The sequence below is a fragment of the Pseudomonas guariconensis genome, from assembly GCF_900102675.1.
In the GTDB taxonomy this organism is placed as follows: domain Bacteria; phylum Pseudomonadota; class Gammaproteobacteria; order Pseudomonadales; family Pseudomonadaceae; genus Aquipseudomonas; species Aquipseudomonas guariconensis.
The window spans coordinates 56,197-168,936 of record NZ_FMYX01000004.1 but is presented as its reverse complement, the minus strand read 5'-3'; the positions used below and the strand labels follow the sequence as shown (position 1 = coordinate 168,936).

At 61.6% G+C, this 112,740-nt stretch carries 110 protein-coding genes (2 of these 110 cut by a window edge); 51 read left to right on the top strand and 59 right to left on the bottom strand.

The annotated features are described in order from the left end of the window. Positions 1–136, top strand: the final stretch of a protein-coding gene (locus tag BLS27_RS08655) for a LysR family transcriptional regulator (protein WP_043209969.1). Its footprint begins 827 nt before the window's first position; only the last 136 of its 963 coding nucleotides appear in the window; its start codon lies beyond the left edge, outside the window; its stop codon occupies positions 134–136. Here the strand turns inward: BLS27_RS08655 and BLS27_RS08650 are convergent. Together BLS27_RS08650 and hexR are read right to left on the bottom strand one after the other, a co-directional pair. Next, a complete protein-coding gene (locus tag BLS27_RS08650) occupies positions 78–296 on the bottom strand; it encodes a PA3496 family putative envelope integrity protein (protein ID WP_080642090.1) in 219 nt (72 codons plus the stop codon). The genes BLS27_RS08655 and BLS27_RS08650 overlap by 59 nt on opposite strands. 127 nt (positions 297–423) lie before the next feature. After that, positions 424–1,290 carry a transcriptional regulator HexR gene (gene hexR, locus BLS27_RS08645; RefSeq protein WP_043209971.1) on the bottom strand — a complete coding sequence of 289 codons (867 nt, stop codon included), beginning with the start codon at positions 1,288–1,290 and terminating at the stop codon, positions 424–426. 104 nt (positions 1,291–1,394) lie between these two features. Between hexR and zwf the strand changes: the two genes are divergently transcribed. Then, complete coding sequence (gene zwf, locus BLS27_RS08640; RefSeq protein WP_043209973.1) at positions 1,395–2,837, top strand: glucose-6-phosphate dehydrogenase; 1,443 nt, start codon at positions 1,395–1,397, stop codon at positions 2,835–2,837. 6 nt (positions 2,838–2,843) lie between these two features. On the opposite strand, the gene BLS27_RS08635 is transcribed toward zwf, so the two are convergent. Further along, positions 2,844–5,720, bottom strand: a complete 2,877-nt coding sequence (locus BLS27_RS08635; protein WP_167358078.1) for a putative bifunctional diguanylate cyclase/phosphodiesterase — start codon at positions 5,718–5,720, stop codon at positions 2,844–2,846. A 240-nt stretch (positions 5,721–5,960) separates the two neighbouring features. On the opposite strand from BLS27_RS08635, the gene uvrD reads away from it, so the two are divergent. The 3 genes from uvrD to BLS27_RS08620 all read left to right on the top strand — a co-directional run bounded on the left by uvrD (position 5,961) and on the right by BLS27_RS08620 (position 9,741). Further along, entirely contained in the window at positions 5,961–8,144 is a 2,184-nt protein-coding gene (gene uvrD, locus BLS27_RS08630; RefSeq protein ID WP_090344156.1) for a DNA helicase II, read from the top strand. A 228-nt stretch (positions 8,145–8,372) separates the two neighbouring features. After that, positions 8,373–9,221, top strand: coding sequence for a Tim44 domain-containing protein (locus BLS27_RS08625; protein WP_090344154.1), 849 nt, complete (start codon positions 8,373–8,375; stop codon positions 9,219–9,221). Positions 9,222–9,333: 112 nt separating this feature from the next. Beyond that, positions 9,334–9,741, top strand: a complete 408-nt coding sequence (locus tag BLS27_RS08620) for an SMI1/KNR4 family protein (protein ID WP_043209983.1) — start codon at positions 9,334–9,336, stop codon at positions 9,739–9,741. Between the two features lie 172 nt (positions 9,742–9,913). Here BLS27_RS08620 and BLS27_RS08615 read toward each other — a convergent pair whose 3' ends face one another. Then, entirely contained in the window at positions 9,914–11,674 is a 1,761-nt protein-coding gene (locus BLS27_RS08615) for a cation:proton antiporter (protein ID WP_043209985.1), read from the bottom strand. Positions 11,675–11,998: 324 nt separating this feature from the next. On the opposite strand from BLS27_RS08615, the gene BLS27_RS08610 reads away from it, so the two are divergent. Then, complete coding sequence (locus tag BLS27_RS08610) at positions 11,999–12,484, top strand: acyl-CoA thioesterase (protein ID WP_043209987.1); 486 nt, start codon at positions 11,999–12,001, stop codon at positions 12,482–12,484. A gap of 44 nt (positions 12,485–12,528) precedes the next feature. Here the strand turns inward: BLS27_RS08610 and pdxY are convergent, their stop codons facing one another. After that, positions 12,529–13,401 carry a pyridoxal kinase PdxY gene (gene pdxY, locus BLS27_RS08605; RefSeq protein ID WP_070572228.1) on the bottom strand — a complete coding sequence of 291 codons (873 nt, stop codon included), beginning with the start codon at positions 13,399–13,401 and terminating at the stop codon, positions 12,529–12,531. A gap of 119 nt (positions 13,402–13,520) precedes the next feature. On the opposite strand from pdxY, the gene BLS27_RS08600 reads away from it, so the two are divergent. Further along, complete coding sequence (locus BLS27_RS08600) at positions 13,521–13,913, top strand: DUF3301 domain-containing protein (RefSeq protein ID WP_043209992.1); 393 nt, start codon at positions 13,521–13,523, stop codon at positions 13,911–13,913. Here BLS27_RS08600 and BLS27_RS08595 read toward each other — a convergent pair whose 3' ends face one another. Beyond that, positions 13,914–14,888 carry a CobW family GTP-binding protein gene (locus BLS27_RS08595; protein ID WP_090344152.1) on the bottom strand — a complete coding sequence of 325 codons (975 nt, stop codon included), beginning with the start codon at positions 14,886–14,888 and terminating at the stop codon, positions 13,914–13,916. Positions 14,889–14,965: 77 nt separating this feature from the next. After that, positions 14,966–16,171, bottom strand: coding sequence for a zinc metallochaperone GTPase ZigA (gene zigA, locus BLS27_RS08590; protein ID WP_043209996.1), 1,206 nt, complete (start codon positions 16,169–16,171; stop codon positions 14,966–14,968). 112 nt (positions 16,172–16,283) lie between these two features. On the opposite strand from zigA, the gene folE2 reads away from it, so the two are divergent. Next, entirely contained in the window at positions 16,284–17,171 is an 888-nt protein-coding gene (gene folE2, locus BLS27_RS08585; RefSeq protein ID WP_090344398.1) for a GTP cyclohydrolase FolE2, read from the top strand. Positions 17,172–17,175: 4 nt separating this feature from the next. On the opposite strand, the gene BLS27_RS08580 is transcribed toward folE2, so the two are convergent. Then, a complete protein-coding gene (locus tag BLS27_RS08580) occupies positions 17,176–17,703 on the bottom strand; it encodes a DUF3617 domain-containing protein (protein ID WP_043209997.1) in 528 nt (175 codons plus the stop codon). Between the two features lie 126 nt (positions 17,704–17,829). Here BLS27_RS08580 and cls point away from each other — a divergent pair, with 126 nt between their 5' ends. Further along, positions 17,830–19,269 (top strand): cardiolipin synthase, encoded by a 1,440-nt coding sequence (gene cls, locus BLS27_RS08575; RefSeq protein ID WP_090344150.1) that lies wholly within the window; start codon positions 17,830–17,832, stop codon positions 19,267–19,269. Position 19,270: 1 nt separating this feature from the next. On the opposite strand, the gene cfaB is transcribed toward cls, so the two are convergent. Continuing rightward, positions 19,271–20,455: a C17 cyclopropane fatty acid synthase CfaB gene (cfaB, locus tag BLS27_RS08570; protein WP_043210002.1), complete on the bottom strand. Its 1,185-nt coding sequence runs from the start codon at positions 20,453–20,455 to the stop codon at positions 19,271–19,273. A gap of 210 nt (positions 20,456–20,665) precedes the next feature. Here cfaB and lpdA point away from each other — a divergent pair, with 210 nt between their 5' ends. Then, positions 20,666–22,066: a dihydrolipoyl dehydrogenase gene (lpdA, locus tag BLS27_RS08565; protein WP_043210005.1), complete on the top strand. Its 1,401-nt coding sequence runs from the start codon at positions 20,666–20,668 to the stop codon at positions 22,064–22,066. 73 nt (positions 22,067–22,139) lie between these two features. Here the strand turns inward: lpdA and BLS27_RS08560 are convergent, their stop codons facing one another. The 3 genes from BLS27_RS08560 to BLS27_RS08550 all read right to left on the bottom strand — a co-directional run bounded on the left by BLS27_RS08560 (position 22,140) and on the right by BLS27_RS08550 (position 24,592). Next, entirely contained in the window at positions 22,140–23,363 is a 1,224-nt protein-coding gene (locus BLS27_RS08560) for an amidohydrolase family protein (RefSeq protein ID WP_043210006.1), read from the bottom strand. Positions 23,364–23,429: 66 nt separating this feature from the next. Continuing rightward, the gene (gene cynS, locus BLS27_RS08555) at positions 23,430–23,900 is read right to left on the bottom strand and encodes a cyanase (RefSeq protein WP_043210009.1); all 471 of its coding nucleotides are present in this window, start codon (positions 23,898–23,900) and stop codon (positions 23,430–23,432) included. A gap of 32 nt (positions 23,901–23,932) precedes the next feature. After that, the gene (locus BLS27_RS08550; RefSeq protein WP_043210011.1) at positions 23,933–24,592 is read right to left on the bottom strand and encodes a carbonic anhydrase; all 660 of its coding nucleotides are present in this window, start codon (positions 24,590–24,592) and stop codon (positions 23,933–23,935) included. 111 nt (positions 24,593–24,703) lie between these two features. On the opposite strand from BLS27_RS08550, the gene cynR reads away from it, so the two are divergent. The 3 genes from cynR to BLS27_RS08535 all read left to right on the top strand — a co-directional run bounded on the left by cynR (position 24,704) and on the right by BLS27_RS08535 (position 27,536). Beyond that, the gene (gene cynR, locus BLS27_RS08545) at positions 24,704–25,600 is read left to right on the top strand and encodes a transcriptional regulator CynR (RefSeq protein ID WP_090344147.1); all 897 of its coding nucleotides are present in this window, start codon (positions 24,704–24,706) and stop codon (positions 25,598–25,600) included. A 239-nt stretch (positions 25,601–25,839) separates the two neighbouring features. Then, a complete protein-coding gene (locus BLS27_RS08540; RefSeq protein WP_090344145.1) occupies positions 25,840–26,727 on the top strand; it encodes a LysR substrate-binding domain-containing protein in 888 nt (295 codons plus the stop codon). A gap of 104 nt (positions 26,728–26,831) precedes the next feature. After that, positions 26,832–27,536 carry an SDR family oxidoreductase gene (locus BLS27_RS08535; RefSeq protein ID WP_090344143.1) on the top strand — a complete coding sequence of 235 codons (705 nt, stop codon included), beginning with the start codon at positions 26,832–26,834 and terminating at the stop codon, positions 27,534–27,536. Positions 27,537–27,753: 217 nt separating this feature from the next. On the opposite strand, the gene glmS is transcribed toward BLS27_RS08535, so the two are convergent. The 21 genes from glmS to rpmH all read right to left on the bottom strand — a co-directional run bounded on the left by glmS (position 27,754) and on the right by rpmH (position 47,994). Further along, complete coding sequence (gene glmS / locus BLS27_RS08530; protein ID WP_090344141.1) at positions 27,754–29,589, bottom strand: glutamine--fructose-6-phosphate transaminase (isomerizing); 1,836 nt, start codon at positions 29,587–29,589, stop codon at positions 27,754–27,756. Between the two features lie 2 nt (positions 29,590–29,591). After that, on the bottom strand, positions 29,592–30,368 hold the full coding sequence (locus BLS27_RS08525; RefSeq protein WP_043214182.1) for a DeoR/GlpR family DNA-binding transcription regulator: 777 nt from the start codon (positions 30,366–30,368) through the stop codon (positions 29,592–29,594). Between the two features lie 207 nt (positions 30,369–30,575). Next, a complete protein-coding gene (gene glmU / locus BLS27_RS08520; RefSeq protein WP_043214183.1) occupies positions 30,576–31,943 on the bottom strand; it encodes a bifunctional UDP-N-acetylglucosamine diphosphorylase/glucosamine-1-phosphate N-acetyltransferase GlmU in 1,368 nt (455 codons plus the stop codon). A gap of 112 nt (positions 31,944–32,055) precedes the next feature. After that, positions 32,056–32,481 carry a F0F1 ATP synthase subunit epsilon gene (locus BLS27_RS08515; RefSeq protein ID WP_043214185.1) on the bottom strand — a complete coding sequence of 142 codons (426 nt, stop codon included), beginning with the start codon at positions 32,479–32,481 and terminating at the stop codon, positions 32,056–32,058. A gap of 44 nt (positions 32,482–32,525) precedes the next feature. Continuing rightward, positions 32,526–33,902, bottom strand: a complete 1,377-nt coding sequence (gene atpD, locus BLS27_RS08510; protein ID WP_023383132.1) for a F0F1 ATP synthase subunit beta — start codon at positions 33,900–33,902, stop codon at positions 32,526–32,528. Positions 33,903–33,929: 27 nt separating this feature from the next. Further along, complete coding sequence (gene atpG, locus BLS27_RS08505; protein ID WP_023383133.1) at positions 33,930–34,790, bottom strand: F0F1 ATP synthase subunit gamma; 861 nt, start codon at positions 34,788–34,790, stop codon at positions 33,930–33,932. Positions 34,791–34,838: 48 nt separating this feature from the next. Next, positions 34,839–36,383, bottom strand: a complete 1,545-nt coding sequence (atpA, locus tag BLS27_RS08500) for a F0F1 ATP synthase subunit alpha (protein WP_043214188.1) — start codon at positions 36,381–36,383, stop codon at positions 34,839–34,841. Positions 36,384–36,404: 21 nt separating this feature from the next. Next, complete coding sequence (locus BLS27_RS08495; RefSeq protein ID WP_043214190.1) at positions 36,405–36,941, bottom strand: F0F1 ATP synthase subunit delta; 537 nt, start codon at positions 36,939–36,941, stop codon at positions 36,405–36,407. A 12-nt stretch (positions 36,942–36,953) separates the two neighbouring features. After that, positions 36,954–37,424, bottom strand: coding sequence for a F0F1 ATP synthase subunit B (locus BLS27_RS08490; protein ID WP_023383136.1), 471 nt, complete (start codon positions 37,422–37,424; stop codon positions 36,954–36,956). 57 nt (positions 37,425–37,481) lie between these two features. Then, a complete protein-coding gene (gene atpE / locus BLS27_RS08485; RefSeq protein ID WP_003097235.1) occupies positions 37,482–37,739 on the bottom strand; it encodes a F0F1 ATP synthase subunit C in 258 nt (85 codons plus the stop codon). Between the two features lie 145 nt (positions 37,740–37,884). Continuing rightward, positions 37,885–38,754, bottom strand: a complete 870-nt coding sequence (gene atpB / locus BLS27_RS08480; protein ID WP_023383137.1) for a F0F1 ATP synthase subunit A — start codon at positions 38,752–38,754, stop codon at positions 37,885–37,887. Between the two features lie 16 nt (positions 38,755–38,770). Further along, positions 38,771–39,178, bottom strand: coding sequence for a F0F1 ATP synthase subunit I (locus BLS27_RS08475; RefSeq protein WP_043214193.1), 408 nt, complete (start codon positions 39,176–39,178; stop codon positions 38,771–38,773). A gap of 149 nt (positions 39,179–39,327) precedes the next feature. Further along, positions 39,328–40,200, bottom strand: a complete 873-nt coding sequence (locus BLS27_RS08470; protein ID WP_043214196.1) for a ParB/RepB/Spo0J family partition protein — start codon at positions 40,198–40,200, stop codon at positions 39,328–39,330. Positions 40,201–40,209: 9 nt separating this feature from the next. Further along, positions 40,210–41,001, bottom strand: coding sequence for a ParA family protein (locus BLS27_RS08465; RefSeq protein WP_043214197.1), 792 nt, complete (start codon positions 40,999–41,001; stop codon positions 40,210–40,212). An 18-nt stretch (positions 41,002–41,019) separates the two neighbouring features. Beyond that, entirely contained in the window at positions 41,020–41,670 is a 651-nt protein-coding gene (gene rsmG / locus BLS27_RS08460; RefSeq protein WP_043214199.1) for a 16S rRNA (guanine(527)-N(7))-methyltransferase RsmG, read from the bottom strand. Then, positions 41,667–43,559, bottom strand: coding sequence for a tRNA uridine-5-carboxymethylaminomethyl(34) synthesis enzyme MnmG (gene mnmG, locus BLS27_RS08455; RefSeq protein ID WP_090344138.1), 1,893 nt, complete (start codon positions 43,557–43,559; stop codon positions 41,667–41,669). Before mnmG ends, rsmG begins: the two co-directional genes overlap by 4 nt. A 504-nt stretch (positions 43,560–44,063) precedes the next feature. Next, on the bottom strand, positions 44,064–45,434 hold the full coding sequence (mnmE, locus tag BLS27_RS08450; protein WP_090344136.1) for a tRNA uridine-5-carboxymethylaminomethyl(34) synthesis GTPase MnmE: 1,371 nt from the start codon (positions 45,432–45,434) through the stop codon (positions 44,064–44,066). Between the two features lie 84 nt (positions 45,435–45,518). Continuing rightward, positions 45,519–47,201, bottom strand: coding sequence for a membrane protein insertase YidC (yidC, locus tag BLS27_RS08445; protein WP_043214205.1), 1,683 nt, complete (start codon positions 47,199–47,201; stop codon positions 45,519–45,521). Between the two features lie 2 nt (positions 47,202–47,203). Continuing rightward, positions 47,204–47,449 (bottom strand): membrane protein insertion efficiency factor YidD, encoded by a 246-nt coding sequence (gene yidD / locus BLS27_RS08440; RefSeq protein WP_011536514.1) that lies wholly within the window; start codon positions 47,447–47,449, stop codon positions 47,204–47,206. Beyond that, positions 47,442–47,846 carry a ribonuclease P protein component gene (rnpA, locus tag BLS27_RS08435; protein ID WP_070574400.1) on the bottom strand — a complete coding sequence of 135 codons (405 nt, stop codon included), beginning with the start codon at positions 47,844–47,846 and terminating at the stop codon, positions 47,442–47,444. The genes yidD and rnpA overlap by 8 nt, the downstream gene beginning before the upstream one ends. Positions 47,847–47,859: 13 nt before the next feature. Further along, positions 47,860–47,994 carry a 50S ribosomal protein L34 gene (rpmH, locus tag BLS27_RS08430; RefSeq protein WP_003253163.1) on the bottom strand — a complete coding sequence of 45 codons (135 nt, stop codon included), beginning with the start codon at positions 47,992–47,994 and terminating at the stop codon, positions 47,860–47,862. Positions 47,995–48,577: 583 nt separating this feature from the next. On the opposite strand from rpmH, the gene dnaA reads away from it, so the two are divergent. Genes dnaA through gyrB form a run of 4 tightly spaced genes read left to right on the top strand, consistent with a single transcriptional unit; the run spans position 48,578 to position 54,801 of the window. Then, complete coding sequence (gene dnaA / locus BLS27_RS08425; protein ID WP_043214207.1) at positions 48,578–50,113, top strand: chromosomal replication initiator protein DnaA; 1,536 nt, start codon at positions 48,578–48,580, stop codon at positions 50,111–50,113. A 40-nt stretch (positions 50,114–50,153) separates the two neighbouring features. Beyond that, positions 50,154–51,257, top strand: a complete 1,104-nt coding sequence (gene dnaN / locus BLS27_RS08420; protein WP_043214209.1) for a DNA polymerase III subunit beta — start codon at positions 50,154–50,156, stop codon at positions 51,255–51,257. Between the two features lie 15 nt (positions 51,258–51,272). Beyond that, entirely contained in the window at positions 51,273–52,376 is a 1,104-nt protein-coding gene (recF, locus tag BLS27_RS08415; protein WP_043214211.1) for a DNA replication/repair protein RecF, read from the top strand. Between the two features lie 4 nt (positions 52,377–52,380). Beyond that, positions 52,381–54,801, top strand: coding sequence for a DNA topoisomerase (ATP-hydrolyzing) subunit B (gene gyrB / locus BLS27_RS08410; protein WP_043214213.1), 2,421 nt, complete (start codon positions 52,381–52,383; stop codon positions 54,799–54,801). A 67-nt stretch (positions 54,802–54,868) separates the two neighbouring features. Here gyrB and BLS27_RS08405 read toward each other — a convergent pair whose 3' ends face one another. Beyond that, the gene (locus BLS27_RS08405; RefSeq protein WP_232095206.1) at positions 54,869–56,173 is read right to left on the bottom strand and encodes a sigma-54 interaction domain-containing protein; all 1,305 of its coding nucleotides are present in this window, start codon (positions 56,171–56,173) and stop codon (positions 54,869–54,871) included. 317 nt (positions 56,174–56,490) lie between these two features. Here BLS27_RS08405 and BLS27_RS08400 point away from each other — a divergent pair, with 317 nt between their 5' ends. The 3 genes from BLS27_RS08400 to BLS27_RS08390 are packed head-to-tail and all read left to right on the top strand — an operon-like array spanning position 56,491 to position 59,503. Further along, positions 56,491–57,375 (top strand): MBL fold metallo-hydrolase, encoded by an 885-nt coding sequence (locus BLS27_RS08400; protein ID WP_090344134.1) that lies wholly within the window; start codon positions 56,491–56,493, stop codon positions 57,373–57,375. Between the two features lie 32 nt (positions 57,376–57,407). Further along, on the top strand, positions 57,408–58,688 hold the full coding sequence (locus BLS27_RS08395) for an NAD(P)/FAD-dependent oxidoreductase (protein ID WP_090344131.1): 1,281 nt from the start codon (positions 57,408–57,410) through the stop codon (positions 58,686–58,688). Next, positions 58,685–59,503: a sulfite exporter TauE/SafE family protein gene (locus BLS27_RS08390; protein WP_090344128.1), complete on the top strand. Its 819-nt coding sequence runs from the start codon at positions 58,685–58,687 to the stop codon at positions 59,501–59,503. Before BLS27_RS08395 ends, BLS27_RS08390 begins: the two co-directional genes overlap by 4 nt. On the opposite strand, the gene BLS27_RS08385 is transcribed toward BLS27_RS08390, so the two are convergent. After that, positions 59,492–60,379, bottom strand: a complete 888-nt coding sequence (locus tag BLS27_RS08385) for a LysR family transcriptional regulator (protein WP_070575617.1) — start codon at positions 60,377–60,379, stop codon at positions 59,492–59,494. The genes BLS27_RS08390 and BLS27_RS08385 overlap by 12 nt on opposite strands. Before the next feature lie 237 nt (positions 60,380–60,616). On the opposite strand from BLS27_RS08385, the gene BLS27_RS08380 reads away from it, so the two are divergent. Together BLS27_RS08380 and BLS27_RS08375 are read left to right on the top strand one after the other, a co-directional pair. Continuing rightward, entirely contained in the window at positions 60,617–62,263 is a 1,647-nt protein-coding gene (locus BLS27_RS08380) for a GMC family oxidoreductase (protein WP_090344125.1), read from the top strand. 96 nt (positions 62,264–62,359) lie between these two features. Then, positions 62,360–63,982, top strand: a complete 1,623-nt coding sequence (locus BLS27_RS08375; protein WP_090344119.1) for an MFS transporter — start codon at positions 62,360–62,362, stop codon at positions 63,980–63,982. 249 nt (positions 63,983–64,231) lie between these two features. On the opposite strand, the gene BLS27_RS08370 is transcribed toward BLS27_RS08375, so the two are convergent. From BLS27_RS08370 to glyQ, 4 genes are all read right to left on the bottom strand, one after another. Then, positions 64,232–65,002, bottom strand: coding sequence for a lysophospholipid acyltransferase family protein (locus tag BLS27_RS08370; RefSeq protein ID WP_070575627.1), 771 nt, complete (start codon positions 65,000–65,002; stop codon positions 64,232–64,234). A gap of 64 nt (positions 65,003–65,066) precedes the next feature. After that, on the bottom strand, positions 65,067–65,594 hold the full coding sequence (gene gmhB, locus BLS27_RS08365) for a D-glycero-beta-D-manno-heptose 1,7-bisphosphate 7-phosphatase (protein WP_043207580.1): 528 nt from the start codon (positions 65,592–65,594) through the stop codon (positions 65,067–65,069). Between the two features lie 3 nt (positions 65,595–65,597). Then, entirely contained in the window at positions 65,598–67,652 is a 2,055-nt protein-coding gene (gene glyS / locus BLS27_RS08360; RefSeq protein ID WP_043207582.1) for a glycine--tRNA ligase subunit beta, read from the bottom strand. Beyond that, the gene (glyQ, locus tag BLS27_RS08355; RefSeq protein ID WP_043207584.1) at positions 67,649–68,596 is read right to left on the bottom strand and encodes a glycine--tRNA ligase subunit alpha; all 948 of its coding nucleotides are present in this window, start codon (positions 68,594–68,596) and stop codon (positions 67,649–67,651) included. Before glyQ ends, glyS begins: the two co-directional genes overlap by 4 nt. 87 nt (positions 68,597–68,683) lie before the next feature. On the opposite strand from glyQ, the gene BLS27_RS08350 reads away from it, so the two are divergent. Both BLS27_RS08350 and BLS27_RS08345 read left to right on the top strand, forming a co-directional pair. Beyond that, entirely contained in the window at positions 68,684–69,235 is a 552-nt protein-coding gene (locus tag BLS27_RS08350; RefSeq protein WP_043207586.1) for a DNA-3-methyladenine glycosylase I, read from the top strand. A 41-nt stretch (positions 69,236–69,276) separates the two neighbouring features. Continuing rightward, the gene (locus BLS27_RS08345) at positions 69,277–70,164 is read left to right on the top strand and encodes a lysophospholipid acyltransferase (RefSeq protein WP_043207587.1); all 888 of its coding nucleotides are present in this window, start codon (positions 69,277–69,279) and stop codon (positions 70,162–70,164) included. Between the two features lie 95 nt (positions 70,165–70,259). Here the strand turns inward: BLS27_RS08345 and BLS27_RS08340 are convergent, their stop codons facing one another. The 5 genes from BLS27_RS08340 to def are packed head-to-tail and all read right to left on the bottom strand — an operon-like array spanning position 70,260 to position 74,789. Beyond that, the gene (locus BLS27_RS08340) at positions 70,260–70,574 is read right to left on the bottom strand and encodes a tetratricopeptide repeat protein (RefSeq protein WP_043207591.1); all 315 of its coding nucleotides are present in this window, start codon (positions 70,572–70,574) and stop codon (positions 70,260–70,262) included. A gap of 12 nt (positions 70,575–70,586) precedes the next feature. Beyond that, positions 70,587–71,960 carry a Trk system potassium transporter TrkA gene (gene trkA, locus BLS27_RS08335; protein WP_043207594.1) on the bottom strand — a complete coding sequence of 458 codons (1,374 nt, stop codon included), beginning with the start codon at positions 71,958–71,960 and terminating at the stop codon, positions 70,587–70,589. Positions 71,961–71,982: 22 nt separating this feature from the next. Beyond that, positions 71,983–73,293, bottom strand: coding sequence for a 16S rRNA (cytosine(967)-C(5))-methyltransferase RsmB (rsmB, locus tag BLS27_RS08330; RefSeq protein ID WP_090344116.1), 1,311 nt, complete (start codon positions 73,291–73,293; stop codon positions 71,983–71,985). Then, positions 73,290–74,222: a methionyl-tRNA formyltransferase gene (gene fmt / locus BLS27_RS08325; RefSeq protein ID WP_043207598.1), complete on the bottom strand. Its 933-nt coding sequence runs from the start codon at positions 74,220–74,222 to the stop codon at positions 73,290–73,292. The genes rsmB and fmt overlap by 4 nt, the downstream gene beginning before the upstream one ends. A 60-nt stretch (positions 74,223–74,282) precedes the next feature. Continuing rightward, entirely contained in the window at positions 74,283–74,789 is a 507-nt protein-coding gene (gene def, locus BLS27_RS08320; RefSeq protein WP_016394290.1) for a peptide deformylase, read from the bottom strand. 208 nt (positions 74,790–74,997) lie between these two features. Here def and dprA point away from each other — a divergent pair, with 208 nt between their 5' ends. From dprA to BLS27_RS08305, 3 genes are all read left to right on the top strand, one after another. Further along, positions 74,998–76,095 carry a DNA-processing protein DprA gene (gene dprA, locus BLS27_RS08315; RefSeq protein ID WP_425262099.1) on the top strand — a complete coding sequence of 366 codons (1,098 nt, stop codon included), beginning with the start codon at positions 74,998–75,000 and terminating at the stop codon, positions 76,093–76,095. A gap of 37 nt (positions 76,096–76,132) precedes the next feature. Further along, positions 76,133–76,690 (top strand): L-threonylcarbamoyladenylate synthase type 1 TsaC, encoded by a 558-nt coding sequence (gene tsaC / locus BLS27_RS08310; protein WP_043207599.1) that lies wholly within the window; start codon positions 76,133–76,135, stop codon positions 76,688–76,690. A gap of 354 nt (positions 76,691–77,044) precedes the next feature. Next, on the top strand, positions 77,045–77,353 hold the full coding sequence (locus BLS27_RS08305) for a hypothetical protein (RefSeq protein WP_043207602.1): 309 nt from the start codon (positions 77,045–77,047) through the stop codon (positions 77,351–77,353). Between the two features lie 80 nt (positions 77,354–77,433). On the opposite strand, the gene BLS27_RS08300 is transcribed toward BLS27_RS08305, so the two are convergent. Continuing rightward, positions 77,434–78,411, bottom strand: coding sequence for an NADPH:quinone reductase (locus tag BLS27_RS08300; protein WP_090344114.1), 978 nt, complete (start codon positions 78,409–78,411; stop codon positions 77,434–77,436). Between the two features lie 132 nt (positions 78,412–78,543). On the opposite strand from BLS27_RS08300, the gene hemF reads away from it, so the two are divergent. Both hemF and aroE read left to right on the top strand, forming a co-directional pair. Continuing rightward, positions 78,544–79,455, top strand: a complete 912-nt coding sequence (hemF, locus tag BLS27_RS08295) for an oxygen-dependent coproporphyrinogen oxidase (RefSeq protein ID WP_090344111.1) — start codon at positions 78,544–78,546, stop codon at positions 79,453–79,455. Positions 79,456–79,479: 24 nt separating this feature from the next. Beyond that, positions 79,480–80,304 carry a shikimate dehydrogenase gene (aroE, locus tag BLS27_RS08290; RefSeq protein ID WP_090344107.1) on the top strand — a complete coding sequence of 275 codons (825 nt, stop codon included), beginning with the start codon at positions 79,480–79,482 and terminating at the stop codon, positions 80,302–80,304. 27 nt (positions 80,305–80,331) lie between these two features. On the opposite strand, the gene BLS27_RS08285 is transcribed toward aroE, so the two are convergent. From BLS27_RS08285 to betC, 3 genes are all read right to left on the bottom strand, one after another. After that, positions 80,332–81,897, bottom strand: coding sequence for a SulP family inorganic anion transporter (locus BLS27_RS08285; RefSeq protein ID WP_090344104.1), 1,566 nt, complete (start codon positions 81,895–81,897; stop codon positions 80,332–80,334). An 87-nt stretch (positions 81,898–81,984) separates the two neighbouring features. Beyond that, entirely contained in the window at positions 81,985–82,911 is a 927-nt protein-coding gene (gene choX, locus BLS27_RS08280) for a choline ABC transporter substrate-binding protein (protein WP_090344101.1), read from the bottom strand. Between the two features lie 14 nt (positions 82,912–82,925). Then, complete coding sequence (gene betC / locus BLS27_RS08275) at positions 82,926–84,443, bottom strand: choline-sulfatase (RefSeq protein WP_090344099.1); 1,518 nt, start codon at positions 84,441–84,443, stop codon at positions 82,926–82,928. Between the two features lie 109 nt (positions 84,444–84,552). Here betC and BLS27_RS08270 point away from each other — a divergent pair, with 109 nt between their 5' ends. Continuing rightward, entirely contained in the window at positions 84,553–85,452 is a 900-nt protein-coding gene (locus BLS27_RS08270) for a choline sulfate utilization transcriptional regulator (RefSeq protein ID WP_090344097.1), read from the top strand. Positions 85,453–85,497: 45 nt separating this feature from the next. Here the strand turns inward: BLS27_RS08270 and BLS27_RS08265 are convergent, their stop codons facing one another. Then, positions 85,498–86,115, bottom strand: coding sequence for an NAD(P)-dependent oxidoreductase (locus tag BLS27_RS08265; protein ID WP_090344094.1), 618 nt, complete (start codon positions 86,113–86,115; stop codon positions 85,498–85,500). Positions 86,116–86,169: 54 nt separating this feature from the next. Between BLS27_RS08265 and BLS27_RS08260 the strand changes: the two genes are divergently transcribed. Next, positions 86,170–86,499, top strand: coding sequence for a DOPA 4,5-dioxygenase family protein (locus BLS27_RS08260; RefSeq protein WP_043207625.1), 330 nt, complete (start codon positions 86,170–86,172; stop codon positions 86,497–86,499). Between the two features lie 84 nt (positions 86,500–86,583). Here BLS27_RS08260 and trpA read toward each other — a convergent pair whose 3' ends face one another. Beyond that, positions 86,584–87,393: a tryptophan synthase subunit alpha gene (trpA, locus tag BLS27_RS08255; RefSeq protein ID WP_043207627.1), complete on the bottom strand. Its 810-nt coding sequence runs from the start codon at positions 87,391–87,393 to the stop codon at positions 86,584–86,586. Next, the gene (trpB, locus tag BLS27_RS08250) at positions 87,390–88,607 is read right to left on the bottom strand and encodes a tryptophan synthase subunit beta (RefSeq protein ID WP_043207629.1); all 1,218 of its coding nucleotides are present in this window, start codon (positions 88,605–88,607) and stop codon (positions 87,390–87,392) included. The genes trpA and trpB overlap by 4 nt, the downstream gene beginning before the upstream one ends. A gap of 161 nt (positions 88,608–88,768) precedes the next feature. Between trpB and BLS27_RS08245 the strand changes: the two genes are divergently transcribed. Further along, positions 88,769–89,665, top strand: coding sequence for a LysR family transcriptional regulator (locus BLS27_RS08245; RefSeq protein WP_043207631.1), 897 nt, complete (start codon positions 88,769–88,771; stop codon positions 89,663–89,665). On the opposite strand, the gene BLS27_RS08240 is transcribed toward BLS27_RS08245, so the two are convergent. Continuing rightward, entirely contained in the window at positions 89,662–89,985 is a 324-nt protein-coding gene (locus tag BLS27_RS08240; protein WP_043207633.1) for an ElaB/YgaM/YqjD family protein, read from the bottom strand. The two genes, BLS27_RS08245 and BLS27_RS08240, sit on opposite strands and share 4 nt — an antisense overlap. Positions 89,986–90,139: 154 nt before the next feature. On the opposite strand from BLS27_RS08240, the gene BLS27_RS08235 reads away from it, so the two are divergent. Next, positions 90,140–90,355 (top strand): dodecin, encoded by a 216-nt coding sequence (locus BLS27_RS08235; protein WP_043207635.1) that lies wholly within the window; start codon positions 90,140–90,142, stop codon positions 90,353–90,355. Positions 90,356–90,461: 106 nt separating this feature from the next. Then, the gene (locus BLS27_RS08230; protein ID WP_043207638.1) at positions 90,462–90,683 is read left to right on the top strand and encodes a DUF1161 domain-containing protein; all 222 of its coding nucleotides are present in this window, start codon (positions 90,462–90,464) and stop codon (positions 90,681–90,683) included. Positions 90,684–90,765: 82 nt separating this feature from the next. Here the strand turns inward: BLS27_RS08230 and BLS27_RS08225 are convergent, their stop codons facing one another. After that, positions 90,766–91,770, bottom strand: coding sequence for an LLM class flavin-dependent oxidoreductase (locus tag BLS27_RS08225; RefSeq protein WP_070575681.1), 1,005 nt, complete (start codon positions 91,768–91,770; stop codon positions 90,766–90,768). Between the two features lie 151 nt (positions 91,771–91,921). Between BLS27_RS08225 and BLS27_RS08220 the strand changes: the two genes are divergently transcribed. Both BLS27_RS08220 and BLS27_RS08215 read left to right on the top strand, forming a co-directional pair. Next, positions 91,922–92,347, top strand: a complete 426-nt coding sequence (locus tag BLS27_RS08220) for an OsmC family protein (protein WP_043207643.1) — start codon at positions 91,922–91,924, stop codon at positions 92,345–92,347. Between the two features lie 70 nt (positions 92,348–92,417). Then, positions 92,418–92,651 carry a DUF1161 domain-containing protein gene (locus tag BLS27_RS08215; RefSeq protein WP_043207645.1) on the top strand — a complete coding sequence of 78 codons (234 nt, stop codon included), beginning with the start codon at positions 92,418–92,420 and terminating at the stop codon, positions 92,649–92,651. A gap of 20 nt (positions 92,652–92,671) precedes the next feature. On the opposite strand, the gene BLS27_RS08210 is transcribed toward BLS27_RS08215, so the two are convergent. Both BLS27_RS08210 and BLS27_RS08205 read right to left on the bottom strand, forming a co-directional pair. Continuing rightward, a complete protein-coding gene (locus BLS27_RS08210; protein WP_043207647.1) occupies positions 92,672–93,085 on the bottom strand; it encodes a PA0061/PA0062 family lipoprotein in 414 nt (137 codons plus the stop codon). Positions 93,086–93,163: 78 nt separating this feature from the next. Beyond that, entirely contained in the window at positions 93,164–93,580 is a 417-nt protein-coding gene (locus BLS27_RS08205) for a PA0061/PA0062 family lipoprotein (RefSeq protein WP_043207649.1), read from the bottom strand. A gap of 66 nt (positions 93,581–93,646) precedes the next feature. Between BLS27_RS08205 and BLS27_RS08200 the strand changes: the two genes are divergently transcribed. Then, a complete protein-coding gene (locus BLS27_RS08200) occupies positions 93,647–94,738 on the top strand; it encodes an aminopeptidase (protein ID WP_043207653.1) in 1,092 nt (363 codons plus the stop codon). 96 nt (positions 94,739–94,834) lie between these two features. On the opposite strand, the gene BLS27_RS08195 is transcribed toward BLS27_RS08200, so the two are convergent. Together BLS27_RS08195 and BLS27_RS08190 are read right to left on the bottom strand one after the other, a co-directional pair. After that, complete coding sequence (locus BLS27_RS08195) at positions 94,835–95,485, bottom strand: HAD family hydrolase (RefSeq protein ID WP_043207657.1); 651 nt, start codon at positions 95,483–95,485, stop codon at positions 94,835–94,837. A 103-nt stretch (positions 95,486–95,588) separates the two neighbouring features. Next, on the bottom strand, positions 95,589–96,137 hold the full coding sequence (locus tag BLS27_RS08190) for a gamma carbonic anhydrase family protein (protein ID WP_043207659.1): 549 nt from the start codon (positions 96,135–96,137) through the stop codon (positions 95,589–95,591). Positions 96,138–96,240: 103 nt separating this feature from the next. Between BLS27_RS08190 and prlC the strand changes: the two genes are divergently transcribed. From prlC to BLS27_RS08160, 6 genes are all read left to right on the top strand, one after another. Beyond that, positions 96,241–98,292 (top strand): oligopeptidase A, encoded by a 2,052-nt coding sequence (gene prlC / locus BLS27_RS08185; RefSeq protein ID WP_043207661.1) that lies wholly within the window; start codon positions 96,241–96,243, stop codon positions 98,290–98,292. Continuing rightward, entirely contained in the window at positions 98,289–98,570 is a 282-nt protein-coding gene (locus tag BLS27_RS08180) for a YheV family putative zinc ribbon protein (protein ID WP_043207663.1), read from the top strand. Before prlC ends, BLS27_RS08180 begins: the two co-directional genes overlap by 4 nt. Positions 98,571–98,698: 128 nt before the next feature. Next, on the top strand, positions 98,699–100,699 hold the full coding sequence (locus BLS27_RS08175; RefSeq protein WP_090344091.1) for a M3 family metallopeptidase: 2,001 nt from the start codon (positions 98,699–98,701) through the stop codon (positions 100,697–100,699). An 81-nt stretch (positions 100,700–100,780) separates the two neighbouring features. Then, complete coding sequence (locus BLS27_RS08170) at positions 100,781–101,839, top strand: PA0069 family radical SAM protein (protein WP_043207668.1); 1,059 nt, start codon at positions 100,781–100,783, stop codon at positions 101,837–101,839. A gap of 283 nt (positions 101,840–102,122) precedes the next feature. After that, positions 102,123–102,842 (top strand): carbonic anhydrase, encoded by a 720-nt coding sequence (locus BLS27_RS08165; protein ID WP_043207671.1) that lies wholly within the window; start codon positions 102,123–102,125, stop codon positions 102,840–102,842. 186 nt (positions 102,843–103,028) lie between these two features. Next, positions 103,029–104,564 (top strand): SulP family inorganic anion transporter, encoded by a 1,536-nt coding sequence (locus BLS27_RS08160; RefSeq protein WP_167358077.1) that lies wholly within the window; start codon positions 103,029–103,031, stop codon positions 104,562–104,564. Positions 104,565–104,623: 59 nt separating this feature from the next. Here the strand turns inward: BLS27_RS08160 and BLS27_RS08155 are convergent, their stop codons facing one another. Continuing rightward, positions 104,624–105,265, bottom strand: coding sequence for a hypothetical protein (locus tag BLS27_RS08155; protein ID WP_043207674.1), 642 nt, complete (start codon positions 105,263–105,265; stop codon positions 104,624–104,626). 376 nt (positions 105,266–105,641) lie between these two features. Here BLS27_RS08155 and coxB point away from each other — a divergent pair, with 376 nt between their 5' ends. Genes coxB through BLS27_RS08135 form a run of 4 tightly spaced genes read left to right on the top strand, consistent with a single transcriptional unit; the run spans position 105,642 to position 109,883 of the window. After that, positions 105,642–106,769, top strand: a complete 1,128-nt coding sequence (coxB, locus tag BLS27_RS08150) for a cytochrome c oxidase subunit II (protein ID WP_043207676.1) — start codon at positions 105,642–105,644, stop codon at positions 106,767–106,769. A gap of 43 nt (positions 106,770–106,812) precedes the next feature. Further along, positions 106,813–108,402 carry a cytochrome c oxidase subunit I gene (gene ctaD / locus BLS27_RS08145; RefSeq protein ID WP_043207679.1) on the top strand — a complete coding sequence of 530 codons (1,590 nt, stop codon included), beginning with the start codon at positions 106,813–106,815 and terminating at the stop codon, positions 108,400–108,402. A gap of 10 nt (positions 108,403–108,412) precedes the next feature. Beyond that, entirely contained in the window at positions 108,413–108,979 is a 567-nt protein-coding gene (locus tag BLS27_RS08140; RefSeq protein ID WP_070575720.1) for a cytochrome c oxidase assembly protein, read from the top strand. A 16-nt stretch (positions 108,980–108,995) separates the two neighbouring features. After that, on the top strand, positions 108,996–109,883 hold the full coding sequence (locus BLS27_RS08135) for a cytochrome c oxidase subunit 3 (protein ID WP_043207681.1): 888 nt from the start codon (positions 108,996–108,998) through the stop codon (positions 109,881–109,883). Positions 109,884–109,940: 57 nt separating this feature from the next. Here the strand turns inward: BLS27_RS08135 and BLS27_RS08130 are convergent, their stop codons facing one another. Next, positions 109,941–110,144: a twin transmembrane helix small protein gene (locus BLS27_RS08130; protein WP_043207682.1), complete on the bottom strand. Its 204-nt coding sequence runs from the start codon at positions 110,142–110,144 to the stop codon at positions 109,941–109,943. 63 nt (positions 110,145–110,207) lie between these two features. Here BLS27_RS08130 and BLS27_RS08125 point away from each other — a divergent pair, with 63 nt between their 5' ends. The 4 genes in view from BLS27_RS08125 to cyoE are tightly spaced (at most 9 nt apart) and all read left to right on the top strand, a layout consistent with a single transcriptional unit that may run on beyond the window. Then, entirely contained in the window at positions 110,208–110,948 is a 741-nt protein-coding gene (locus tag BLS27_RS08125) for an SURF1 family protein (RefSeq protein ID WP_090344088.1), read from the top strand. Beyond that, positions 110,914–111,498, top strand: coding sequence for a hypothetical protein (locus tag BLS27_RS08120; protein ID WP_090344086.1), 585 nt, complete (start codon positions 110,914–110,916; stop codon positions 111,496–111,498). Before BLS27_RS08125 ends, BLS27_RS08120 begins: the two co-directional genes overlap by 35 nt. Before the next feature lie 9 nt (positions 111,499–111,507). Next, positions 111,508–112,581 carry a COX15/CtaA family protein gene (locus BLS27_RS08115; RefSeq protein WP_090344084.1) on the top strand — a complete coding sequence of 358 codons (1,074 nt, stop codon included), beginning with the start codon at positions 111,508–111,510 and terminating at the stop codon, positions 112,579–112,581. Continuing rightward, on the top strand, positions 112,566–112,740 hold the 5' portion of the coding sequence (gene cyoE / locus BLS27_RS08110; protein ID WP_090344082.1) for a heme o synthase. It continues 725 nt past the right edge of the window; the window shows 175 of its 900 coding nt (coding positions 1–175); the start codon lies at positions 112,566–112,568; its stop codon lies off the right edge, out of view. The genes BLS27_RS08115 and cyoE overlap by 16 nt, the downstream gene beginning before the upstream one ends.

Genomic DNA, 112,740 nt, shown 5'->3' with positions numbered 1-112,740 from the left:
GGTGCAGTCCAAGGCCAAGCGGCAATCACCGGTGGCCTTGGCCTTTCTTGCATTCATACGTAATGAACGGGCGAAAATCAGCGGGCTTGTGGAGCGATTTTCGGGGAAGATGCCGCCGATACCTGCCAAACCGTGATGTCTCGCAGGTCGGGGTAGTCGGTAATGTCGCGCAGCAACTGACGCTGGTCGCAGTAGCTTTCGATCGCACGGCGGAACTCCATGCGGCGCTGGTCCTTTTCCTGCTGCTTGCGAGCTTTGGCGGTGGGTTGGAACGAACCGTCATGATCACGTGCCATTGCCTGTCTCCCAGTTAGGATGCGGGGAGCTACAGGTTGGCCTTGCAGGTTTACGGTTTGGCTGTGGATTGGTGACAAAACCGTGAAATTTGCTTTGCCTGTTCTGGCCCCTGCATCGGCAGCAGGCTCAGTCGTCGGTCGCCTTGATCGACTTGGGCGACAGTCGCAGGCTACGCAAACTGCGTTTCACGCTCTTGAGGTGATTCACCAGGCTCGGTCCGCGGGCCATGGCCACGCCCATGGCCAGTACGTCGATCACTACAAGGTGAGCGATGCGCGAAGTCAGCGGGGTGTAGATCTCGGTGTCTTCGTGCACGTCGATGGCCAGGTTGACAGTGGACAATTCGGCCAACGGCGTCTGGCTCGGGCAAAGGGTGATCAGGTTGGCGCCGCTTTCACGCACCAGATTGGCGGTGATCAACAGATCCTTGGAGCGACCCGACTGGGAAATGCACACCGCTACATCGCCAGGTTTGAGGGTCACCGCCGACATGGCTTGCATGTGCGGGTCGGAGTACGCCGCAGCGCTGAGCAATAGGCGGAAGAACTTGTGCTGGGCATCGGCGGCCACCGCGCCGGAGGCACCGAAACCATAGAACTCCACGCGCTGGGCCTGGGCCATGGCGGTCACCGCCTGCTGCAGAGCCTGGGGATTGAGGTGCTCACGCACTTCCATCAGGGTGTGCAGGGTGGTATCGAAGATCTTCAGGCTATAGTCGGCGACCGAGTCATCTTCATGGATTGCGAACTGACCGAAACTGGCGCCTGCAGCCAGGCTCTGGGCCAGCTTGAGCTTGAGATCCTGGAAGCCCGAACAGCCGATCGCGCGGCAGAAACGCACGATGGTCGGCTCGCTGATGCCCACGCTGTGGGCAAGGTCGGCCATCGAACTGTGCATGACGGCAGCCGGATCTAGCAGCACATGGTCGGCCACTTTCAGTTCCGATTTGCGCAGCAAATGGCGCGATTGGGCGATATGTTGCAACAGATTCACAGGCTGGACTCGGTTATGATCGGCTGGCCGGGATGTAGCTTTCTTGTAGTTATACTACATGACCAGCGACCCGCCCAGCTAAACCAATGTGGAGAGTGGTGGTTTTGACTATTCCTTGCGACATCCTGGTCTTCGGCGGTACGGGCGATCTGGCCCTGCACAAACTACTGCCGGCGCTCTACCACCTGTACCGCGAGGCCCGCCTGCACAATGCCGTGAGGATCATCGCCCTGGCGCGGCGCAACCTGCCCCGGGATGAATACCTCAAGCTCGCTGAACGCAATTGCAGGGCGCAGATCGCCCGGCAGGATTTCGACGAAGAGGTCTGGCGACGTTTTTGCGCACGTCTGGACTACTTCGCCATGGATGCCTCGCAAAGCGCTGATTTCGTTCGCCTGGCACGCTACCTGGGCGAGCCTGGCGGCTTGGCGCGCATCTACTACCTGGCGACCGCACCCAACCTGTTCGTGCCCATCGCCAACCATCTGCGCATCGCAGGCCTTGCCGACAGCGAGGCGCGTATCGTGCTGGAAAAACCCATCGGCCACTCCCTTGAGTCAGCCACGGCCATCAACGAAGCGATCGGCGCGGTGTTCGACGAGTCCCAGGTGTTTCGCATCGATCACTACTTGGGCAAGGAGACCGTGCAGAACCTCATGGCGCTACGTTTTGCCAACGCCCTCTTAGAGCCGGTCTGGCGCAATGGCCAGGTCGACCACGTGCAGATCAGCGTCTGCGAGACATTGGGCGTGGAGAACCGCGGCGCCTACTACGACCGCGCAGGCGCAACCCGTGACATGCTGCAGAACCACCTGCTTCAGCTTCTGTGCCTGGTGGCCATGGAGCCGCCGGCACAGTTCGAAGCCGAAGCGGTGCGTGACGAGAAAGTGAAGATCCTGCGTGCCCTCAAACCGATCACCGGTCAGGATGTGCAGGACAAGACCGTGCGCGGGCAATACGGCGCCGGCCGGATCGGCGGCCAGGAAGTGCCGGCCTACTACTTCGAAAAGGACGTGGACAATGACAGCGACACCGAGACCTTCGTCGCGGTCCAGGCGCACATCGATAACTGGCGCTGGGCTGGCGTGCCCTTCTACTTGCGTACCGGCAAACGCATGGCACGACGCTCCTCGCAGATCGTCATCCAGTTCAAACCGGTGCCCCATGAGCTATTCAGTGGCGGGCAGGTCAACCAGTTGCTGATCCAGCTGCAACCCGATGAACGCATCAGCCTGCGCATGATGACCAAGAGCCCGGGCAAAGGCATGCGTCTGGAGCCGGTGGAGCTGGACCTGAACCTGGCTCAAGTGTTCGGCCAGACCCGTCGCTGGGAAGCCTACGAGCGGCTGCTGCTGGATGTGCTCGCGGGCGATTCGACCTTGTTCATGCGTCGCGATGAGGTCGAAGCCGCCTGGGCCTGGATCGATCCGATCCTGCAAGGCTGGGAAGAGCACTTCCAGGCGCCTCGCCCCTACCCTGCCGGCAGCAACGGCCCGGAGCAGGCCAACAGCCTGCTGGCCCATCAGGGCCGGCATTGGCACAGCTGAAATCGATCAGCTCATCAGGATGCTCGGGGATTTATCCAGCAAAGCCTTGAACGCCTGGGCATCCAGCGGCCTGCTGATCAGATACCCCTGCGCCTCGTCACACCCGTGATCATGCAGGAAGGCAAGCTGCTCCTGGGTTTCCACCCCTTCAGCCACGACCTTCAAGCCCAGACTCTTGGCCATGGCGATGATCGCGCGGATGATCGCCGCATCCTGGCTGCCCTCCTGCAGACCGCGAATGAACGCCTGGTCGATCTTCACGTAGTCCACCGGGAAGCGCTTGAGATAGCTCAGCGAGGAGTAGCCGGTACCGAAGTCGTCGATCGCCAACTTGACCCCCAGCTGGTGCAGTTGCTGGAACGTCGAGATGATGTGCTCGACGCTGTCCAGCAATTGGCTCTCGGTCAGTTCCAGCTCCAGCAACTGCGGCGCAAGGCCCGTTTCCGCCAGCACCTGACGCACCAGGCTGACGATCTTGCCTTGGCGTAGTTGATAGCCGGAGAGGTTCACCGAAACCCGCACGCTCATGCCCTGACGCCGCCATTCAAAAGCCTGCCAGCACGCTTCGCGCAGCACGAACTCGCCCATCGGCCCGATCAGTCCGGTTTCTTCGGCAAGGCCGATGAAGTCGCCCGGCGGCACCATGCCCCACTGCGGATGCTGCCAGCGCACCAACGCTTCGGCGGCGAGCAGGCGGCCGCTGCGCAGGCAAAGCTTGGGTTGGTAGTAGACCAGCAATTGGCCTTCGTCGATGGCTTTGCGCAAGTGGTTTTCCAGCTGCAGGCGCTCCAGGGTGCTGGCGCGCAGGCTTTCGGTATAGAACTGGAAGTTGTCGCCGCCCAGATGCTTGGCATGCTGCTTGGCCATGTCCGCCTGGCTGAGCAATGCGTTGAGGTCGAAACTGGGGTCCGACAACACGCTGATGCCGACCGAGGCACTGATCACCAGCTCATGCCCACCCAGACGTTGCGGGACGCGCAACTTGTCGAGCAGGCGGGTCGTCACTCGCACCAGGCTGGAAAGGTTGCTGTAGCCATCGAACAGCACGACGAACTCATCGCCAGACAAGCGCGCGACGGTGTCTGCTTCAGGTACCGCATTGGCGATGCGCAGGGCCATTTTCTTCAACAGCTGGTCGGCCAGTTCGTGGCCCAAGCTTTCGTTGAGCAGCTTGAAGCGGTCCAAGTCGATGTGCAGCAACGCCAGGCTGCGCCCGTTCACCCGAACCCGTTGCCCGGCCTCATGCAAACGCAGGCGGAACAGGGCGCGGTTGGCCAGCCCGGTGAGGTCGTCGTAGTGGGCCAGGTAGCGCAGGCGCTCCTCCGACTCCCGTCGGGCCGACAGGTCGGTGAAGAAGCCTACGATATTGCTGATGTTGCCCCGCGCGTCACGCACGCCATTGAGCTGCAACCACTGGGGGTACAGTTCGCCGTTGCGTCGCGCCTCGACCAGCTCGCCCTGCCAGCGCCCCTGCTGCTCCAGCGCCTGGCCGATCGCCTGGCTGTGACGCCTGGCGTCCCGGCTGCAGGGCAACTCCAGGGCATTGCGCTGCAATAGCTCTTCCCGGTCGAAGCCAGTGATTTGGCAAAAGGCCTGGTTGACGGCCAGCAGTTGGAAGCCCGCATCCAGGATCGCGATCCCTTCACTGGCCGCTTCGAACACCGTGGCCGCCAGACGCTGCTGTTCTTCCTGCTCCTTTTGCGCGGTGATGTCACGCCGTGTGCCGAGCATGCGCAGGACTCGGCCGTCGGCGGCGTGTTCCACGGCACGGCCTCGGTCTTCGATCCAGCGCCAATTCCCCTGGGTATGCCGGATGCGGTATTCGACCCGGTAGTCCTCGGTACGGCCTTTGAGGTGTTCGACCAATGTCCTGCGCAGCAACGGCAGATCGTCCGGGTGCAGGCGCGGCTTTAGGTCGGCGCGGACCGAGCGGACCTGCTCCGGGTCCAGGCCGAACAAGGCGTACAGCTGCGTGTGATGCACTTCGTCGGTGAGCAGGTTCCAATCCCACAACCCCAACTCGCTGGCCTCAAGCGCCAGGGCCAGGCGCTGCTCGCTCTTGCCCAGGGCCTGGTTGGCCAGGTCCAGCTCATGGCTGCGTTGAAGCACTCGCTGCTCGAGCCCAGCCTGGGCCTGGCGCAGTTGGTCTTCGGCATGACGACGCTGCCGCACCTCGACCAGCAACGCCTGGTTCAGTTGCTCACCACGGTGCTGGGCGCTCTGCAGGTGTTCGATCAACGCCTGGTTCTGGAAACGGCGCAACAGGCTGCGCTCGAGCAAGCGGTTAACCTGCCAGGCCACCACCATCAGCGCCCCCAGCAGGATCAGGCCGAGCCAGCCCCAGCCGCGCTGCGCACCGGCATCGAAGTAGAACAGGAACACAATGGGCGGCAACAGGCAGGGCAAGGCGAAACTGAGAAACGCCGGCAGGCTCACGGCATAGGCGACACTGGCCGACAACGCCGCCGCCCCCAACAGTCCGAACACCCAGGCCTGCTGCACGAAATCGTCCACCGGCACCAAGGCGATCGCCGCACAGGCCAAGGTCAGGCCGCTGAAGGCCGAGCCGGACAGGAACATGTGCTGCCAGGACGCCTTGGCTTGACGCGCTGGCGTGGCCGCATCGAAGGCCGCGACCTGGATCACCCGCAGGGCCACCAGCGCCAACAGCCAGGCCAGCCATACACTGACCAGCAGATAGCGCTCAGGGCTCCACAACAGCCAGGCGCACAGCAGGCCGTTGATCAGCATCAGCAGGGTGGGCAGCAATGAGCCCTGATAGAGAAGACGGGTACGCTCGATGCAGAGCTGGGTCGCAAATTGCCTGCGCACACTCCTTGCCGTCTCCGGCGATGCTCCGATCGCCGCGAAATCCTGGGTCATAGGGTCGTGTTCTTGTTGTGTTCTTGTATTGGCAGACCGCAAAAGTGCAGCGAGCATACACAAGCCATGGCCTGGGCCAAACTGCTCTACGTCATGTTTTCAAAAATACCGGCGGCCGTTTACTCAGACCGCTCAAGAACAGGCCTCTGCCCAGGCCGCCGATGAACGGCCTGGCACCGCCTGCAAGATTTCTCCGGGGGCCGTTTGCCCCTGCCCCCTGCGCGGCCCTAGAATGGCCAGATGCGCAATGATGACCTCTCCCTCCTGCTGAACTCCCTCAACGATGCCCAACGCCAGGCCGTAGCGGCCCCGCTGGGGCGTCAATTGGTGCTGGCCGGTGCTGGCTCGGGCAAGACCCGCGTGCTGGTGCACCGTATCGCCTGGCTGATCCAGGTCGAACAGGCCTCCCCTCACTCTATCCTGTCGGTGACCTTCACCAACAAGGCGGCGGCCGAAATGCGCCAGCGGATCGAGCAACTGCTGGGCATCAATCCGGCCGGCATGTGGGTGGGGACCTTCCACGGCCTGGCGCACCGCCTGCTGCGCGCTCACTGGCAGGAAGCTCGGCTGGTGCAGAATTTCCAGATTCTGGACAGCGATGATCAGCAGCGCCTGATCAAGCGGGTGATCCGCGAGCTCGGCCTCGACGAGCAGCGCTGGCCCGCCCGCCAGGCCCAATGGTTCATCAACGGCCAGAAGGACGAAGGTCTGCGTCCACAGCATATCCAGGCCGGTGGCGATCTGTTCCTGGGCACCATGCGCAGCATCTACGAGGCCTACGAACTGGCCTGCGAACGCGCTGGGGTCATCGACTTTTCCGAATTGCTGCTTCGCGCCCTGGACCTGTGGCGCGACCACCCTGGACTGCTCGAACACTACCAGCGGCGCTTCCGCCACCTGCTGGTGGACGAGTTCCAGGATACCAACGCCGTGCAGTACGCCTGGCTGCGCCTGCTTGCCGCAGGCGGCAGCAGCCTCATGGCGGTGGGGGACGACGACCAGTCGATCTACGGCTGGCGCGGCGCCAAGATCGAGAACATCCATCAGTACACCGCTGACTTCCCCGACGCCGAGCTGATTCGCCTTGAGCAGAACTACCGCTCCACCGGCGGTATCCTCAAGGCGGCCAACGCCCTGATCGCCAACAACAGCGGGCGCCTGGGCAAAGAGCTGTGGACCGACATGGGCGAAGGCGAGCCGCTGACCCTCTATGCCGCCTACAACGAGCATGACGAAGCGCGCTATGTGGTGGAGACCATCGAGAGCTTCATCAAGCAGGGCAATGCCCGCAGCGACGTGGCCATCCTGTACCGCTCCAACGCCCAGTCGCGGGTGCTCGAAGAAGCCTTGCTGCGCGAACGCATTCCCTATCGGATCTACGGTGGCCAACGCTTCTTCGAGCGCGCCGAGATCAAGAACGCCATGGCCTACCTGCGCCTGCTCGAAGGCCGCGGCAACGACGCCGCGCTGGAGCGGGTAATCAACGTGCCACCGCGCGGCATCGGCGAAAAGACCGTCGAGGCGATCCGCGAACATGCCCGGCACAGCCAGTTGTCGATGTGGGAGGCCATGTGCCAGCTGTTGGCGGCCAAGGCCCTCAAAGGCCGCGCCGCCAGTGCCTTGGGCGCGTTCATCGAATTGATCGAAAACCTCGCAGCCAAGGTCCTGGAAATGCCCTTGCACCTGATGACCCAGACTGTCATCGAGCAGTCCGGCCTGATCCTCTATCACCAGGAAGAAAAAGGCGAAAAGGGCCAGGCTCGGGTAGAAAACCTTGAGGAACTGGTCAGCGCGGCGCGCAACTTCGAGACCAGCGAGGACGACGCCGACCTATCGCCGCTCTCCGCCTTCCTCGGCCACGCCTCCCTGGAGGCCGGCGATGCCCAAGCCGACGAGCACGAGGACAGCATCCAGCTGATGACGCTGCACAGCGCTAAGGGATTAGAGTTCCCCTATGTGTTCCTGGTCGGCATGGAAGAAGGCCTGTTCCCCCACAAGATGAGCCTGGAAGAACCCGGCCGTCTGGAAGAAGAACGCCGACTGGCCTATGTGGGCATCACCCGGGCCATGCGCCAGCTGATCATGACCTACGCCGAAACCCGCCGTCTGTATGGAAGCGAGACCTATAACAAAGTGTCACGTTTCGTACGGGAAATTCCGGCAGGCCTGGTTCAAGAGGTGCGCTTGTCCAACTCGGTCAGCCGTCCCTTCGGTGGCAGCCAGAGCCAAGCGAGCAGCCTGTTCGCCAATGCCAGCATCCCACAGACCGCGTTCAACCTTGGCCAGCGCGTGCAACACGCAGTGTTTGGCGAAGGCGTGATCCTCAACTTCGAAGGCTCTGGTGCCCAGGCACGGGTGCAGGTCAACTTCGCCGAGGGCAGCAAGTGGTTGATGCTGGGGTATGCCAAGCTGGAAGCGATCTGAGGCCCGCTGGCACTGATCCCGTGCGAGTAGGGCCTACCGCAGGCTTCGCCAGCTCCCCTGGTTCAGTGCTGCCGCCTCCTACAGATCTTGACGAATGGTCCTATCCAGCAATCAGTCTTGCCTCAGACCATTCAGGCAAAAGCTGGAAACATTATGGCGCTGGTCATGTCTCCTACAACATGTGCAACATGACGCGCGTGCAATCCACCCACAGGGGATATCCCATCTATGCAACGTTTTCTTAGCATCGTACTGGCGCTGTGCGTCGGCCTGACGCTGAGCCTGGATGCCAACGCCAAGCGTTTCGGCGGCGGCAAGAGCTCGGGCTCCGCGCCTATCCACCAGACCCGCCAGGCTGCGCCAACCACACCTGCCGCCGCGCCAACCGCTCCTGGCCGTGCACCGGCCGCCGCCAGCGGTGCTTCGCGCTGGCTGGGCCCACTGGCCGGTATCGCCGCCGGTGGTCTGCTGGCCTCCATGTTCATGGGCGACGGCTTCCAGGGCATGCAGATCTTCGACTTCCTGATCATGGGCCTGATCGCCTTCCTGGTGTTCCGCTTTATCGCCGCCCGCCGCCGCCAGCAGCAGCCGCAGATGGCCGGTGCCGGCCATGCGCCCTACCAGCGTGAAACCCATGCCCAGCCAGCCCAACCGTCGGTCTTCGGTGGCGCTTCGGCCGCTGCTGGCGCACCGGTCATCAACGCTCCGGCCTGGTTCAACGAGCAAAGCTTCCTGTCCGCTGCCCGCACGCACTTCATGTCGCTGCAGCAGCACTGGGATGCCAACGAAATGGACAAGATCGCCGAATTCGTCACCCCGCAGATGCTCGAGTTCCTCAAGCGCGAGCGTGCCGACCTGGGTGATGGCTTCCAGTCCACCTACATCGACAACCTCGATGTGCAGCTCGAAGGTGTCGACGATCGTGCCGACAAGACCGTCGCCACCCTGACCTTCCATGGTGTATCGAAGACCTCGCGCTTCGACCAGGGTGAAGCATTCAGCGAAAGCTGGCACATGGAGCGCGCCCAGGGCGAAAACCAGCCTTGGCTGCTCGCCGGTATCCGCCAGAACGGCTGATCTACCGCGTTGCACTCAAAACCCCGGGCTTGCCCGGGGTTTTTGCTTTTGGCACAGCGGGCTACTAGGGTATAAACCGCAGCGTTGTCATCAAGGCCAGAGGATGTAAGCCGTGGAAGAAGTGATCGATCAGCTCCGTGAAGCCAATGAACCCGTGCCGGTGCCACTGGAATTGCCGGACGAGGACCTGTTGGTAGAAATCGAGGAAGAGTTGCTGATCAACATGCCGTTCGGCCTGCGTGAGTTCCTGCTGACGGTCAGCGACGTGGTGTACGGCAGCCTGGAGCCGGTGACCGTCACCGATCCCCAGTCCCACACCTACCTGCCAGACGTTGCCGCCAACGCCTGGGATGCTGGCGTGCCACGCGACCTGGTCCCGCTGTGCCAGGATGGGGACAACTACTACTGTGTCGAGGAAGACGGCACCGTGGTGCTGTGGGACGCCGAGGAAGAAGCGATCAGCGAAGATAACTGGGAAACCGTCTGGCACTGGGTCCGGGACGTCTGGCTGGAAAGCTGAACCGTACTTCCCGCAAAGCTCGTGCACCTCGGTGCGATGTAATTTCTTGCGCCAGGAGATGGCTCATAGCCACCACCCAACGTAGAATCGCCAGGCGTTCTGCGCCTGGCGGCGGCGTTACCGTTCCATCCCCTCGGACTGCGACGTCGCCTTGCGCAGAGAGCACAAACGCTCAATGGGTTTGATCCCGGTTGTTTTCCAGCGTTTCCAGCAAGGCGATTTGCATGCGGGTATGCACCCGGATGAACCATCGCCACAGCAAGGCCACCACCACCGCTGCCACGATTGCGATGACCAGCAGCAACTCGTTGGTCGGCAGGATGCTCGCCGAAAGCGCCGACAGCAGCAGGAAGATCACCAGCAGCGACAGCAACGGAATCACCTCGGCAATTACCCGACGGACACGTTGAGTGTGCCGTCCGGCCATCTCCGGCTTCACGCTCATCTCCGCCAACAGCATCGATAGCGCCTTGAGCTTGCGATAGGCGGCAATCAGGAAAGGCAGCGACAACAACAAGGCGGCCCCCCAGATCAGCGCCTTCTGCTGGCTGACATCGCTGACCCATTCGCTCAACCAGTTGCCAATGCGCGCGGCAAAGTAACCACCGCTAAAGAAAATCGCGATGACCAGCGCCAGGTTGACGCCCACCTGCATCAGGATACGCCGGATCATCGCCGCGACCATCGCACCCTCGCCGTGGGGCTGAATGCTGCGCAGCCACTCCCCGTATAACGACAGCACCCGCGCCAGGCGTCCGGGCACCACCTTGCCAAGCTTGAGCGAGAGCGGATCGGCAGCGCGAATCAGATAAGGCGTGAGCAAAGTGGTGATGGCCGACACGGCCACAGCCACCGGATAAAGAAAATCGCTGGTGACCTGCAAGGTCATGCCCAAGGCAGCGATGATGAAGGAAAACTCGCCAATCTGTGAAAGCCCCATGCCAACACGCAGCGAAGTGCGTCCATCATTGCCGGCGATGAATGCCCCCATGCCGCACGACAGCATTTTGCCCAGCACCACCGCCAGGGTGATCACTGCGATCGGCCAGGCGTAGTCGAGCAACACGCGCGGGTCGATCATCAGGCCGATGGCAACGAAGAAGATGGCGCTGAACAGGTCGCGTACGGGCTCGATCAGACGCTCGATCTTCAGCAACTGCCGGGATTCGGCCATGATCGCGCCGATCAGGAACGCACCCAGGACCATGCTGTATTCGAGCTTGACCACCAACAGACAAAAACCGAAGCACAGCCCCAGTACAGTGATCAGGAGCATCTCGTTGCTTTCGAACCTCGCCACATAGGCCAACAGCCTTGGCACCAGCAGGATGCCGATCACCAGTGCAACGATCATGAACAGCGACAATTTGCCGACCGTGGAAAACACTTCGCCGGAACTGACCGTGCCGCTGACGGCGATACCCGACAACAGGGCGATGATCCCGATGCCAAGGATATCCTCGACGATCAGCACGCCGAAGATCAGCTGGGCAAAGCGCTCGTTCTTCATCTTCAGGTCATTGAGCGCCTTGACGATGATGGTGGTCGAGGAGATCGCCAGGATCGCCCCAAGGAACAGCGAGTCCATGGTGCTCCAGCCGAACCAGCGGCCGATCTCGAAACCGATCCAGATCATCAGGACGATTTCCAGGAAGGCGGCGATGAACGCAGTGGCGCCGACCTTGAACAGCTTGCGCAGGCTGAATTCCAGGCCCAGGCAGAACATCAGGAAGATCACCCCCAGCTCAGCCAGGGTCTTGATGGTGTCCTCATCGTGGATCAGGCCAAAGGGTGGTGTGTGAGGCCCAATGATGAAGCCTGCGACGATGTAGCCCAGCACCACCGGCTGCTTGAAACGGTGGAAGAGAATGGTAACCACCCCGGCGACCAGCATGATCACGGCCAAATCCTGGATGAAACTGATGGCATGCATGGCGAGGTACTCCTTTTCTCGTTGCTCGGGCAGACCGCTCCTCTGCCAAGGCAAACCCAAGCGAGCAGCACGTACATACTGTGTTCAAAGCAGGAAAGCCCATGTTGCATGGGCTCGCTCAGGTTAACATCGCGCCTTCGCATGAATAGCCGATGCAATATGTAGAAACAGATCGGCGATTTTGCTGCCAGAGATGGCACGATCCGCGTGACGGAAGCACGTCAGGCGACGTCCCGTACCAGGATGGGGAAACCCTATGAGGGGGAAACAGAAGTGTCCGCAGATACCAGCCCCGTTTCAGCGCAACCAACCCGTGAGCACACTATGGAACCTGGAAACGCCCAGCTGACGATGACCGTCCTGATGACCCCGGACATGGCCAACTTTTCCGGCAACGTCCATGGCGGCACCCTGCTCAAGTACCTCGACGAGGTGGCCTATGCCTGCGCCAGCCGCTATGCCGGCACCTATGTGGTCACCCTGTCGGTGGACCAGGTGATTTTCCGAGAGCCTGTACATGTCGGCGAACTGGTGACCTTCCTCGCCTCGGTCAACTACACCGGCAATACGTCCATGGAAGTGGGCATCAAGGTCGTGACCGAAAACATCCGCGAGCGCTCCGTGCGGCACTCCAACAGCTGTTTCTTCACCATGGTTGCGGTCGACGACAATCGCCGTCCGGTGCAGGTCCCGCCACGCCAGCCCCAAAGCAGCGAAGAGAAGCGGCGTTTCCTGCAGGGCCAGCAGCGCCGACAGATCCGCCAGGAACTGGAACAGCGCTACCAGAACCTCAAGACCGATTCGATCTAGACGTCGAGCAACCGGCAGGGCTGCACAGCGGCCCTGTCATGGGCCTAGATCGCCAACCGCTGCGCCTCGAAGCGCACACGCGGATGGGCGATGCGGTCTTGGGCCCTGATTGGTTGCAGCTCGTAGCTCGCGCAGGCCTGGGTCTCCAGCAGCACTTCATGCACGGCCGCAGCGGTGAACTCGAACGCCTGGACCCAGCTGTCCCCGAGCAACACGCGGGCCAAGAACAGGCCGGAGGTCAAGTCACCCACCCCTACCGGCTGACGTGGGAAGGCCAGCAATGGTCGGCGCAGATGCCAGCTGTGTTCTCGGGTCACCAGCAGCATTTCAAAGGCGTCCTCGGCGCGCCCCGGATAGGACAGATGCTTGACCAGTACCACCTGGGGACCGCGCTCAAGCAGGCCGCGCGCCATGGCCACGCAATCATCCAGGGACTCGGCCCGACGACCACAGAAGCTGTCCAGTTCAAGCTGGTTGGGGCACAGGATATCCGCCACTGAGGCGGCTTCCTCCAAGAGAAACTCACTGACTTCGACCGGCACGATGCAGCCTTTTTCCGCATGCCCCATGACCGGATCGCACAAGTACAACGCCTTGGGGTTCACCGCCTTGATCCGCTGGACACCCGCCAGGATCGCCCGGCCCTGCTCGGCGCTGCCCAGGTAACCGGAAAGCACCGCGTCGCAATGGCCCAGCTCGCCGATGTTGGAAATGCCTTCCACCAGCGCAGGAATTTGCGCCGGAGCGAGCACTTCACCGGCCCACTGTCCATACTGGGTATGGTTGGAGAACTGCACGGTGTTCAGCGGCCAGACATTGACCCCGACCCGCTGCATGGGAAACACCGCAGCGCTGTTTCCGGCGTGGCCGAAGACCACGTGGGACTGGATAGCAAGCAGATGCGGTGTACGTTTCATGTGGGAAATTCCAAAGCTGTTTCAGTAGATGTGCGCCGCGCAGTATGAACCCGTTTGCCACCTGTACGACAGGCCAGGGACACAGTTAAGCTGGATCTACCGTTTTGGAGCATATGCAAATGTTGACCCTGGAGAACCTCTTCGTCCTGATGGTACTGGCGACCGCCGGTGCCTGGTTGTGGCACAACCATGGGCTGCGCGAAAAGGCCCTTGAACGGGTCAAGCAGCATTGCACCAAGCTTGACCTTCAACTGCTCGACGATAACGTCGCCCTCAAGCGCATCGCCTTCGTGCGCGATGCCAATGGCCGCAAGCGCCTGGCGCGTGTCTATGGGTTCGAGTTCACCGTGACCGGCGAGCAACGCCACCCTGGGACAGTGACGCAGTTCGGTGCCCACACCCTGCAGATCGAACTGGCGCCCTATCCATTTGAAATCAAGGTTCCGCCGAAGGCAGATAACGTCATCGAGATGCAGCAGTGGCGCCAGGAACATAACCGCTGGCGCAACTGATCAGGCCTCCAGGCGGCAAGCCACCAAGGCTTCCTGGAGGGTGTCCAGCAGCTGCGGCTGATCGAAGATCAACTCCAGACGTGAATCCTTGCGCCATTCGCTCGGCTGCCAAGCCAGTGCCTCGCCTTCCAGGCCATTGAAGGACTGCCAGCCGGCGTCGCTGTGGATAACACCTTTTGCGCGGCGCCACGGCCAGCTTTCAAGCATTGCGAGCAAACGCGTCGCGTCGAAACGCTGCGAGGGGTGCCAGCGCCAGCCAACACTCCAGCCACCCTCGCCTTGCTGGGCGAGACAGATTGGCTGGCGAGGATCTGTCCACAGGGCGCCAGCAGGGTTCGAAGGGGTCTCCCTGGGTAGTTTGTCCACAGCCTCGAGAGGGCTCGTTGTGCCAGACGTGACGGGCAAAAGGTCCACCGACAATCGCCCATGATCGGTCCAAAGCCTTGGCAACTCGGGGAACTGTGCAGTTATCAACAGGCGCTGGGTTTCATCCAAAGCCCCAGCCTTGTTGAAAACCAGCAATGCAGCCTCGGGCAAGGCTTGCCGTTGCGCGTCAGGCAGCGGTTCACCACGGGCCAGAGCCTGGGCGTCCAGCACCATCACCAACGGCTGTACGGCCAGTACACCCACCCAGGGCGCCTGACCCAACTGGGCCAGCAAAGACTGAGGATGGCCCAGACCGGACGGCTCGATGAACACCCGATCAGGCCGAGCCTTGCGCAACAAGCGGCCCAAGCCGACCTGGAACGGCATGCCATTGACGCAGCACAGGCAGCCGCCGGCCACCTCGCCAATAGCGATGCCATTCTCGTCCCGACTCAGCAGCGCCGCATCCAGGCCAATCTGCCCAAACTCGTTGACCAATACGGCCCAGCGCTCCCCTGACGGGCGCTGAGCCAACAGCTGATGTATCAGGCTGGTCTTGCCGGCGCCCAATGGGCCTGCGATCACGTGGGTCGGGATGTTCTGGAGCATGGGCCATACCTTGGAAATAGCCTCCAACTATGCGCCCTCGTTGCTACCAGTCAAGCCGCCAAAAGTTATCCACACCCTCACGCTGCTTCGTCATACCAAGGCCCGAACGGATCGGGAAGACGCAGCCATGCCATCTCCCCTTGCGCCCATTCCTCGTCGGTCAGCAGACATGCATCCAGTTCTGTGGATAGCTGTGCGAAGTCGATATTCTGACCAATGAACACCAATTCCTGCCGGCAATCGCCACATTCTTGCGTCCACTGCTTGAGGATCGCCTGGGTGCTCTCGGAGTCCTGCGGCCATTGCTCCTGCGGTACAAAGCGCCACCAGCGACCGGCGAACCCATGGCGCATCATGCCGCCTGCCTGGGACCAGCTGCCCGCCTCCTGGAACTTGCTGGCCAGCCAGAAGAACCCCTTCGAACGTAGCAACCTGCCGTTGCTCCAGGGCTTGTGGATAAAATCGTGGAAGCGTTGCGGATGCAACGGGCGACGGGCCTGCCACGTCCCTGCGGCGATCCCGTACTCTTGCGTTTCCGGCACGTGCTCGCCACGCATCTCCTGCAACCAGCCAGGTGCTTGGGCCGCTTGCTCGAAGTCAAAAAGGCCAGTATCGAGAATACGTGCCAGCGGCACCTGGCCCATGACCATCGGCACGATCTGCGCCCGTGCGTTGAGGCTGCGCAGGATGGCCGTGAGTTCGTCTCGCTCATGCTGGCTGACCAAGTCGATCTTGCTCAGCAGCAGTATGTCGGCGAACTCCACCTGTTCGATCAACAGATCGCTGATAGATCGCTCGTCGTTTTCACCCAAGGATTCACCGCGGCTGGCCAGGCTGTCGGCTGCCTGGTAGTCACGCAGAAAATTGAGCGCATCGACCACCGTGACCATGGTGTCCAGGCGTGCCATGTCCGACAGGCTTCGACCCTGTTCGTCACGGAAGGTGAACGTCTCGGCGACCGGCAAGGGTTCGGAAATGCCGGTGGACTCGATCAGCAGGTAATCGAAACGACCCTCGCTCGCCAGCCGCGCGACCTCCTCGAGCAAATCTTCCCTCAGCGTGCAGCAGATGCAGCCATTGCTCATCTCCACCAGCTTTTCTTCCGCCCGGTTCAGGCTGACATTGCGCTGCACCTCGCTCGCATCGATGTTGATATCGCTCATGTCGTTGACGATCACGGCGACGCGCAGGTCTTCGCGATTGCGCAGCACATGGTTGAGCAAAGTGCTTTTGCCAGCTCCCAAAAAGCCGGAAAGCACAGTTACAGGTAAACGGTTAGGCATTGGTCGTACCTCGACAGGCAAGCGCATTCGAAACGATGCATTGCGCATTGTTATAATATAACAACAGAATTTCGCCAAGCCGCGTTTGTCGATCCTTGCCAGAGAACCCATGATGACCAGCCTGACGCTTCCCGACGTCGCCACACAGTCCCTCCCCGAGGCCGTCCCCCTGGAGTGGGTTGGTATGTGTGGAATCGCCGTGCCGTTGCAATTTGAAGGACGCACCCTCAATGCCCAAGCCGACGCGGGCGTCAATCTCGAAGACGGCGCCGCCCGAGGCATCCACATGTCGCGGCTTTACTTGGCGTTGGAAGCCTTGGAAAACACCGAGCTCAGTCCGCTGCTACTCCGTCGGCTGCTGGCGAGTTTCCTCGATACCCACGTCGGGCTCTCTTCAAAGGCGCAGGTGAGTTTGCGCTTCGAGCATTTGCTGAAAAGACCTGCCTTGGTCAGCCCCTTGGCTGGCTGGAAAAGCTATCCCGTCTCCTTGGATGCTACGACGGACAATGAAATGTTCCACGTGGAACTCTCGGTGGTAATTCCTTACTCCTCCACCTGCCCCTGCTCCGCAGCGCTCGCCCGACAGCTGATTCAGCAGCAGTTCCTCAAGGACTTTCCAAAGCAGGTACCCGATCAATCGACCTTACTGGAATGGCTCGGCAGCAATCAGGGCATCGTCGCCACGCCCCATAGTCAGCGCAGCGAGGCCCAGGTCCGAGTACGACTGCGAGAGAACCTGCAGCACTTGCCGCTCTCCGAGTTGATCGACACGCTGGAGCGTGCCTTGGGTACGGCGGTACAAACAGCGGTAAAGCGCGCAGACGAACAGGCGTTCGCCTTGGCCAATGGACAGAACCTGATGTTCTGTGAGGATGCCGCCAGGCGTTTGCACCAGGCGCTGAGGCAAGTGCGGTGGGTAGAGGGGTTCAGCCTGCGGGTGGAGCATGCAGAGAGTCTGCATGCCCACGACGCAGTGGCGATCAGTCGCTATCGGTTTTGAAGCCTCAACTGCGAGGTTTCACCGAACCGCAGTCGTTACCCAGCCAGACCGCCTTGGTGTTCATGCTGCCCTGTTGCTGAACGCCTGAAGCGTTGAACGTGCCACTGACCTGGGTATGAAACTCTCGGTCACTGAGGAAGGTCGCCTGCCCGGTGCCTTGGGCACGAGGGCAACTGAACTGGAATTTCCATACATTGCCTGTACGGTCGGTGATCTTCTGCGTACAGCCGGACTGAGGGTCCTGCAGCGGAATGTCATTGGTCCGGACCTGCTCTGGCGTCAGGCAGGAGCGCACGCCCTTACCACCCACGGTGATGCCCTGCTTGGCCAGCATGCCTTCCATCATGGCGCGTTGCTCAGGTGGCAGGTTCTTCAATTGCCCGAGCATGAATTCCATGTCCGGTAATGGCTTGCCATCGACCTGCATATTGCTGGTGGTCAGCTCCCACAAGCCCGGTTGCAACATCTGCGCATGTACCAGTGGTGCGCTCAGGCCCAAGGCCAGCGCCAGCAGTGGCAGACGAATCTTCATGGATCAATGCTCCTCGATAGTACGGCCTCTGCCGATTGAGCCTTAGACGTCATTTCCGCTTCCGGGTTGCAAGGCGGGACAGGAACATGCTCTGTTATCGTCAGGCTCTCAGCAAGCAGGATGCATATGGATTTCCACAGCCCCTATTTCTTCGGCTATGTGCTTGGCCTGATTCATCTGCTAGGCATCATCGCCGCGCTGCATGCGGTGTTCACCGTGCGCACCGCCCAGGGTGCCATCGCTTGGGCGATGTCCTTGTTCTTCATCCCTTACTTCACGCTGATTCCCTACCTGGTGTTTGGGGCCCGCTCCTTCTATGCCTACATCCAAGCCAGACGCCAGGCCAATCAGGAAATGCACGTCGCCATGGCCAATCTCAACTGGCGGCCTTGGGTTGAGGAAGCGCTGACAGCCCGGGAGTCGGAAAGCTATGCCGCCCTGCGGGCAATGCCGAAACTCGGGCGCATGCCGTGCCTGGCCAACAACGAAGTGAAACTGCTGATCAATGGCCAGGCCACCTTCGATGCCATCTTCGCAGCCATTGCCGAAGCCCGGCAGGCCGTGCTGGTGCAGTTCTTCATCATCCATGACGACGACATCGGCAAGAAACTGCAGCAACTGTTGCTGCGCAAGGCGGCAGAAGGTGTGCAGGTATTCGTGCTGTATGACCGGGTGGGGAGCCATGCTTTGCCGGCCAGCTATAGCCAGACCCTGCGGGAGGGAGGCGTGAAGATCCACGCCTTTGCCACACGCCGTGGGTGGTTCAACCGCTTCCAGGTGAACTTCCGCAACCACCGCAAGATCGTCGTCGTCGATGGCCTGCTGGGGTTCCTCGGCGGGCATAACGTAGGGGACGAGTACCTCGGCGGCCACCCTCGCCTGTCGCCTTGGCGTGATACCCACGTTCAGGTCAGCGGCCCAGTGCTTGCCTGCTTGCAGGAGTCCTTCGCCGAAGACTGGTATTGGGCCGCTCGCCAGTTGCCGCCGTTGATCCTGCCCGACACCTATCCGGATAACGGTGTGCTCTGCCAGGCATTGGCCAGCGGTCCGGCAGACCCGCAGGAAACCTGCGCGCTGTTCTTCCTTGAAGCCATCCACTCGGCTACTCAGCGCGTGTGGATCACTAGCCCGTACTTCATTCCAGATGAGGCGATCTTCGCCGCCCTGCGCTTAGCGGTGTTGCGCGGCGTGGATGTGCGTATCCTCATTCCTTCACGGCCGGATCACCGCATTGTCTACGCAGCGTCCAGTCTGTTCGCCTTCGAAGCGGTGCGGGCCGGAGTGAGGATGTTCCGTTATCAGCCAGGGTTCCTGCACCAGAAGGTGGTGCTGGTGGATGACGAGGTGAGTGCGATCGGCAGTGCCAACCTGGACAACCGTTCGTTCCGTCTGAACTTCGAGATTACCTTGCTGACCGTCGACCGTGCCTTTGCCGACCAGGTCGAGTCGATGCTGCTCGATGACTTTGCCCAAGCCCGGGAGATCACTGCTGAAGACAGCCGCGATACGCATCGCCTGCAACAACTTGGGATGCGTATCGCCCGGCTGATTTCTCCGATCCTTTGAGTCAGCGGTAGAGGTCCTCGCGGGTCCAGGGCAGGTCATGGTGCCCATCGGCGTAGGGCTTCACTGCCAGGATCTGGTGCAGGTTGATCCAGCCCTTGGAGAAGGCATAGGCGCATCCGGCCAGGTACAGGCGCCAGATGCGCAGAGTCTTCTCTGGCACCAGGGTGGCGGCTTTATGCAGTTGGTTCTCGAGGTTTTCGCTCCAGTGATTGAGCGTCTTGGCGTAGTGCAGGCGCAGGCTTTCCACGTCCACCACTTCCAGTCCGGCCTCACAGATGTTGGCCGTGATCATCGAGAGGTGCGGCAGTTCGCCGTGGGGGAAGACATAGCGGTCGATGAACTCGCCCGCGCCTCGCCCGACTGGCCGGCCATCCACGTGTTTGGCCGTGATGCCATGATTCATCACCAGACCGCCTTCACGCACGGCGCCGAACAGCTTCTGGCAATACAGCGCCAGGTTGGCGTGGCCGACGTGTTCGAACATACCGACACTCACCACCTTGTCGAAGCGTCCGTCCTGAGGCAGGTCGCGATAGTCCAGGATTTGCAGGTCGACCTGATCGCTCAGCCCCTCCTTCTTGACCCGATCACGACCTAGCTTGAGCTGCTCCTTGCTCAGGGTGATGCCGAACACCTTGGCGCCATACTCACGCGCGGCGAAACGCGCCAGCCCACCCCAGCCGCAACCCACATCCAGCAAGTAGTCCCCAGCCTGCAGGCGCAACTTGCGGCACAGGTGATCGAACTTGTTCTGCTGGGCTTCGTCGAGGGTGTTGTCCGGTTCGCGGAAGTACGCGCAGGAGTAGGCCATGTCCTGGTCGAGCCACAGCTGGTAGAACTCATTGGACAGGTCATAGTGGTAGGAAATGGCTTCGGCGTCGGTAGCTTTGTCATGCGCGATACGCTCTGGCGATACTTCTTCCTCGTCTTGGAGCAGAGCTTCGCTGAGCTCGTCGCAGACGCGGATGACTTCCCCGATATCGCCTTCCAGTTCCAGCTTGCCTTCGACGAAGGCGACACCCAGTTCGTCCAGGCTCGGGTGGGTCAGCTGACTGATCAGCTGAGGCTCCTTGACCAGGATGGTGACCTGTGGGCTTGGCCCTAGGTCGAACTGGTTGCCATCCCACAGCTTCAGACGCAAAGGCAAGTGCAGGCTCTGCAACGCAGGTGGAAGTTGCGCAAGCATGAATTTCCCTCCCTTCATGTGTACCGGACGCCTCATCTCATATTTGGGACGTCACCGGGGCAAGGGTAGTTCATTCACCGGAAGTTTCCGTTTATCAAGACCATGGTCTAGAGCCATTCAGTACGAATTGCTCTCAAGATTGTATACAACCTTGATTTCGCAGACTAATCTTGTGGCCCTCTGCGCTTCTTCACTCCTGGAGTAAATCCCATGAAATCCTATGATGTGGTGATCATCGGCGGTGGCCCCGGCGGCTACAACGCAGCGATCCGCGCCGGCCAGCTGGGCATGAGCGTCGCCTGCGTCGAGGGCCGCTCGACCCTCGGCGGTACCTGCCTTAACGTTGGCTGCATGCCATCGAAAGCCTTGCTTCACGCCTCGGAGCTCTACGAGGCCGCCAGCGGCGAGGAATTCGCCCATCTGGGTATCGAGGTCAAGCCAACGCTGAACCTGGCCCAGATGATGAAGCAGAAGGACGAAAGCGTGACCGGCCTGACCAAGGGCATCGAGTACCTGTTCCGCAAGAACAAGGTCGACTGGGTCAAAGGCTGGGGCCGTCTTGACGGCGTGGGCAAGGTGATCGTGAAGGCCGAGGACGGCAGCGAAACCACCCTGCAAGCCAAGGACATCGTCATCGCCACGGGCTCCGAGCCGACTCCGCTGCCAGGCGTGACCATCGACAATAAACGCATCATCGACTCCACCGGCGCCTTGTCCTTGCCCCAGGTACCCAAGCATCTGGTGGTGATCGGCGCAGGCGTGATCGGCCTGGAGCTGGGCTCGGTCTGGCGTCGACTGGGCGCCGAGGTGACGGTCATCGAGTACCTCGACCGCATCTGCCCTGGCACCGACGAAGAGACCGCCAAGACCCTGCAGAAGGCCTTGGCCAAACAAGGCATGACCTTCAAGCTCGGCAGCAAGGTGACCCAGGCCACGCCATCCGCCGACAGCGTCAGCCTGACCCTCGAACCCGCCGCTGGCGGCGCAGCCGAAACCCTGCAAGCCGACTACGTGCTGGTGGCCATCGGCCGTCGTCCATACACCCAGGGCTTGAACCTGGAAAGTGCAGGCCTTGTCACAGACAAGCGCGGCATGCTGGCCAACGATCACCATCGCTCCTCGGTACCCGGCATCTGGGTGATCGGCGATGTCACCTCCGGCCCGATGCTCGCGCACAAGGCCGAAGACGAAGCGGTGTCGTGCATCGAGCGTATCGCCGGCAAGGCCCATGAGGTCAACTACAACCTGATCCCAGGTGTCATCTACACCCGTCCGGAGCTGGCCAGCGTCGGCAAGACCGAAGAGCAGCTCAAGGCCGAAGGCCGCGCCTACAAGGTGGGCAAGTTCCCCTTCACCGCCAACAGCCGCGCCAAGATCAACCACGAGACCGAAGGCTTCGCCAAGGTCATCGCCGACGCCAATACCGATGAAGTGCTCGGCGTGCATCTGGTCGGTCCAAGCGTGAGCGAAATGATCGGCGAGTTCTGCGTAGCCATGGAGTTCTCGGCCTCGGCTGAAGACATCGCCCTCACCTGCCACCCGCACCCGACCCGCTCCGAGGCCTTGCGCCAGGCAGCGATGAATGTCGATGGCATGGCGATGCAGATCTGACGACACGCACAGCGCATCGAGAAAAAACCGAGCACGGGGCGAACATTACGGTTCGCCCCTTCTTCTAGGATGCTCAAAAAGCGACAGAACGGCGGTACTCAGAGGTCGCGACGACCTGGCCGCGCTTGAGCACCATCAGGCGCGCCGGCAGATCGAGAATCACATCACGGACCGACTGCGTGTCGATCAGTACCAGGTCGGCATCATTCCCCACCGCCAGGCCGTGGTTCTTCAATCCCAGCGCTTTGGCTGGGCTTGTGGTGAGCATCGCAAGCACGGTCGCCTGATCATCCGCGCCCCCCAGATGGCAGGCCGAAAGGGCAAGCTGTGCGATGTTCAACAGATCACCCGTACCATAAGGCGTGAATGCATTGCGGATGTTGTTGGTCGCCAGGCAGACATTCACGCCTGCGTCGCGCAATGCCCTTACCGGCGTCAGAGCGCGACGCACATTATGACTGTCACCGCGGGCGCCCAGGTGCAGGTCGGTCGCTGGCAGGCACATGACACTGATACCCGCCTGACGCAGCAGATCGATAATCGCAGCCTGTCTATCCGGGGGAACCGCTCCCAGGCTGGTCAGGTGTCCTACGCAGACACGACCTTGATACCCCTGCTCGATGGTCTTTCGCGCGAGGTACTCGATGGTCATGTTCTCGGCGTCATCGGCGAAGTCCTGGTGCAAGTCGATATCTTTGTCGTACTGCTTGGCCAGCTCGAACACGAAGTCGATGTGCTCCAGCGGCGAAACATCGTTATACGGAATTCCCCCGACGACATCGGCCCCCTTCTCCATGGCCTGGACCATCATTTCCTTCATCCCAGGCAGCTTCAAGATCCCTTCCTGGGGGAAGGCGACCACCTGGATATCAATGACGTCACGGAATCGCTCGCGCAGTTCCAGCACCACATCCAACCCCGTGAAACCTTGTGAAGGGTCGAATTCGGCATGCGCACGCACATGGGTGCTGCCCGCCTGCACCAATGCACGCAGCACCTGGGTCGAACGCTCCAGAATATCTTCGCGAGTCAGGGTAGGCTTGAGCTCGGCGGTGACAGCGATCGCTTCCTGCAAGGTGCCAGAGCGATTGGCCTTGCGATGCATCACGTTGGCTTTTTCAAGGTGCAGGTGCCCTTCGACGAACCCAGGAATCAGCACATTGCCGTTGCCCTGCACTTCCTGCGTCGCCTGGACGGCAATGGTCGGTGCAATCTGCGCGATCTTGCCATCCAGCACCGCCACATCCGTCAGTGGCAGACTGTCGTCGATGCGTACATTTCGAAAGATCAAATCCATGCGTGTCATTCCTCGTTCAAAGGCCCGGCCACCCTGCGGCAGCCGGGTCATTGACCTGTGACCGAATCAGAAAGGCTTGGTCGGCAGGTACTTGCCGTCCAGGGTGATCACCGCGCGGGAGCCACCTTCTGGATCGTCGACCTTCTTCACGTCCAGCTTGAAGTTGATGGCGCTGATGATGCCGTCGCCGAACTTCTCATGGACCAGTGCCTTCAGGGTGGTGCCGTACACCTGCAGCATCTCGTAGAAGCGATAGATGGTCGGGTCAGTGGGGACACGGTTTTCGATGCTGCCACGCAGCGGGATGGTCTGCAGCAGCGCCACGGCATCAGCGTCGAGGCCCAGCTTGTCACCGACAACCTGTGCAGCTTCCGCAGGCAGTGGGTGCTGACCCAGCAGCGCGGCGGTGACGAACGCTTCGGACAGGCCGGTACCGTCAGTGATCTGAGCGAAGGACAGATCCTTGCGAGCCTTGGACAACAGGATGACTTCGGTCAGGGCTACGCGGGCATTCTGGCTGACTTGGGACTGGATCATGGTGATATCTCCGTTTGGGGGATGAAAGGGGTTCACACAGCGCGCTGAAGCTGATGGGCGACAGCACGGACATTAGGGTTGCTGGCCAGGGGCACGAACTGGCCGGTACGGCCATCGAAGGCGTCGATGCAGCCGCTCTCGATGTCGTAGATCCAGCCATGCAGCGCGACACGGCCCTCCTCGAGGGCCAGGCGTACGGATGGGTGCGTCTGGATGTTGGCCAACTGGGCAATCACGTTCTCGCGCACCATGGCCTCGACCTTCGCCTGCGGGTCCTTGTGGTTACGCGCCTCGTTCACCACCCGGGCGGAGTCGGCATAGCGCAGCCAACCGGCCACGGCAGGCATGTGGTCCAGGCATTTGCAGGTGGCGATGGCCGTCATGGCGCCACAATCGGAGTGGCCGCAGATCACGATGTCCGATACCTGCAACGCGGCGACGGCATATTCCACCGAAGCCGACACGCCACCCGGCTCAGGGCCATAAGAAGGCACGATGTTGCCGGCGTTGCGGATGACGAACAGATCACCTGGCTCGCGCTGGGTAACCAGCTCCGGTACCAGCCGGCTGTCCGAGCAAGAGATGAACAACGCCCGCGGGCTTTGCTGGGTCGCCAGGTTCTTGAACAGGCCCACACGCTCGGGGAAGGCGTCTCGCTGGAATTTCAGGAAACCGTCGATGATGTCTTTCATGGCTGACTCCTCAGGTCGCGATGCGATGAGGCAAAGGTTACGCAGCCCATTTCATAAGGTAAAAGTCTCATTTATGATGCACTGCATCAGTTAATCTTATGAGAACAACCCATGCTGGCACGGCATATCCAGTACTTCCTGGCCGTCGCGCAACACCAGAGCTTCACGCGGGCCGCGACAGCCCTGCACGTCTCCCAGCCGGCCCTGTCCCAGCAGGTCCGGCAATTGGAGGAAAGCCTTGGTGCGCAGTTGTTCGATCGCTCAGGCCGCACGACGCGGCTGACCGATGCCGGGGAGGTCTATCTGCGTTATGCACGACGGGCGTCTCAGGAATTGCAGGAGGGCAAGCGCGCCATTCATGACGTGGGCGACCTGAGCCGAGGCTCGCTGCGAGTGGCCGTCACCCCGACCTTCACCACCTATCTGGTAGGCCCGCTCGTCGAGGCATTCCACGGCCGCTATCCGAACATCACCTTGAACGTGCGTGAAATCGCCCAGGAGTACATGGAAGAACTCCTGCTATCCGATGAACTGGACGTCGGAATCGCGTTCGAAGAAGTGCACGCCCAAGACATCGACGCCTATCCGCTGCTGGTCGAAACCCTCGCCTTGGTGGTCGGCGCAAAGCATCCGCTGGCCGGGCAACACGCCATTGGACCAGAAGCCTTGAACGCCGAATCGCTGATCCTGCTCAGCAGCGAGTTCGCCACCCGCGAGCAGATCGACCGATACTGCCGCCAGCATGACATCCGCCCGCGTGTGCAAATGGAGGCCAATGCCATCAGCGCGGTCATCGAAGTGGTGCGCCGAACCACGCTGTCCACCCTGCTGCCCGCGACCATCGCCCTCGCCCACGACGAGCTGGTCGCCATCGAGCTGGACCCACTGCGACTCCAGCGCACCGCCGTGCTCATGCAGCGCAAGGGCGCGTATCAGAGCGCGGCGGCACGTGCGTTCATTGAAGTGGCCACCGAGGTCGCTGGCCACTTGGAGAAGCGCCCGGGCTAGAGAAGCGACCCTTCGCGAGCTGGCTGCTCGGTACATCGTCGCCCCACACATGCGGGAACATGATTCAGTCGCCAAAGGGTCGGTAGCATCGGTCCCATGGGCGAAGACGGCTGATACATCAAGGCCCTGTTGCTTGGTGACAGGTTCCTTTCCGTACGGCTTAGACGTAGCCTCTGACACTGGAATGACGCGTTCCCCGCAAGACAGGAGATCACTTGAGTGTCAGTAGAAAAATTATCATGAACAGACATTCCTCCTTGCCGCCTCTTAACGCGCTCAGGGTCTTCGAGGTGGTTACCCGCCATTTGAACTTCCGGCTGGCCGCCGAGGAGTTGGGAGTGACGCAGGCTGCTGTGGCGCAGCAAATTCGAGGGCTTGAGGCGATGCTCGAGTTGAAGCTGTTCGAGCGACTGCCCCGGGGCTTGCGTATGACGGATCCGGGTAGGACCTACAGCATTGCCATTCGTGAGGCCTTCGCCTTGATCAGCACAGCCACTGAGGCGCTCAAACCAGATGATCTGGATCTGACGGTGAGTGTCACGCCTACGTTTGCAGCGAAGTGGCTGATACCGAGACTGTCTTCGTTCTCAGCTGTGCACCCTCAGATCAATTTGCAGGTATTGGCCACTGACCGAATTTCGCAATTCCGACCTGATGGAGCGGACCTCGCTGTCCGTTACGGGCGAACGCCTTTCGAGAACATGCTCAATGCCAAACTTCTCTTGCCTGAACGTATCGTTGCGGTAGGTAGTCCGGCATTAATTGAAAAACTCGGTAGTCCAGAGCGCGTAGAGAAACTCCAGGAATACACACTGCTGCATGACGCACACAATTTTTGGCCAGCGTTCATTGAACAGGCCTTCCAAAGTGCCTTGCCCCTGCCCTTCAGAAATATACGGTTCAATCAGACGGTATTAGCTATCGAGGCAGCAGCAGCAGGACAAGGGTTGGCCTTGGCTAGCTACTACTTTGTCAAAGCCGATATAGAAGCAGGCAGATTAGCGCTGGCGATGACTCACCAGATGAGTTTGGAGAAAGCCTACTACCTGGTCTGGCCGCGAAACGCTCATCAGCCGGCGGCCCTTGAAACGGTGCGGGAATGGCTCATGGAGCAAGCCAGACTATAAAAAATCTACTGCATCGAAGAAGCGTTGATGTCTCTCTGCTGAGTGCTGGGCGGTGCTAGTCTCAATTCACCAACACCCCATCCACGCCTCACTCAGGAGGATGTATGTCAGTAGAAAAAGTAGCAATCGTCACTGCCGGCGGCAGCGGCATGGGAGCAGCAGCAGCACGTCGACTGGCTGCTGATGGCTTCAAGGTCGGTATCCTGTCGTCTTCGGGCAAAGGGGAAGCGCTGGCACAGGAACTGGGTGGTATTGGGATAACCGGTAGTAACCAGTCGAACGAAGACCTGCAACGCCTGGTCGACGCCGTCATTCAAAAATGGGGTCGTGTTGACGTATTGGTAAATAGCGCCGGCCACGGCCCCCGTGCGCCGATCCTCGAGATCAGCGATGAGGATTGGCATAAGGGTATGGAAACATACCTGCTCAACGTGATCCGCCCTACGCGACTGGTGACGCCCTACATGCAGCGTCAGAACGGCGGTGCGATCATCAACATTTCTACTGCCTGGGTGTTCGAGCCAAGCGAACTCTTCCCGACTTCGGCGGTATTCCGTGCCGGCCTGGCGTCGTTTAGTAAAATCTTTGCTGACAAGTATGCTGCCGACAACATTCGTATCAACAACGTGCTGCCTGGTTGGATCGACAGCCTCCCTGCAACGGAAGAGCGCCGTGAAGGTGTGCCGCTCAAGCGCTATGGCACCAGCGAGGAAATCGCCGCCACTATCGCCTTCCTTGCGAGCGAAGGGGCCGCCTACATCACCGGCCAGAACATCAAGGTCGACGGCGGGGTTACCCGCAGCGTCTGATGGCCTCAGGGTCGCGTGCATTACCCGACCCTTTTCCTTCGCACCTTGAATGTGGATCTTCGTGAGCGCAGCGCGGCTGTGTAACGGCTGCTCGTTTATCTTGAATTCCGAGCCAACGGTTTGGCCCAGAAACGGAAAGCCCCCGTAGATACGGGGGCTTATGCATTGTGTAGAACTTATTCCATACAGTCAGACGCTGAGAAATACATGGAAAGTCTTACTCCACCGTCACCGACTTGGCCAGGTTACGCGGCTGGTCGACGTCAGTGCCTTTGAGCACCGCCACGTAGTACGACAGCAACTGCAGTGGGATGGTGTAGACGATCGGCGCCAGCGCATCGATGACGTGCGGCACTTTGATCACATGGGTGCCCTCGCCGTTGCTCATGCCGGCGTTCTCGTCGGCGAACACGACCAACTGTCCGCCGCGGGCGCGGACTTCCTGCAGGTTGGACTTGAGCTTTTCCAGCAGCTCGTTGTTCGGTGCGACGGTCACCACCGGCATGTCGTTGTCTACCAGAGCCAATGGGCCGTGCTTGAGTTCACCGGCTGGGTAGGACTCAGCGTGGATGTAAGAGATCTCCTTGAGCTTGAGCGCTCCTTCCATGGCTACCGGGTACTGGGCGCCACGGCCCAGGAACAGGGTGTGGTGCTTGTCGGCGAACAGCTCGGCGGTCTTTTCGACGATGCTGTCCATCGCCAGGGCTTCACCCAGGCGGGTCGGCAGGCGGCGCAGTTCTTCCACCAGCTCGGCCTCGACGCCAGCCGGCAATGTGCCACGCACCTGTCCCAGTGCCAGGGTCAGCAGCATCAACGACACCAGCTGGGTGGTGAAGGCCTTGGTGGAGGCCACGCCGATTTCCGGGCCAGCCAGGGTCAGCAGGGTCAGGTCCGACTCGCGCACCAGCGAACTGATGCCCACGTTGCAGATCGCCAGGCTCCCCAGGAAGCCCAGCTCCTTGGCATTGCGCAGGGCGGCCAAGGTATCGGCGGTTTCACCGGACTGGGAGATGGAGACGAACAAGGTGTCCGGCTGCACCACTACCTTGCGGTAGCGGAACTCGCTGGCGACTTCGACCTGGCACGGGATGCCGGCCAGCTCTTCGAGCCAGTAACGGGCGACCATGCCGGCGTGGTAGCTGGTACCGCAGGCGACGATCTGGACATTGCGCACCTTGGCGAACAGCTCGGCGGCTTGCGGGCCGAAGGCCTGGACCATGACGTGGTCCTTGCCCAGGCGACCTTCCAGCGTGCGCTGGACGACGCTCGGCTGCTCGTGGATCTCCTTGAGCATGAAGTGGCGGTAGGCGCCTTTGTCCGCGGCTTCGGCCCCTTCGTGGTACTGCACGGTCTCACGCTGGACCTTGTGGCCGGCCTGGTCCCAGATGCTCACCTGGTCGCGGCGGATCTCGGCGATGTCGCCTTCTTCCAGGTACATGAAGCGGTCAGTGACCTGGCGCAGCGCCAATTGGTCGGAGGCCAGGAAGTTTTCACCCAGGCCCAGGCCAATCACCAGCGGGCTGCCACTGCGGGCGGCGACCAAGCGATCTGGCTGATGCTTGCTGATCAGCGCCAGGCCGTAGGCACCGTGCAGGCGTTGGACGGCGGCCTTGAGGGCGTCGGTAATGTCGGGGACGGATTCCAGGATGTGGTGAATCAGGTGCACGATGACTTCTGTATCGGTTTGCGAGGCGAAGACATAGCCCAGGCCCTTAAGTTCTTCACGCAGGGCTTCATGGTTCTCGATGATGCCATTGTGAACGACCGCCACATCATCGCCGGAGAAGTGCGGGTGAGCGTTGTGTTCGGTCGGCGCACCGTGGGTAGCCCAACGGGTGTGGGCGATGCCCAGCTGGCCTGCCAAGGGGTCGGCGGCAACAGCGGCTTCCAGCTCACTGACCTTGCCGATGCGACGGCGGCGCTCGAGAACGCCTTGGGCAGTCAGAACCGCCAGGCCGGCGCTGTCGTACCCGCGGTACTCCAGGCGCTTGAGGCCTTCGATGAGGATGGCAGTGATATTACGCTCGGCTACGGCACCGACGATTCCACACATGGTTATTGCTCCTGGCTGATCGCGGCGCAGATCAGATTGATGCCGCGGGCTTGAATCTGTTCGCGTGCCTCCAGCGGCAGGCGATCATCTGTAATAAGGGTGTTGACGCTGCCCCAGGGCAGCTCGAGGTTGGGGATCTTGCGCCCGACCTTGTCCGACTCGACCATTACGATCACTTCCCGGGCGACCTCCGCCATGACCCGGCTCAGGCCCAGCAGTTCATTGAAGGTCGTCGTGCCACGGGCTAGGTCGATGCCATCGGCACCGATGAACAGCTGGTCAAAATCGTAGGAACGCAGGACCTGTTCGGCGACCTGGCCTTGGAAGGATTCGGAATGGGGATCCCAGGTACCGCCGGTCATCAGCAACACCGGTTCGTGCTCCAGTTCGCTGATGGCGCGGGCCACATTCAGGGAGTTGGTCATCACCACCAGGCCGGGCTGGCGCCCCAACTGCGGGATCATGGCAGCGGTCGTGCTGCCGCTGTCAATGATGATGCGCGCGTGTTCACGAATCCGTCCTACAGCCGCCTTGGCAATCGCCTGCTTGTAGCTCGATACAGGCTGTACGGTCTCGACGAGCATTTCCTGTGGCACAGGGATGGCACCGCCATAGCGGCGCAGCAGAAGGCCATTGGATTCCAGCGCTGCTAAGTCCTTGCGAATGGTGACTTCGGAGGTTTCGAAACGCTTGGCCAACGCGTCCACGCTCACTTCGCCCTGTTCGTTGAGCAAAGCCAGAATGTTGTGGCGACGCTGAGGGGTATTTCGTTTCGACATTGGCGGCTTAAGTTTCGATTCGAAAGATAATGGTTGCAATCAAAACCTAAGGACAATCATTCGTCAAGCACTGCCTGCCGCATTTTGTCGGCTCAGTTACGCCGCTCAGTCGGGAGCGCCTTGTAGGTTGCGATTGGTTTTCCACAGATAGAAAAAAAGCCGGCTTATTCACATAAGCCGGCCTGTGCATAACTGACTGTGGATAAATCAACTCTTCTTGATTTTCTCAGGACGCTTCCAGCCATCGATATTGCGCTGGCGGGCACGGGCCACAGCCAACTGCTTGGTTTCGACCGTCTGGGTAATGGTCGAGCCGGCTGCGGTGGTTGCGCCGGACTGAATTTCCACCGGGGCTACCAGAGAGTTGTTGGAACCGATGAACACATCCTCGCCCATTACCGTCTTGAACTTGTTGGCGCCATCGTAGTTGCAGGTGATGGTGCCTGCGCCGATATTGGTACGCGCTCCGATCTGCGCATCGCCCAAATAAGTCAGGTGACCGGCCTTGGCGCCTTCACCCAGGTGGGCGTTCTTGAGCTCGACAAAGTTACCCACATGGGCCTTGGCGTCCAGCACACTGCCCGGACGCAGGCGAGCGAAGGGACCGGCATCGCTGCCCTCACCCATCACGGCCCCCTCGATATGACTGTTGGCCTTGATGATCGCGCCCTTGCGCAGGGTGCTGTCCTTGATCACGCAGTTGGGGCCGATCTGCACGTCGTCTTCGATGACCACCTTGCCTTCGAGGATCACGTTGATGTCGATCAGCACATCGCGACCAACGGTCACCTCGCCTCGCACATCGAAGCGCGACGGGTCACGCAGGGTCACGCCCTGGGCCATCAAACGACGGCCTTCGCGCAACTGATAATGACGCTCGAGCTCCGACAGCTGACGCCGGTCGTTGGCGCCTTGCACTTCCATCGGGTCATGAGGCTGCTCGGTGGCCACCACCAAGCCATCAGCCACGGCCATGGCGATCACATCGGTGAGGTAGTACTCGCCTTGAGCGTTGTTGTTGGATAAACGGCTCATCCAGTCGGCCAGGCGTGCCGCCGGCATGGCCAGGATGCCGGTGTTACCTTCCTTGATCGTTTTCTGCGCATCGCTGGCATCCTTGTGCTCCACGATGGCCATCACCTGGCCCTGGGCATCACGAACGATGCGGCCATAACCAGTCGGGTCCTCCAGATCGACGGTCAGCAGGCCCAGCTGGTTGGCGCTGACCTTGGCCAGCAGGCGCTGCAGGGTTTCGACCTCGATCAACGGCACATCGCCATAAAGCACCAGTACGGTGTCAGCAGTGATCGCTGGCAGAGCCTGGGCAACAGCGTGGCCGGTACCCAGCTGTTTGTCCTGCATCACGAAGTTCAGGTCGTCGGCGGCCAGACGCTCACGCACCAACTCCGCGCCATGGCCAATAACCACGTGAATGCCCGTGGGCTTGAGCTGTCGGGCGCTGTGGATAACATGGCCAAGCATGGAGTTGCCAGCAACCGGATGCAGAACCTTGGGCAGCGCCGAACGCATGCGGGTGCCTTGGCCTGCGGCGAGAATAACGATATCGAGAGACATTGACTGGCTACCAATCCTGGGCGGTCAGTGACATGACCGGTATATGAAGGACAAAAAGAAAAAGGGTAGCCGATGGCTACCCTTTTTCTCAATCTGCATGAAGCCTGCGGTATCAGCCGCCGAACTTCTTGCGGATCTGCTGGACGGTACGCAGCTGAGCTGCGGCCTCGGCCAGACGTGCGGATGCGGCACTGTAGTCGAAATCCGCGCCTTTCTCATGCAGGGCCTTCTCAGCAGCCTTGACGGCATCCTGAGCGGAGGCTTCGTCCAGGTCGGCGGCACGTTGCACGGTATCGGCGAGTACCTTGACCATGTTCGGCTGCACTTCCAGGAAACCACCGGAGATGTAGAACACCTCGCGATCGCCACCCTGCTTGGTCAGCGTGATCGGACCTGGTTTCAGATTGGTGATCAGCGGCGCGTGGCCTGGAGCGATACCCAGATCGCCCAGGTTGCCGTGCGCAACCACCATCTCGACCAGACCGGAGAAGATTTCTCCTTCCGCGCTGACGATATCGCAATGGACTGTCATAGCCATCTGCTTGCCTCAACCTGATTAGCGCCCCTTTCGGGGCGCCGGGATTACAGTTTCTTGGCTTTCTCGATCGCTTCGTCGATGCTGCCGACCATGTAGAACGCTTGTTCTGGCAGGTGGTCGTAGTCACCTTTGAGGATGCCGCTGAAGCCAGCGATGGTGTCTTTCAGGGAAACGTACTTGCCTGGCGAACCGGTGAAGACTTCGGCCACGAAGAACGGCTGCGACAGGAAGCGCTGGATCTTACGAGCGCGGGCAACCAGTTGCTTGTCGGCTTCGGACAGTTCGTCCATACCCAGGATCGCGATGATGTCCTTCAGCTCTTTGTAGCGCTGCAGAACATACTGAACCTGACGGGCAGTTTCGTAGTGCTCGTTGCCGATCACGTTCGGGTCCAGCTGGCGCGAAGTCGAGTCCAGTGGGTCGACCGCTGGGTAGATACCCAGGGAGGCGATGTCACGGGACAGAACGACGGTGGCGTCCAAGTGGGCGAAGGTGGTGGCTGGCGACGGGTCGGTCAGGTCGTCCGCAGGTACGTATACGGCCTGGATCGAGGTGATCGAACCTTCTTTGGTCGAAGTGATACGTTCTTGCAGAACGCCCATCTCTTCGGCCAGGGTCGGCTGGTAACCTACTGCCGAAGGCATACGGCCCAGCAGTGCGGATACTTCGGTACCGGCCAGGGTGTAACGATAGATGTTGTCGACGAACAGCAGAACGTCGTTACCTTCGTCACGGAACTTCTCAGCCATGGTCAGACCGGTCAGCGCTACGCGCAGACGGTTTCCTGGTGGCTCGTTCATCTGACCGTAGACCAGTGCTACTTTGTCGAGAACGTTGGAGTCCTTCATCTCGTGGTAGAAGTCGTTACCCTCACGAGTACGCTCACCCACACCGGCGAACACGGAGTAACCGCTGTGCTCGATGGCGATGTTACGGATCAGTTCCATCATGTTGACGGTCTTGCCGACACCGGCACCACCGAACAGACCCACCTTACCACCCTTGGCGAACGGGCAGACCAGGTCAATTACCTTGATGCCGGTTTCCAGCAGGTCGTTGCCGCCTGCCTGGTCAGCGAACGAAGGCGCCTTCTGGTGGATACCACGGCGCTCTTCCTCGCCGATCGGGCCAGCTTCGTCGATCGGGTTGCCCAGAACGTCCATGATACGGCCCAGGGTGGCCTTACCGACTGGAACAGAGATGGCAGCACCGGTGTCGACGACATCCAGACCGCGCTTCAGGCCTTCGGTGGAGCCCATCGCAATGGTACGAACCACGCCGTCGCCCAGCTGCTGCTGAACTTCGAGGGTGGTTTCCGCGCCTTGTACTTTCAGCGCGTTGTAAACACTCGGCACGACGTCACGTGGGAATTCCACGTCGATGACGGCGCCGATGATTTGAACGATACGTCCGCTACTCATAGCTGGATCCTCTGAATATTTGAACCGTTAAACCGCGGCAGCGCCGCCGACGATTTCCGAGATCTCCTGGGTGATCGCAGCCTGACGCGCCTTGTTGTAGATCAGCTGGAGTTCGCTGATCAAATCACCGGCGTTGTCTGTGGCGTTCTTCATGGCGATCATCCGGGCCGCTTGTTCAGCAGCGTTGTTCTCGACCACCGCCTGGTACACCTGCGACTCCACGTAACGCACCATCAAGCCGTCCAGCAGCTCTTTTGCGTCGGGTTCGTACAGGTAGTCCCAGTGATGCTTGAGATCCTGATCCGGGGTTGCCACCAACGGTACCAATTGCTCGACCGTCGGTTTTTGGGTCATGGTGTTGATGAACTTGTTCGAAACCACCGAGAGGCGATCGATACGGCCGTCCAGGTAGGCGTCCAGCATCACTTTGACGGAGCCGATCAGATCGTTGATCGATGGCTCTTCGCCCAGGTGGCTGATCGCGGCTACTACGTTGCCGCCAAAGATGCGGAAGAAAGTCGCACCCTTGCTGCCGATCACGCACAGGTCGATTTCAACGCCCTGTTCGCGGTTCTCGTTCATGTCCTTGACCAGGGCCTTGAACAGGTTGGTGTTCAAGCCACCGCACAGACCACGGTCACTGCTCACCACGATATAACCGGCGCGCTTTACAGGGCGCTCGATCATGAACGGGTGGCGGTATTCCGGGTTGGCGTTGGCCAGATGACCGATCACCTGGCGGATACGCTCCGCGTAAGGACGGCTAGCAGCCATGCGCAGTTGTGCCTTGCGCATCTTGCTGACCGCCACTTTCTCCATGGCGCTGGTAATTTTTTGCGTGCTTTTGATGCTCGCAATCTTACTGCGAATCTCTTTTGCGCCTGCCATGTATCACCTATCAGGTTAGCAAGCGGGGGCCGGAGCCCCCACTGCGGCTTACCAGGTCTGGGTGGCCTTGAACTTCTCGATACCGGCTTTGATGCCAGCGTCGATTTCGTCGTTGAAGTCACCCTTCACGTTGATCTTGGCCATCAGTTCGGCGTGATCACGGTTGAAGTAGGCGATCAGTGCTTGCTCGAAGCTACCGACCTTGGAGACTTCTACGTCGGTCAGGAAGCCACGCTCAGCGGCGTACAGCGACAGCGCCATGTCCGCGATGGACATCGGAGCGTACTGCTTCTGCTTCATCAGCTCGGTAACGCGCTGACCATGCTCCAGCTGCTTGCGAGTAGCCTCGTCCAGGTCAGAAGCGAACTGGGCGAATGCAGCCAGTTCACGGTACTGAGCCAGAGCGGTACGGATACCACCGGACAGCTTCTTGATGATCTTGGTCTGGGCGGCACCACCAACACGGGATACCGAAACACCGGCGTTAACTGCAGGGCGGATGCCCGAGTTGAACATGGCCGATTCCAGGAAGATCTGACCGTCGGTGATCGAGATCACGTTGGTCGGAACGAACGCGGAAACGTCGCCAGCCTGGGTTTCGATGATCGGCAGAGCGGTCAGGGAACCGGTCTTGCCAGTCACGGCACCGTTGGTGAACTTCTCGACGTACTCTTCGGAAACGCGAGATGCACGCTCCAGCAGACGGGAGTGGAGATAGAACACGTCGCCTGGGTACGCTTCACGTCCTGGCGGACGGCGCAGCAGCAGGGAGATCTGACGGTAGGCAACGGCCTGCTTGGACAGGTCATCGTAAACGATCAGTGCGTCTTCACCGCGGTCACGGAAGTATTCGCCCATGGTGCAGCCGGCGTACGGGGCCAGGAACTGCAGTGCGGCGGATTCCGAGGCGCTGGCGGCAACAACGATGGTGTTGGCCAGGGCGCCGGCTTCTTCCAGCTTGCGAACGACGTTGGCGATGGTCGACTGCTTCTGGCCGACGGCCACGTAAACGCAGAAGATACCGCTGTTTTTCTGGTTGATGATCGCATCGACCGCCATAGCGGTCTTACCGATCTGACGGTCACCAATGATCAGCTCGCGCTGGCCACGGCCAACCGGGATCATGGCGTCGACCGATTTGTAGCCAGTCTGTACAGGCTGGTCTACCGATTTACGCCAGATAACGCCCGGAGCGACCTTCTCGACCGCGTCGGTTTCGGTGGTGGTCAGAGGACCTTTACCATCGATAGGGTTGCCCAGCGCGTCAACGACGCGGCCCAGCAGGCCCTTGCCGACCGGCACTTCGAGGATGCGACCGGTGCACTTGGCGCTCATGCCCTCGGCGAGGGAGGTGTACGCACCCAGTACCACCGCACCTACGGAGTCTTGCTCCAGGTTCAGTGCCATACCGTATACGCCGCCCGGGAACTCGATCATTTCGCCGTACATAACGTCGGCCAGACCGTGGATCCGCACGATACCGTCGGAAACGCTTACGACGGTACCTTCGTTACGGGCTTGGGAGCCGACATCGAGCTTCTCGATGCGACCCTTGATGATTTCACTAATTTCGGAAGGATTGAGTTGCTGCATTGCTCTGCTGCCCCTTCAAACTCAAGATTTCAATGCTTCGGCCAGTTTCGCGATCTTGCCGCGAACCGAGCCATCGATTACCAGGTCGCCGGCGCGGATGACGACGCCGCCGATCAGGCTGGCATCCTCCGACGCGTGCAGGCGCACTTCCCGGCTGAGCCGTGCACTGAGAACCTTGGCGAGTTTGTCTTGCTGTTCTTGGTTCAACGCAAAAGCACTGGTGACTTCCACGTCCACGGATTTCTCTTGCTCGGCCTTGTACAGGTCGAAAAGAGCGGCAATCTCCGGCAGGAGCAGGAGACGGTCGTTTTCCGCGGCAACATGAATGAAATTCTGTGCCTGTGCATCGAACTTGTCACCGCACACTTCAATGAATGCGGCGGCCTTTTCTGCGCTTGTCAGTCGCGGGGCCTTGAGCAGGCGCTGCATGGTGTCGTCTTCCGACACCGCAGCAGCCAGGCCGAGCATGGCTGACCAATTGGCCAGTTGCTGATGGGCCTGGGCGTGCTCAAAGGCAGCCTTAGCGTAAGGTCGGGCCAACGTGGTCAGTTCTGCCATGATCGCCCTCGCTTAAATTTCAGCGGCCAGTTTGTTAACCAGCTCCGCATGCGCGTTTTGATCGATTGTGGCGCCAAGGATCTTTTCAGCACCGCCAACGGCCAGGGCACCCACTTGGGCACGCAGGGCGTCTTTGACGCTGTTGAGTTCCTGTTCGATCTCGGCTTGAGCCTGAGCCTTCACACGGTCAGCTTCGACGCGAGCCTGTTCACGGGCTTCCTCGACAAGCTGAGCAGCGCGTTTCTTGCTTTGCTCAATGATTTCGGCTGCCTGTGCCTTTGCTTCACGCAGTTGCTGACCCGCTTTCTCTTGGGCCAGCTCCAGGTCGCGAGCTGCGCGGTTGGCAGCGTCCAAGCCGTCGGCAATCTTCTTCTGGCGCTCTTGCAGAGCAGTGATGACCGGAGGCCATACGTACTTCATGCAGAAGAGCACAAAAATCAGGAAAGCAACGGATTGGCCAATCAGGGTTGCATTAATGTTCACGCCAACACCTCGCTCGGTCTTTGTCCATCACACCAATCAACTCGTAGAAACGAGTGATTAGCCGGCGATCTGACCAACGAAGGGGTTCGCGAAGGTGAAGAACAGAGCGATACCAACACCGATCATGGTTACGGCGTCGAGCAGACCGGCAACGATGAACATTTTGACCTGCAGCATCGGAACCATCTCAGGCTGACGAGCAGCGCCTTCCAGGAACTTGCCGCCCAGCAGGCCGAAACCAATGGCGGTACCCAGAGCACCCAGGCCGATCAGCAGAGCAACAGCGATAGCGGTCAGACCAACTACAGTTTCCATCTTTCCTCCCGACTTTTACGTCGTATTGGTTAGGTTTTTAGTTTGAAGCGGTAAAACAAATCGTTTGGTACAGCGGTGCCCTTGCGGACGTTTTCAGCCTTCCCCCCAAACAGGCAGGGAAGGCTATCAGACACGCCAGGCGGTCTTAATGGTTATCTTCGTGAGCCATCGACAGGTAGACGATGGTGAGCATCATGAAGATGAAGGCTTGCAGGGTGATGATCAGGATGTGGAACACAGCCCACGCCCACTGCAGCACCACACCCAGGCCGCTGAGCCAGAGGATGCCGGCGCCGAACATCACGGCGATCAGGATGAACACCAGTTCGCCGGCGTACATGTTGCCGAACAGACGCAGTGCCAGCGAGATCGGTTTGGCGATCAAGGTGACGAATTCCAGCAGGAAGTTCACAGGGATCAGCAGGATCTGAACGAAGATGTTCTTGCTGCCGAACGGGTGCAGGGTCAGCTCACCGATGAAGCCGCCCAGGCCCTTGACCTTGATGCTGTAGAAAATGATGAGGGCGAACACGCAGAAGGCCATGGCCAGGGTCGCGTTCGGGTCGGTGGTCGACACGGCACGGAACGGAATGTGCGGGTCGCCAGAGATCAGGATGGCCAGCTGCGGAATCCAGTCGACCGGTACCAGGTCGATGGCGTTCATCAGGAACACCCAGACGAAGATGGTCAGCGCCAGTGGGGCGATCACCGGGCTACGGCCATGGAAGGAATCCTTCACGCTGCCGTTGACGAAGTCCACCAGCACTTCGACGAAGTTCTGCAGACCGCCAGGCTGGCCGGAAGTCGCCTTCTTGGCTGCCATGCGGAAGATGAACAGGAAGATCAGACCCAGCGCGACGGACCAACCCAGGGTGTCCAGGTGGAACGCCCAGAAGCCCATTGCCTTGGCTTCTGCAGCCGAATGGGCGAAGCCCCAGCTGCCGTCTGGTAGTTGACCGTAGGTCAGGTTCTGCAAGTGGTGCTGGATATAGCCCGAAGCGGTTTCTGCTGCCATGGTTGCCTCAAACGCCCTAAGGTCTCGAAAGTCTTTTATTCATCAGCAGGGGCGCGAACCAGCTGACCAGTAGGGTCAGCAGGAAGACGCCGAATACTGCTAACGGCGCCAATGGCTTCACTCCTGCGAAGGTCAGTGCAAAAAGCACTGCCGTCAAAATCAATTTGCCTGCCTCGCCTGCGTAAAACGACTTGACGATGGCCTGCGCTGCCCTGGCCCCGCTATAGCGAAAAGCCTTCCAGGCGAAATACACATTGGGCAGCCAGCCAATCAGCCCTCCGCAGAGACCTGAATAACCGCTGACCGCTCCTTGCCACTGCCACAACACCAGAGTTGCCAGCAGAAACACGATACATTGAGCCAGCAGTACCGGAAAAACCGCCCAGCGATGGAAAGGCAAGCGGTTTGGCGTGCGGATTTCCATCACAACTGCTCCTCGAAAGTCGACCGTCAAGTCAGCAATGACTTGGCATAATTTGTGCCGACAAAATGCGCGCAGAGTATAGGGGTGGTTTAACCCCTATTCAACTATTCGGTAGTGATTTCCGACTGCGCGCTACAACAGGAAGTGTTTCAGCGAATGTGAGCCAGTACGCCTTGCAACTCATCAAGAGAGTTGTAACGAATTACAAGTTGGCCTTTGCCCTTGTTGCCATGACGTATCTGAACCGCCGAGCCCAGGCGCTCTGCCAGACGCTGTTCAAGGCGCGCGATATCCGGATCAGGTTTGCTCGGCTCGACCGGATCAGATTTGCCATTGAGCCATTGACGCACCAATGCCTCGGTCTGGCGCACGGTAAGGCCACGTGCGACAACATGCCGCGCCCCCTCTTCCTGGCGATTTTCTTCCAGCCCAAGCAATGCACGGGCATGGCCCATCTCCAAGTCGCCGTGGGCCAGCATGGTCTTGATCGCTTCGGGCAGTGAGATCAGGCGCAGCAGGTTGGCCACGGTAACCCGTGACTTGCCCACGGCATCAGCGACCTGTTGCTGGGTCAGCTCGAATTCCTGCTGCAGACGCTGAAGCGCCAGAGCTTCTTCCAGCGGGTTGAGATCCTCACGCTGGATGTTCTCGATCAGGGCCATCGCGATGGCGGCGTCGTCCGGCACTTCGCGGACCATGGCCGGAATGGTGTCCAGGCCAGCCTGCTGGGTGGCGCGCCAGCGGCGCTCACCGGCGATGATTTCGTAGCGGTTCTCACCGATCGGGCGGACCACGATCGGTTGCATCACGCCCTGGTTGCGAATCGAGTGCGCCAGTTCTTCGAGCGCTTCGGGGTCCATGTCGCGGCGTGGCTGATACTTGCCACGCTGGATCAGTTCGACCGGCAGGTGTTGCAGTTCCTTCTGGTCCACCTTCACAGCCTGCTCTTCGAGCGCGCCGACGGAAGGACCACTGAGCAGTGCATCCAACCCACGTCCGAGACCCCGTTTCTTAACGGCCATGCGGATTCCTTAAGTTGTCTGTGCAGTGCGTGATTGACGGCGTTGACGGCGCACCAGTTCCCCGGCCAGTGCCAGGTAGGCCAGTGCGCCACGCGATTGCTTGTCGTAGGCCAGGGCCGGCATGCCGAAACTCGGCGCCTCGGCCAGGCGAATGTTGCGAGGAATGACCGTGTCGTACAACTGGTCTCCGAAGTGCTCCTTGAGCTGGGCCGACACATCGTTGTTCAGGCTCAGGCGCGGGTCATACATGGTCCGCAGCAGACCTTCGATCTTCAGCTCCGGGTTCAGGCGGGCGGCGATGCGCTTGATGTTATCCACAAGGTCGCTGAGACCTTCGAGCGCGTAGTACTCGCACTGCATCGGAATGATCACGCCATCGGAGGCGACTAGGGCATTGAGGGTCAGCATCGACAGCGAGGGTGGGCAGTCGATGAGGATGAAATCGTAATTCTCGCGGATCGGCGCCAACGCGTTGCGCAGGCGGCTCTCCTTCATCTGCATTTCCAGCAGCACCACTTCAGCGGCCGTGAGGTCGCGGTTGGCCGGCAGCAGCTGGAAGCCGCCATGCTCGGAGTAGTGCATGGCCTGGGCCAAGTCGCATTCCCCGATCAGCAGGTCATAGACCGAATGCTCCAGGACGTGCTTGTCCACACCACTACCCATGGTGGCGTTGCCCTGTGGATCGAGGTCGATCAGCAGCACGCGACGTTTGGTCGCGGCCAGCGATGCGGCGAGATTGATACAGGTGGTGGTCTTGCCCACACCACCTTTCTGGTTCGCGATTGCGAATACCTTAGCCATTGTTGCGTGTGTTCCCAGTCATGCCTTGCGGCGCAGTATCAGCAGATGGCGCTGGCCCTGGCAACCCGGAACGGTCAGGGCCTGCTCGCTTTCCACTGTGAAGTCTGCGGGCAATGCTACCAGTTCATCGGCCGGATGCAGCCCCTTCATTGCAAGCCATTGCGTCCGGGCGTCGCCCAAGTGGCGTGTCCAGTTGGTGAAGTTCTCCATGCTGCTGAACGCACGAGAGATGATCCCGCAGAACGGCTGCGCCGGTTGGAACTCTTCCACCCGGCTGTGGATAACCTGCAGGTTGTCCAGCTTGAGCTCCATCTTCACCTGGGTAAGGAAGCGTGTCTTCTTGCCATTGCTGTCGAGAAGCGTCACTTGCTTGTGCGGATGCAGAATGGCCAACGGAATCCCCGGCATACCGCCGCCACTGCCGACATCCAGCCAACGCTGGGTGTCTTTGTGGATAAACGACATGACGCTCAGGCTGTCCAGCAAATGGCGCGACACCATCTCGTCTGGGTCGCGCACTGCGGTCAGGTTGTACGCTTTGTTCCACTTGATCAACAGGGCCAGGTAACCCAGCAGTTTTTCCTGCTGTTGCGGGCTCAGCTCGACACCGAGCTGGCGCGCGCCTGTGGACAACTCTTCTGCATGTTGCGGGGTGACCAGGGAACTCAAGCGCTTTGCTCCAATTCGCGGACTGCGCCGCGTTTTTTCAGATGAATCAGCAACAGGGAAATTGCGGCGGGCGTCACGCCCGGAATACGCGAAGCCTGCCCGAGGGTCTCTGGACGCGTCTGGCCGAGCTTGCTCTGGATTTCCTTAGACAGCCCGGAAATCGTGGTGTAGTCGATATCCACAGGCAGACGGGTATCTTCGCTGGCACGCAGGCGGGCGATTTCTTCCTGCTGACGGTCGATATAGCCGGCGTACTTGGTCTTGATCTCGACCTGTTCGGCCACCTGTGGATCGATTTGTTCCCCACCGGTCGCTTCGATCAATCCGGCATAGTCGATTTCAGGACGCGCCAGCAAGTTCAGCAAGTTGTACTCATGGCTCAGCGGTGTGGCGAACTTATCCACAACCGCCTGGCCTTCGGGCGTTCCCGGACGGATCCATGTGGACTTCAGCCGCTGTTCCTCCCGCTCGATGCCTTCACGCTTGGCGCAGAACGCCGTCCAGCGGGCGTCGTCGATCAGCCCGAGCTCGCGGCCCTTCTCTGTCAAGCGCAGATCGGCATTGTCCTCGCGCAGGATCAGCCGGTATTCGGCACGCGAAGTGAACATGCGGTATGGCTCTTGGGTACCGAGAGTAATCAGGTCGTCGACCAGTACACCGATGTAGGCCTCGTCGCGGCGCGGACACCAGCTGTCACGGCCCTGGGCGCGAAGCGCGGCGTTGGTGCCAGCCAGCAGACCTTGGGCCCCGGCCTCTTCGTAGCCGGTGGTGCCATTGATCTGCCCGGCGAAGAACAGCCCGCCAATGACCTTGGTCTCCAGGCTGTACTTGAGGTCGCGCGGGTCGAAATAGTCGTACTCGATGGCGTAGCCCGGGCGAACGATGTGGGCATTTTCCATGCCACGGATCGAGCGGACGATGTCCAGTTGCACATCGAACGGCAGCGAAGTGGAGATGCCGTTGGGGTATAGCTCGTGGGTGGTCAGGCCTTCCGGCTCGATGAACACCTGGTGGCTTTCCTTGTCGGCGAAGCGATGGATCTTGTCTTCGATCGATGGGCAGTACCGCGGTCCTACGCCTTCGATGACGCCCGAGTACATCGGTGAACGGTCGAGGTTCGAGGCGATGATCTCGTGGGTACGGGCATTGGTGTGGGTGATCCAGCAACTCACCTGGCGTGGGTGCATGTCGGCATTGCCCATGAACGACATGACTGGAATCGGTGTGTCACCGGGTTGCTCGGTCATCACCGAGAAGTCAACCGAACGCCCGTCGATACGGGGTGGGGTACCGGTTTTCAGACGACCGACGCGCAGCGGCAGTTCACGCAGGCGGTGGGCCAAGGCGATCGCGGGCGGATCGCCTGCACGACCGCCGGAATAGTTCTGCAGACCGATGTGGATAAGTCCACCGAGGAAGGTACCAGTAGTCAGAACCACCGAGTCGGCGAAAAAGCGTAGACCCATCTGGGTAATGACACCTTTGACCTGGTCCTGCTCGACGATCAGGTCATCACAGGACTGCTGGAATATCCACAGGTTCGGCTGGTTTTCCAGGATCTCGCGGACCACGGCCTTGTAGATAGCGCGGTCAGCCTGGGCACGGGTCGCACGAACGGCCGGGCCTTTGCGGTTGTTCAGGATACGAAACTGGATGCCGCTTTTGTCGGTGGCCAGCGCCATGGCGCCGCCGAGCGCATCGATTTCCTTGACCAGGTGACTCTTGCCAATGCCACCGATAGCCGGGTTGCAGCTCATGTGACCGAGGGTTTCCACGTTATGGGTCAGCAGCAGGGTTTTCACACCCATGCGTGCGGACGCAAGCGCAGCCTCGGTACCGGCATGGCCGCCGCCGATGACGATCACTTCAAAACGGGAAGGGAAATCCACCACGCACCTCGTGCCTGTTTTTGCGAATAGAGAAGGTAAGCGGACAAGTATAGGGACTTCACCCCCTTCAAAGGAACCTTCTGAGCAAAATTTGACCAGGCTGTGGATGAATGGCAGGTAAAAGAAAACAAAGAGGAAAAATTTAAAAAAGCTTTGTTTTTATGTTTATTCTTATGCACCTAGCCACCTGTGGATAAACTTATGCAGCCCAGTATCCATGCACTCTTGGTGGATTCAAAACCCTGTGTTTGAAGGGGCATGAGGGTTCTGGATAACAGCGTTTAACCTGTGGATTAAAGTGCCAATTACCCACAGGGCGGTTTGTCCTCAACAAAAATAGCTGGTTATCAACGGTGCTGAAGGCGACTTTTCCACAGAGCTTATCCGCTCTGCTTCGCATCTGTTGATGATTTTTTCCGCGATCGGGCTGCCCGCCGGGTCTTTCCACAGGCAAAAAAAAGCCGCTCCCGGTGGAGCGGCTCTGTGTAAAACCTCGGCGCGACGCTATTTGCCGATACAGAAGCTCGAGAAGATACGTCCCAGCAGGTCGTCGGAACTGAAGGCCCCGGTGATCTCGCCCAGTGCTTGCTGTGCCTGTCGCAGGTCTTCGGCCAGTAATTCTCCGGCGCCGGCCAAGGTCAGTTGAGCGCGACCATGCTCCAGATGCGACTCGGCTTGGCGCAGGGCTTCCAGATGACGCCGTCGGGCGCTGAAACTGCTTTCGGCAGTCTGCTCGTAGCCCATGCAAGCCTTGAGATGATCGCGTAACAACTCCAGCCCACCGTCTTCACCCTTGGCGCTGAGGGTGATGGTCACATGGCCATCTTCACACTGCTCCATGCCGACTGACTCACCACTGAGGTCGGCCTTGTTTCGTATCAGTGTGACCTTGGCTGGGTCTGGCCGCTTGTCGAGAAATTCTGGCCACAGGGCGAACGGATCGCTTGCTTCCGGCGCTGTGGAATCCACTACCAAGAGCACCCGATCCGCTTCATTGATGGCCTTCAGGGCACGTTCGACGCCGATCTTTTCCACATGATCGTCAGTGTCGCGCAGGCCAGCGGTGTCCACTACGTGCAGCGGCATGCCATCGATGTGGATATGTTCACGCAGGATATCCCGCGTGGTCCCGGCGATGTCCGTGACGATAGCGGCTTCCCGACCAGCCAGGCGATTGAGCAGGCTGGACTTGCCGGCATTCGGACGACCAGCGATGACGACGGTCATGCCGTCGCGCAGCAAAGCGCCCTGCCCGGCTTCACGCTGGACTGTGGACAACTCGCTGCGCACGTTATCGAGCATCGACAGTACATGGCCATCGGCTAGAAAATCGATCTCCTCTTCAGGGAAGTCGATCGCCGCCTCGACGTAGATGCGCAATGCGATCAACGCTTCGGTCAGATCGTGCACCCGCTTGGAGAAAGCGCCCTGCAGTGAGCGAAGGGCGTTTCGCGCTGCCTGGGTGGAGCTCGCCTCGATCAGGTCGGCGATCGCTTCAGCCTGGGCGAGGTCGAGTTTGTCGTTGAGAAACGCCCGTTCGCTGAATTCACCTGGGCGTGCAAGGCGGCAACCCAGCTGCAGACAGCGCTGCAGGAGCATGTCCATCACCACCGGACCACCATGGCCTTGCAGCTCCAGGACATCTTCGCCGGTAAATGAGTTCGGCCCCGCGAAGAACAAGGCGATGCCTTCATCCAACACCAGGCCATCGTTGTCACGGAACGGGCCATAGTGGGCATGGCGTGGCGTCAGGATTCGGCCGGTGATGGCCTGCCCTGCCTGGCTGGCCAGTGGACCGGACAACCTGACGATGCCAACGCCTCCGCGCCCCTGGGCGGTGGCAATGGCGGCGATGGTTTCACGCACAGTGTTCATGCTCGAAAACCTCTACGGAAAATACACAGATAGCAAAAACGCCCCACGAGGGGGCGTTTTTATTCACAGGCCGTCAGCCGTTGGTCAAGCAGCAGCTTTTTTGGTTGCGGCTTCGATGCTACGGGTGATGTACCACTGCTGTGCGATGGACAGGCAGTTGTTCACAACCCAGTACAGCACCAGACCGGCTGGGAACCACAGGAAGAAGAAGGTGAAGATGATCGGCATCAGCTTCATGACCTTCGCTTGCATCGGATCCGGCGGAGTCGGGTTCAGACGCTGCTGGATGAACATGGTGGCGCCCATGATGATCGGCAGGATGAAGAACGGATCCTTGATCGACAGGTCGGTAATCCACAGCATCCATGGGGCCTGGCGCATCTCGACACTTTCCAGCAGTACCCAATACAGCGCCAGGAACACCGGCATCTGGACCAGGATCGGCAAGCAGCCACCCAGTGGGTTGATCTTCTCTTTCTTGTACAGCTCCATCATCGCCTGGGACATCTTCTGGCGATCATCACCGAAGCGTTCCTTGAGCTGGGCCAGTTTCGGCGCAACGGCGCGCATACGCGCCATCGAGCGATAGCTGGCGGCGGAAAGTGGGAAGAACAGACCTTTGATGAGCATGGTCAGGACGATGATCGACCAGCCCCAGTTACCCAGCAGGCTGTGGATATGTTGCAGCAGCCAGAAGATCGGCTGGGCAATGAACCACAGGAAGCCATAGTCGACCGTCAGTTCCAGCCCTGGGGACAGTTCCTTGAGCTTGGACTGGATCTTGGGACCGGCATACAGCATTGCGCTGGTTTCAGCCTTGGCGCCAGCTGGGACGTTCAGAGCGGGACCGGTGTAACCGATGATGTAGTTGCCCTGGCTGTCCTTGCGGGTCTGGACGACGTTGTTGTCCGATTTATTCGGGATCCAGGCGGTCACGAAGTAGTGCTGCAGCCAGGCAACCCAGCCACCGGACACATTTTCTTTCAAACTGCCCTTGTCGATGTCCTTCATCGACACTTTCTTGTACGGCTCCGAAGCTGTCCACAGGGCTGCGCCCAGATAGGTGGCGGTGCCGGTAGCAGTGCTCGACGACGGATCGGAACTGGCGTCACGCTTGAGTTGGGCAAACAGGTTGCCGTTCCAGGCTTGGCCGCTCTGGTTATCGATCAGGTAGCTGACGGTCAGGTCGTACTCACCGCGCTTGAAGCTGAAGCGCTTGATGTAGTTGACGCCGTTTTCGCTGAACTTCAGGTCCACCACCAGTTGGTCCTGGCCATCAGCCAGCTGGTAGCTCTTGCTGTCGGAAGCGTACAGCGGGCGGCCGGTGGAACGGGCGTCCGGACCGTTGCTGCCCGTCAGGCCACTCTGGGCCAGGTAGACGCGCTCGCCACCGTTGTCGAACAGCTGGAACGGAATGTCCGGATGATCCTGGCGACGCGGGTACTTCGGCAGAGTCAACTGGACGATATCACCGCCGACCGGGTCGATAGCCAGGTCCAGGACATCAGTCTTGATCCGGATCAGGTCCTTGCTGACAGCGACAGGTGCCAGCTCCGCTGGGGTCGCTTCAGCATTGGTGCTCGGCACATCGGCGCTGGCGCCGTTATTGCCGGCCGGAACGGTGTCCGGCAGCGCCGGGGCAACATTGCTGGCAGCAGTATTCTGAGTCGGCAAGGCAGCCTGACCGTAGTCTTGGTTCCATTTCAGGACCATGACGTAGGACACGATTGCCAGGGCGACGATCAGGATCGTGCGTTTAATATCCATGATTACTCGGCTATCGAAGAAGTTCGGGAGGAAGGAGCGGGCGGAACGGGATCGAAACCACCGTCGTTCCACGGATGACAACGCCCCAGGCGACGAACGGCCAGCCACCCACCACGCAAGAGGCCATGGTTTTCAATGGCTTCATAAGCGTAACAGGAGCAACTGGGGTAGAAACGACAGTGACTGGCCATCAGTGGACTAATGGCATAACGGTAAAACTGGATCGGAACGAGTGCCAGTTTACGCATCGTGACTGTCTACCCCTGCGGAATCGGCATTAGCCGCTGGAGAGGGCCGACTGCGAACCAGTCGCTTCCAGAGCTTGCCAAAGTGTTGGTGCAATTCTGGGTTTTCAATCTCGCCCAATCCCTTGCGCGCGACGATCACGATGTCCAACCCGGCGAGCAGCTGCTGGTTCAGACGGAACGAATCGCGCATCAAGCGCTTGAGACGATTGCGTTGAACGGCGAGCTTGACGCTCTTCTTGCCGATCACCAAGCCGAGGCGTGGATGATCGAGGCCGTTCTCGCGAGCAAGGATCAGCAGGTTTTTCCCTGGAACCTTGCCGGTTGGGGAGTCGAAGACCGCTTTGAAGTGCCGGGGTGTAAGCAGTCGCTTATCCCGACTGAAGTCCTGACTCACCACCTGTGCCGAAAAATCAAATTGCCAGACGCTTACGGCCTTTGGCACGACGACGCGACAGAACAGCGCGGCCGTTCTTGGTAGCCATACGGGCACGGAAGCCGTGGGTGCGCGCGCGCTTGATGGTGCTTGGTTGGAAAGTACGTTTCATGGCGTGTTACCTGGGTTTGTCGACAACGGGCCGGAATGGCCCCCTTTTTAAGAGACCGGCGATTCTAGAGAAAGCAAGCCCATAGGTCAATTTCCAACCAGCTTTTGCCTATAGAAGGTACGGAGGGGTCGAAGGCCGTCAGGTGGCTTGATCCGGACGTGGGCGAGAGGACAACATGAAAAAAAAGAAGGACATATAAAAAGCTTTTCTGAAGAACTTATAGATCTTTAGTGGATAACGATCTGTGGATAACCTACCCCAGGCCTTTATCCGCGTGCGTTTCAGGAAATCATAACCTTGTCGGTAAGCGGTGCCTTCGCTGTGCTGATGACACGCACAACCTGTGGAGCGAACGGCTTGTTATCCACAGCTGAGTTATCAACAGGTCTGAGGGTGGGGTTGTGCATAGTGCTCAGGGCTGGTTATCCACAGAGCTTATTCACAGCGCAGGTAAGGCGTTTAGGAAGTTTTTTGGCCGATTTGTCCCTGTGCAAGTCGGTGTCACATGTGGATAACTGGTCTACCTCCCGGTACAATGGCGGTTTGTTTTTGCCTCATCCGGCTTTCAACTCAGGGGATATCCGTGTCAGTGGAACTTTGGCAGCAGTGCGTGGAGCTTCTGCGCGATGAACTGCCTGCCCAGCAATTCAACACCTGGATCCGTCCGCTACAGGTCGAAGCCGAAGGCGACGAGTTGCGCGTCTATGCGCCCAACCGTTTCGTTCTCGATTGGGTCAACGAAAAGTACCTGGGCCGTCTGCTCGAGCTGTTGGGCGAGCGTGGCAATGGCATTGCGCCTGCCCTTTCCTTATTAATAGGTAGCCGTCGCAGTTCCGCTCCGCGTGCTGCACCCAATGCGCCTGTCAGTGCCGCGGTCGCTGCGTCAATGGCCCAGCAGACCCAAGTCCAGCAAGCCGCACAGGTCGTGCAGCCGAGCGAGCCGGTCGTTGAACCTGCACTTGAGCTGGCACCTGCGCTCGAGATCGAAGAGCCGTCTTCGCGCGACAGTTTCGACGTGATGGGCGAGCCTGCTTCTGCGCCGGCCACCAGCACACGCACCGAGCAACGCACGGTCCAGGTCGAAGGCGCGCTCAAGCACACCAGCTACCTCAACCGTACCTTCACCTTCGAAACCTTCGTCGAGGGTAAGTCCAACCAATTGGCTCGCGCTGCGGCCTGGCAGGTGGCCGACAACCCTAAGCATGGTTACAACCCGCTGTTCCTTTATGGTGGTGTGGGCCTGGGTAAAACCCACCTCATGCACGCTGTGGGTAACCATCTGCTGAAAAAGAACCCGAATGCCAAGGTGGTGTACCTGCATTCCGAGCGTTTCGTCGCCGACATGGTCAAGGCGCTGCAGCTCAATGCAATCAACGAGTTCAAGCGCTTCTATCGCTCAGTCGACGCATTGCTGATCGACGATATCCAGTTCTTCGCCCGTAAGGAGCGTTCCCAGGAAGAGTTTTTCCACACCTTCAACGCCTTGCTCGAGGGCGGTCAGCAGGTGATTCTCACCAGTGACCGTTACCCGAAGGAAATCGAAGGCCTGGAGGAGCGCCTCAAATCGCGGTTCGGTTGGGGCCTGACGGTCGCCGTGGAGCCGCCGGAGCTCGAAACCCGCGTGGCGATTCTTATGAAGAAGGCCGACCAGGCGAAGGTCGAGCTGCCCCACGATGCAGCGTTCTTCATCGCCCAGCGCATACGCTCCAACGTGCGTGAGCTGGAAGGTGCTTTGAAACGGGTGATCGCCCACTCCCACTTCATGGGCCGGGATATCACCATCGAGCTGATTCGCGAGTCGCTCAAGGATCTGCTGGCTCTGCAAGACAAGCTTGTGAGTGTGGATAACATCCAGCGCACCGTGGCCGAGTACTACAAGATCAAGATCGCCGATCTGTTGTCCAAACGACGTTCGCGTTCGGTTGCACGCCCGCGTCAGGTTGCCATGGCGTTGTCCAAAGAACTGACCAACCACAGTTTGCCGGAGATCGGCGACATGTTTGGCGGTCGGGACCACACCACCGTGCTGCACGCCTGCCGCAAGATCAACGAACTGAAAGAATCCGATGCGGATATCCGCGAGGACTACAAGAACCTGCTGCGTACGCTGACGACCTGATGAACGTCGGTGCAGCTAATTGAAGGCAAGGGACTAGACCATGCATTTCACCATTCAACGCGAAGCCCTGTTGAAACCCCTGCAACTGGTCGCAGGCGTCGTCGAGCGCCGCCAGACCTTGCCGGTCCTGTCCAATGTGCTGTTGGTCGTGCAAGGCCAGCAACTGTCGTTGACCGGTACCGACCTGGAAGTCGAGCTGGTTGGCCGTGTGCAACTGGAAGAGCCGGCCGAGCCGGGCGAGATCACTGTCCCAGCGCGCAAGCTGATGGATATCTGCAAGAGCTTGCCGAGCGACGCTCTGATCGATATCAAGGTCGACGAGCAGAAGTTGCTGGTCAAGGCCGGGCGCAGCCGTTTTACCCTCTCGACGCTGCCGGCCAATGACTTCCCGACCGTCGAGGAAGGTCCTGGCTCGCTGACTTGCAACCTGGAACAGAGCAAGCTGCGTCGCTTGATCGAGCGCACCAGCTTCGCCATGGCTCAGCAGGACGTGCGTTACTACCTCAACGGCATGCTGTTGGAAGTGTCGACCGATACCCTCCGAGCGGTTGCCACTGACGGTCACCGTCTGGCGCTGTGCTCCATGCAAGCCGCCATTGGCCAGGCCGAACGCCACCAAGTCATCGTGCCACGCAAGGGTATTCTCGAGCTGGCGCGTCTGCTCACCGATCCGGAAGGCATGGTCAGCATCGTTCTAGGTCAGCACCATATTCGTGCGACCACCGGTGAGTTCACCTTTACTTCCAAGCTGGTAGACGGCAAGTTCCCGGACTATGAGCGTGTGCTGCCAAAAGGTGGTGACAAGCTGGTGATCGGCGATCGCCAGGCCCTGCGAGAAGCCTTCAGCCGTACTGCCATCCTTTCCAACGAGAAATACCGTGGCATTCGTCTGCAACTGGCTTCGGGCCAATTGAAGATCCAGGCGAATAACCCGGAGCAGGAAGAGGCTGAGGAAGAAATCAGCGTCGATTACAACGGCAGCTCGCTTGAGATCGGGTTCAACGTCAGCTATCTGCTCGACGTGTTGGGCGTGATGACCACGGAGCAGGTTCGCCTGATTCTGTCCGACTCCAATAGCAGCGCCCTGCTTCAGGAAGCCGGCAACGATGACTCTTCTTACGTCGTCATGCCGATGCGTCTGTAACCTGTAGCAGGCCAAATGTCACTTCGACGTATCATGGTCACCGCGGTGCGCAACCTGCACCCGGTGACCCTCTCTCCCTCCCCCCGCATCAACATCCTTTACGGCGCCAACGGCAGCGGCAAGACCAGCGTGCTCGAAGCTGTGCATCTGTTGGGGCTCGCCCGTTCCTTTCGCAGTACACGTCTGAACCCGGTCATTCAATACGAGCAGCCTACCTGCACCGTATTTGGAGAGGTTCAGCTTGTCGAAGGCGGAACGAGCAATCTGGGAATATCGCGGGATCGTCAGGGCGATTTCACTATCCGTATCGATGGGCAGAATGCGCGTAGTACAGCTCAACTCGCTGAACTACTGCCGTTGCAGCTCATCAACCCGGACAGCTTCCGCCTGCTCGAGGGTGCCCCGAAAGTGCGTCGGCAGTTTCTGGATTGGGGAGTGTTCCACGTGGAACCTCGATTCATGACTGCCTGGCAGCGCCTGCAGAAGGCGCTGCGGCAGCGGAACTCATGGTTGCGTCATGGTACACTTGACGCTGCTTCGCAAGCCGCCTGGGACCGGGAGTTATGCCTGGCCAGTGCGGAGATAGATGAATACCGTCGCAATTACATCAAGGCCTTGAAGCCTGTCTTCGAGCGAACCCTGAGTGAACTGGTTGAGCTGGACGGGTTAACCCTGAGCTACTACCGAGGCTGGGACAAGGACCGGGAACTCAACGAAGTACTCGCCTCCTCTCTTCTTCGCGATCAGCAAATCGGGCACACCCAGGCGGGGCCGCAGCGTGCTGATTTGCGTCTGCGATTGGGCGCAAACAATGCCGCTGACATTTTGTCCCGAGGTCAGCAGAAACTGGTTGTCTGCGCCTTGCGGATTGCCCAGGGCCACCTCGTCAGCCAAGCACGCCGCGGTCATTGTATTTATCTCGTGGATGACTTGCCGTCCGAACTGGATGAGCAGCATCGTCTCGCGCTATGTCGCTTGCTTGAAGAATTACACTGCCAGGTTTTTATCACCTGTGTAGATCACGAATTACTGAGGGAAGGCTGGCAGACGGAAACGCCAGTTGCTTTGTTCCACGTGGAACAAGGCCGTATCACCCAGACCCACGACCATCGGGAGTGAAGGCATGAGCGAAAATCAAACGTACGACTCCTCCAGCATCAAGGTGCTGAAAGGACTGGATGCCGTGCGCAAACGCCCCGGCATGTACATTGGCGACACCGATGATGGCAGCGGCCTGCACCACATGGTCTTCGAGGTGGTCGACAACTCGATCGACGAAGCCCTCGCGGGTCATTGCGACGACATCACTGTCATCATTCACCCGGACGAATCCATTAGTGTTCGCGACAACGGTCGCGGCATTCCTGTCGACGTGCACAAAGAAGAAGGTGTCTCGGCAGCTGAGGTCATCATGACCGTCCTCCATGCGGGCGGTAAGTTCGACGACAACTCCTATAAGGTTTCGGGCGGCCTGCACGGTGTAGGTGTTTCCGTTGTGAACGCCCTGTCCGAGAAGCTGGTACTGACCGTTCGCCGTAGTGGCAAGATCTGGGAACAGACGTACGTTCACGGTGTTCCACAGGCCCCGATGGCAGTGGTCGGTGAGAGTGAAACTACCGGTACACATATTCACTTCAAGCCTTCGGCCGAAACCTTCAAGAACATCCACTTCAGCTGGGACATCCTTGCCAAGCGTATTCGCGAACTGTCGTTCCTGAACTCGGGCGTCGGCATCCTGCTCAAGGATGAACGTACCGGCAAGGAAGAGTTCTTCAAGTATGAAGGTGGCCTGCGCGCGTTCGTCGAATACCTGAACACCAACAAGACCCCGGTCAACTCCCAGGTGTTCCACTTCAATGTTCAACGTGACGACGGTGTGGGTGTCGAAGTCGCCCTTCAGTGGAACGACAGCTTCAACGAAAACCTGCTGTGCTTCACCAACAACATTCCGCAGCGTGACGGTGGTACCCACCTGGTCGGTTTCCGCTCCTCGCTCACCCGTAGCTTGAACAACTACATCGAACAGGAAGGTCTGGCCAAGAAGAACAAGGTCGCGACCACTGGCGACGATGCCCGTGAAGGTCTGACCGCGATCATCTCGGTCAAGGTGCCGGATCCGAAGTTCAGCTCGCAGACCAAGGACAAGCTGGTTTCCTCGGAGGTGAAGACCGCCGTGGAACAGGAGATGAACAAGTACTTTGCCGACTTCCTGTTGGAAAACCCCAACGAAGCCAAGGCGGTGGTCGGCAAGATGATCGATGCTGCCCGCGCCCGTGAAGCAGCGCGCAAGGCACGTGAGATGACCCGCCGCAAAGGTGCATTGGACATCGCAGGCCTGCCAGGCAAACTCGCTGATTGCCAGGAAAAGGACCCTGCCCTTTCCGAACTGTACCTGGTGGAGGGTGACTCCGCGGGTGGCTCGGCCAAGCAAGGTCGTAACCGTCGCACCCAGGCGATCCTGCCGCTCAAGGGTAAGATCCTCAACGTCGAGAAAGCGCGTTTCGACAAGATGATCTCCTCCCAGGAAGTGGGCACCTTGATCACTGCCCTGGGCTGCGGTATTGGCCGTGAAGAGTACAACATCGACAAGCTGCGTTATCACAACATCATCATCATGACCGATGCTGACGTGGACGGTTCGCACATCCGTACCCTGCTGCTGACCTTCTTCTTCCGCCAACTGCCAGAGCTGGTCGAGCGCGGCTACATCTATATCGCCCAGCCACCGCTGTACAAGGTGAAGAAAGGCAAGCAAGAGCAATACATCAAGGACGACGACGCCATGGAAGAGTACATGACGCAGTCGGCCCTGGAAGATGCCAGCCTGCACCTGGACGAATCGGCGCCAGCGGTTTCCGGCGTTCAGCTTGAAAGCCTGGTGAACGAATTCCGTTCCGTGATGAAAACGCTCAAGCGTCTTTCGCGTCTGTATCCTGAAGAGCTTACCGAGCACTTCATCTACCTGCCGGAAGTCACCCTGGAGCAACTGGCCAACCAAGCTGTTATGCAGACCTGGCTGGCGCAGTTCCAGGAGCGTCTGAGCAACAGCCAGAAGTCCGGCCTCACCTACCAGGCCAGCCTGCGCGAAGACAAGGAACGCAACCTCTGGCTGCCGGAAGTGGAAATCACCTCCCACGGGTTGGCCAGCTACGTCACCTTCAATCGTGACTTCTTCGGCAGCAACGACTACCGGACTGTAGTCGCCATTGGCGCCAAGCTCAGCACCCTCCTCGGCGAAGGTGCCTACGTGCAGCGGGGCGAGCGTCGCAAGGCGGTCACTGAGTTCAAGGAAGCCCTGGATTGGCTGATGAACGAAACCGCCAAGCGTCACACCATCCAGCGATACAAAGGTCTGGGTGAGATGAACCCGGATCAGCTGTGGGAGACCACTATGGACCCAACCGTACGCCGGATGCTGAAGGTGACCATCGAAGATGCGATCGCTGCCGACCAGCTGTTCAACACCCTGATGGGTGATGCAGTCGAGCCGCGCCGTGACTTCATCGAAAGCAACGCCTTGTCGGTATCGAACCTGGACTTCTGATCAGGTCCACCGCATAAACAAAAAGCCCCGGCATTGCCGGGGCTTTTTGTTTATGCGCTCGTAGAACCTATAGCCCCAATTCACGCAGGCGTCGATACAACGTCCGCTCACTCATGCCCAAATGACGGGCCAGTTCACTGCGTGACCCGCGAAAGTTTTCCAAGGCCTGGGCCAAGTCGCCCAGCTCATTGCGACTGCGACGATGTAAACCCTGAGCTGCCGTCGGGCCGATGTCCTCCGGTAGGTGCTCAGGTCGAATCAGGCCTTCATCGGCAAACAGGCGTGCCCGCTCGAGGATGTTGCGTAATTCGCGGATGTTCCCCGGGAAGGGGTGCATGCTCAGCCGTTGGAGGGCTTCGGGTAGCAACTTCGGTGATTGCTTACCCATGCGCTGCAGCAGGCTCTCGGCCAGTAATGGCAGGTCTTCCACGCGCTCTCTCAGGGCGGGCAAACGGATGGGGAAGCCGCTGATGCGATAGTAAAGGTCTTCGCGGAAGGTACCGGCGGCGGCCATTTCCTTTAGAGGCTTGTGGGTCGCCGAGACCAGGCGAAAATCGGAGTGGACCGTACGGGTGCTGCCCACGGGCCGGAAGCTGCCGGACTCGATCAGGCGCAGCAGCTTCACCTGCATTGCCAGGGGGACTTCGCCAATCTCATCGAGAAACAGGGTGCCACCATGGGCTGCTTCGGCCAGGCCGATCTTGCGTTGGGTGGCACCGGTGAAGGCGCCCTTCTCGTACCCGAACAACTCGCTTTCGAACAGCGATTCGGTGAGGCCCGTACAATCGACCACTACCAAGGGGCCATTGGCCCGAGGGCTGCCCAGATGCAAGGCACGGGCGAACAGCTCCTTGCCAGTACCGGACTCGCCTTGCAGCAACACCGGGATCTGCGCTGGCGCTGCCCGCTGCAGGCTCGCCAGGGCTGTCTTGAATGCTGCTGATCGACCTACCAGCCCTTGCTCCTGAGGTTGCGCCGAGGCAAGCGTCACGCTGGTGAGCCGTTCGACGAAGGCCACCACCCCGCCCTGTTCATCCAGGATCGGTCGAAGTTCTACGTCCACATGCTCAGGCCCGCGAGGCGTGTGATGGATGTGCAAAACCCGCTCCGGCACCTTGCTGTCCCACGCCTTGCGCAAGGGGCAATGCTCGCCCGCCTGGTCACATGGCACCGCATAGTGGTGGGAAACCCGGTGGCATTTCTCTCCCACGGGGGCGTGATCATCCTTGCCGAACTGACGGCGATAGGCCGCATTGGCCGCGAGGATGTTGTAGTCGGTGTCCAGAATGATGCTGGGCAGCACATCGTGTTCCAGGTAAGACACCAGGGCGAGGATGGCGGGATGCTGGGCTGACACACTAAACGCGGACATGACGGTGACCGGTGGCAAGTACCCGGCGAGGTTAACAGGGACTGCCAAACACTGCCATTGGCTGACAGTCGACTGCCAAGGGGGCTGACAGGCATGGCAGATCCTGGTGGTTCAGAGGGAACCCTGGCTCGCGTCATCCGTGCTCCGGATGCAATGGGTTCACCGTGAATTCCCTGTTTTTACTGGCCTTCCCGACACCACCGCGTCTGCGTAACAGCCAGCGCTGCCCACTGCGCCTGACTGGCATGCATCTTGATAAACCTCCAAATACTGCCTACGCCTCTAGAAGGCGCGGTGGATAAATCTGGAGACGTGCAATGATCATCGGCAGCAACCTTCATGTGGAAGCCTTGTACGACAAGGTGACCTCTACCATCAGTTACCTCGTTCTGGACCGAAGCTCCGGCCAGTGCGCGCTGATCGACAGCGTATTGGATTACGATCCCAAATCGGGCCGTACCAGCACCGAATCGGCCGATGCCTTGATCGCCCGGGTACAGGCGTTGGGTGCCCAGGTCCAATGGATCTTGGAAACCCATGTCCACGCCGACCACCTCTCCGCAGCGGCCTATCTGAAGGAAAAGCTGGGCGGACATGTAGCGATCGGCGCCCTCATCACCCAAGTGCAAAAGACCTTCGGCGAACTGTTCAATGAAGCGCCAGGCTTTGCCCGGGATGGCAGCCAGTTCGATGTACTGCTCGAAGACGAGGAGATCTTCCTGATCGGCAACCTGCGTGCCCGTGCCCTGCATACGCCAGGGCATACACCGGCGTGCATGAGCTACGTGGTGGAGGACAGTGGCGAGATGGCGGTGTTTGTAGGGGACACGCTGTTCATGCCGGACTACGGCACCGCGCGCTGTGATTTCCCCGGCGCCGATGCGCGCACGCTGTATCGCTCGATCCGCCGCCTGCTGGCCTTCCCTGACACGACTCAGCTGTTCATGTGCCACGACTACCTGCCAGGTGGTCGGGAGATGCGCTTCGTCACGACCGTTGCCGAACAGCGCGCCAGCAACATCCACATCCACCAAGGTATCAGCGAGGACGACTTCGTGGCCATGCGCGAAGCCCGTGACGCCACCCTCGAGATGCCCGTGCTGATCCTGCCCTCGGTGCAGGTCAACATGCGCAGCGGCCAGTTCCCCGAGCCTGAGGACAATGGCGTGAGCTATCTGAAGATTCCGCTGAACGTGCTCTGAACACATAACGACTATTCCAAGGAAACACCGCCATGCCTGCCTTGCAGTCCCCTGCCGACTCTTCATGCGCTGACCATCACAAGGTGGTCATTGTCGGAGCCGGCGCCGCCGGTATCGCTACCGCCTCCAGCCTGATCAGCCGCGACCCATCCCTGGACATCGCCGTGATCGATCCGGCCGATGTGCATTACTACCAGCCTGGCTGGACCATGGTCGGCGCGGGCGTGTTCGATGCCCCGAGCACAGCCCGGACCATGGCCTCGACCATTCCGCGTGGCGTACGCTGGATCAAGGCGCGGGTCGAGCGCTTCGATCCCCAGGCGCAACTGGTCATGCTCGAGGACAGTCGCGCCGTCAGCTACGAGCAATTGGTGGTTTGCCCGGGCCTCAAGCTCGACTGGAATGCCATCGAAGGTCTAAGCGACACCTTGGGCCGCAACGGCGTCACCTCCAACTACCGCTATGACCTGGCACCCTACACCTGGCAGTTGGTGCAGAACCTGAAAAAAGGCAGTGCCCTCTTCACCCAGCCGCCAATGCCAATCAAGTGTGCCGGTGCGCCCCAGAAAGCGTTGTACCTGTCCTGTGACCATTGGTTGCGCCAAGGCCACCTGGGCGCGATCAAGGCCCGTTTCTTCAATGCCGGCGCGGTGCTGTTCGGCGTGCCTGACTATGTTCCGGCCCTGATGGCTTACATCGACAAGTACGCTGTGGACCTCAACTACAGCCATCGCCTGGTGGCGGTGGATGGCCCGAACAAGCGTGCGACTTTCGTGCGCACATTGCCCGATGGCAGCAGCGAGACCCGCGTCGAGGGCTTCGAGATGCTGCATGTAGTGCCTCCACAAGTTGCGCCGGACTTCATCCGCCAGAGCCCGCTGGTCGATGCTGCCGGCTGGGTCGATGTGGACCCTGCCACGCTGCGTCACCGCCAGTTCGCCAACATCCATGCGCTGGGAGATGTCACCAACACCAGCAATGCCAAGACCGCCGCTGCGGCGCGCAAGCAAGCGCCGGTGGTGGCTAACAATGTGCTAGTTGCGCTGGGGCGCCTGCCCACCCTCGCCCAATACGATGGGTATGGTTCTTGCCCGCTTACCGTCGAGCGCGGGAAGATCGTGCTTGCCGAGTTCACCTACGGCGGCAAGGTGGCGCCGAGCTTTCCGCGTTGGTTGCTCGATGGTCGCCAGCCCACTCGCCTGGCCTGGCTGCTCAAGGCGCAGATACTTCCGCCGTTGTACTGGAAAGGCATGCTCAAAGGTCGTGAATGGTTGGCGCGACCTCAACCGCTGGTGGCCGAGGTCGGGCAGTGATCGAACATCAACTGATCGGAGCTGGGCTCGGCGCGATCATTGGGGCCGTGCTGGCACTCACTGGTGCCGGTGGGGGCATCCTTGCCGTACCCCTGTTGGTGTTCGGTCTCGGTTTGTCGATGGTCGAAGCGGCGCCCATCGGCTTGCTCGCCGTGGGGTTGGCAGCCGGGGTCGGCGCCGTGCTGGGTTTGCGCAAGGGGGTGGTGCGCTACCGTGCGGCGTTGTTCATCGCGGCCCTCGGGGTCATCGCGGCACCGCTCGGCCTGATGCTGGCGCACCGTCTGCCCAATACGCCATTGGCGTTGGTGTTCGCTGGCGTGTTGGTCTATGCCTGCCAGCGCATTTGGCGCAGAGCCGGCCGTGAACTGCGCGGCAAACCGGCCTGCGGTGAGCGCCAGATCATGCCCTGCGTGCTCAACCCGTTGCAGGGGCGCTTACGCTGGACCCTGCCTTGTGCTCGCGCGCTGGCGTTTACCGGTGTGCTGTCTGGGCTGCTGTCCGGCCTGCTGGGCGTCGGTGGCGGCTTCGTCATCATTCCGGCCCTGAACCGCTACACCAACCTGGACATGAAGAGCATCGTTGCCACTTCCCTGGCGGTGATCGCCCTGGTATCCACAGGCAGCGTGGTCAGCGCCAGCCTGGCCGGTGTCATGCACTGGGCAGTGGGCGCGCCGTTTGCTGTCGGGGCTGTGTTGGGTCTGCTGCTGGCCCGGCCCCTGGCGAGTAAGCTGGCCGGGCCACGCCTGCAGCAGTTATTTGCCGTGACGGGGATCGGCGCTGCATTGCTGTTGGCGGGCAAGGCGCTACTCGGCTAGCAGTTCGTCCTGCTCCGCGTTGCACAAGGCCAGCAGGTAGTCCCAGACCACCCGCAGGCGCACCGACTTGTGTAGCTCCCGTCGGGTGCAGATCCAGTAGCTGCGCTGGATGGTTTCACTGGGCAGCACCCGCACCAGCGAGGGGTCATGGCGGGCCATGTAATTGGGCAGCACGGCAATGCCCAGCCCGGCGCGTGCGGCATGCTGCTGGGCGATCACGCTGGTGCTTCGGAACACCACGTTGGGCGCCCGGCAGAAACTGTTGAGAAACAGCAGCTCTTGGCTGAACAGCAGATCGTCGACATAGCCGATCCAGCTATGCCGGGCCAGGTCCTCACGGTTGCGCAGCGGCGGCGCCCGATCCAGGTACGCCTGGCTGGCGTACAGCGCCAGGCGGTAGTCGGTGAGTTTGCGAGTGATCAGCAGGTCTGCGCTGGGTCGCTCCAGGTGGATGCTGATCTCTGCTTCCCGGTTGAGGATGCTGACGAACCGCGGCACCGCCACCAGTTCCACTTCCAGCCCCGGGTAGCGCTCGAACAGGGCGTTCATACGTGGGGTGAAGAACATGATGCCGATGCCCTCGGTGACCCCCAGTCGGATCTTGCCCAATGGCGTGATGGCCTGGGTGATCTCTTCCTGAGCGAGCAAGGCCACATTCTCCATGGCTTCGGCATGCTTGAGCAGAGCCTGTCCGGACGGCGTGAGTTCATAACCCTGAGCGTGCTGGACGAACAGCGCAGTACCCAGGCTCTGCTCGATGCTCTCGATATGCCGAGCCACGGTGCTGTGGGTGGTGTTGAGGCGTTTGGCGGCGCTGAGCAAACGGCCGCTGCGCTGCAACTCGAGGAAAAACCGCAGATCGTTCCAGTCGAACATGCTGATCCTTTTGGCTGTTCGCGCTGGCCCTTTCGCGGGTAAACCCGCTCCGACAGGTTCTCCGCCGATCCTGAGTTCGGCGATAACCTATGGGAGCGGGTTTACCCGCGAAGGGCCGGCTCAGGTATAGCGCTGTGCTAAAACGCACAGCGGCTGCGCGAAATCTCGTGTTTCGTCCTCGAAATTAATCAATAAGATGGTCAGGGACAAGAATAAAAATCAGGCGCGAGGTTTCACATGCCATCAGCCGATTCAGTCTTCGACTATGTGGTCGTCGGTGCCGGTCCAGCCGGTTGCTTGCTGGCCAACCGCTTGTCCGCCGACCCGTCCTGCCGCGTGCTGCTGCTCGAAGCGGGTGGCCGCGACAACTACCCCTGGATTCACATTCCCGTCGGTTACCTCTACTGCATCGGCAACCCACGCACCGACTGGTGCTTCAAGACCGAGGCGCAGCCAGGCTTGGGTGGTCGCAGCCTGGGGTATCCCCGGGGCAAGGTGTTGGGTGGGTGCTCCTCGATCAACGGGATGATCTACATGCGCGGCCAGGCAGCCGACTACGACCGCTGGGCCGAACAAGGCAATGACGGCTGGGCGTGGAAGGATGTGTTGCCGTTGTTCAAGGCCAGCGAGTGTCACTTCGCCGGTGCCAGCGACAGCCATGGCGCCGAGGGCGAATGGCGTGTCGAACAGCAGCGCTACAGCTGGCCGATCCTCGATGCCTTCCGCGATGCGGCCGAGCAGAGCGGCATCGCCAAGGTGGCGGATTTCAATACCGGCGACAACGCAGGTTGTGGATACTTTCAGGTCAATCAACGCAGCGGTGTGCGTTGGAACGCCTCCAAGGCCTTCCTCCGGCCGGTGCAAGGGCGTCCGAACCTCACGGTGCTCACCGGTGTTCCGGTCGACCAGATCATCCTCGAAAATGCTCGGGCCTCAGCGGTCAAGGCCCGCTGGCAAGGGGCCTGGCAGGCATTCAAGGCGCGCCGGGAGATCATTCTGTGCGCCGGTTCGGTCGGCTCGCCTGGCATCCTGCAGCGCTCTGGCATCGGGCCGCGCAAGTTGCTCGAGGGGTTGGGCATCGGGGTTCGTCATGAGCTGCCGGGTGTGGGCGGCAACCTGCAGGACCACCTGCAACTGCGCCTGATCTACCAGATCCGCAACACCCGCACGCTCAATCAGATGGCCAACAGTCTATGGTGCAAGATGGGCATGGGCCTGCGCTACCTCTATGACCGCAGTGGCCCGTTGGCCATGGCGCCAAGCCAGCTGGGTGCCTTCGTACGTTCGGGCCCTGAGCAGGCCACCGCCAACCTGCAATACCACGTACAACCCTTGTCGCTGGAGCGCTTCGGCGAGCCGCTGCACCGCTTCCCGGCGTTCACCGCCTCGGTCTGCAACCTGCGCCCGGTCAGCCGTGGGCGCATCGATATCCGCAGCGCGGACATGCTTGCTGCGCCATTGATCGATCCCAATTACCTGAGTGATCCGCAAGACCTCAAAGTCGCCGCCGATGCCATTCGCATCACTCGGCGCATCGTTCAGGCCCCTGCCCTGGCAGCATTCGATCCGCGTGAGTACCTGCCAGGCCCGGCACTGCAGACTGAACAACAATTGCACGAGGCTGCCGGCAAGATCGGCACCACTATCTTCCATCCCGTGGGCACCTGCCGCATGGGCAGCGGCCCACTGGACGTTGTGGATAACCAGCTGCGCGTTCATGGCGTGCCGGGCCTTCGGGTAGCCGATGCCTCGATCATGCCGCAGATCGTTTCGGGCAATACCTGCTCACCCACGTTGATGATCGCCGAGAAGGCGGCGCAACTGATCCTCAAGGGGGCTCTCACCCAGACCAACCTCAGCGACACCGCGATACCGACGCCCTGACCCGGGTGCGTGCAACACCGGCGGCTTGCGGTCAGAGGCCGCCGACAGTGGAAAACAACAATAATCACTGTGGCCTGCGGGCCGAGGACAGCAACGATGTCGGATTACATCCAAGAGCAAGGTACGGCTGCCAGCACGGTCAGCCGACGTGAGGAACGTAAGATCATTTTCGCGTCATCCCTCGGGACGGTGTTCGAGTGGTATGACTTTTTTCTCTATGGCGCATTGGCGGCGGTGATCAGCAAGCAGTTTTTTGCAGGGGTCAACGACACCACGGCGTTCATCTTCGCGCTTATGGCCTTTGCAGCCGGCTTTCTGGTCCGCCCGTTCGGCGCGCTGGTCTTCGGCCGCCTGGGTGACATGATCGGGCGTAAGTACACCTTCCTGGTGACCATCGTGCTGATGGGCCTGTCGACCTTCGCCGTTGGTCTATTGCCCACCTATGCCAGCATCGGCATCGCCGCACCCATCATCTTGGTGGTGCTGCGCATGCTTCAGGGCCTGGCTCTGGGCGGTGAGTATGGCGGCGCAGCAACCTACGTCGCCGAGCACGCACCGCCTGGCAAGCGTGGTTTTCATACCGGGTTCATCCAGTCCACCGCAACGCTTGGTTTGCTGCTTTCGCTGGTCGTCGTGCTGGGCAGCCGCTACATCAGTGGTGACCAATTCGAGGCTTGGGGCTGGCGGTTGCCATTCCTGTTGTCGATCTTCTTGCTGGCGATCTCCACGTGGATCCGCATGAGCATGGAAGAGTCGCCCGCCTTCGTGAAGATGAAGGCCCAAGGCAAGGTCAGCAAATCGCCGATCCGCGAATCTTTCACCTCCTGGCCGAACCTCAAGGTCGTGTTGACCGCTCTGTTCAGTATCAACGCCGGCCAGGCCGTGACCTTCTACACGGCGCAGTTCTATGTGCTGTTCTTCCTGACCCAGATGCTCAAGATGGACCCGGCCCAGGCCAATACCCTGCTGATCATCAGCGTGGTGATTGGTGCGCCGTTCTTCGTGTTCTTCGGCTGGTTGTCCGACCGAGTGGGGCGTAAGCCGATCCTGATGATCGGCCTGCTACTGGCCACGGTGCTGTACTTCCCGATGTTCAAGGCGCTGAGCCACTACGCCAACCCACAGATCGACGCGGCCAGCCGGCAGGCGCCGATCGTCGTTACGGCCGATCCACAAGGCTGCACATTCCAGTTCGACCCGGTGGGCAAGGCTCGTTTCGACAGCCCTTGCGACAAGGTCAAGACGTTCCTGGTCAAACAAGGCCTGCCGTACAGCTCGTTGGATGCGCCAGCGGGATCTGCGGTGCAGGTCTCCATCGGCGAGCAGCGCATCGATGGGTTTGACGAGGCGGCCATGCGCTCGGCCATCGAGCAGGCTGGCTACCCGGCCAAGGCGGATCCCGCGAGCGTCAACCAGGTGATGGTGGTGGTGCTGATCGTCGCCATGATCCTGATTGCCACCATGACCTATGGGCCTTTGGCGGCAGTAATGGTCGAGCTGTTCCCGACCCGCATCCGCTACACCTCCATGTCCCTGCCGTATCACATTGGCAATGGCTGGTTCGGTGGCTTCCTGCCGACCGTGTCGTTCGCCTTGGTGGTGTACACCGGGGATATCTTCTATGGGCTGTGGTACCCGGTGCTGATTACCGGGGTGAGTCTGGTGGTGGGGTTGTTCTGCCTGAAAGAGACCAAGGATGTGGATATCGACAAGGTCTAGTGCCTGGCCTTGGTCGCGCGCAGGGTATTTTGCGGGAGCGGGTTTATCCGCTCCCGCAAGTCTTCACGCTATCAGCGGTGCTGCGGACATAAAAAAACCGGCGTAAAAGCCGGTTTTTTTATGCTGCGAAAAAACTTATGCACGATTTCCAAGAAAAGGTCATACAAAGAAATAAGCTTTTAAATCAATCACTTAAGTAGCATTTCAAGGTAATGATCCAAAACTTGCTCACAAGTTATCCACAGATCGTCAAACATTGTGTTCCGCCTGGCTTTCCGCCACCGGCGGCAGCGATCCCATGGCCCGCTGTGCCGCCTCGTTCCAGGCCTGGGCGCGGTCGTTGAGCTCTGCGATCGCCCGCGGGCCAGTGCCCACCGGGTACATCGGCTCGCCGATCACCACTTCGATGGTCCCCGGGCGCTTGCCCCAACCTTCACGTGGCCAGAACTTGCCTGCATTGTGCGCGATCGGCAGCACCGGCAGCCCGGCATTCACCGCCAGGGCGGTACCGCCTCGGGAAAACTTTCCGATCTGTCCGTGGGGGACCCGAGTGCCCTCGGGGAAAATCAGTACCCACACGCCCTGCTTGAGCAGCTCGTCGCCCTTGCTGGCGACTTGGCGCAGGGCCTCCTTTGGGTTTTTCCGGTCGATGGCGATCGGGCGAAGCATCGCCATTGCCCAACCAAAGAACGGCACGTACAGCAGCTCACGCTTGAGCACCTGGCTCAGCGGCGAAAAATAGGCAGACAGGAAGAACGTCTCCCAAGTGCTCTGGTGGTTGGACAGAATCACGCAGGGCTCCTTGGGCACATTCTCGGCGCCGGTGACCTTGTAGCGAATGCCCAAGATCACCCGTGCCAGGAATACGGCGCAGCGGCACCAGTAAACATTGATGAACCGGTAGCGCTTGTGGAACGGCAGAAACGGTGCGACGAAGAAACTCAGCGAGCACCACAGCAGCGAACTGGTGCCCAACAGCAGGTAAAAAAGAAAGATTCTGATCGCCTGCAGGATCGACATAGTGGCATGTACCGTTGCGGGGCCTGCCCGCCTAAGGAAAAGTGCGCCACAGCGGGCGCACTACTTAAATTAGTTCTCTGGCGATGGCTGCCAGATCGTCGAAAATCAAAGTGTTTTGCGGAACGCCTTTTTCCAGCGTCCTTTGTCCTTTGCCGGTCTTCACCAGCACAGGTTGTGCATCGACGGCCAGGGCGGCCTCCAGGTCACCTTTGCTGTCGCCGACAAACCAGACGCCAGCCAGATCGACCTGATAATGCTCGGCAATCGCCCGCAGCATGCCAGGCTTGGGTTTGCGGCAATCGCAACCGTCGTCCGGGCCGTGCGGGCAATGCACGATGTAACCCACCTCTCCCCCTTGCTCGGCCACTAGCGCGCGCAGGCGTGCATGCATGGCCTCCAGGGTCGCCAGCGGATAATAGCCGCGGGCGATGCCGGACTGGTTGGTGGCCACGGCCACCGTCCAGCCCGCCTTGCTCAACTGCGCGATGGCCTCGATCGAGCCCGGAATGGGAATCCATTCATCCAGCGACTTGATGTAGGCGTCGGAGTCGTGGTTGATCACTCCGTCTCGATCAAGAATCAGCAGTTTCAAGGCTTACCCCAGCAGCGAGATGTCGGCCACGCCCAGGAACAGGCCGCGCAGGCGGCTGAGCAGGGCATAACGGTTGGCGCGGACCTTGGCATCTTCGGCGTTGACCATCACCGCCTCGAAGAAGGCGTCGACCGGATCACGCAGGGCGGCCAGGCGGGCCAGCGACTCGCTGTACTGACGCGCGGCAGCCATCGGTTGCACGGCTTGGTCGGCCTGCTGGATGGCCGAATACAGGGAGAACTCGTTGGCATTGTCGAAGTACTTGGGCTCGACGTGCTCGGCGATGGCGCCTTCGGCTTTGCTCAGCAGGTTCGACACGCGCTTGTTCACCGCGGCCAGGGCTTCGGCTTCAGGCAGCTTGCGGAAGGCCTGCACGGCCTGCACGCGCTGATCGAAGTCCAGGGCAGAGCCCGGCTTGAGGGCACGCACCGAGAGGTAGGTGGCGACGTCGATGCCTTCGTCTTCGTAGCGCGCGCGCAGGCGGTCGAAGATGAACTCCAGCACCTGCTCGGACAGGCCGGCGGCCTTGACCTTGGCACCGTACTGCTTGACGGCGAATTCGACCGCGGTGGTCAAATCCAGGTCCAGCTGCTTCTCGATCAGGATGCGCAGCACGCCCAGGGCGGCGCGGCGCAGCGCGTAGGGGTCCTTGCTGCCGGTCGGCAGCATGCCGATGCCGAAGATGCCGACCAAGGTGTCGAGCTTGTCGGCGATGGCCACGGCGGCACCGGTCAGGGTCTGCGGCAGCTCGGCGCCAGCACCGCGCGGCATGTACTGCTCGTTCAGCGCCAGGGCCACGTCTTCCGGCTCGCCATCGTTCTGGGCGTAGTAGTAGCCGGCAACGCCTTGCATCTCAGGGAATTCGCCGACCATCTCGGTGGCCAGGTCGCACTTGGACAGCAGGCCTGCGCGGCCTGCGCGCTGGGCATTGCCGCCAATCAGCGGAGCGATGAACGCAGCTAGCTTGGAAACGCGCTCGGCCTTGTCGTAGACAGTGCCCAGCTGAGCCTGGAAGACCACGTTCTTCAGGCGCTCGTTGAAGGTTTCCAGCGGCTGTTTCTTGTCCTGCTTGAAGAAGAACTCGGCGTCGGTCAGGCGCGGACGCACGACCTTCTCGTTGCCCAGCACGATCTGCTTCGGATCACGGCTCTCGACGTTGGCCACGGTGATGAAGCGCGGCAGCAGCTTGCCTTCGCTGTCCAACAGGCAGAAGTACTTCTGGTTGTCCTGCATGGTGGTGATCAAGGCTTCCTGCGGCACCTCCAGGAAACGCTCCTCGAAGGAGCACACCAGCGGCACAGGCCATTCGACCAGAGCGGTCACTTCGTCCAGCAGCGCCGGCGGCACGACAGCTGTGCCTTCCTGCTGCATCGCCAGCTCCGCGGTGCGCTTGGCGATCAGCTCGCGACGCTCGGCGAAGTCGGCCAGCACGTAGGCCTTGCGCAGGTCTTCGACGTAGTTGGCCGGGGTGGTGATGACCACGTTTTCCGGGTGGTGGAAGCGGTGGCCACGGGATTCGCGACCGGCTTTCTGGGCCAGGAGGGTGCATTCGACGACCTGGTCACCGAGCAGCATCACCAACCACTGGGTCGGACGCACGAACTCTTCACGGCTGGCGCCCCAGTGCATGCGCTTGGGGATCGGCAGATCGTTGAGCGAGTCTTCGACAATGGTTGGCAGCAGGCTGGCGGTGGCCTTGCCTGGAATGTGCTGCGAGAAGCGCAGCTTGGCACCGCTCTGGTCGATCTCGGCCAGGTCGACGCCGCATTTCTTGGCGAAGCCCAGGGCGGCCTGGGTCGGGTTGCCCTCGGCGTCGAAGGCGGCCTGGCGGGGCGGACCGTCGATGTTGATGCTGCGGTCAGGCTGCTGCACGTCCAGCTGGCGGATCAGCACGGCCAGACGGCGCGGGGCAGCATAGACCTGCTTGCCGGTGTAGTTCAGGCCGGCGGCCTGCAGGCCTTTCTCGATGCCGGCCAGGAAGGCGTCGCCGAGGCTGGCGAGGGCCTTCGGTGGCAGCTCTTCGGTGCCCAGTTCGACCAGAAAATCTTGAGCACTCATTGTGCAGCCTCCAGCTTAGCCAACACTTCGTCACGCAGTTCAGGGGTCGCCATCGGGAAGCCCAGGCGTGCGCGGGCTTGCAGATAGCTTTGCGCCACGTCCCGGGCCAGGGTACGCACGCGCAGGATGTAGCGCTGACGCTCGGTCACCGAGATGGCGCGGCGGGCGTCGAGCAGGTTGAAGGTGTGGGACGCCTTCAGGACCATTTCGTAGGTCGGCAGCGGCAGGTCCAGCTTGATCAGGCGGTTGGCTTCGCTTTCGTAGAAGTCGAACAGCTCGAACAGTTTCTCGACGTTGGCGTGCTCGAAGTTGTAAGTCGACTGCTCCACTTCGTTCTGGTGGAACACGTCGCCATAGGTGACCTTGCCGAACGGGCCGTCGGCCCAGACCAGGTCATAGACCGAGTCCACGCCCTGGATGTACATGGCCAGACGCTCCAGGCCATAGGTGATTTCACCGGTAACGGGGAAGCACTCGATGCCACCGACCTGCTGGAAGTAGGTGAACTGGGTCACTTCCATGCCGTTGAGCCAGATTTCCCAACCCAGGCCCCAGGCGCCGAGGGTCGGCGATTCCCAGTTGTCTTCGACGAAACGGATGTCGTGGACCAGCGGGTCCAGGCCGATCGCCTTCAGCGAGCCGAGGTACAGCTCCTGGAAGTTGGCCGGGTTCGGCTTGAGCACCACCTGGAACTGGTAGTAGTGCTGCAGGCGGTTGGGGTTTTCGCCATACCGTCCGTCGGTTGGGCGACGGCTAGGCTGCACATAGGCGGCGTTCCAGGTTTCCGGGCCGACGGCGCGCAGGAAAGTGGCGGTATGGAAAGTGCCGGCGCCTACTTCCATATCGTAGGGCTGAAGCACCACACAACCTTGCTCCGCCCAGTATTGCTGCAGGGCGAGGATGAGGTCTTGGAAGGTACGCACGGCTGGCGTAGGCTGGCTCACGAAATTCACCTGTATCTGGGGATGCGGATGTAAAGAGCGGGAGTATAACCCGATTCGCCTCGCCCTCTACCCATGGAATGGAGCCTTATGCCACGCTGCTTCTGGTGTACTGACGATCCGTTGTACCAGGCCTATCACGACCAGGAGTGGGGAACGCCTCAGCGTGACCCGGCGTTGCTCTTCGAGATGCTTTTACTCGAAGGGTTCCAGGCCGGGCTTTCGTGGATCACGGTATTGAAGAAACGCGAGCGCTACCGCGAGGTACTGCATGGCTTCGACCCGGTGAAGCTGTCGCAGATGAGCGACGAGCGGATCGAAGAGCTGATGCTCGACGCGGGGATCATCCGCAATCGCCTCAAGCTCAAGGCCGCGCGGCGCAATGCCCAGGCCTGGCTGGCTGTGGATAACCCGGCCGAGTGGTTGTGGTCGTTCGTCGGTGGCGCGCCCAGGATCAACCACTTCAAGACGCGCGGCGAGGTGCCAGCGGTTACCGACGAGGCCCGGGCCATGAGCAAGGCCCTGCAGAAGGCCGGCTTCACGTTCGTCGGGCCGACCATCTGCTACGCCTTCATGCAGGCCACCGGCATGGTCATGGACCACACCACCGACTGTGATCGCTACGCCGCGTTGCTGCGCTGAAGCGTTACAATGCCCGCCTTGCAGAAATAAGGAATCCGGCTGTGGAAAAATTCAAAGGCGCCCTGATGGTCGGGGTGCTGCGACTGTTCGCCAAGCTGCCCTGGGGCGCAGTGCAGCGGGTCGGCGCGGGTATCGGCTGGCTCATGTGGAAGATCCCCAACGGTTCGCGCAATGTGGTGCGCATCAACCTGGCCAAGTGCTTCCCGGAAATGAACCCGGCCGAGCGCGAACAACTCGTGGGCCGTGCACTGAAGGACATCGGCAAGTCCTTCGTCGAAAGCGCCTGCGCCTGGATCTGGCCTCCCCAGCGCTCGCTGGAGCTGATCAAGGAAGTGCATGGCCTGGAGGTCCTGGAGCAGGCCCTGGCCTCGGGCAAGGGCGTTGTGGGCATCACCAGTCACTTGGGCAATTGGGAGGTGTTGAACCACTTCTATTGCAGCCAGTGCAAACCGATCATCTTCTACCGCCCACCCAAGCTCAAAGCTGTGGATGATCTGCTGCGCGAGCAGCGGGTGCAGATGGGTAACCGCGTGGCGCCTTCGACCAAGGAAGGCATCCTCAGCGTGATCAAGGAAGTGCGTCGGGGCGGTCAGGTGGGAATTCCGGCCGACCCGGAGCCGGCCGAGTCCGCTGGAGTGTTCGTGCCATTTCTCGGCACCCAGGCGTTGACCAGCAAGTTCGTGCCCAACATGCTGGCGGGCGGCAAGGCGGTAGGCGTGTTCCTGCATGCGCTGCGTCTGCCGGATGGCTCTGGCTTCAAGGTGTTCCTGGAAGCTGCGCCCGAGGAGATGTACAGCGAGGATGTGACCGTGGCGGCCGCCGCCATGAGCAAGGTCGTCGAGCGTTACGTACGCGAGTATCCAAGCCAGTACATGTGGAGCATGAAGCGCTTCAAGAAGCGTCCGGCGGGCGAAGCGCGCTGGTATTGAGTTATCCACCGCCGCTGGAACAGGCTCCATACAACTCTGCCTGTTTCAGCAGGGCCCCTGTGGGAGCGGGTTTACCCGCCCCCATAGGGACCGCGTCAACCTGCTGCCTTGTCGAGTTTCTTCAGGAACACCGCCATCTCCTTCTCGGCCTGCTTGTCCCCGTGGGCCTGCGCCGCCGCGATCCCCTCTTCCCAGGCCTTGCGCGCCGCCGCCAGGTCGCCCTGTAGCTGGTAGGCCTTGCCCAGCAGCTTCCAGGCCGCCGAGTACTTCGGATCGTGCTCCACGCAGCGCGCCAAGTGCACCGCCGCCTCGGCACCGTTGCCTTCATCGAGCCACGCCTTGCCCAGGCCAAAGCGTAGCAGGGCGTTATCCACACCCTTGGCCAGCATCTTTTCCAGCGATTCGCGCATGCCGTTTTCTCCCTAGAAGAAACTCAGGCCGACGTGGAACAGCTTTTCCACGTCACGGATGTGCTTTTTATCCACAACGAACAGGATCACATGATCACCCGCTTCGATCACTGTGTCGTCGTGGGCGATCAGCACTTGCTCGTCGCGGATGATCGCGCCGATGGTCGTGCCTGGCGGTAGGGCGATGTCTTCGATGGCCTTGCCGATCACTTTGCTCGACTTGGCATCGCCATGCGCGACCGCCTCGATGGCCTCCGCCGCGCCCCTGCGCAGCGAGTGCACGCTGACGATGTCGCCGCGGCGCACGTGGGCCAACAGCGTACCGATGGTAGCCAGCTGCGGGCTGATGGCGATGTCGATATCGCCGCCCTGGACCAGGTCGACATAGGCCGGGTTGTTGATGATGGTCATCACCTTGCGTGCACCCAGGCGCTTGGCCAGCAACGAGGACATGATATTGGCCTCATCGTCGTTGGTAAGGGCCAGGAAGATGTCGGCGTCGGCGATGTTCTCCTCGAGCATCAGGTCCTTGTCCGAGGCGCTGCCCTGCAGCACCACGGTGCTTTCCAGGGTGTCGGAGAGATGGCGGCAGCGGGTCGGGCTCATCTCGATGATCTTCACCTGGTAACGGCTTTCGATGGCCTCGGCCAAGCGTTCGCCGATCTGCCCGCCCCCGGCGATGACCACGCGCTTGTTGCTTTCATCGATGCGGCGCAGCTCGCCCATCACCGCGCGGATGTCCTTGCGCGCGGCAATGAAGAAGACTTCGTCGTCGGCTTCGATCACCGTATCGCCTCGCGGCGTGATGGGGCGGTCGCGACGGAAGATGGCCGCCACACGGGTATCGACGTTGGGCATGTGGGCGCGGATCTGGCGCAGTTGCTGGCCCACCAGTGGCCCGCCGTAATAGGCCTTGACCGCCACCAGTTGCGCCTTGCCGTCGGCGAAGTCGATCACCTGCAGGGAGCCGGGGTGCTCGATCAGGCGTTTGATGTAGTTGGTCACCACCTGTTCCGGGCTGATCAGCACATCCACCGGGATGTGGTCGTTGTCGAACAGCTCTTCACGAGTCAGGTAGGCCGACTCGCGCACCCGGGCGATCTTGGTCGGGGTGTGGAACAGCGAATAGGCCACCTGGCAGGCGACCATGTTGGTCTCGTCGCTGTTGGTTACCGCCACCAGCATGTCGGCGTCGTCGGCACCGGCCTGGCGCAGCACCGTAGGCAGCGAGCCGCGGCCTTGCACGGTGCGGATGTCCAGGCGGTCGCCCAGGTCGCGCAGGCGGTCGCCGTCGGTGTCGACCACGGTGATGTCGTTGGCTTCGCTGGCCAGGTGCTCTGCCAGCGTGCCGCCCACCTGCCCTGCGCCGAGGATGATGATCTTCATCCGCTACTCCTAGTCCTTGTGCTTATCCGCGCGAGGCGGCGATCTTGATCAGCTTGGCATAGTAGAAGCCGTCGTGGCCGCCCTCCTGGGCCAGCAGCTGGCGGCCGTGGGGCTGGCGCAGGCCGGCCTCGAGTGCCAGGTCCAGCTCGCGGGCACCGGGGGTGCGGGCGAGGAAGGCCTCGATCACTTCGGTGTTTTCGGTCGGCAGGCTCGAACAGGTGGCGTAGACCAGCATGCCGCCGACTTCGAGGGTCGGCCACAGGGCATCGAGCAGCTCGCCTTGCAGCGCGGCCAGGGCCGGGATGTCGTCAGCCTGGCGGGTCAGCTTGATGTCCGGGTGGCGACGGATGACGCCGGTGGCCGAGCAGGGCGCGTCGAGCAGGATGCGCTGGAACGGCTTGCCGTCCCACCAACTGGCGGTGTCGCGGGCATCGCAGGCGATCAGCTGGGCGTCCAGCTGCAAGCGGTCGAGGTTCTCGCGCACCCGCGCCAGGCGCTTGGCTTCCAGGTCGATGGCGACCACTTCGGCCAACCCGGCTTCGGCTTCGAGCAGGTGGCAGGTCTTGCCGCCCGGGGCGCAGCAGGCGTCCAGCACGCGCTGGCCGGGCGCCAGTTCCATGAGGTCGGCGGCCAGTTGCGCGGCCTCGTCCTGCACGCTGACCCAGCCCTCGGCAAAGCCTGGCAGGCCGCGCACGTCACAGGCTTCGGCCAGCAGGATGCCATCGCGACTGTATTGGCAAGGGCTGGCGCTGATGCCGGTCTCGGTCAATAGCGCCAGGTAGGCGTCACGGCTGTGGTGGCGGCGGTTGACCCGCAGGATCATCGGCGGATGGGCGTTGTTGGCAGCGCAAATCGCTTCCCACTGCTGCGGCCAGCATGCCTTGAGCGCCTTTTGCAGCCAACGTGGGTGAGCGGTGCGCACCACCGGGTCGCGCTCCATGTCGGCGAGCAGTGCCTCGCCTTCACGCTGGGCGCGGCGCAGCACGGCATTGAGCAAGCCTTTGGCCCACGGCTTCTTGAGCTTGTCGGCGCAACCGACGGTTTCGCCAATGGCGGCGTGGGCCGGAATGCGGGTGTAGAACAGCTGGTACAGGCCGACCAGCAGCAAGGCCTGAACATCGGCATCGGCGGCCTTGAAGGGCTTTTGCAGCAGCTGGGCGGCCAACAGATCCAGGCGCGGCTGCCAGCGGGCGGTACCGAAGGCCAGGTCCTGGACCAGGCCGCGATCACGCTCCTCGACCTTGTCCAGTTGCGCGGGCAACGAGCTGTTGAGCGAGGCCTTGCCGCTGAGCACGGCGGCCAAGGCACGGGCGGCGGCCAGGCGAGGATTCATTGGCCGAGTACCTTACCGCTAGCGAACTTCTCGCGGCGGCTGTTGAACAGGTCGCTGAAGGCCAGCGGCTTGCCGCCCGGCAGTTGCAGGCGGGTCAGGCTCAGGGCGCCTTCGCCGCAGGCGACCACCAGGCCATCCTTGCTGGCGGAAAGGATCTCGCCAGGGTTGCCCTTGCCTGTGGACAACTGCGCAGCCAGGACCTTGACGCTCTCGCCGTCCAGGGTGCTGTGGCACACCGGCCACGGGTTGAAAGCGCGGATCAGACGCTCCAGCTCTATGGCTGGGCGTTTCCAGTCGATGCGTGCTTCGTCTTTGTTCAGCTTGTGGGCGTAGGTGGCCAGAGCGTCATCCTGAACCTCACCTTGCAAGCTGCCGTCTGCCAGGCCTGCAATGGCCTGCACCACGGCGCCTGGGCCCATCTGGGCGAGGCGGTCGTGCAGGGTGCCGCCGGTGTCCTCGGCGCTGATCGGGGTCACGACCTTGAGCAGCATGGGGCCGGTGTCCAGGCCGGCCTCCATGCGCATCACGGTCACGCCGCTTTCGGCATCGCCGGCTTCGACTGCCCGCTGGATAGGCGCGGCGCCGCGCCAGCGCGGCAGCAGAGAGGCGTGGCTGTTGATGCAGCCCAGGCGCGGGATATCCAGCACCACCTGAGGCAGGATCAAGCCGTAGGCGACTACCACCATCAGGTCTGGCTTGAGCGCGGCAAGCTCCGCCTGGGCCTCGGCGTTGCGCAGGCTCTGCGGTTGGTACACCGGGATGGCGTTTTCAACGGCCAGCTGCTTGACCGCCGAGGGCATGAGTTTCTGGCCACGGCCAGCCGGACGGTCGGGCTGGGTGTAGACGGCCACCACTTCGTAGGGGCTGTCGAGCAGGGCTTTGAGGTGTTCGGCGGCAAACTCTGGGGTGCCTGCGAAGACGATGCGCATGGAGTTCTCGCTTTGAAAAAGAAAAAGGCTTGCCGAAGCAAGCCTTCTGGAAGGTGGGGATCAGGCTTGCTGGCGGTGCTGCTTTTCCAGCTTCTTCTTGATCCGGTCGCGTTTGAGCTGTGACAGGTAGTCGACGAACAGCTTGCCGTTGAGGTGATCGAACTCGTGTTGCACGCACACTGCCAGCAGGCCTTCGCATTCCAGCTCGAACGGCTTGCCGTCGCGGTCCTGGGCCTTGACCCGTACACGCAGGGGACGGTCGACGTTCTCGTAGAAGCCCGGCACCGACAGGCAGCCTTCCTGGTACTGGCCCATGTCGTGGGTCAGCTCTTCGACGCTGGGGTTGATGAAGACGCGCGGCTCGCTGCGGTCTTCGCTGAGGTCCATGACCACGACCTGCTTGTGCACATTGACCTGGGTGGCGGCCAGGCCGATGCCAGGGGCTTCGTACATGGTTTCAAACATGTCGTCGATCAGCTGACGCAGGGCGTCGTCGAACTCCGTCACCGGTTTGGCGATGGTGCGCAGGCGCGGGTCCGGGAATTCGAGAATGTTCAAGATGGCCATAAGGTCAGGCAGTCACTGTGCGTTCGGTTGAAAACTGAGCACACATAATAAAGGGAATCGGGGCATTCGGCACCTGGCAAAGCTCGGCTAGGGTGTGAAAGGACTGCATCAGGTCCATTCCATGGACAGCTTGTCAAAGTATTATCAACAAAGTTATCCACAGGTTGTGCCACGTGGATGACCCCTTGCCGATCAAGGATGATCCGCCATGAACATGCCTGTTGTGCCCGCCTGTCCACCTGCCGAACTCGAGGCGCGTCTGCGTTTGCATCAGCTGCCCGAAGTGGGCCCGCGACGTTTCCACGCCCTGATCGATGCCTTCGGCGATGCCGCTTCGGCCCTCACAGCTCCCGCCAGCGCTTGGCGTGCGCTGGGCTTGCCGGCGGCCTGTGCCGAGGCCCGTCGCAGCGCCGAAGTTCGTGACGGCGCTGCCGCCGCAATGGCCTGGCTAGAGCGTCCGGGCCAGCATTTGCTGATGTGGGACGCCCCTTCGTATCCCGCGCTGCTTGCTGAGACGGACACAGCCCCGCCGCTGCTCTTCGTGGCCGGCGACCCTACATTGCTCGAGCGGCCGCAGCTGGCCGTCGTCGGCAGTCGCCGCGCAACGCCGCCTGCGCTGGACACCGCCAAGGCATTTTCCCGGTGTCTTGCCCAGGCCGGTTTCACCATCACCAGCGGGTTGGCTCTGGGGGTCGATGGTGCCGCTCATCGGGCGGCATTGCAGGCCGGTGGGCACACCGTCGGCGTGCTCGGCACGGGTCTGCAAAAACTTTATCCACAGCGCCATCGCGAGCTGGCCCGGGACATGATCGAAGGTGGCAGTGCGCTGGTGTCGGAGTTTCCCTTGGATGCCAATCCGCATGCCGCGAATTTTCCCCGACGCAACCGGATCATCAGCGGTCTGTCGCTAGGAGTGCTAGTGGTCGAGGCGAGTCTGGCCAGTGGTTCGCTGATCACCGCGCGACTGGCGGCCGAGCAAGGCCGGGAGGTGTACGCCATTCCCGGTTCGATCCACCACCCCGGCTCCAAGGGCTGCCATCAGCTGATCCGCGACGGTGCGTTGCTGGTTGAAAGCGTTGAGCAGATCCTCGACAGCCTCAAAGGCTGGCAAAACCTGCCTCCTGCACCTGTGGAACACTCGGACCACCCATTGCTCGCCCTGCTGCATGCCGCGCCCCAGACCAGCGAAGCCCTGGCCCACAGCAGCGGGCAGCCCCTGGCCCAGGTGCTGGCCAGCCTCACGGAACTGGAGCTGGGTGGGCGGGTGAGCAACGAAGCTGGGCGTTGGTTTGCCCGAAACAGCTAAGTACACTGCGCATCAGGCTTAAATGCGGAGAGACAAAATGGTGAGCAGTTGGCGTGTGCAACAAGCCGCACGTGAGATTCGGGCAGGTGCGGTCATCGCCTATCCGACAGAAGCGGTCTGGGGCTTGGGCTGCGACCCATGGAACGAGGACGCGGTGTATCGCCTGCTGGCGCTCAAGTCGCGGCCTGTGGATAAAGGGCTGATTCTGGTCGCTGACAACATTCGACAGTTCGATTTCCTGTTCGAGGATTTTCCACAGGACTGGATCGACCGCATGGGCAGTACTTGGCCTGGGCCGAACACCTGGCTGGTACCGCACCAGGACCTGTTGCCTGAATGGGTGACCGGGATGCACGACACCGTAGCCCTGCGGGTCAGCGATCACCCCTTGGTGCGCGAGCTGTGCGCGCTGGTCGGGCCGCTGATTTCCACCTCGTGCAACCCAGGCGGGCGCCCGGCGGCCAAGAGCCGGTTGCGGGTGGAGCAGTATTTCCATGGCCAATTGGACCTGGTGCTCGGCGGAGCGCTGGGTGGGCGAAAGAATCCGAGCGTGATTCGCGACCTGGTGACAGGCGAGGTCGTTCGGGCCGGCTGACCCAGGGAGGGCCCGGCGATGGATCGCCACGCGGCCCTTAGGTATTGCAGGACTTTTCTGATTTCCTCCGCCCGGCTGTCCAGCTGGAATTTAGGGAAATACCCTACCTATCCGTCAGCTGCCGTCACCTTCCGGCAGGGAACCCATGTCTCTAGGCTCCAGACCGTCGCCAAACAACTTGGTGATCGGGTGTGGTAACCCGCCAATTCTGGAGCATTTGCAGCCTATGGCGGCTGTGCGCGGGAGGCTTTTGCCTGCCGGGAGTGCCTCCAGTCCGGTTTACCACTCCGCGTACAGCTGCCACCCAAACCGTGTGGTAACGGACGGGTGTCAGCTCCAACTCTGGAGCAAACGATGAAAAAGCTTGTCCCTGATCCACCTCTACCCAACACCACATCTCGCCCTTTCGGCCGCTGCGACGCCGGTCATCCTCCCCTCTTCTCCACAAACCGTGACATCTCTGCCCACGACGCCCTCGTCCACGTAGCGCTTTACCTGCGCTGCGCCTACGAGACTGGCCTGCAGGCACTCGAACACCTGCACGAGTCAGGCCGCGGCATGTACTGGTCGAACCTGCACGCGATTGAAATGGCAGAGGGCTTGGTGGAGGCGATGCTCGATGGCATCGAGTCGGCGCCGGCAACCATCAGGACCGCCGGCTAAGCGGTGGGCGCTGTGGGAGCGGGTAAAACCGCTCCCCACCGGTGGCGTTCTGAATCAACCCACCGCGTAACGGCCTCGGATCAGGGCAGCAGCACAGTCGAGCCAACGGTTCTGCGTGCCGACAGCTCCGTCTGGGCCTTGGCCGCTTCGCTCAGCGGATACCGCTGCTGGATATCCACAACCAACTTGCCGCTGCTGATCATGCCGAACAAATCGTCGGCCATGGCCTGGGTGTTCTCGGCATTGTTGGCATAGCTGCCCAAGGTCGGCCGGGTCACGTACAGCGAGCCCTTCTGCGAGAGGATCCCAAGGTTCACCCCGGTCACTGCGCCCGACGCATTGCCGAAGCTCACCATCAAGCCGCGTGGACGCAGGCAGTCCAGCGAAGTGAGCCAGGTGTCGGCGCCCACACCGTCATAGACCACCGCGCACTTCTGGCCGTCGGTCAGCTCCAGCACGCGCTTGGCCACGTCCTCATGGCTGTAATCGATGGTCGCCCAGGCGCCCAGAGCCTTGGCGCGTTCGGCTTTTTCGGCGGAACTGACCGTGCCGATCAGCTTGGCACCCAGGGCTTTCGCCCACTGGCAGGCCAATGAGCCCACGCCACCGGCAGCAGCATGGAACAGGATGAAATCGCCCGGTTGCACGGCGTAGGTCTGCTTGAGCAGGTATTGGGTGGTCAGGCCCTTGAGCATCACTGCGGCGGCCTGTTCGAAGCTGATGGCCTCCGGCAACATGACCACGTTGGCCTCTGGCAGGGTGTGCACCTCGCTATAGGCGCCCAGCGGCCCGCCGGCATAAGCCACGCGATCGCCCACTTTCAGCCGGCTGACGCCTTCGCCGACCGCGTCGATCACGCCGGCAGCTTCGGTACCCAGGCCTGAGGGCAGCGCGGGCGGCGCGTACAGGCCGCTGCGAAAATAGGTGTCGATGAAGTTCAGCCCGATCGCGTGGTTGCGCACGCGGACTTGTTGCGGGCCCGGAGGAGCGGGTTCGAACTCGACCAGCTGCAGGACTTCCGGGCCGCCGTGCTGGTTGAACTGGATACGCTTGGCCATCTCACACTCCGTTGTCTGGGAATCGGGAAGGCCTTCTATCGGACGCCTTTGCTTGATCGCCGTCAACTGCGGCGTAGCTTGCGCCGATGGTATGCTAGCCGGCACATTTTTCCGCTCCTTCCAGGTGACCCGATGACCAGCCGCACCGAGGCCGTGAAAGCCTACCTGCTCGACCTGCAAGACCGCATCTGCTCTGCCCTCGAAAACGAAGACGGCGGCGCCCGCTTCGTCGAGGATGCCTGGGTGCGCGAAGCCGGGGGCGGTGGCCGCACGCGGGTGATCGGTGAAGGCAAGGTGATCGAAAAGGGTGGTGTTAACTTCTCCCACGTGTTCGGTGCCGGCCTGCCGCCATCGGCCAGTGCGCATCGCCCGGAACTGGCGGGCCGTGGTTTCGAGGCGTTGGGCGTGTCGCTGGTGATCCACCCGCACAACCCACATGTGCCTACCTCCCACGCCAACGTGCGGTTCTTCATCGCCGAGAAGGAAGGCGAGGAGCCGGTGTGGTGGTTCGGCGGTGGTTTCGACCTGACGCCTTACTACGGCAACGAAGAAGACTGCATCCACTGGCACCGGGTCGCCGAGCAGGCCTGCGCGCCGTTCGGCGCCGATGTGTACCCGCGCTACAAGGCCTGGTGCGACCGGTACTTCCACCTCAAGCACCGGGGCGAGCCACGGGGCATTGGCGGGCTGTTCTTCGATGACCTGAACGAGTGGGACTTCGACACCTGCTTCGCCTTCCTGCGCGCCATCGGCGATGCCTACATCGAGGCCTACCTGCCGATCGTCCAGCGCCGCAAGGCCACGCCGTACACCCCCGCACAGCGCGAGTTCCAAGAGTTCCGCCGGGGGCGTTATGTGGAATTCAACCTGGTCTACGACCGCGGCACCTTGTTCGGCCTGCAATCGGGCGGTCGCACCGAGTCGATTCTCATGTCGCTGCCGCCGCAGGTCCGCTGGGGCTATGACTGGAAACCCGAGCTGGGCAGCGAGGAAGCGCGCCTGACCGAGTACTTCCTGCAGGACCGTGACTGGCTCAATCAGTAAGCCTGTGGATAACGAGGAGTTCCCATGGACCAATACGTCGTTTTCGGTAACCCCATCGGCCACAGCAAGTCGCCGTTGATCCACCGCCTGTTCGCCGACCAGACCGGCCAGGACTTGGAATACAGCACCCTGCTGGCCCCGCTGGATGATTTCAGCGATTGCGCCCGCGGCTTCTTCAAGCAAGGCGCGGGGGCCAACGTCACCGTGCCGTTCAAGGAAGAAGCCTTCCGCCTGTGCGACAGCCTCACGCCAAGGGCCCAGCGTGCAGGTGCCGTGAACACCTTGAGCAAACTGGCCGACGGCACGCTGCAGGGCGACAACACCGATGGCGCCGGCCTGGTGCGGGACCTGACGGTCAATGCCGGCGTGGAGCTTGCCGGCAAGCGCATCCTGATTCTTGGTGCCGGTGGTGCGGTGCGCGGCGTGTTGCAGCCAATTCTGGCGCATCACCCGCAGTCGCTGGTGATCGCCAACCGCACGGTGGTAAAAGCCGAGCAACTGGCCCGGGAGTTCGATGACCTGGGGCCGGTGGTGGCCAGTGGTTTTGCCTGGTTGCAGGAGCCGGTGGACCTGATCATCAATGCCACCTCGGCGAGCCTGGCGGGTGAGTTGCCGCCGATTGCCGACAGCTTGGTCGAGCCGGGGCGCACGGTCTGCTACGACATGATGTATGGCAAGGAACCGACGCCGTTCTGCCAGTGGGCCACCCGGTTGGGCGCGGCCAAGGTGCTCGATGGGCTGGGGATGCTGGCCGAGCAGGCGGCCGAGGCGTTCTTCACCTGGCGTGGGGTGCGGCCGGATACGGCACCTGTGCTGGATGAGCTCCGGCGGCAGTTGGCGCGAGGCTGACAGAGTTGGGCCGCACAGCGGCCCTCATCACTCTTCGAAGCGGATCGGGCACAGCGCGGCGCCTTCAAGCTTTTGCAATTCTTCGATCACCTGCGGCCTGGCACGATGCAAGGTGAGGCTCCCGCCATTACGCTTCAGTCGCCGTGCTTCGCGGTGCAGCATGTCCACCCCTGAGTAGTCGATGAAATTGATCTGCCGAGCGTCGATCACGACCTGCGGCCCTTGGCAGCGTTGCAGGCGTACCTGAAGATAATGAGCGGCGCCGAAGAAGATCGACCCCCCTACCCGCAGCACATCGATCCCCCCTTCCCGGCTCTGTTGCACCCGTGGCCGCGAGGTGCGCTTGAGATAGAAGAACAGCGATGCCAGCACGCCCGCATAGATCGCAGTCTGCAATTCCAGCAGCAAAGTGGCGGCGGCAGTCAACGCCATGACGAGAAACTCCGAGCGGCTGACCCGAAACAGCGAGCGGATGGCCCGGTGATCCACCAACCCCCAACAGATCAGCAGAATGCTGCCGGCCATGGCTGGAATCGGCAGGTGTGCGATCAGCCCGGCGCCGGTGACGGCGAACAGGGCCACCCACAATGCCGAGAACACCCCGGCCAATGGCGAACGGGCGCCTGCGTCGTAGCTCAAGCCTGAGCGGGTGAACGAGCCCGATGACAGATAACCGGAAAACAGCGCGCCGACCATGTTCGACAGGCCCTGGGCACGGATCTCCTGATTGGCGTCGATCAACTGCTCGGAGCGCGCCGACAACGACCGGGCAATCGACAGGCTGGTCACCAGCCCGAGCATGCCCACCGCCACGGCGCTGGGCAGCAGGCGCAGGATCAGTTCCAAATCCAGCAGCGGCAACGGGCTCAAGGGCGGCAACTGGCCAACGAAGGCAGGCACCCTGGGCACGTGACCAAAGACGCTCGGCAGCAGCCAGGCAATGACGCTGACCACCACCAGGCTGATCAACAGGCTGGGCCAGCGTGGGCGCCAGAGCTTGAGCACTACACCGATCAGCAGGGTCGCCAGGCCCAGGGCCAGCGACGGCAGGTCGACCTCGCCGGCATGGTTGAGTAAGTCCTGCAATGTGCGCAGCGCCGTGGCCTGGCTGGGCAGGTCCATGCCCATGAGGTTGGGCAACTGACCGAGGGCGATCACCACCGCAGCGCCCAAGGTGAACCCGAGCACCACGGAGTGGGAGACGAAATTGACCAGCGCGCCGAAACGCAGCATCCCCAGCAATAGCTGGAACACGCCGCCCAGGAAGGTCAGCAGCAGCACCAAGGTGATGTAATCGTCGCTACCAGCCACGGCAAGCGGGCTGATGCTGGCGTAAAGCACGATGGAGATGGCTGCGGTCGGGCCGCAGATCAGGTGCCAGGACGAGCCCCACAGGCAGGCCACCAGCACCGGCACGATGGCGGCATACAGGCCATATTCGGCGGGCAGGCCGGCGATCAGGGCGTAGGCGATCGATTGCGGTAGCGCGAGGATCGCGCCGCTGAGGCCCACCAGCAGGTCCTGGCGCAGGCTGCGGCCCGATTGACGGGGGAGCCAAGTGAGGAAGGGCAGCAGGTGGCTCAGGTGGGGCATGGGGAGTACAGATTCCTGGAGATTTTTCACCAGCCCTGTGGGCGCGGGTATACCCGTGTCCACAGGGGTTATGTGTCGCTCAGCGGATCAAAGTCTAGCTTTTACAGCCTCTTGGGCATCCCCACCTTCTTTGGTGGTCACCCCGGCCAGCCAAGTGTTCAACGATTCTGGATGCGCCTTCACCCAGGCCTTGGCCGCTTCATCGAAACTCACCTTCTTGTCCACAACCTCGGCCATGATGCTGTTTTCCATCTCCAGACTGAAGCGCAGGTTGCCCAGCAGTTTCGCTGCATTTGGGCAGGCCTGTGGATAACCCTTGCGCACCAGGGTGTACACCTCCCCCTTATCGCCGAACCACTGCTCGCCGCCCGTCAAATAATGCATCTTGAGCTTCACGTTCATCGGGTGCGGTGTCCAGCCGAGGAAGGTGATGAACTGTTTTTTCTGCACCGCACGCTGGACCTGAGCCAGCATCGCCTGTTCGCTGGATTCGACGAGCTTCCACTGCCCCAGGCCGAAGGCGTTCTTGCCGATGATTTCTTTGAGCGACAGGTTGGCCGGTGCCCCGGAGCCGATGCCGTAGAGCTTGTTGCCGAACGCGTCGGCATGTTTTTGCAGGTCAGCGAAGTCTTTCACGCCGGCCTCCCAGACGTAATCCGGCACCGCGAGGGTGAATTGCGTACCTTCAAGGTTGCGCGCCAGACGCTGCACGTCGCCGTTGGCGACGAACTTGTCGTGAAAGCCCTGCTGCGCGGGCATCCAGTTGCCCAGGAAGGCATCCACCTGACCGTCCTTGAGGCCGCCGAAGATGATCGGTACGGCCAGGTTGTCGATCTTCACCTGGTAGCCGAGGCTCTCCAGGAGCAGGCGGGCCACGGCATTGGTGGAGGCGATGTCGCTCCAGCCGGGGTCGGCCATTTTGACGGTGGTGCATTGGCTATCGCTGTCGGCGTGGGCGGGGATGGCGGTCAGGCCCAGGGCCAGGGCGATCAGGGCGGTGGAGAACTTCTTCATGGCGGTCTCTCTGCTCAATCCAGGGGTGCGGGCTGTGGATAACGTGCCTTGCGCTCGAGGTCGTCGAGATCGATGTGGTTGCGCATGTACTGTTGGCTGGCGTCCACCCAGGGTTGGTGGTCCCAGCTTTTGAGCTTGCCGATGGAAAGCGCCTCTGCCACCAGACGACGACGGCGCTGGCTGGCCAGCACTTGCTGGCGCAGGACGGGAATGTCCCAGCGTTGGCGGGCTTGATCGACAAATGCCTGCAGCAGCGCCTGATGATCCGGGCTGCCGGTGAGGTTCTCCCGCTCGTGCGGGTCGCGGCTCAGGTCATAGAGTAGACATGGGTCGTCCTCGCTGTACACGAACTTGTATGGGCCTCGGCGGATCATCATCAGCGGGCCGACGGTGCCCTCGGCCATGTATTCGCCGATCACCTCGTCATGCCCACCCTGCCCTTGCAGGTGCCCGACCAGGGAGCGGCCATCCAGGTGCAGGGCTGGTTCGACTGCGCCACCAGCCAGCTCCACCAGGGTTGGTAACAGGTCACAGGTGGAGACGTTGGCGCTGATCCGCGCCGGGGCGAAGCGTTTGGGCGCGTGCACCAGAAGTGGCACCCGGGCCGACATCTCGAACCAGTGCATCTTGTACCAGAGCCCGCGCTCGCCAAGCATGTCGCCGTGGTCACCGGAAAATACGATCAGGGTGTCCTCGGCCAGGTCGCATTCCTCCAGGGTCTGCAGGAGCTTGCCGATGTTGTCGTCGATATAGCTGCAGGCGCCGAAATAGGCGCGGCGGGCATCGCGGACCTTGTGCGGCGGCAGGGGTTTGTCCCACAGGTCATAGACCTTGAGCAGGCGTTGGGAGTGCGGGTCCTGCTCGTCTTGGGCAATGGTTGCAAGCGGCATGGGGATATCCACACCGTCGTACAGATCCCAGTAGTGCTTGGGAATCGTGTAGGGGTCATGGGGGTGCGTCATGGAGACGGTCAGGCAGAACGGCCGGCCGTCGCCCTCGCGAACATGGTCGTAGAGATACTGGCGGGCCTTGAACACCACCTCTTCATCGAAATCCAGTTGGTTGGTGCGCACGCAGGGCCCGGCCTGCAGTACCGAGGACATGTTGTGGTACCAGCTCGGGCGCAGGTCGGGTGCGTCCCAGTTCACGGCCCAACCGTAGTCGGCCGGGTAGATGTCGCTGGTCAGTCGTTCTTCGTAGCCGTGCAGTTGGTCTGGCCCACAGAAATGCATCTTGCCAGAGAGCGCGGTGCGATAGCCCAGGCGACGCAGGTAATGAGCATAAGTGGGCACGTCGGCTGGGAAATCCGCAGCGTTGTCGTAGGCACCAATGCGGCTGGGCAGTTGCCCGCTGACCAGGGTGAAGCGCGAGGGTGCGCACAGCGGGCTGTTGCAGTACGCAGCGTCGAACACTACCGCCTGTTCGGCCAGGCGGCTCAAGTGCGGCATCTTGATGGGGGATGAGCTGTAGATGGGCAGCAAGGGCGCGGCCATCTGGTCGGCCATGATGAACAGGATGTTGGGTCGCTTCATGGGGGCCTTCCATCGTTGGAGGTTATGGGAACCGCTTGCGATCGAGGATGCGACTGTGGATAACATGGGTAAAGCCCATGCCGGGCAATGAGTGGGATTAGCTACGCTTATGTTTGAGCACCTCGCTGACGTTTCTCTGGATACCTTGCGGGTCTTCGAGGCTGCCGCCCGGTTGCGGGGCTTTACCGCTGCGGCATTGGAGTTGGGCACTACGCAGCCGGCGGTGAGCCAGCAGGTCAAGCGCCTGGAGGCCCAGTTGGGCACGCGCCTGTTCGACCGGATCTACCGGGGAATTGAGTTGACCGAGACCGGCCAGGCGCTGTTCGAGCAGATTCACCAAGCGTTGCTGGCGATGGACGACGGCATCGCCCAGGCCAGTGGGCGCGGCCAGCGCGAAGTGTTGCAGGTGGCCACCGACTTCGCCTTTGCGGCCTTTTGGCTGATGCCACGGTTGCCGCGCTTCCATGAGGCTTATCCACAGGTGGACGTCAGCCTGGTGACCGGTGAGCGTAGTCAGGCCATGCTGCGTCCGGACATCGACGTGGCGGTGCTGTTTGGCGATGGCCGTTTTCACCAGGGCGAGAGCCGCTGGCTGTTCGACGAAGAGGTCTTCCCTGTCTGCAGCCCCAACCTGATGCGTGGCAAACCCGCGTCAGCCGAGGCTTTGCAACGATTACCCCTGCTTCATCTGCGCGGTGAACAGGCCAGTCGCTGGTTCGATTGGACGGGGGTCTTTCGAGGGTTCGGTCTGCACAGTCCACCCCCGCCTGGGCAGATGCGTTTCGACAATTACACGCTGTTGATCCAGGCGGCGATTGCCGGCCAAGGTGTGGCGATCGGTTGGCGACATTTGGTGGATGGGCTGGTGGACCAAGGGCTATTGTGCCGGCCGCTCGAAGGCAGTTTGCGCTCGACGCGCGGGTATTACGTGGTATTGCCGCCGCGCAAGCGGCGTGGGGCGTTGATCCAGCGGTTCGTGGATTGGCTGGAGCAGGAGCGAGGGCTGTGATGCCACGGGCGCTGCTTTGCGGCCCAGCGCAGGCAGCCCCGCGTTCTAGAGCACGAAGTTCACGTGCTCGCCCTGATGCAGATTCAACTCCAGGGCATCGACCATCCCTGCCGCAATCCGCGCCAATCGCTGCAAAGGCCCGGCCAGTCCGGGCTCCAGGGTTCCATCGAGGTTGCGGAAATGCTCGATGCCCAGGCCTGGCATCTCTTCAGGGGCGTTGATCAGCGTCCAGCGCAGCGCGCTGCGTTGTAGTTGATCGACGATCTGGTCTGCGCACGCCCGTTGCGCTTCGCTGTGCCCGGCCGGCTTGTCCAGCACATCGAAATCGCCCACCAGCAACAGCCGGCGTATAGTCGTACGCGAAAGGCCTGCCACCAGGGCTTCGGCCATTTGCCGTTGCGCAGGCAGATCGTCTGGCGCCAGCGCTGAAAGCAAGGCGATCACCGCCGAGCCTCCGGCCACGCTCTGTTCGGCCTGGTGCTTGTCACCTAGCGCGCCTCGCTTGAAGTGCAGCCCAGGACGCGGTGCGTGACGGTTAAGGTCATCGACCACCGCGGTGACCTCGTGCTGGCGCGACAGCAGCTCGACGATCAATGCACTGCCCAGGCTGCTTTCGGCACCGAACAGAACCAGTTTGAACACTGGAGTCTCGGCATTTTTCACAGGATCGCTCCCCTTCGCTGGCCAGTGATCCTTTGACCTCATTTGGGAGTAATCGTGCAAAGGATCAAGGGTTATCACGCCCACGTGTACTACGACGCAGCGACGATGGAGCAGGCCCGGGCGCTGTGCGAGGAAGCGGCGCGGCTGTTTCCCGTGACTATGGGGCGCATGCACCAGAAGCCGGTCGGGCCGCATCCGGACTGGAGCTGCCAGCTGGCCTTCGGGCCGGAAGTGGTGGGCGTGGTGTTGCCGTGGTTGGCGCTGTATCGCAAGGGGTTGGTGGTGTTCCTGCATCCGCTGACGGGGGATGAGCTGGCGGATCACCGGGATCATGCGATCTGGATGGGGGCCGTGCGGCCACTGGACTTGTCGATATTCGAATGAAAGGGCCGCTTTGCGGCCCATCGCAGGCTATCGCCAGCCCCCGCGAGCGGTGACTCCCGCGGGGCTGGCGCTGCGCTCGCTAGGTTACAGGCGGGCGCCGCGTACGCCTTCAGCCAGTGCCGAGCACAGGCTCAGCACATCAGCCACTGCCTGGTCGGCACTCTTGGCTTGGGCGATCTTGTCGACCAGCGCCGAACCGACCACCACGCCTTCGGACAGCTTGGCGATCGCCGCTGCCTGCTCCGGTGTGCGGATGCCGAAACCCACGCTGATGGGCAGGTCGGTGTGGCGGCGCAGGCGAGCGATGGCCTGCTGCACGTGCTCGGTGGTGGCCGAGCCCGCACCGGTCACGCCGGCCACCGAGACGTAGTAGACGAACCCGGAGCTGCGCTCCAGCACCCGCGGCAGGCGGGCGTCATCGGTGGTCGGGGTGGTCAGGCGGATGAAGTCGATGCCTGCGGCCTGGGCCGGGGTGGCCAGCTCGGCGTCGTGCTCAGGCGGCAGGTCGACGATGATCAGGCCATCGACGCCGGCGTCCTTGGCCTCTGCCACGAAGCGCTCCACGCCAAAGCGATGGATCGGGTTGTAGTAGCCCATCAGCACGATCGGCGTGGTCTGGTTGCCGACGCGGAACTCGCGGACCATCTGCAAGGTTTTCGCCAGGGTCTGACCGGCATCCAGGGCGCGCAAGGTCGCCAGCTGGATGGCCACGCCATCGGCCATCGGGTCGGTGAACGGCATGCCCAGCTCGATCACGTCGGCGCCTGCTTCGGGCAGGCCCTTGAGGATGGCCAGGGAAGCGTCATAGCCAGGGTCGCCGGCAGTGATGAAGGTGACCAGCGCAGAGCGGCCTTGGGCCTTCAGCTCGGCGAAGCGGTGTTCAAGACGGCTCATGGCTGTTTCTCCTGGGCGGCCATATGGTTCATCACGGTTTGCATGTCCTTGTCGCCACGTCCGGACAGGCACACGACCATCAGGTGGTCCTTGGGCAGGTTCGGTGCGCGCTTGATCGCTTCGGCCAGAGCATGGGAGCTCTCCAGGGCCGGAATGATGCCTTCCAGGCGGCAGCAGGTGTGGAAGGCGTCGAGGGCTTCATCGTCGGTGATGCTGACGTACTCGACACGTTTCACTTCGTGCAGGTAGGCGTGTTCAGGGCCGATCCCCGGGTAGTCCAGGCCGGCGGAGATCGAGTGGGCATCGGTGATCTGGCCATCCGCGTCCTGCAGCAGGTACGTGCGGTTGCCATGCAGCACGCCCGGGACGCCGCCGTTGAGGCTGGCGGCGTGCTTGTCGGTGTTCACGCCGTGGCCACCGGCTTCGACGCCGATGATTTGCACGCTGGCATCATCGAGGAAGTCGTGGAACAGGCCCATGGCGTTGGAGCCACCGCCGACGCACGCAATCAGGCTATCAGGCAGGCGGCCTTCCTTCTCATGCAACTGGGCGCGGGTTTCCTTGCCGATGATCGATTGGAAATCGCGGACCATCGCCGGGTACGGGTGAGGACCTGCCACGGTGCCGATCAGGTAGAAGGTGTCGTCGACGTTGGTGACCCAGTCGCGCAGGGCCTCGTTCATGGCGTCCTTGAGGGTGCCGGTGCCGGCGGTGACCGGGACGATCTCGGCGCCCAGCAGCTTCATGCGGAACACGTTGGCTTGCTGGCGCTCGATGTCGGTGGCGCCCATGTAGATCACGCAGGGCAGGCCGAAGCGTGCGGCCACGGTGGCGGTGGCGACGCCGTGCATGCCGGCGCCGGTCTCGGCGATCAGGCGTTTCTTGCCCATGCGTTTGGCCAGCAGCACTTGGCCAATGCAGTTGTTCACCTTGTGCGCGCCGGTGTGGTTGAGTTCTTCACGCTTGAAGAAGATTTTCGCGCCGCCGCAGTGTTCGGTCAGGCGCTCAGCGAAGTACAGCGGGTTGGGACGGCCGATGTAGTCGCGCTGGAAGTAGGCCAATTCCTCGAGGAACTTCGGATCGGCCTTGGCCGCTTCGTATTCGCGGGCCAGGTCCAAGACCAGCGGCATCAGGGTTTCGGCCACGTAGCGGCCGCCGAACGAGCCGAACAGGCCGTTGGCGTCGGGGCCGGCGCGGTATTGGGTCTGGGTCATGGGGCGCTCCATAGGCGATGTGATCAGTGAAATCGTGTGGGCCTGTGCGCAGCTGAACCCGCGAACAGGCCTTTCTCGTCGATGGGCCTACTCTAACCACGACATGGCTGGCTGAAAACCGATAAGATTGCGATAACTTGTCAGAAAATCTCACATATAAAATGCGCCAGGATCTCCCCCCTCTCAATGCCTTGCGGGCCTTCGAGGCCACTGCCCGGCTCAACAGCGTCAGCCAGGCTGCCGAGCAGCTACACGTGACCCACGGCGCCGTCAGCCGACAGATCAAGGTACTCGAGGAGCATCTGGGTGTGGCCTTGTTCGTCAAGGATGGGCGCGGCATCAAACTCACAGATGCCGGGTCACGCCTGCGCGATGCGAGCTTCGATGCCTTCGATCGGCTGCGCACGGTCTGCGCGGAGCTCAGCCGTGATGTCAGCGAGGCGCCGTTCGTGCTGGGGTGTTCTGGCAGTCTGCTGGCGCGCTGGTTCATCCCGCGTTTGGGACGGCTTAAGGCTGACTTGCCGGAGCTGCGGCTGCATTTGTCCGCCGGTGAAGGCGACCTGGACCCCCGGCGCCCCGGACTGGATGCCTTGCTGGTGTATGCCGAGCCGCCGTGGCCTGCGGACATGCAGGTTCATGTGTTGGCCCAGGAGCGCATCGGGCCGGTGGTGAGCCCGCATTTCGCGGGTTTCGAGCGCTTGCGCAGCGCGCCGGCCAAAGCGTTGCTCGATGAAGCCCTACTGGATACCACCTCGCGCCCACAGGCCTGGCCGACCTGGGCCGAGCAGCAAGGGCTTGACCCGGCCGCGTTGAGGTTCGGCCAAGCCTTCGAGCATTTGTATTACCTGCTGGAGGCCGCAGTGGCCGGTCTGGGGGTGGCCATCGCTCCGCAACCGCTGGTGGCGGATGACCTACGGGCCGGGCGGCTGAGCGCACCTTGGGGCTTCTCGCCTACCCGCGCAGCCTTGGCGCTATGGGTGCCGCGACGCGCCGCGGACGGGCGCGCCGAGCAGTTGGCGCAGTGGCTGCGCAACGAGCTGGACCTTCAAACGACTTAGTTGCGCTTGCACATCAGCCAGGCGGCCAGCAGGCCGAGGGCACCGATGGCGACGCCTGCGGTGGTCCAGGGATGTTCCTGGGCGTAATCGCGGGTGGCGATGCCGGTCTGGCGGGTGCGGGCTTTGACTTCTTCGTAGGCTTCGCCCATCAGTGTTCGCGACTGCCTGAGCGCGTTCTCGGCGTTGCTGCGGATCGCTTTCATGGATTTCTGCGACTCTTCCGAGGCGTCGTGCTTGAGGTGTTCGAGGGTCTTGAGCAGGCTTTCGATCTCCGCCTCCATGCTTTCCAGCGACGCTTTACGCAGCGAGTTGTAGGCCATGATGACTCTCCTTCGCGTGGGTTGGGTTGTAAGGGTTGCGACTGTGCAGCGAAGCGAAAGTGCGATCGAACTTTCGTTTGCCATGCAAGTTCGCAGGTAAAGCGGGCCTGCGCTGCTAGGCTCAAATCTCACACGCCAACCAAGGAGAGCGCTCATGTCCGATCATCGCACCTACAAGAAGATCGAGCTGGTCGGGTCCTCGCCCACCAGCATCGAGGACGCGATCAACAATGCCCTGGCTGAAGCCGGCAAGAGCATCAAGCATTTGGAGTGGTTCGAAGTCGTCGATACCCGTGGCCATATCCGCGATAACCAGGTCGCGCACTTCCAGGTCACGCTGAAGGTCGGTTTCCGCATCGCCAACAGCTGAAACAGGCCCAGGCTGGCTTCGCCCGGCCAGATGGGGTAAAGGTTGCAGGGTGCCATTTCGATAATGGCACCCTGTCCTTTTTTGATCTGAACAAGGAAAGCGATCGATGAAGAAACTGATTCTGGCGGTGGGTTTGATGGCGCTGGCAGGCGGGGCATTTGCGGCTGGGAAGCCGTGCGAAGAGCTCAAGGCCGAGATTGCGGCGAAGCTGGATGCCAAGGGCGTGAAAGACTACACGCTGGAGATCGTGAACAAGGGCGAGCCGGCGGGCAAAGTGGTCGGTACCTGCGAAGGCGGTACCAAGGAAATCGTCTATCGACGGGGTTGAGTGAATGAACGCTTCGCGGGTGAACCCGCTCCCACGTGCTCTGCGTTGAGGCCTGTGGAAGCGGGTTCACCCGCGAAAAGCACTACTCGGTCTTGAGCGCCTGGGCCAGCAGCTCGTAAGAGCGCAACCGATCCGCATGCTCATACAGGTCGCAGGTGAAGATCAGCTCATCGGCACCGGTCTGCTCCAATAGCACTTCCACCTTGGCCCGCACCTTCTGCGGGCTGCCGATCATCGCCAAGCCCAGGAAACTGCCCACCGCATCGCGTTCGTGGGGCAGCCACAAGCCGTCCATGCTCGGCACCGGTGGTCGCTGCATCAGGCTTTGGCCACGGATCAGCGCGAGGATGCGCTGGTACACGGAGGTGGCCAGATACTCGGCCTGTTCATCGGTGTCGGCCACGACCATCGGCACGCCCAGCATCACGTAGGGCTTGTCGAGCACGGTCGAGGGCTTGAAGTGGTCGCGGTAGATGCGGATCGCCTCATGCATGTAGCGTGGGGCGAAGTGCGAGGCGAAGGCGTAGGGCAGCCCGCGCATGCCGGCCAGCTGGGCGCTGAACAGACTGGAGCCCAACAGCCAGATCGGCACGTCGGTGTCATGGCCGGGCACGGCGATGACCTTCTGGTCCGGCGTGCGAGGGCCCAGATAGCGCGATAGCTCTTCGACATCATCCGGGAAATCATCGGCGCTGCCGGAGCGTTCGCGGCGCAGTGCGCGGGCGGTCATCTGGTCGGAGCCTGGCGCACGGCCAAGGCCCAGGTCGATACGGCCGGGATACAGGCTGGCCAAGGTGCCGAACTGCTCGGCGATGACCAGTGGCGCGTGGTTGGGCAGCATCACGCCGCCAGAGCCGATGCGGATGCTCGAGGTACCGCCGGCCAAATAGCCGATCAGCACCGCCGTGGCGGAGCTTGCGATGCCATCCATGTTGTGGTGTTCGGCCACCCAGAAGCGGTTGTAGCCCCAGCGTTCGACGTGCTGCGCCAGATCCAGCGAGTTGCGCAGGGACTGGGCCGGGCCGCCGTCGGCGCGCACCGGTACCAGGTCGAGGGTAGAAATCTTCAGGTCACGCAGGTGCGTCATTGGAGCCTCCGCAGAAATTTGGCCAAGGGGCCTTGAAGACTCTGTATGGGCAGTTTCCGGGGTTTCAATGTTGAGCGTCGGATTGTTCTGAACTTGCATAGGGTGCCGTCCTCAGAACCCATAGGTACTCATCCTATGACCAGGAGGCAGCATGAAAAAGACAGCATCGGCGATCTGGCAAGGCGGGCTCAAGGACGGCAAGGGCTCGCTGTCCACCGAGAGTGGGGCGCTCAAGCAGAATCCCTATGGCTTCAACACCCGCTTCGAAGGCTCGCCTGGGACCAACCCGGAGGAGCTGATTGGTGCGGCGCATGCGGGGTGTTTCTCGATGGCTCTGTCGATGATGCTGGGCGAGGCCGGCTTGACCGCAGAACGCATCGACACCATTGCCGAAGTGAGCCTGGACAAGCAGCCGGACGGTTTCGCCATCACCGCCGTGCACCTGATCCTCAAGGCCAAGGTTCCTGGCGCCAGCGAGGCGCAGTTTCAGGAAATCGCCAACAAGGCCAAGGCCGGCTGCCCAGTATCGAAGGTACTGAACGCCACGATCAGCCTGGACGCGAGGTTGGTTGCCTAGGCGCAACAGGGGCGGTTTCCTGTAGTCTAACCAGCGTTGGCAGCTGGTCTGCCTCTTCAGGAGCCGTCCCATGATCCGCGTTGCAACCGCCGTGCTGGTTTCCCTGCTGGCCACGACCGCCCTGGCCGCGCCCAAGCCGTGCGAAGAACTCAAGGCCGAAATCGAAGCGAAGATCCAGGCCGCGGGCGTGACGTCCTACACTTTGGAAATCGTGCCCAATAGCGAGGTCCGCGACCAGAACATGATCGTCGGCAGCTGTGATGGCGGGACCAAGAAAATCATCTACCAGAAAAACGATCGGTAGAAAGGGCCCGCGCTTGCGGGTCACGGAATGCAGAAAACGTTGCTGGGCTCGTCCACCACCACCGTGCGTTTGGCATCGTACAGCAGCACCTGCGGCTGCATTACCGGCGCTCGGGCTTCCAGACGATAGCGTTCACCGGCCTTGAAGTCGTCGTAGCGCACGGTCAGGTAGCAGGTGCGTTCGGTTGGATCGGTCGAGAAGCCGCCTGCGTACACCTCGTAGTCGAAGCGCACCACCAACTCGTGCCTGCCAGGTGTGACCTGGAAGTAGCGGCCATCATCGAGCCGTTTGCCGTCCAGGCGGTCGGCCATGATGGTCCTGCCGGGGGTGATGGTGTAGAGATCGACCCAGGCCTGCTTGGGGTCGACGGGCGGCAAGGGGCTGGCGCAGGCCCCCAGCGCACTGAGGGCGATCAGCATCATGGGCTGGCGCATGGCGAAACTCCCGCTTGCGATTCACAAGCTATAAGCATAGCGCCGACAGGCCCGCACTGTCGCGAAAGTCGTGGTCTTTCAGGTGCGCTGGCAGCCTGCTGGCAAGCCTTGGCTGACGAGTTTTCGCTGCTGGTCGTACAGCTTGATCCAGGGGCGGAAACCGATGCTGCCGGCTTGCAGTTGGTAACGCTGGCCGGCACTGAAATCCTTGAAGGTCAGATTGAGCTGACAGTCACGCCACAAGGGTTCGTCGACCGGGCCGATGTTGCTTGGCTCCACGGCGAACTGGTAGCGCACAGTGAGCTCATGGTTGCCAGGCTGGACTTCGAAATAACGGGTGTCGGCCCAGTCGCGTTCGTCCACCTGCACTGCGTGCAGTGACGTGTTGTCGAAAGGCGCGAGATCGACCCAGGCTTGATTAGGGTCTGGCGCTGGCAACGTGGAGCATCCGGACAGCAGCACGAGCGTGCCGGCGATGACAATCATTGAACGCATGGCGAAACGCCCCCCTGGCGAGATAGTCTTGGACCGCACTGGCCGTGAGCGAGATAGACAGCCTTGATGTTCCGACTTTTTCTTTTACAGCGCTCAAGCCCTGGGCCTCTCGACCGCGTTTTCACCCGTTTGGTTCCCGTCCTTGCAGCCCTCCTGCTGAACGGTTGCAGCAGCCTTGGCTATTACGGACAACTGGCCGAAGGGCAATGGCAGTTGCTGCGCGCACGCCAGCCGGTGCAGCGCCTGCTTGATGACCCCACCACTCCTGCTCCCTTGCGCCAGCGACTGGCGCAGGCCGAGCTGGCCCGGTCGTTCGCCAGCGAGCACCTGAAACTGCCGGACAACCGCAGTTACCGCATCTACGCCGATCTGGGCCGACCCTATGTGGTCTGGAACGTGTTCGCCACGCCGGAGCTATCGTTGCAGCCGGTGACCCATTGCTTCCCGATCGCCGGTTGTGTCGCCTACCGCGGCTACTACCGACAAGGCGCGGCCCGGGGGGCGGCGGCACTGATGCGCCAGCAAGGACTGGACACCTATGTGGGGGGCGTCGAAGCGTATTCGACCCTGGGCTGGTTCGACGATCCGATTCTCTCCTCGATGGTCGGCTGGGGCGACGAGCGTCTGGCCGCGGTGATCTTCCACGAGCTGGCGCACCAGCGTTTCTATGTGCAGGACGACACAGAGTTCAACGAGTCTTTTGCCTCGTTCGTCGAGCAGGAAGGATCGCGGCAATGGCGCGCAGCCCGTGGGCTTGCAGCGATTCGGGAGGATTCGCTGCGCCAGCGCGAGCAGTTCATCCAACTGGTGCTGGACAGTCGAGCGCGGCTCGAGGCGATCTACGCAAGCCCACGCAATGAGCCAGCCAAGCGGGCGGCCAAGCAGGCGGAGTTCGCACGGCTGCGCCAGGCCTATCGGCAGGTGCGCGATGAGCAGTGGCAAGGGGACAAACGCTATGACGCCTGGATGTATGGGCCGATGAACAACGCCAAGCTGTTGCCGTTCGGGCTGTATGACCAGTGGGTGCCGGCGTTTGCGGCGTTGTTTAGGCAAGCGGGCGGAGACTGGAGCCGGTTCTACCGGCAGGTCGAGGCGCTGGGGCGGTTGCCGCTCGAAGAGCGCAAGACGCGGTTGGCGCGATTGGCTGCAAGCCGGTGAGTGGGGCCGGCTTGCGCCCTTTGCAGGCTTCTACAAGGGTCACCGCTGCCCTGTAGGAGCCTGCGAACGGGCTGCAACAGCAGCCGCCCCCTGCACTTAATGACCGACGAATGCCTGGTGCATCTGCGCCAGGGTCTCGAAATGAAATGCCGGCGCTTCGGCTGTGAGCTCTTCACGGCTGCCGAAGCCATACCCCACCGCCACCGCCTGCAAGCCGTTGCTGCGCGCACCGATCAGGTCGTGCTTGCGGTCCCCGATCATCAGCGTCTGGGCCGGGTCCAGCCCTTCTTCGTCCAGCAGGTGGCGAATCAGCTCGACCTTGTTGGTGCGGGTGCCATCCAGTTCGCTGCCGTAGATCACCTTGAAGTGGTGGTCGAAGGCAAAGTGCCGGGCGATCTCCCGGGCGAACTCCCAGGGCTTGGAGGTGGCGATGTAAAGCGTGCGGCCTTGGCTGTTGAGGGTTTCGAGCAGTTCTGGCACGCCGTCGAACACCAGGTTCTCGTACAGGCCCGTGACACGGAAGCGCTCACGATAGAAGTTCACCGCCTCCCAGGCTTTGGCTTCGTCGAAGCCATAGAACTGCATGAAGGCTTGCAGTAAAGGTGGGCCGATGAAGTGTTCGAGGCGGGTCAGGTCCGGCTCGTCGATGCCCAGCTTGGCCAGGGCGTACTGGATCGAACGGGTGATGCCCAGGCGTGGGTCGGTCAGGGTGCCGTCGAGGTCGAAGAGAATGTTCTGCTGGTGCATGTACAAAGGGTTCCACTTGAATGCTGCGTGGCGTTGTTCGCGGGTAGACCCGCTCCCACAAGGTCAGTCGTAGGGCTTGTGGCGCGGTTAGTCGCGAAGACGGTCATTCGGGCCGGTCGTAGCCTTCGGCCAGGTGCTGGTCCTTGAGCTTGACGTAATTGGCGGCGCTGTAGGTAAAGAACGCTCGTTCCTTGTCGGTCAGCGGGCGGGCTTGCTTGGCCGGGCTGCCGACGTACAGGTAGCCGCTCTCCAGGCGTTTGCCGGGGGGGACCAGGCTGCCAGCACCGATGATCACTTCGTCCTCTACCACCGCGCCATCCATGATCGTGCAGCCCATGCCGACCAGGATGCGGTTGCCAAGGGTACAGCCATGCAGCATCACTTTGTGACCGATCGTCACATCGTCGCCGATCAGCAGTGGAAAACCGTCAGGGTTGAAGGGGCCGGCGTGGGTAATGTGCAGCACGCTGGCGTCCTGCACGCTGGTGCGTGCGCCGATGCGGATGCGGTGCATGTCGCCGCGAATGACGGTCAGCGGCCAGACCGAGCTGTCCTCGCCGATCTCCACGTCGCCCAGCACCACCGCCGAACGATCGATGAAAACCCTGGGTCCAACTTTCGGAGTGTGTTGTGCAAAGCGTCGGATGGCCATGATAGCGCCCCTCTTGAATGCCGATAGGCGGGCTGCCTGCTGCGGTCGGCGTCGATTGTAATTAAGATGGTCCCGTGTTTCCTCCTGCCAAGGTATCTAAACCGTGAGTGCGAACAACCCGCTTCTGCAGTCCTACGATCTGCCGCCCTTCTCGGCGATCCGTGCCGAACACGTGCTGCCGGCGATCGAGCAGATCCTGGCCGATAACCGAAAAGCCATTGCCCAGATCCTTGAACAGCAAGGCCAGAACCCGACCTGGGCCGGCCTGGTGCTGGCGATGGACGAGCTTAACGACCGCCTGGGCGCCGCCTGGAGCCCGGTCAGCCACCTCAATGCGGTGTGCAACAGCAAGGAACTGCGTGAGGCCTACGAGTCCTGCTTGCCTGCGCTGAGCGCCTATTCCACCGAGCTGGGGCAGAACCGCGCCCTGTTCGAAGCGTATGAAGCCCTGGCCAAGAGCCCCGAAGCCGCGGGCTTTGATGTGGCGCAGAAGACCATCATCGACCACGCCCTGCGGGACTTCCGTCTGTCGGGTATCGACCTGCCGGCCGACAAGCAGCAGCGCTACGCCGAGGTGCAAAGCCGCCTGAGCGAGCTGGGCAGCCGCTTCTCCAACCAATTGCTGGACGCCACCCAGGCCTGGACCAAACACGTCACCGACGAAGCGCAGCTCGCCGGCCTGACCGACTCGGCCAAGGCGCAGATGGCCGCCGCTGCCCAGGCCAAGGGCCTGGACGGTTGGTTGATCACCCTGGAGTTCCCCAGCTACTACGCGGTGATGACCTACGCCAATGACCGCGCCTTGCGCGAAGAGCTCTACGCCGCCTACTGCACCCGCGCCTCCGATCAAGGCCCGAACGCCGGCCAGTTCGACAATGGCCCGGTGATGAGCGAAATCCTCGACCTGCGCCAGGAGCTCGCTGAGCTTCTGGGCTACAAGAACTATGCCGAGCTGAGCCTGGCCACCAAGATGGCCGAGTCCAGCGACCAGGTGCTGAGCTTCCTGCGCGATCTGGCCAAACGCAGCAAACCGTTCGCCGCTCAGGATCTGGAGCAGCTCAAGGCCTACGCCGCCGAGCAGGGCTGCCCGGAGCTTTCGAGCTGGGACGCCGGCTATTACGGCGAGAAGCTGCGCGAGCAGCGCTACAGCGTCTCCCAGGAGGCCCTGCGCGCCTACTTCCCGATCGACAGGGTGCTTTCGGGCCTGTTCACCATCGTGCAGCGCCTGTACGGCATCGAGATTGCCGAGCTCAAGGGCTTCGACACCTGGCATCCGGACGTACGCCTGTTCGAGATCAAGGAAAACGGCCAGCACGTGGGCCGCTTCTTCTTCGACCTGTACGCCCGCGCCAACAAGCGTGGCGGTGCCTGGATGGACGGCGCTCGCGACCGTCGCCGTACTGCCGCCGGCAGCCTGCAGAGCCCGGTGGCGAACCTGGTGTGCAACTTTACCCCGGCCGCGCCTGGCAAGCCGGCGCTGTTGACCCACGACGAAGTCACCACCCTGTTCCATGAGTTCGGCCATGGCCTGCACCACCTGCTCACCCGCATCGAGCATGCGGGCGTCTCCGGCATCAATGGTGTGGCCTGGGATGCCGTGGAGCTGCCGAGCCAGTTCATGGAGAACTGGTGCTGGGAGCCTGAAGGCCTGGCGCTGATCTCCGGCCACTACGAGACCGGCGAGCCTCTGCCTCAGGACCTGCTGGACAAGATGCTGGCGGCCAAGAACTTCCAGTCGGGCATGATGATGGTGCGTCAGCTGGAGTTTTCGCTGTTCGACTTCGAACTGCACGCCAACCATGGCGATGGGCGCAGCGTGCTGCAGGTGCTCGAAGGTGTGCGCGACGAGGTGTCGGTGATGCGCCCGCCGGCGTACAACCGCTTCCCGAACAGCTTCGCCCACATCTTCGCGGGTGGTTACGCGGCCGGTTATTACAGCTACAAGTGGGCAGAAGTGCTTTCGGCGGATGCCTTCTCGCGCTTCGAGGAAGAAGGTGTGTTCAATGCCGAGACCGGCCGTGCCTTCCGCGAAGCAATCCTGGCCCGTGGCGGCTCCCGCGAGCCGATGGTGCTGTTCGTCGACTTCCGTGGCCGCGAGCCCTCCATCGATGCGCTGCTGCGCCATAGTGGCCTGACCGAGGATGCGGCGGCATGAGCGAGGTTCCTGTGAGCAAAACCAAGAAGCGCTTCATCGCCGGGGCGGTCTGCCCGGCGTGCAGCGAGCCCGACAAGCTGATGATGTGGAATGAAGACGGTGTGCCGCACCGCGAGTGCGTAGCCTGCGGTTTCACCGACACCCTGAACGAGCAGGGCCTGTCGGTGCCGACCGAGCTGGGCACCCGGGTCAACCACTTGGCGCCCAAGGCCGCGCCGGCCAAGGTGCAGACCGTGCAGTTCTTCCCCAATCCTAAGCTGAAGAAACCGGCCGAATGAGGCCGTCGCACCGCTGGGCCAAGGCCCGGTGGTGCGTGCCTGCCCAGGCAGGTGGTAGTTATGCAGCCACCTGCGCAGGGCCTTGCGTTCCATGCTCGCGTTGATCATCAACCGAGCAGGAACCTCCCATGCAAGCCCGCAATCCCCTACTGAACGACAATCGTGCGCCCATCGATTACGACAGCGTGACGCTCGAGCATGTTAAGTCGGCCCTCGACACCGTGGCCGGAGCCTATGAAACCGGTCTGTCGCAAGTGCTGGAAGGTCAGCAAAAACAGCCCAGCTGGGATGGGTTGGTGTTGGCGATGTACAACGTCATAGCCGATCTGCAGGCGACCGTCTTTGCGACCTTGCCCCTGGCCAACAAAGGTGAGGCCTGGCATGCAGCGTTTGGCGAAGGCTATCGTCGAGCGCAGCGCCTGTTCATGGAAAACCGCAGAAACAAGCCCCTGCACGCCCTCTATCAACGCCTGGCCACGGATGAGTCCAGCCTGGATGTCTATGAAAAGGCCACGCTGCGCAGGATCCTTCTGGAGTACCGCTTGGCTGGTGTACATCTGGATGCGCAGCAAAACGCCACGTTGGCGCAGCTGGAGGATGACATCAACGAACAGATCGGGGGCTTCTATCAGACGCTCGATGAAACGAGTGAACGATCGAGTATTCAGATCGAGGATGAGGCGCGCCTGCAAGGGGTGCCCCAGCGCTTGCGCGACCTGATGGCCCGGCAAGCCAAGGATGCCGGCCTGGAGGGCTGGCAGATTCTCTGCAATGAACGCAACGCCAAGGCCATTCTCGAATTCGCCGATGATCGGCGTCTGCGCGAGGCTGTCTATACGGCCTACCACTCCCGGGGTGTTCATTCGGATGAACAGCAAGACAATGGCAACCGCCTGCAGCAGCTGGCGCTTCTGCGGGAGCAGAAAGGGCAACTGATCGGAAACACCAGCTACGCGCAGCTGATCTTGCAGGGCAAGGCCGCAGGCAGCGTCGAGCCTGTTCATCAGTTGCTCCAGACGCTGGCGCAGAAGCTGCGGCCCGCCATGCTCAAAGCGCGCACCGCGCTTCAGGGCCTGGCTGCGCAGCATGATTTGGATGCAGTCCAACCATGGGACGTCCGGTACCTGCGAGCCCGCAAGCAGGCCATGAGCAATGAAGCGCTGCGCGGCTACTTCACGCTGGACAAGGTGGTGCACGCCTTGGTCGATCTGGCCGAGCGGGTCTTCGACCTGACGCTTACGCCCTGCTCTGTCTCGGCGTGGCATCCCAGCGTGCGCAGCTTCACCGTGCACCAGGAAGGCGTGGAAGTCGGCATGCTGTATCTGGATGTCCTGATGCACCCAGGCAAGCAAGACGGAGCTCACACTATTGCCGTGCGCCATCGGCGTCGGGACGAACAGGGCCGGACGCATGGCGCTTCGGTAATGGTGGTCAGCGACGGCGAGCCAGGCTTGGGGGGCGAGCCAGCCCTGCTCGATCATCTGGCCCTGCGCAAACTGTTCCACGAGTTCGGCCACGGGCTGCACATCCTGCTGATGCCCGCCACCAACCATTTGCTGTCCGATCCAAACCGGGCAGGCTCGGATAGCCAGGAGTTCTTCGGCAAATTTCTTGAGCGTTGGCTGTGGAACGCGCAGTACCTGGCGGACATCTCCAGCCATTACCTGACCGGTGAGCCGCTCACGCTGGCGCAGGCTCAGGCGGCCCTGGCCAACCTGCGCGAGGCGCAGTTGGAGAAGTGCGTCTTCGACGTGAGCATGGCGCTGTTCGATCTGGAGCTGCACAGCTCGCCCGGCGACGGCAAGTCCATCCAGCAGCGCCTGTCTGAATGCCGCGAACGTTGCGGCTGCTGGCCTCTGGCGAGCTTCGAGAAGCCGGCGCACGCGTTCGACTATCTGGTGGCCGGTTACGAGGCGGGTTATTACAGCTACGTCTGGGGCGAAGCACATGCCATCGACGTATTCACCCACTTCGAAAAATGGGGGTTGTTCGACAACAGGGCGGGTAAGCGCTTCCGGGCGGCATTCGCCAACTGGGCCAATGCCAAGCCGATGCCCGAAGGATGCGAGGAGTTTCTGGGACGACCTATGCAGATCGAGGCACTGTTGGACTGGTACGGTCTCGAATGAGGCGCACTGGCTGACGTAAGGCGCTAGAACGGATGATCATCCAGATGTACTGTACATGGATACAGTGATTTGGAGCCTGCGATGTATTCCCCAGCGCCGCAAAAAGGTCGAGGCACGACCCACAATCCACTCAATCGTTTTTCTCCCAGCCATTCGACTGTGGAAGACGATGGCTGGTACCAGGACGTGCCGGCGACCCAAGGCACCGAGATCCGCATCGAGACCGCCAAGACCATCATCACCCGCAACACCTCGCCCGATTTGCCCTTCGACCGCTCGATCAACCCCTACCGGGGTTGCGAGCATGGCTGCATTTACTGCTACGCCCGACCCAGCCATGCCTACTGGGACCTCTCCCCTGGCCTGGATTTCGAGACCAAGCTGATCGCCAAGACCAACGCCGCCGAGGTGCTCGAGCAACAGCTGAGCAAGCCAGGCTATGTCTGCGCCCCCATCAACCTGGGTTCCAACACCGACCCCTATCAACCCATCGAACGGGAGCAGCAATTGACCCGGCGCCTGCTTCAGGTGCTGCTGCGCTATCGCCATCCGGTGACCATCGTCACCAAGGGAGCATTGGTGCTGCGTGACCTTGACCTGCTGGCCGAGCTGGCCAGCCAGCGCCTGGCGCGGGTGATGATCAGCCTTACCACGCTCGACGACACGCTCAAGCGCATCCTCGAGCCGAGAGCGGCGGCGCCCAAGGCACGTCTGCGGGCGATCCGCGTCCTGCGTGAGGCAGGGGTGCCGGTGGGGGTGCTGTGCTCGCCGATGATTCCCATGGTCAACGACAGCGAGCTGGAACATCTGCTGGAGGCGGCGAAAGATGCCGGCGCCCAGAGCGCGGCCTACATGATGTTGCGCCTGCCGTTGGAGGTGGCGCCGTTGTTCGAGCAGTGGCTGCAGGATCACTACCCGCAACGTGCCGCCCACGTATTGAGCCTGATTCGCCAGAGCCGCGGGGGCGAGCTGTACGACAGCCGGTTCGGGACGCGCATGCGTGGCGAGGGGGTGTTCGCTGAATTACTGGCGCAGCGGTTTCGCAAGGCGGCAAAGCGGCTGGGGTTCGAGGGGCGCGAGGCGCAGGCGCTCGATTGCACGGCCTTTTGCCCACCGGGTGGGCAGATGGCGTTGTTTTGAGGTGCGGTCCCATGGCCATCCTCAGCCTGGCTCATGCAAGCTGAGATTTTTATTCAGGAGTAGTGGCGATTGATATTTTTTTGCTACTATCGACGTCCCGCCTCATGAAGCTAGAACGCCCGTTCTAGAGCCTCCGAATTCAGTTTCAGTTAAGTTTTCTCCCGTAGCGTAAGTCGACAAGAGATTGTGATTTATCGCCTGTGCGTGTCATCTAACGCCCTGCATAGCCAGAATCTTTCCCCGGTAAAATGGACCTTACCTACAACCGCCAAGAGGATGAATCATGCCCGTCAAGGACCCAAACAAGGTCGTCCCGGCTGCACCTGCCGAAAGCGCCGATGCTGCCCTGAAGCATATCGTCGACGGCTTCCTGCGTTTTCACCATGACGTCTTCCCCGAGCAGCAAGAGCTGTTCAAGAAGCTCGCCACCGCGCAGAAGCCACGCGCGATGTTCATCACTTGTGCCGACTCACGCATCGTTCCGGAGCTGATCACTCAAAGCTCGCCGGGCGATCTGTTCGTGACCCGTAACGTCGGCAACGTCGTTCCGCCTTATGGTCAGATGAACGGTGGTGTTTCCACCGCCATCGAATACGCCGTGATGGCCCTGGGCGTGCACCACATCATTGTCTGTGGTCATTCCGACTGCGGCGCCATGCGTGCGGTGCTCAACCCCAACTCGCTGGAGAAGATGCCCACGGTCAAGGCCTGGCTGCGGCATGCCGAAGTGGCCCGTACCGTGGTCGAGGACAACTGCTCCTGCGGCAGCGAGCACGAAAGCATGCAGGTGCTGACCAAGGAAAACGTCATCGCCCAGTTGCATCACCTGCGCACCCATCCTTCGGTCGCCTCGCGCCTGGCAGCCGGCCAGCTGTTCATCCATGGCTGGGTCTACGACATCGAGACCAGCCAGATCGAAGCCTACGACGCCGCTTCCGACAGCTTCCTGCCGCTCACTGCCGGTGAGCCAATCCCCTGCGCTACACCGAGAGGCCGCTACTAAGCGACCCGAACACCTGCGTTGTTCTTGATAGCCGGTCGCACCCCTGCGGGGTGTGGCCTGGCTGTCGGCTGCCTTGAATTTCCCTGACTGACCTGCCGGCTTGCTGGCGGCCCGCGCCTGCGCGCGTGTCAGGGTTCCCCGTGCCTGCGGCCTTGGAGTGGCCGCCAAACTTGAGAAAGGAGCTTCATGGTGAACAAGACACAGATCAAAGCGGCATTGCCGCGAGAGTTGTTGGCCTCGGTGGTGGTCTTCCTGGTGGCGCTGCCCCTGTGCATGGGCATCGCGATCGCTTCTGGCATGCCACCTGCCAAGGGCCTGATCACCGGCATCATCGGCGGCATCGTAGTGGGCTTTTTGGCCGGCTCGCCCCTGCAGGTCAGTGGGCCGGCGGCAGGCCTGGCGGTGCTGGTGTTCGAGCTGGTGCGCCAGCATGGCATGGCCATGCTGGGGCCTATCCTGTTGCTGGCGGGGCTGTTGCAGTTAGTGGCAGGACGCCTGCGCCTGGGCTGCTGGTTCCGGGTCACGGCGCCTGCGGTGGTGTATGGGATGCTCGCGGGTATCGGTGTGCTGATCGTGCTGTCCCAAGTGCACGTGATGTTCGATAGCGCGCCACAGCCCTCGGGTGTGGAAAACCTGCTGGGCTTCCCGGCAACACTGGCCTCGGCGCTGCCCTTGGAGCGCGCGGGCAATGGCTGGCAGGCCGGTGCCCTAGGCCTGGGCACCATTGCTTTGATGTGGGCATGGGAACGGTGGCGGCCGCAGCGCCTGCGCTTTGTACCTGGCGCGCTGTTGGGCGTCGCGGCGATGACCGCTGTCAGCCTGTGGCTGGCCCTGCCGGTGAACCGGGTGCAGGTGCCGGCGGATTTGTCCGAAGCCATCGACTGGCTGCGCCCGGATGATCTGCTCAAGCTGGCCGACCCTTCCCTGCTGGTCGCGGCCTTCGCACTGGCCTTCATCGCCAGTGCCGAAACCCTGCTGTCCGCCGCTGCGGTGGACCGCATGCACAGCGGCCCGCGCTCGGACTTCGATCGGGAACTGTCGGCGCAGGGGCTGGGCAACATGTTGTGCGGCGTGCTCGGTGCGCTGCCGATGACCGGGGTCATCGTGCGCAGCTCGGCCAATGTCCAGGCCGGTGCGCAGACCCGCTGGTCGGCGATTTTCCATGGCCTGTGGCTGCTGGCCTTCGTGGTGGCGCTTAGCAGTGTGCTGCAGCAGATCCCGGTGGCCAGCCTGGCGGGTGTGCTGGTGTACACCGGTATCAAACTGGTGGACTTCAAGGCATTCCGGGGGCTGGGCCGCTATGGCCGCATGCCGATGTTCACCTATGCCGCGACGGCGCTGGCGATCATCTTCACCGACTTGCTGACTGGCGTGCTGCTGGGCTTTGCCCTGACCCTGCTCAAGCTGGCGCTCAAGGCGGCGCGGCTGAAGATCGGCCTGGTCACCCTGGCGCAACCCGGGCACATGGAGCTGCGCCTGAGCGGCGCGGCGACGTTCCTCAAAGTACCGGCGCTGACCCAGGTGCTGGAGCGCGTGCCGCAAGGGACCACGCTGCACGTGCCGTTGGGCAACCTGAGCTATATCGACCACTCCTGCCTCGAACTGCTCGAAGACTGGGGGCGCAGCAATGCGGCCAAGGGGTCTCGCTTGGTGATCGAGCAGCGCAGGCTCAAGCGGCGTATCGAGGGGCGCCTGCGCACGACGGCGGGTGTTGGGGCCTGACACAAAAGGGGCCGCTTTGCGGCCCGTTCGCGGGTAAACCCGCCCATGCGTCAGGTGGATCAGACCGGCTGGCCGAGCTCCACGCCCAGCTGGCGGGACAGGCAGGGCCAGCGCTTCCAGGCCGCGCCGGTTTCGGGGCTGCAGAGTTTCTCCCGGTAAGTCTCGACCGACTCCACGGCAAAACTCTCGTCGTCGAGCATTTCGTCCACCGAGTGGTGCACCACTTCATCCAACTGGTTGGCGAAGGTTTCGCCGATCAACTGATGGGCGATCAGGTTGGCCACGGTGGTGTCCACCGGGATCAGCGGCTGCTGGAAGTGACGGATGTACAGGTCATTGACCTCTTCGACCAGGCGATGGGCCAGGTAGGCTTCGTCCAGCAGGCAATCCAGGCCGACATGGCCTTGCATGACGCTGGGCGGTTGCAGGAAGTAGGCTTCGGCGATTTTCAGCACCGGCTTGATCTGCGACTCGATCCCGGCTTCGCGGGCCACCTCATGGGCGGCCTCCAGCAGTTCCGGAACCTGATCGATGTAGGCGCTGACGAAGCGCGCCAGAGTACCCTGGGCATCCTGCTCAGGCAGTTGGATCGATGGATGCAGATGCGGCAGTTGTTGTTCCAGGCGCTGTTTCAGTTGGCCGGTCTGGCCCTCGTGTTGGTGGGCGTGGGTGATCTGCTCGCGGACAGCAGCGATGTTCATGACAACTCCAGGGACAAGGCGTTACAAACGGAAGACACTAAGTTAGCTCGCTTACCAGAATGCCTAAGACGCATTTGTTATAACCCCGAGGCACGTCTGTCTGCGTGGTTATATCAATATGCCACCATTTTGCTCTATCCCTGTAACTGCAAGCCTTTCAAGCGATTACGTCAATCGGTGAAGTTGTTTTCATGGCCTTCGTTGCGTGCCATTGGTCGCTGTCTATACTCGGGTTGAACGTGATTCGTTGATGAGGCCCGACTGCCATTTGCAGGGGCTCGGTCGTCGAAGCCAGGCAGTCTTGGCCGCCATCCCCTCCTTAGCCGTACGGTCGTCCACGCCTCCGGGACAACAAGAACGATAAGGGGAACCCGCAATGATGCGACATCCACATGTCTGGATGGGCCTCCTGTTGTGGTTGGTGTTTGGCCAGGCACAAGCCGCCTGGACCGTGAACATGGCACCGGGGGCGACGGAAGTTTCCAACGCCGTGTTCGACCTGCACATGACCATTTTCTGGATTTGCGTGGTCATCGGCATCGTGGTGTTCGGCGCGATGTTCTGGTCGATGGTCATCCACCGCCGCTCCACCGGCCAGGAGCCTGCGCATTTCCACGAGCACACCTGGGTAGAGATCCTCTGGACCGTCGTTCCCTTCCTGATTCTCGTGGCCATGGCCATCCCGGCCACCAAGACCCTGATCGACATCTATGACGCCAGCGAGTCGGACCTCGACATCCAGGTCACCGGCTACCAATGGAAGTGGCACTACAAGTACCTAGGCCAGGACGTAGAGTTCTTCAGCAACTTGGCCACGCCCACTGACCAGATCCACAACAAGGCGCCCAAGGACGAGCATTACCTGCTGGAAGTCGACCAGCCGCTGGTGCTGCCGGTCGGGGCCAAGGTGCGGTTCCTGGTGACTGCCGCCGATGTCATCCACTCCTGGTGGGTGCCGGCCTTCGCGGTCAAGCGTGACGCCATTCCGGGCTTCGTCAACGAGGCCTGGACGCGCATCGAGAAACCCGGCATCTACCGCGGCCAGTGCACCGAACTGTGCGGCAAGGACCATGGCTTCATGCCGGTGGTGGTGGAGGTCAAGTCCAAGGCCGACTACGACGCCTGGCTGGGCGAGCGAAAAGCCGAGGCTGCCAAGCTCAAGGAGCTGACCAGCAAGGAGTGGACGCTTGAGGAATTGGTCGAGCGCGGCGACAAGGTCTACCACACCACCTGCGTGTCCTGTCACCAGGCCGAGGGCCAGGGCCTGCCGCCGATGTTCCCGGCGCTCAAGGGCTCGAAGGTCGCCACAGGGCCTAAGGAAGAACACCTGAACATTGTGTTCCACGGCCGTCCCGGTACCGCCATGGCTGCGTTCGGCAAGCAGCTTTCGGAAGTCGACATCGCCGCCGTGGTGACCTACGAGCGCAACGCCTGGGGCAACAACAAAGGTGACATGGTCACGCCGAAAGACGTGCTGGCGCTCAAGCAGGCAGACGCGCAATGAACCGGGTAACTCGCGGCAATCAATGGATTGCAGGAGGCAGGACATGAGTGCAGTGATCGACGACCACGCCCACGGCCATGACCACGCCCACGGCCCGGCCAAGGGCCTGATGCGCTGGGTGCTGACCACCAACCACAAGGACATCGGCACGATGTACCTGTGGTTCGCCTTCACCATGTTCCTGCTCGGTGGCTCCTTTGCCATGGTGATCCGCGCCGAGCTGTTCCAGCCGGGGCTGCAGATCGTGGAACCGGCGTTCTTCAACCAGATGACCACCATGCACGGCCTGATCATGGTGTTCGGCGCGGTGATGCCGGCCTTCGTCGGCCTGGCCAACTGGATGATTCCGCTGATGATCGGCGCGCCGGACATGGCCTTGCCGCGGATGAACAACTTCAGCTTCTGGCTGTTGCCAGCGGCCTTCCTGCTGCTGGTCTCGACCCTGTTCAGCCCAGGCGGAGGCCCCAACTTCGGCTGGACTTTCTATGCCCCGCTGTCCACCACCTACGCGCCGGCCAGCGTGACGTTCTTCATCTTCGCCATCCACCTGATGGGGATCAGCTCGATCATGGGCGCGATCAACGTGATCGCCACCATCCTCAACTTGCGTGCCCCGGGCATGACGCTCATGAAGATGCCGCTGTTCGTCTGGACCTGGCTGATCACCGCGTTCCTGCTGATAGCGGTGATGCCGGTACTGGCAGGCGTGGTAACCATGATGCTGATGGACATCCACTTCGGCACAAGCTTCTTCAGCGCTGCCGGCGGGGGCGACCCGGTGTTGTTCCAGCACGTGTTCTGGTTCTTCGGGCACCCTGAGGTGTACATCATGATCCTGCCGGCCTTCGGTGCGGTCAGCTCGATCATTCCGGCCTTTTCGCGCAAGCCGCTGTTCGGCTACACCTCGATGGTCTATGCCACCGGCGCGATCGCCTTCCTGTCGTTCATTGTTTGGGCCCACCACATGTTCGTGGTCGGAATTCCGGTGGTTGGCGAGCTGTTCTTCATGTACGCCACCATGCTCATCGCCGTGCCCACGGGGGTGAAGGTGTTCAACTGGGTCAGCACCATGTGGCAGGGTGCACTGACCTTCGAGGCGCCGATGCTGTTCGCCATCGCGTTCGTCATCCTGTTCACCATCGGTGGGTTCTCCGGGCTGATGCTGGCCATCGCCCCGGCGGACTTCCAGTATCACGACACCTACTTCGTCGTGGCCCACTTCCACTACGTGCTGGTGCCGGGGGCGATCTTCGGCATCTTCGCCTCGGCCTACTACTGGCTGCCGAAATGGACCGGACACATGTACGACGAAACCCTGGCCAAGCTGCATTTCTGGCTTTCGTTCGTGGGCATGAACCTGGCCTTCTTCCCGATGCACTTCGTGGGGCTGGCCGGCATGCCTCGGCGTATTCCGGATTACAACCTGCAGTTCGCCGACTTCAACATGGTGTCGTCGATCGGGGCCTTCACCTTCGGTGCCACGCAGATCCTGTTCCTGTTCATCGTCATCAAGTGCATCCGCGGCGGCGCGCCGGCACCGGCCAAGCCTTGGGATGGCGCCGATGGCCTGGAGTGGACGGTGCCTTCGCCGGCGCCTTACCACACCTTCCAGACACCACCGGATGTGAAGTGAGGCGCCGGGCATGAACGGCCTTTCGCTCAGACGCCTGGTCACGCGCCTCTTGATGCTGGCGGTGCTGATGTTCGCCTTTGGTTTTGCCCTGGTGCCCATCTACGACGTGATGTGCAAGGCCTTCGGCATCAATGGCAAGACCGGCGGGCAATACGAGGGCAGCCAGGTGAGTGACCCGTCGCGCACGGTGCGGGTGCAGTTCATGTCCACCAACGCCAGCGACATGGTCTGGGACTTCTATTCCACCGCCGATCAGCTGGAGGTCAATCCGGGCGCGGTCAACCAGATGATTTTCATCGCCCGCAACCCCACCGACCGGCCCATGAGTGCCCAAGCCATACCCAGCATCACCCCGGCCGAGGCCGCGGCGTATTTCCACAAGACCGAGTGCTTCTGCTTCACCCAGCAGGTGCTGCAACCCGGTGAGCGCATCGAGATGCCCGTGCGGTTCATCGTCGATCGCGACCTGCCGGCCAATGTGAAGCACCTGACACTGGCCTACACCTTGTTCGACATCACCGCTCGCCACCCACCGGTCGCTCATGTCGCGGCCCAGGACGTCCAGGGCGCCCGCTAAGGGAAGGAGAACAGCAATGGCAAGTCATGAGCACTATTACGTCCCGGCGCAGAGCAAGTGGCCGATCATCGCGACCATCGGGATGTTCATCACGGTGTTCGGCCTGGGGACCTGGTTCAACGATCTCAAGGCCGGTCACCCCGAGTCCCATGGGCCACTGATCTTCTTCGTCGGCGCGCTGTTTCTGGCCTACATGCTGTTCGGCTGGTTCGGTGCGGTGGTCAAGGAAAGCCACGCCGGGCTCTATAGCGCGCAGATGGACCGCTCGTTCCGCTGGGGCATGAGCTGGTTCATCTTCTCGGAGGTGATGTTCTTCCTGGCGTTCTTCGGCGCGCTGTTCTACGTGCGAGTTCTGGCCGGCCCCTGGCTCGGCGGCGAGGGACACAAGGGCATCGCCCATATGCTGTGGCCAACGTTCGAGTTCGCCTGGCCGTTGTTGCATACACCGGATCCGAAGCTGTTTCCGCCACCGAAGGAAATCATCGATCCGTGGCACCTGCCGCTGATCAACACCATCTTGCTGGTGAGCTCCAGCGTGACCATCACCATCGCCCACCATGCCCTGCGCAAGAACCATCGTGGGCCGCTCAAGCTGTGGCTGGGGCTGACCATCCTGCTGGGCTTGTCGTTCCTGGCGTTGCAGGCCTTCGAGTACCACGAGGCCTATACCGAACTGGGCTTGACGCTGGGTTCAGGGATCTACGGCGCGACCTTCTTCATGCTCACCGGCTTCCACGGTGCCCACGTGACCTTGGGCACGCTGATCCTGATCGTGATGTTCTGCCGCGTGCTACGCGGGCATTTCGATCCGGACAAGCACTTTGGTTTCGAGGCGGCGAGCTGGTACTGGCACTTTGTCGATGTGGTGTGGGTCGGGTTGTTCATCTTCGTGTACGTGCTCTGAACTGAGGGCAACTGCCTTTAGAGAACTCCGACGGACCAGATGGGAGCGGGTGAAAACTTAGAAGGGGGCGTGGGAGACCAGTTGGCCGCTGATCAGGCCCCAGGCCACCAGGGCGATTGTCAAGGTGGCCAGGGTGACTCGCACGGTCAGGGCTTTGAGCAAGCGGGTCGAGTGTTCGTCGTCCTTGACCAGGAACACCAGCCCGCTGAACAGGCTGGCAATGGTGGCCAACAGCATCAGGACAATCGCGGCCTTGAGCATGGCGAAACTCCGGGGGGATGCGGTGATGAAATCAAGTATAGCGATCGACCTGGCGAGGACACGGTGAAGCCGTTTCGCCCAGGCCTGGTACCAACCTTGGTGGTGCTCGCGCTGCTGCCGGGCCTGATCGCGCTCGGCTGTTGGCAACTGGACCGTGCCGATGAAAAACGTGCACTGCTGGCAACCTTCGCCGAACGCAGGATCGAGGCGCCCCTGGCCGGCGGCCAACTGCCACAGGTGGCCAACCCGGCCTATCGTCGCGTGCACCTGTATGGCCGCTTCGATGGTGAACACAGCCTGCTGCTGGACAACAGCATTCGCGACGGCCGGGCGGGTGTGGAGGTGCTGCAACCGTTTCATGACCAGGCCAGCGGCCTGTGGCTGCTGGTCAACCGGGGCTGGCTGCCCTGGCCGGATCGTCGCGAGCCGGTCCGTTTCGAGACACCTGCCCAAGCCTTGGCGCTCGAGGCCTGGGTCTATGTCGCGCCGGGCGCCACCTTCCAGCTGCACCCAGACCCGGTCGGCGGCCAGTGGCCACATCTACTGACCGCCGTCGACCCTGCCCAACTGTGGCAACAGCTCGGCCGTGAGGGTTTTGCCCATGAACTGCGTCTGGAACACGGCCCGGCCAGCTACCGGCTGGACTGGCCGGTGGTCGCCTTGGGTCCGGAAAAACACCTGGGCTACGCCGTGCAGTGGTTCGCCCTGGCCACGGCGCTGGTGCTGCTTTACCTCTACTTCGGCTGGCATGACAAAAAGGAGAACCCCCATGGGCGGCGTAACGAGTCCACTGGACGTGCCTGAACGTGGCAAACCCAGAAGCCGCGGGCGTTTGCAGCTGATCCTGATCCTGTTGGTGGTGTTGGGCCCAATGATCCTGGCCACCAGCATGTACAAGCTGCAGTTCTGGGTGCCAGAGGGGCGCAGCTACCACGGCGAGATGATCGGCAACGGTCAAAGCCGCGCGGATATCGGCATCGATGCCCAGGAGGCACGCTGGCAATTGCTGGTCAGCGCCCCGGCTACCTGCACCGAGGATTGCCAGCGACTGGTCTATCTGGCCCGGCAGATCCAGATTGGCCTGGGCCGCGATGCAAGCCGCGCCAGCCATGCCCTGGCCGCCGCCCAGCCATTGCCCGGCGAATTCCAGGGCACGCTCGAGCGTGAATACCCGCAATTGCAACGTTACCCGCTGGATACCCAGCGTTATGGCCAGAAGGTCGATGTACCCGGTCCGCAGCTGTGGATTGTCGATCCCCACGGCAACCTGGTGCTGCGCTACGACGCCAAGGTCAACGGTAAACAGGTGCTCGACGACCTGCGCCATCTGCTCAAGCTGTCCAACATCGGCTAGGAGGCCGCCATGGCCAGACCCGGATACCGCCTTGCTGTGTTTGCCACCGTGCTGGCGCTGCTGGTCGTGCTGCTCGGTGCTTATACCCGCCTGACCCACGCTGGCCTGGGTTGTCCCGACTGGCCTGGCTGCTACGGCTTCATTGGCGTGCCCAAGACCGAAGCCCAACTGGCACACGCCGAGCTGCGCTTCCCGGACCATCCGGTGGAGGAGGCCAAGGGCTGGGCCGAGATGGTCCACCGCTACTTTGCCGGCACACTGGCGACGGTGATCGCGCTGCTGGCCTTCCAGGCGGTGCGCCGTCATGCCCGGGACGGCCAGCCGTACCGCCTGCCGGTGCTGTTGCTAGGGGTGGTGCTCGCCCAGGCGGCGTTCGGCATGTGGACGGTCACGCTCAAGCTATGGCCGCAGGTGGTCACTGCCCATTTGCTGGGCGGCTTCACCACGCTCAGTCTGCTGTTCCTGCTATCGCTGCGTCTATCTCGCGCGTTTGCGCCGTTGCCCAAGCTGCCTTTGAGCCTGCGTCGGGTGGCGGCGCTGGCGCTGCTGGTGGTGATCGGGCAGATCGCCTTGGGGGGCTGGGTCAGTGCCAACTATGCCGCAGTGGCCTGCATCGATCTGCCCACCTGCCACGGTCAATGGTGGCCGGCGGCGGACTTCAGCAACGGCTTTCACCTGACCCAGCACGTGGGACCCAACTACCTCGGTGGACAACTGGACAGTGATGCCCGCACCGCCATTCACATCAGTCACCGGCTCGGCGCGCTGATGGTCGTTGCGGTGTTGCTGATGTTGAGCTGGAAGCTGCACCGCAACGGTCTCACCGGGCTGGCTCGTCTGGTGCTGCTGGTGCTGGGCGTGCAGGTCAGCCTGGGTATCAGCAACGTACTGTTCCATCTGCCGTTGGGGGTGGCCGTTGCGCACAACGCGGGCGGTGCTCTGTTGCTGCTGAGCATGGTGCTGGTGAATTACCGGATTCGCGTGGTGGACAAGGTCCGTGTTGGCCATGGCTGGCGACTCACACCGGTCACCAGTGCAGGTGGCACCGTGCACACGAGGGCTGACGCGTGGCGACGCTTCTGAGTGAACGCCCGGCGCGAGCCGGGTGGCGCGACTACCTGGAGCTGACCAAGCCCAAGGTGGTGCTCCTGATGCTGATCACCTCGCTGGCGGGAATGTTCTTGGCCACCCGGGCCGGGGTGCCTTGGCCCATCCTGTCGTTCGGCAACCTAGGCATAGCCC

Coding starts and splice junctions, on each gene's coding strand:
- BLS27_RS08650 (WP_080642090.1), bottom strand. CDS start 296: ATGGCACGTGATCATGACGGTTCGTTCCAACCCACCGCCAAAGCTCGC.
- BLS27_RS08635 (WP_167358078.1), bottom strand. CDS start 5,720: ATGACCCAGGATTTCGCGGCGATCGGAGCATCGCCGGAGACGGCAAGG.
- uvrD (WP_090344156.1), top strand. CDS start 5,961: ATGCGCAATGATGACCTCTCCCTCCTGCTGAACTCCCTCAACGATGCC.
- BLS27_RS08625 (WP_090344154.1), top strand. CDS start 8,373: ATGCAACGTTTTCTTAGCATCGTACTGGCGCTGTGCGTCGGCCTGACG.
- BLS27_RS08615 (WP_043209985.1), bottom strand. CDS start 11,674: ATGCATGCCATCAGTTTCATCCAGGATTTGGCCGTGATCATGCTGGTC.
- BLS27_RS08610 (WP_043209987.1), top strand. CDS start 11,999: ATGGAACCTGGAAACGCCCAGCTGACGATGACCGTCCTGATGACCCCG.
- pdxY (WP_070572228.1), bottom strand. CDS start 13,401: ATGAAACGTACACCGCATCTGCTTGCTATCCAGTCCCACGTGGTCTTC.
- BLS27_RS08600 (WP_043209992.1), top strand. CDS start 13,521: ATGTTGACCCTGGAGAACCTCTTCGTCCTGATGGTACTGGCGACCGCC.
- BLS27_RS08595 (WP_090344152.1), bottom strand. CDS start 14,888: ATGCTCCAGAACATCCCGACCCACGTGATCGCAGGCCCATTGGGCGCC.
- zigA (WP_043209996.1), bottom strand. CDS start 16,171: ATGCCTAACCGTTTACCTGTAACTGTGCTTTCCGGCTTTTTGGGAGCT.
- folE2 (WP_090344398.1), top strand. CDS start 16,284: ATGACCAGCCTGACGCTTCCCGACGTCGCCACACAGTCCCTCCCCGAG.
- BLS27_RS08580 (WP_043209997.1), bottom strand. CDS start 17,703: ATGAAGATTCGTCTGCCACTGCTGGCGCTGGCCTTGGGCCTGAGCGCA.
- cls (WP_090344150.1), top strand. CDS start 17,830: ATGGATTTCCACAGCCCCTATTTCTTCGGCTATGTGCTTGGCCTGATT.
- cfaB (WP_043210002.1), bottom strand. CDS start 20,455: ATGCTTGCGCAACTTCCACCTGCGTTGCAGAGCCTGCACTTGCCTTTG.
- lpdA (WP_043210005.1), top strand. CDS start 20,666: ATGAAATCCTATGATGTGGTGATCATCGGCGGTGGCCCCGGCGGCTAC.
- BLS27_RS08560 (WP_043210006.1), bottom strand. CDS start 23,363: ATGGATTTGATCTTTCGAAATGTACGCATCGACGACAGTCTGCCACTG.
- cynS (WP_043210009.1), bottom strand. CDS start 23,900: ATGATCCAGTCCCAAGTCAGCCAGAATGCCCGCGTAGCCCTGACCGAA.
- BLS27_RS08550 (WP_043210011.1), bottom strand. CDS start 24,592: ATGAAAGACATCATCGACGGTTTCCTGAAATTCCAGCGAGACGCCTTC.
- cynR (WP_090344147.1), top strand. CDS start 24,704: ATGCTGGCACGGCATATCCAGTACTTCCTGGCCGTCGCGCAACACCAG.
- BLS27_RS08540 (WP_090344145.1), top strand. CDS start 25,840: ATGAACAGACATTCCTCCTTGCCGCCTCTTAACGCGCTCAGGGTCTTC.
- BLS27_RS08535 (WP_090344143.1), top strand. CDS start 26,832: ATGTCAGTAGAAAAAGTAGCAATCGTCACTGCCGGCGGCAGCGGCATG.
- glmS (WP_090344141.1), bottom strand. CDS start 29,589: ATGTGTGGAATCGTCGGTGCCGTAGCCGAGCGTAATATCACTGCCATC.
- BLS27_RS08525 (WP_043214182.1), bottom strand. CDS start 30,368: ATGTCGAAACGAAATACCCCTCAGCGTCGCCACAACATTCTGGCTTTG.
- glmU (WP_043214183.1), bottom strand. CDS start 31,943: ATGTCTCTCGATATCGTTATTCTCGCCGCAGGCCAAGGCACCCGCATG.
- BLS27_RS08515 (WP_043214185.1), bottom strand. CDS start 32,481: ATGGCTATGACAGTCCATTGCGATATCGTCAGCGCGGAAGGAGAAATC.
- atpD (WP_023383132.1), bottom strand. CDS start 33,902: ATGAGTAGCGGACGTATCGTTCAAATCATCGGCGCCGTCATCGACGTG.
- atpG (WP_023383133.1), bottom strand. CDS start 34,790: ATGGCAGGCGCAAAAGAGATTCGCAGTAAGATTGCGAGCATCAAAAGC.
- atpA (WP_043214188.1), bottom strand. CDS start 36,383: ATGCAGCAACTCAATCCTTCCGAAATTAGTGAAATCATCAAGGGTCGC.
- BLS27_RS08495 (WP_043214190.1), bottom strand. CDS start 36,941: ATGGCAGAACTGACCACGTTGGCCCGACCTTACGCTAAGGCTGCCTTT.
- atpE (WP_003097235.1), bottom strand. CDS start 37,739: ATGGAAACTGTAGTTGGTCTGACCGCTATCGCTGTTGCTCTGCTGATC.
- atpB (WP_023383137.1), bottom strand. CDS start 38,754: ATGGCAGCAGAAACCGCTTCGGGCTATATCCAGCACCACTTGCAGAAC.
- BLS27_RS08475 (WP_043214193.1), bottom strand. CDS start 39,178: ATGGAAATCCGCACGCCAAACCGCTTGCCTTTCCATCGCTGGGCGGTT.
- BLS27_RS08470 (WP_043214196.1), bottom strand. CDS start 40,200: ATGGCCGTTAAGAAACGGGGTCTCGGACGTGGGTTGGATGCACTGCTC.
- BLS27_RS08465 (WP_043214197.1), bottom strand. CDS start 41,001: ATGGCTAAGGTATTCGCAATCGCGAACCAGAAAGGTGGTGTGGGCAAG.
- mnmE (WP_090344136.1), bottom strand. CDS start 45,434: ATGAACACTGTGCGTGAAACCATCGCCGCCATTGCCACCGCCCAGGGG.
- yidC (WP_043214205.1), bottom strand. CDS start 47,201: ATGGATATTAAACGCACGATCCTGATCGTCGCCCTGGCAATCGTGTCC.
- yidD (WP_011536514.1), bottom strand. CDS start 47,449: ATGCGTAAACTGGCACTCGTTCCGATCCAGTTTTACCGTTATGCCATT.
- rpmH (WP_003253163.1), bottom strand. CDS start 47,994: ATGAAACGTACTTTCCAACCAAGCACCATCAAGCGCGCGCGCACCCAC.
- dnaN (WP_043214209.1), top strand. CDS start 50,154: ATGCATTTCACCATTCAACGCGAAGCCCTGTTGAAACCCCTGCAACTG.
- recF (WP_043214211.1), top strand. CDS start 51,273: ATGTCACTTCGACGTATCATGGTCACCGCGGTGCGCAACCTGCACCCG.
- gyrB (WP_043214213.1), top strand. CDS start 52,381: ATGAGCGAAAATCAAACGTACGACTCCTCCAGCATCAAGGTGCTGAAA.
- BLS27_RS08405 (WP_232095206.1), bottom strand. CDS start 56,173: ATGTCCGCGTTTAGTGTGTCAGCCCAGCATCCCGCCATCCTCGCCCTG.
- BLS27_RS08400 (WP_090344134.1), top strand. CDS start 56,491: ATGATCATCGGCAGCAACCTTCATGTGGAAGCCTTGTACGACAAGGTG.
- BLS27_RS08395 (WP_090344131.1), top strand. CDS start 57,408: ATGCCTGCCTTGCAGTCCCCTGCCGACTCTTCATGCGCTGACCATCAC.
- BLS27_RS08385 (WP_070575617.1), bottom strand. CDS start 60,379: ATGTTCGACTGGAACGATCTGCGGTTTTTCCTCGAGTTGCAGCGCAGC.
- BLS27_RS08380 (WP_090344125.1), top strand. CDS start 60,617: ATGCCATCAGCCGATTCAGTCTTCGACTATGTGGTCGTCGGTGCCGGT.
- BLS27_RS08375 (WP_090344119.1), top strand. CDS start 62,360: ATGTCGGATTACATCCAAGAGCAAGGTACGGCTGCCAGCACGGTCAGC.
- BLS27_RS08370 (WP_070575627.1), bottom strand. CDS start 65,002: ATGTCGATCCTGCAGGCGATCAGAATCTTTCTTTTTTACCTGCTGTTG.
- glyS (WP_043207582.1), bottom strand. CDS start 67,652: ATGAGTGCTCAAGATTTTCTGGTCGAACTGGGCACCGAAGAGCTGCCA.
- BLS27_RS08350 (WP_043207586.1), top strand. CDS start 68,684: ATGCCACGCTGCTTCTGGTGTACTGACGATCCGTTGTACCAGGCCTAT.
- BLS27_RS08340 (WP_043207591.1), bottom strand. CDS start 70,574: ATGCGCGAATCGCTGGAAAAGATGCTGGCCAAGGGTGTGGATAACGCC.
- trkA (WP_043207594.1), bottom strand. CDS start 71,960: ATGAAGATCATCATCCTCGGCGCAGGGCAGGTGGGCGGCACGCTGGCA.
- rsmB (WP_090344116.1), bottom strand. CDS start 73,293: ATGAATCCTCGCCTGGCCGCCGCCCGTGCCTTGGCCGCCGTGCTCAGC.
- fmt (WP_043207598.1), bottom strand. CDS start 74,222: ATGCGCATCGTCTTCGCAGGCACCCCAGAGTTTGCCGCCGAACACCTC.
- def (WP_016394290.1), bottom strand. CDS start 74,789: ATGGCCATCTTGAACATTCTCGAATTCCCGGACCCGCGCCTGCGCACC.
- dprA (WP_425262099.1), top strand. CDS start 74,998: ATGAACATGCCTGTTGTGCCCGCCTGTCCACCTGCCGAACTCGAGGCG.
- tsaC (WP_043207599.1), top strand. CDS start 76,133: ATGGTGAGCAGTTGGCGTGTGCAACAAGCCGCACGTGAGATTCGGGCA.
- BLS27_RS08305 (WP_043207602.1), top strand. CDS start 77,045: ATGAAAAAGCTTGTCCCTGATCCACCTCTACCCAACACCACATCTCGC.
- BLS27_RS08300 (WP_090344114.1), bottom strand. CDS start 78,411: ATGGCCAAGCGTATCCAGTTCAACCAGCACGGCGGCCCGGAAGTCCTG.
- hemF (WP_090344111.1), top strand. CDS start 78,544: ATGACCAGCCGCACCGAGGCCGTGAAAGCCTACCTGCTCGACCTGCAA.
- aroE (WP_090344107.1), top strand. CDS start 79,480: ATGGACCAATACGTCGTTTTCGGTAACCCCATCGGCCACAGCAAGTCG.
- BLS27_RS08285 (WP_090344104.1), bottom strand. CDS start 81,897: ATGCCCCACCTGAGCCACCTGCTGCCCTTCCTCACTTGGCTCCCCCGT.
- choX (WP_090344101.1), bottom strand. CDS start 82,911: ATGAAGAAGTTCTCCACCGCCCTGATCGCCCTGGCCCTGGGCCTGACC.
- betC (WP_090344099.1), bottom strand. CDS start 84,443: ATGAAGCGACCCAACATCCTGTTCATCATGGCCGACCAGATGGCCGCG.
- BLS27_RS08270 (WP_090344097.1), top strand. CDS start 84,553: ATGTTTGAGCACCTCGCTGACGTTTCTCTGGATACCTTGCGGGTCTTC.
- trpA (WP_043207627.1), bottom strand. CDS start 87,393: ATGAGCCGTCTTGAACACCGCTTCGCCGAGCTGAAGGCCCAAGGCCGC.
- trpB (WP_043207629.1), bottom strand. CDS start 88,607: ATGACCCAGACCCAATACCGCGCCGGCCCCGACGCCAACGGCCTGTTC.
- BLS27_RS08245 (WP_043207631.1), top strand. CDS start 88,769: ATGCGCCAGGATCTCCCCCCTCTCAATGCCTTGCGGGCCTTCGAGGCC.
- BLS27_RS08240 (WP_043207633.1), bottom strand. CDS start 89,985: ATGGCCTACAACTCGCTGCGTAAAGCGTCGCTGGAAAGCATGGAGGCG.
- BLS27_RS08235 (WP_043207635.1), top strand. CDS start 90,140: ATGTCCGATCATCGCACCTACAAGAAGATCGAGCTGGTCGGGTCCTCG.
- BLS27_RS08230 (WP_043207638.1), top strand. CDS start 90,462: ATGAAGAAACTGATTCTGGCGGTGGGTTTGATGGCGCTGGCAGGCGGG.
- BLS27_RS08225 (WP_070575681.1), bottom strand. CDS start 91,770: ATGACGCACCTGCGTGACCTGAAGATTTCTACCCTCGACCTGGTACCG.
- BLS27_RS08220 (WP_043207643.1), top strand. CDS start 91,922: ATGAAAAAGACAGCATCGGCGATCTGGCAAGGCGGGCTCAAGGACGGC.
- BLS27_RS08215 (WP_043207645.1), top strand. CDS start 92,418: ATGATCCGCGTTGCAACCGCCGTGCTGGTTTCCCTGCTGGCCACGACC.
- BLS27_RS08210 (WP_043207647.1), bottom strand. CDS start 93,085: ATGCGCCAGCCCATGATGCTGATCGCCCTCAGTGCGCTGGGGGCCTGC.
- BLS27_RS08205 (WP_043207649.1), bottom strand. CDS start 93,580: ATGCGTTCAATGATTGTCATCGCCGGCACGCTCGTGCTGCTGTCCGGA.
- BLS27_RS08200 (WP_043207653.1), top strand. CDS start 93,647: ATGTTCCGACTTTTTCTTTTACAGCGCTCAAGCCCTGGGCCTCTCGAC.
- BLS27_RS08195 (WP_043207657.1), bottom strand. CDS start 95,485: ATGCACCAGCAGAACATTCTCTTCGACCTCGACGGCACCCTGACCGAC.
- BLS27_RS08190 (WP_043207659.1), bottom strand. CDS start 96,137: ATGGCCATCCGACGCTTTGCACAACACACTCCGAAAGTTGGACCCAGG.
- BLS27_RS08180 (WP_043207663.1), top strand. CDS start 98,289: ATGAGCGAGGTTCCTGTGAGCAAAACCAAGAAGCGCTTCATCGCCGGG.
- BLS27_RS08175 (WP_090344091.1), top strand. CDS start 98,699: ATGCAAGCCCGCAATCCCCTACTGAACGACAATCGTGCGCCCATCGAT.
- BLS27_RS08170 (WP_043207668.1), top strand. CDS start 100,781: ATGTATTCCCCAGCGCCGCAAAAAGGTCGAGGCACGACCCACAATCCA.
- BLS27_RS08165 (WP_043207671.1), top strand. CDS start 102,123: ATGCCCGTCAAGGACCCAAACAAGGTCGTCCCGGCTGCACCTGCCGAA.
- BLS27_RS08160 (WP_167358077.1), top strand. CDS start 103,029: ATGGTGAACAAGACACAGATCAAAGCGGCATTGCCGCGAGAGTTGTTG.
- BLS27_RS08155 (WP_043207674.1), bottom strand. CDS start 105,265: ATGAACATCGCTGCTGTCCGCGAGCAGATCACCCACGCCCACCAACAC.
- coxB (WP_043207676.1), top strand. CDS start 105,642: ATGATGCGACATCCACATGTCTGGATGGGCCTCCTGTTGTGGTTGGTG.
- ctaD (WP_043207679.1), top strand. CDS start 106,813: ATGAGTGCAGTGATCGACGACCACGCCCACGGCCATGACCACGCCCAC.
- BLS27_RS08140 (WP_070575720.1), top strand. CDS start 108,413: ATGAACGGCCTTTCGCTCAGACGCCTGGTCACGCGCCTCTTGATGCTG.
- BLS27_RS08135 (WP_043207681.1), top strand. CDS start 108,996: ATGGCAAGTCATGAGCACTATTACGTCCCGGCGCAGAGCAAGTGGCCG.
- BLS27_RS08130 (WP_043207682.1), bottom strand. CDS start 110,144: ATGCTCAAGGCCGCGATTGTCCTGATGCTGTTGGCCACCATTGCCAGC.
- BLS27_RS08120 (WP_090344086.1), top strand. CDS start 110,914: ATGGGCGGCGTAACGAGTCCACTGGACGTGCCTGAACGTGGCAAACCC.
- BLS27_RS08115 (WP_090344084.1), top strand. CDS start 111,508: ATGGCCAGACCCGGATACCGCCTTGCTGTGTTTGCCACCGTGCTGGCG.